Source organism: Paraniabella ginsengisoli, from assembly GCF_022513635.1.
Classification (GTDB): domain Bacteria; phylum Bacteroidota; class Bacteroidia; order Chitinophagales; family Chitinophagaceae; genus Niabella; species Niabella ginsengisoli.
Map to the genome: position 1 here is coordinate 114,800 of NZ_JAKWBL010000002.1, position 115,343 is coordinate 230,142.

119 protein-coding genes, 1 tRNA gene and 8 pseudogenes are annotated in these 115,343 nt (G+C 38.1%); 50 read left to right on the plus strand and 78 right to left on the minus strand.

Going from position 1 to position 115,343, the window contains the following annotated elements; genetic code table 11:
* Positions 1-195 precede the first annotated feature (195 nt).
* Positions 196-2,004: a L,D-transpeptidase family protein gene (locus MKP09_RS11720; RefSeq protein ID WP_240830191.1), complete on the minus strand. Its 1,809-nt coding sequence runs from the start codon at positions 2,002-2,004 to the stop codon at positions 196-198.
* A gap of 237 nt (positions 2,005-2,241) precedes the next feature.
* Between MKP09_RS11720 and atpD the strand changes: the two genes are divergently transcribed.
* From atpD to MKP09_RS11735, 3 genes are all read left to right on the plus strand, one after another.
* The gene (atpD, locus tag MKP09_RS11725; RefSeq protein WP_240830192.1) at positions 2,242-3,702 is read left to right on the plus strand and encodes a F0F1 ATP synthase subunit beta; all 1,461 of its coding nucleotides are present in this window, start codon (positions 2,242-2,244) and stop codon (positions 3,700-3,702) included.
* Between the two features lie 93 nt (positions 3,703-3,795).
* Positions 3,796-4,149, plus strand: a complete 354-nt coding sequence (locus tag MKP09_RS11730) for a four helix bundle protein (protein WP_240830193.1) — start codon at positions 3,796-3,798, stop codon at positions 4,147-4,149.
* 43 nt (positions 4,150-4,192) lie between these two features.
* Positions 4,193-4,450, plus strand: a complete 258-nt coding sequence (locus tag MKP09_RS11735) for a F0F1 ATP synthase subunit delta/epsilon (protein WP_240830194.1) — start codon at positions 4,193-4,195, stop codon at positions 4,448-4,450.
* A gap of 152 nt (positions 4,451-4,602) precedes the next feature.
* Here the strand turns inward: MKP09_RS11735 and MKP09_RS11740 are convergent, their stop codons facing one another.
* From MKP09_RS11740 to MKP09_RS11750, 3 genes and pseudogenes are all read right to left on the minus strand, one after another.
* A complete protein-coding gene (locus tag MKP09_RS11740) occupies positions 4,603-5,115 on the minus strand; it encodes an RDD family protein (RefSeq protein WP_240830195.1) in 513 nt (170 codons plus the stop codon).
* A gap of 138 nt (positions 5,116-5,253) precedes the next feature.
* Entirely contained in the window at positions 5,254-5,937 is a 684-nt protein-coding gene (locus MKP09_RS11745) for a DUF4197 domain-containing protein (protein WP_240830196.1), read from the minus strand.
* 85 nt (positions 5,938-6,022) lie between these two features.
* A pseudogene (locus MKP09_RS11750) lies at positions 6,023-6,621 on the minus strand (YqgE/AlgH family protein).
* A gap of 74 nt (positions 6,622-6,695) precedes the next feature.
* Between MKP09_RS11750 and MKP09_RS11755 the strand changes: the two are divergent.
* The 3 genes from MKP09_RS11755 (at position 6,696) to MKP09_RS11765 (ending at position 9,655) form a co-directional block, all read left to right on the plus strand.
* Entirely contained in the window at positions 6,696-8,048 is a 1,353-nt protein-coding gene (locus MKP09_RS11755) for a sensor histidine kinase (protein WP_240830197.1), read from the plus strand.
* 46 nt (positions 8,049-8,094) lie between these two features.
* The gene (locus tag MKP09_RS11760) at positions 8,095-8,709 is read left to right on the plus strand and encodes a 4'-phosphopantetheinyl transferase family protein (RefSeq protein ID WP_240830198.1); all 615 of its coding nucleotides are present in this window, start codon (positions 8,095-8,097) and stop codon (positions 8,707-8,709) included.
* A gap of 376 nt (positions 8,710-9,085) precedes the next feature.
* Positions 9,086-9,655 (plus strand): YiiX/YebB-like N1pC/P60 family cysteine hydrolase, encoded by a 570-nt coding sequence (locus tag MKP09_RS11765; protein ID WP_317235335.1) that lies wholly within the window; start codon positions 9,086-9,088, stop codon positions 9,653-9,655.
* Here MKP09_RS11765 and MKP09_RS28885 read toward each other — a convergent pair.
* From MKP09_RS28885 to cobA, 8 genes and pseudogenes are all read right to left on the minus strand, one after another.
* Positions 9,652-10,340, minus strand: a pseudogene (locus MKP09_RS28885) (DUF2130 domain-containing protein). The gene MKP09_RS11765 and the pseudogene MKP09_RS28885 sit on opposite strands and share 4 nt — an antisense overlap.
* A 311-nt stretch (positions 10,341-10,651) precedes the next feature.
* Entirely contained in the window at positions 10,652-10,870 is a 219-nt protein-coding gene (locus MKP09_RS11780) for a hypothetical protein (RefSeq protein ID WP_240830202.1), read from the minus strand.
* Positions 10,871-10,970: 100 nt separating this feature from the next.
* Positions 10,971-11,309, minus strand: a complete 339-nt coding sequence (locus MKP09_RS11785) for a hypothetical protein (protein WP_240830203.1) — start codon at positions 11,307-11,309, stop codon at positions 10,971-10,973.
* A gap of 273 nt (positions 11,310-11,582) precedes the next feature.
* Positions 11,583-12,002, minus strand: coding sequence for an SH3 domain-containing protein (locus tag MKP09_RS11790; RefSeq protein ID WP_240830204.1), 420 nt, complete (start codon positions 12,000-12,002; stop codon positions 11,583-11,585).
* A gap of 100 nt (positions 12,003-12,102) precedes the next feature.
* Entirely contained in the window at positions 12,103-12,594 is a 492-nt protein-coding gene (locus tag MKP09_RS11795) for a BON domain-containing protein (RefSeq protein ID WP_240830205.1), read from the minus strand.
* 106 nt (positions 12,595-12,700) lie between these two features.
* Positions 12,701-12,922, minus strand: a complete 222-nt coding sequence (locus MKP09_RS27380; protein ID WP_317235336.1) for a helix-turn-helix domain-containing protein — start codon at positions 12,920-12,922, stop codon at positions 12,701-12,703.
* Entirely contained in the window at positions 12,862-13,383 is a 522-nt protein-coding gene (locus MKP09_RS11805) for a Crp/Fnr family transcriptional regulator (RefSeq protein ID WP_240830206.1), read from the minus strand. Before MKP09_RS11805 ends, MKP09_RS27380 begins: the two co-directional genes overlap by 61 nt.
* A gap of 44 nt (positions 13,384-13,427) precedes the next feature.
* Positions 13,428-14,189: a uroporphyrinogen-III C-methyltransferase gene (gene cobA, locus MKP09_RS11810; protein ID WP_240830207.1), complete on the minus strand. Its 762-nt coding sequence runs from the start codon at positions 14,187-14,189 to the stop codon at positions 13,428-13,430.
* Positions 14,190-14,386: 197 nt separating this feature from the next.
* Between cobA and nirB the strand changes: the two genes are divergently transcribed.
* The 8 genes and pseudogenes from nirB to MKP09_RS28080 all read left to right on the plus strand — a co-directional run bounded on the left by nirB (position 14,387) and on the right by MKP09_RS28080 (position 25,467).
* Positions 14,387-16,903 (plus strand): nitrite reductase large subunit NirB, encoded by a 2,517-nt coding sequence (gene nirB / locus MKP09_RS11815; protein WP_240830208.1) that lies wholly within the window; start codon positions 14,387-14,389, stop codon positions 16,901-16,903.
* A gap of 116 nt (positions 16,904-17,019) precedes the next feature.
* Positions 17,020-17,394 (plus strand): nitrite reductase small subunit NirD, encoded by a 375-nt coding sequence (nirD, locus tag MKP09_RS11820; protein WP_240830209.1) that lies wholly within the window; start codon positions 17,020-17,022, stop codon positions 17,392-17,394.
* Between the two features lie 175 nt (positions 17,395-17,569).
* Positions 17,570-18,354, plus strand: a pseudogene (locus tag MKP09_RS11825) (formate/nitrite transporter family protein).
* Between the two features lie 125 nt (positions 18,355-18,479).
* Positions 18,480-18,887: a hypothetical protein gene (locus tag MKP09_RS11830; protein ID WP_240830213.1), complete on the plus strand. Its 408-nt coding sequence runs from the start codon at positions 18,480-18,482 to the stop codon at positions 18,885-18,887.
* A 49-nt stretch (positions 18,888-18,936) separates the two neighbouring features.
* On the plus strand, positions 18,937-20,244 hold the full coding sequence (locus MKP09_RS11835) for a NarK family nitrate/nitrite MFS transporter (protein WP_240830214.1): 1,308 nt from the start codon (positions 18,937-18,939) through the stop codon (positions 20,242-20,244).
* Between the two features lie 140 nt (positions 20,245-20,384).
* Entirely contained in the window at positions 20,385-23,975 is a 3,591-nt protein-coding gene (locus MKP09_RS11840; RefSeq protein WP_240830219.1) for a nitrate reductase, read from the plus strand.
* Positions 23,975-25,243: a rubredoxin gene (locus MKP09_RS11845; RefSeq protein WP_240830220.1), complete on the plus strand. Its 1,269-nt coding sequence runs from the start codon at positions 23,975-23,977 to the stop codon at positions 25,241-25,243. Before MKP09_RS11840 ends, MKP09_RS11845 begins: the two co-directional genes overlap by 1 nt.
* A gap of 29 nt (positions 25,244-25,272) precedes the next feature.
* On the plus strand, positions 25,273-25,467 hold the full coding sequence (locus tag MKP09_RS28080) for a rubredoxin (protein ID WP_394801071.1): 195 nt from the start codon (positions 25,273-25,275) through the stop codon (positions 25,465-25,467).
* Between the two features lie 62 nt (positions 25,468-25,529).
* Here MKP09_RS28080 and mobA read toward each other — a convergent pair whose 3' ends face one another.
* Positions 25,530-26,033: a molybdenum cofactor guanylyltransferase gene (gene mobA, locus MKP09_RS11850; protein WP_240830221.1), complete on the minus strand. Its 504-nt coding sequence runs from the start codon at positions 26,031-26,033 to the stop codon at positions 25,530-25,532.
* A gap of 237 nt (positions 26,034-26,270) precedes the next feature.
* Here mobA and MKP09_RS11855 point away from each other — a divergent pair, with 237 nt between their 5' ends.
* From MKP09_RS11855 to MKP09_RS11900, 11 genes are all read left to right on the plus strand, one after another.
* Positions 26,271-27,092, plus strand: a complete 822-nt coding sequence (locus MKP09_RS11855) for an MOSC domain-containing protein (RefSeq protein WP_240830222.1) — start codon at positions 26,271-26,273, stop codon at positions 27,090-27,092.
* Positions 27,093-27,236: 144 nt separating this feature from the next.
* Positions 27,237-28,118, plus strand: a complete 882-nt coding sequence (gene moaA / locus MKP09_RS11860) for a GTP 3',8-cyclase MoaA (RefSeq protein WP_240830223.1) — start codon at positions 27,237-27,239, stop codon at positions 28,116-28,118.
* A 168-nt stretch (positions 28,119-28,286) separates the two neighbouring features.
* Positions 28,287-28,712, plus strand: coding sequence for a MoeA family protein (locus tag MKP09_RS11865; protein ID WP_240830224.1), 426 nt, complete (start codon positions 28,287-28,289; stop codon positions 28,710-28,712).
* A 74-nt stretch (positions 28,713-28,786) separates the two neighbouring features.
* The gene (locus tag MKP09_RS11870; protein ID WP_240830225.1) at positions 28,787-29,470 is read left to right on the plus strand and encodes a molybdopterin molybdotransferase MoeA; all 684 of its coding nucleotides are present in this window, start codon (positions 28,787-28,789) and stop codon (positions 29,468-29,470) included.
* A 30-nt stretch (positions 29,471-29,500) separates the two neighbouring features.
* Positions 29,501-29,890, plus strand: a complete 390-nt coding sequence (locus tag MKP09_RS26055) for a TSUP family transporter (RefSeq protein WP_262915340.1) — start codon at positions 29,501-29,503, stop codon at positions 29,888-29,890.
* A complete protein-coding gene (locus tag MKP09_RS26060; RefSeq protein ID WP_262915341.1) occupies positions 29,884-30,231 on the plus strand; it encodes a TSUP family transporter in 348 nt (115 codons plus the stop codon). Before MKP09_RS26055 ends, MKP09_RS26060 begins: the two co-directional genes overlap by 7 nt.
* A 170-nt stretch (positions 30,232-30,401) precedes the next feature.
* Positions 30,402-30,632 (plus strand): MoaD/ThiS family protein, encoded by a 231-nt coding sequence (locus MKP09_RS11880; protein WP_240830226.1) that lies wholly within the window; start codon positions 30,402-30,404, stop codon positions 30,630-30,632.
* A gap of 88 nt (positions 30,633-30,720) precedes the next feature.
* Entirely contained in the window at positions 30,721-31,821 is a 1,101-nt protein-coding gene (gene moeB, locus MKP09_RS11885; RefSeq protein WP_262915342.1) for a HesA/MoeB/ThiF family protein, read from the plus strand.
* Positions 31,822-32,101: 280 nt separating this feature from the next.
* Positions 32,102-32,545 carry a molybdenum cofactor biosynthesis protein MoaE gene (locus tag MKP09_RS11890; RefSeq protein ID WP_240830228.1) on the plus strand — a complete coding sequence of 148 codons (444 nt, stop codon included), beginning with the start codon at positions 32,102-32,104 and terminating at the stop codon, positions 32,543-32,545.
* A gap of 1 nt (position 32,546) precedes the next feature.
* Complete coding sequence (gene moaC / locus MKP09_RS11895; RefSeq protein WP_240830229.1) at positions 32,547-33,059, plus strand: cyclic pyranopterin monophosphate synthase MoaC; 513 nt, start codon at positions 32,547-32,549, stop codon at positions 33,057-33,059.
* Positions 33,060-33,079: 20 nt separating this feature from the next.
* Positions 33,080-33,451: a molybdopterin-binding protein gene (locus MKP09_RS11900; RefSeq protein WP_240830687.1), complete on the plus strand. Its 372-nt coding sequence runs from the start codon at positions 33,080-33,082 to the stop codon at positions 33,449-33,451.
* Between the two features lie 61 nt (positions 33,452-33,512).
* On the opposite strand, the gene MKP09_RS11905 is transcribed toward MKP09_RS11900, so the two are convergent.
* On the minus strand, positions 33,513-33,680 hold the full coding sequence (locus MKP09_RS11905) for a hypothetical protein (RefSeq protein WP_240830230.1): 168 nt from the start codon (positions 33,678-33,680) through the stop codon (positions 33,513-33,515).
* Positions 33,681-33,838: 158 nt separating this feature from the next.
* Positions 33,839-35,473 (minus strand): ABC-F family ATP-binding cassette domain-containing protein, encoded by a 1,635-nt coding sequence (locus MKP09_RS11910; protein WP_240830231.1) that lies wholly within the window; start codon positions 35,471-35,473, stop codon positions 33,839-33,841.
* 77 nt (positions 35,474-35,550) lie between these two features.
* Here MKP09_RS11910 and MKP09_RS11915 point away from each other — a divergent pair, with 77 nt between their 5' ends.
* The 3 genes from MKP09_RS11915 to MKP09_RS11925 all read left to right on the plus strand — a co-directional run bounded on the left by MKP09_RS11915 (position 35,551) and on the right by MKP09_RS11925 (position 37,258).
* Entirely contained in the window at positions 35,551-36,177 is a 627-nt protein-coding gene (locus MKP09_RS11915) for a DUF3347 domain-containing protein (RefSeq protein WP_240830232.1), read from the plus strand.
* 8 nt (positions 36,178-36,185) lie between these two features.
* Positions 36,186-36,258, plus strand: a tRNA-Lys gene (locus MKP09_RS11920).
* A 184-nt stretch (positions 36,259-36,442) separates the two neighbouring features.
* Positions 36,443-37,258 (plus strand): class I SAM-dependent methyltransferase, encoded by an 816-nt coding sequence (locus MKP09_RS11925; RefSeq protein ID WP_240830233.1) that lies wholly within the window; start codon positions 36,443-36,445, stop codon positions 37,256-37,258.
* Between the two features lie 87 nt (positions 37,259-37,345).
* Here the strand turns inward: MKP09_RS11925 and MKP09_RS11930 are convergent, their stop codons facing one another.
* From MKP09_RS11930 to MKP09_RS27385, 4 genes are all read right to left on the minus strand, one after another.
* Positions 37,346-38,485 (minus strand): PepSY-associated TM helix domain-containing protein, encoded by a 1,140-nt coding sequence (locus MKP09_RS11930; RefSeq protein WP_240830234.1) that lies wholly within the window; start codon positions 38,483-38,485, stop codon positions 37,346-37,348.
* A 138-nt stretch (positions 38,486-38,623) separates the two neighbouring features.
* Complete coding sequence (locus MKP09_RS11935) at positions 38,624-39,292, minus strand: TonB-dependent receptor domain-containing protein (protein ID WP_394801072.1); 669 nt, start codon at positions 39,290-39,292, stop codon at positions 38,624-38,626.
* 8 nt (positions 39,293-39,300) lie between these two features.
* Positions 39,301-40,176, minus strand: coding sequence for a TonB-dependent siderophore receptor (locus MKP09_RS11940; protein ID WP_240830235.1), 876 nt, complete (start codon positions 40,174-40,176; stop codon positions 39,301-39,303).
* Entirely contained in the window at positions 40,170-40,982 is an 813-nt protein-coding gene (locus MKP09_RS27385) for a carboxypeptidase-like regulatory domain-containing protein (RefSeq protein ID WP_317235337.1), read from the minus strand. Before MKP09_RS27385 ends, MKP09_RS11940 begins: the two co-directional genes overlap by 7 nt.
* Before the next feature lie 206 nt (positions 40,983-41,188).
* On the opposite strand from MKP09_RS27385, the gene MKP09_RS26080 reads away from it, so the two are divergent.
* The 5 genes and pseudogenes from MKP09_RS26080 to MKP09_RS28090 all read left to right on the plus strand — a co-directional run bounded on the left by MKP09_RS26080 (position 41,189) and on the right by MKP09_RS28090 (position 46,516).
* Positions 41,189-41,518 (plus strand): SIMPL domain-containing protein, encoded by a 330-nt coding sequence (locus MKP09_RS26080; RefSeq protein ID WP_262915343.1) that lies wholly within the window; start codon positions 41,189-41,191, stop codon positions 41,516-41,518.
* 67 nt (positions 41,519-41,585) lie between these two features.
* Positions 41,586-41,954, plus strand: a complete 369-nt coding sequence (locus MKP09_RS26085) for an SIMPL domain-containing protein (protein ID WP_262915394.1) — start codon at positions 41,586-41,588, stop codon at positions 41,952-41,954.
* Positions 41,955-42,025: 71 nt separating this feature from the next.
* Positions 42,026-44,452 carry a mechanosensitive ion channel family protein gene (locus MKP09_RS11955; RefSeq protein WP_240830237.1) on the plus strand — a complete coding sequence of 809 codons (2,427 nt, stop codon included), beginning with the start codon at positions 42,026-42,028 and terminating at the stop codon, positions 44,450-44,452.
* Between the two features lie 103 nt (positions 44,453-44,555).
* A pseudogene (locus MKP09_RS28085) lies at positions 44,556-44,744 on the plus strand (hypothetical protein); the annotation flags it as partial.
* Between the two features lie 162 nt (positions 44,745-44,906).
* Positions 44,907-46,516 (plus strand): annotated as a pseudogene (locus tag MKP09_RS28090) (UbiD family decarboxylase).
* A gap of 83 nt (positions 46,517-46,599) precedes the next feature.
* Here the strand turns inward: MKP09_RS28090 and MKP09_RS11970 are convergent.
* Both MKP09_RS11970 and MKP09_RS11975 read right to left on the minus strand, forming a co-directional pair.
* Complete coding sequence (locus MKP09_RS11970) at positions 46,600-47,274, minus strand: hypothetical protein (protein WP_240830238.1); 675 nt, start codon at positions 47,272-47,274, stop codon at positions 46,600-46,602.
* Between the two features lie 60 nt (positions 47,275-47,334).
* Positions 47,335-48,207, minus strand: coding sequence for a 1-aminocyclopropane-1-carboxylate deaminase/D-cysteine desulfhydrase (locus tag MKP09_RS11975; RefSeq protein WP_240830239.1), 873 nt, complete (start codon positions 48,205-48,207; stop codon positions 47,335-47,337).
* 193 nt (positions 48,208-48,400) lie between these two features.
* Here MKP09_RS11975 and MKP09_RS11980 point away from each other — a divergent pair, with 193 nt between their 5' ends.
* The gene (locus MKP09_RS11980; protein ID WP_240830240.1) at positions 48,401-49,300 is read left to right on the plus strand and encodes a sugar phosphate nucleotidyltransferase; all 900 of its coding nucleotides are present in this window, start codon (positions 48,401-48,403) and stop codon (positions 49,298-49,300) included.
* A 130-nt stretch (positions 49,301-49,430) separates the two neighbouring features.
* Here the strand turns inward: MKP09_RS11980 and MKP09_RS11985 are convergent, their stop codons facing one another.
* The 7 genes from MKP09_RS11985 to MKP09_RS12015 form a co-directional block, all read right to left on the minus strand.
* Positions 49,431-51,047, minus strand: coding sequence for a SusD/RagB family nutrient-binding outer membrane lipoprotein (locus tag MKP09_RS11985; protein ID WP_240830241.1), 1,617 nt, complete (start codon positions 51,045-51,047; stop codon positions 49,431-49,433).
* Between the two features lie 90 nt (positions 51,048-51,137).
* Positions 51,138-53,492: a SusC/RagA family TonB-linked outer membrane protein gene (locus tag MKP09_RS11990; RefSeq protein ID WP_240830242.1), complete on the minus strand. Its 2,355-nt coding sequence runs from the start codon at positions 53,490-53,492 to the stop codon at positions 51,138-51,140.
* 113 nt (positions 53,493-53,605) lie between these two features.
* Entirely contained in the window at positions 53,606-54,013 is a 408-nt protein-coding gene (locus MKP09_RS11995; RefSeq protein WP_240830243.1) for a TonB-dependent receptor plug domain-containing protein, read from the minus strand.
* The gene (locus MKP09_RS12000) at positions 53,926-54,312 is read right to left on the minus strand and encodes a carboxypeptidase-like regulatory domain-containing protein (RefSeq protein ID WP_240830244.1); all 387 of its coding nucleotides are present in this window, start codon (positions 54,310-54,312) and stop codon (positions 53,926-53,928) included. The genes MKP09_RS11995 and MKP09_RS12000 overlap by 88 nt, the downstream gene beginning before the upstream one ends.
* A 227-nt stretch (positions 54,313-54,539) precedes the next feature.
* A complete protein-coding gene (locus MKP09_RS12005; protein WP_317235338.1) occupies positions 54,540-55,259 on the minus strand; it encodes a S1C family serine protease in 720 nt (239 codons plus the stop codon).
* Positions 55,214-55,669, minus strand: coding sequence for a hypothetical protein (locus MKP09_RS12010; RefSeq protein WP_240830245.1), 456 nt, complete (start codon positions 55,667-55,669; stop codon positions 55,214-55,216). Before MKP09_RS12010 ends, MKP09_RS12005 begins: the two co-directional genes overlap by 46 nt.
* Entirely contained in the window at positions 55,669-56,247 is a 579-nt protein-coding gene (locus tag MKP09_RS12015) for an RNA polymerase sigma factor (protein ID WP_240830246.1), read from the minus strand. The genes MKP09_RS12010 and MKP09_RS12015 overlap by 1 nt, the downstream gene beginning before the upstream one ends.
* 129 nt (positions 56,248-56,376) lie before the next feature.
* Between MKP09_RS12015 and MKP09_RS12020 the strand changes: the two genes are divergently transcribed.
* On the plus strand, positions 56,377-56,589 hold the full coding sequence (locus MKP09_RS12020; protein ID WP_240830247.1) for a hypothetical protein: 213 nt from the start codon (positions 56,377-56,379) through the stop codon (positions 56,587-56,589).
* A gap of 64 nt (positions 56,590-56,653) precedes the next feature.
* Here the strand turns inward: MKP09_RS12020 and MKP09_RS12025 are convergent, their stop codons facing one another.
* The 6 genes and pseudogenes from MKP09_RS12025 to MKP09_RS12050 all read right to left on the minus strand — a co-directional run bounded on the left by MKP09_RS12025 (position 56,654) and on the right by MKP09_RS12050 (position 63,676).
* Positions 56,654-58,210, minus strand: coding sequence for a chitobiase/beta-hexosaminidase C-terminal domain-containing protein (locus MKP09_RS12025; RefSeq protein WP_240830248.1), 1,557 nt, complete (start codon positions 58,208-58,210; stop codon positions 56,654-56,656).
* Between the two features lie 75 nt (positions 58,211-58,285).
* Entirely contained in the window at positions 58,286-58,810 is a 525-nt protein-coding gene (locus MKP09_RS12030; RefSeq protein ID WP_240830249.1) for a DUF2231 domain-containing protein, read from the minus strand.
* A gap of 21 nt (positions 58,811-58,831) precedes the next feature.
* A complete protein-coding gene (locus tag MKP09_RS12035; protein ID WP_240830250.1) occupies positions 58,832-59,854 on the minus strand; it encodes a 6-bladed beta-propeller in 1,023 nt (340 codons plus the stop codon).
* 73 nt (positions 59,855-59,927) lie between these two features.
* Positions 59,928-61,233 (minus strand): annotated as a pseudogene (locus MKP09_RS12040) (DUF1501 domain-containing protein).
* Positions 61,152-61,373: a twin-arginine translocation signal domain-containing protein gene (locus MKP09_RS12045; RefSeq protein WP_240830251.1), complete on the minus strand. Its 222-nt coding sequence runs from the start codon at positions 61,371-61,373 to the stop codon at positions 61,152-61,154. Before MKP09_RS12045 ends, MKP09_RS12040 begins: the two are co-directional and overlap by 82 nt.
* Positions 61,374-61,420: 47 nt before the next feature.
* A complete protein-coding gene (locus MKP09_RS12050) occupies positions 61,421-63,676 on the minus strand; it encodes a PSD1 and planctomycete cytochrome C domain-containing protein (protein WP_240830252.1) in 2,256 nt (751 codons plus the stop codon).
* 552 nt (positions 63,677-64,228) lie between these two features.
* On the opposite strand from MKP09_RS12050, the gene MKP09_RS12055 reads away from it, so the two are divergent.
* The 7 genes and pseudogenes from MKP09_RS12055 to MKP09_RS12090 all read left to right on the plus strand — a co-directional run bounded on the left by MKP09_RS12055 (position 64,229) and on the right by MKP09_RS12090 (position 70,764).
* Positions 64,229-65,881 (plus strand): DEAD/DEAH box helicase, encoded by a 1,653-nt coding sequence (locus MKP09_RS12055; protein ID WP_240830253.1) that lies wholly within the window; start codon positions 64,229-64,231, stop codon positions 65,879-65,881.
* A gap of 126 nt (positions 65,882-66,007) precedes the next feature.
* The gene (locus tag MKP09_RS12060) at positions 66,008-67,162 is read left to right on the plus strand and encodes an acyl-CoA dehydrogenase family protein (protein WP_240830254.1); all 1,155 of its coding nucleotides are present in this window, start codon (positions 66,008-66,010) and stop codon (positions 67,160-67,162) included.
* A 258-nt stretch (positions 67,163-67,420) separates the two neighbouring features.
* Positions 67,421-68,055, plus strand: a pseudogene (locus MKP09_RS12070) (HAD family hydrolase).
* A gap of 345 nt (positions 68,056-68,400) precedes the next feature.
* Positions 68,401-68,583, plus strand: a complete 183-nt coding sequence (locus tag MKP09_RS12075; protein ID WP_240830257.1) for a hypothetical protein — start codon at positions 68,401-68,403, stop codon at positions 68,581-68,583.
* A 101-nt stretch (positions 68,584-68,684) separates the two neighbouring features.
* Complete coding sequence (locus MKP09_RS12080; protein ID WP_240830258.1) at positions 68,685-69,776, plus strand: M60 family metallopeptidase; 1,092 nt, start codon at positions 68,685-68,687, stop codon at positions 69,774-69,776.
* Positions 69,773-69,988, plus strand: coding sequence for a hypothetical protein (locus tag MKP09_RS12085; RefSeq protein ID WP_240830259.1), 216 nt, complete (start codon positions 69,773-69,775; stop codon positions 69,986-69,988). The genes MKP09_RS12080 and MKP09_RS12085 overlap by 4 nt, the downstream gene beginning before the upstream one ends.
* Positions 69,989-70,248: 260 nt before the next feature.
* Positions 70,249-70,764 (plus strand): YggS family pyridoxal phosphate-dependent enzyme, encoded by a 516-nt coding sequence (locus MKP09_RS12090; RefSeq protein ID WP_240830260.1) that lies wholly within the window; start codon positions 70,249-70,251, stop codon positions 70,762-70,764.
* Positions 70,765-70,840: 76 nt separating this feature from the next.
* Here the strand turns inward: MKP09_RS12090 and MKP09_RS12095 are convergent, their stop codons facing one another.
* The 11 genes from MKP09_RS12095 to MKP09_RS12140 all read right to left on the minus strand — a co-directional run bounded on the left by MKP09_RS12095 (position 70,841) and on the right by MKP09_RS12140 (position 79,995).
* Positions 70,841-71,674 carry a hypothetical protein gene (locus MKP09_RS12095; protein ID WP_240830261.1) on the minus strand — a complete coding sequence of 278 codons (834 nt, stop codon included), beginning with the start codon at positions 71,672-71,674 and terminating at the stop codon, positions 70,841-70,843.
* A complete protein-coding gene (locus tag MKP09_RS12100) occupies positions 71,653-72,501 on the minus strand; it encodes a DUF4998 domain-containing protein (RefSeq protein WP_240830262.1) in 849 nt (282 codons plus the stop codon). The genes MKP09_RS12095 and MKP09_RS12100 overlap by 22 nt, the downstream gene beginning before the upstream one ends.
* A gap of 23 nt (positions 72,502-72,524) precedes the next feature.
* Complete coding sequence (locus tag MKP09_RS12105) at positions 72,525-73,790, minus strand: DUF4959 domain-containing protein (protein WP_240830263.1); 1,266 nt, start codon at positions 73,788-73,790, stop codon at positions 72,525-72,527.
* 78 nt (positions 73,791-73,868) lie between these two features.
* Entirely contained in the window at positions 73,869-74,192 is a 324-nt protein-coding gene (locus MKP09_RS26090) for a RagB/SusD family nutrient uptake outer membrane protein (protein ID WP_317235339.1), read from the minus strand.
* Positions 74,189-74,905 (minus strand): RagB/SusD family nutrient uptake outer membrane protein, encoded by a 717-nt coding sequence (locus tag MKP09_RS12110; protein WP_262915345.1) that lies wholly within the window; start codon positions 74,903-74,905, stop codon positions 74,189-74,191. The genes MKP09_RS26090 and MKP09_RS12110 overlap by 4 nt, the downstream gene beginning before the upstream one ends.
* A gap of 92 nt (positions 74,906-74,997) precedes the next feature.
* Entirely contained in the window at positions 74,998-75,825 is an 828-nt protein-coding gene (locus MKP09_RS12115) for a RagB/SusD family nutrient uptake outer membrane protein (RefSeq protein WP_240830264.1), read from the minus strand.
* An 11-nt stretch (positions 75,826-75,836) separates the two neighbouring features.
* Positions 75,837-76,427, minus strand: a complete 591-nt coding sequence (locus MKP09_RS12120) for a hypothetical protein (protein WP_240830265.1) — start codon at positions 76,425-76,427, stop codon at positions 75,837-75,839.
* Positions 76,428-76,606: 179 nt separating this feature from the next.
* On the minus strand, positions 76,607-76,903 hold the full coding sequence (locus tag MKP09_RS12125; protein ID WP_240830266.1) for a TonB-dependent receptor domain-containing protein: 297 nt from the start codon (positions 76,901-76,903) through the stop codon (positions 76,607-76,609).
* A 148-nt stretch (positions 76,904-77,051) separates the two neighbouring features.
* Entirely contained in the window at positions 77,052-78,620 is a 1,569-nt protein-coding gene (locus MKP09_RS12130) for a SusC/RagA family TonB-linked outer membrane protein (protein ID WP_240830267.1), read from the minus strand.
* Positions 78,563-78,973 carry a carboxypeptidase-like regulatory domain-containing protein gene (locus tag MKP09_RS12135; protein ID WP_240830268.1) on the minus strand — a complete coding sequence of 137 codons (411 nt, stop codon included), beginning with the start codon at positions 78,971-78,973 and terminating at the stop codon, positions 78,563-78,565. The genes MKP09_RS12130 and MKP09_RS12135 overlap by 58 nt, the downstream gene beginning before the upstream one ends.
* A gap of 401 nt (positions 78,974-79,374) precedes the next feature.
* The gene (locus tag MKP09_RS12140; protein WP_240830269.1) at positions 79,375-79,995 is read right to left on the minus strand and encodes a DUF2490 domain-containing protein; all 621 of its coding nucleotides are present in this window, start codon (positions 79,993-79,995) and stop codon (positions 79,375-79,377) included.
* A gap of 430 nt (positions 79,996-80,425) precedes the next feature.
* Here MKP09_RS12140 and MKP09_RS12145 point away from each other — a divergent pair, with 430 nt between their 5' ends.
* The 5 genes from MKP09_RS12145 (at position 80,426) to MKP09_RS12165 (ending at position 83,658) form a co-directional block, all read left to right on the plus strand.
* Positions 80,426-80,980: a dihydrofolate reductase family protein gene (locus tag MKP09_RS12145; RefSeq protein WP_240830270.1), complete on the plus strand. Its 555-nt coding sequence runs from the start codon at positions 80,426-80,428 to the stop codon at positions 80,978-80,980.
* A gap of 68 nt (positions 80,981-81,048) precedes the next feature.
* Positions 81,049-81,900 (plus strand): VOC family protein, encoded by an 852-nt coding sequence (locus MKP09_RS12150; protein WP_240830271.1) that lies wholly within the window; start codon positions 81,049-81,051, stop codon positions 81,898-81,900.
* Positions 81,901-82,058: 158 nt separating this feature from the next.
* Positions 82,059-82,523: an SRPBCC family protein gene (locus MKP09_RS12155; protein WP_240830272.1), complete on the plus strand. Its 465-nt coding sequence runs from the start codon at positions 82,059-82,061 to the stop codon at positions 82,521-82,523.
* A 31-nt stretch (positions 82,524-82,554) separates the two neighbouring features.
* Positions 82,555-82,989 carry a VOC family protein gene (locus MKP09_RS12160; protein WP_240830273.1) on the plus strand — a complete coding sequence of 145 codons (435 nt, stop codon included), beginning with the start codon at positions 82,555-82,557 and terminating at the stop codon, positions 82,987-82,989.
* Between the two features lie 123 nt (positions 82,990-83,112).
* On the plus strand, positions 83,113-83,658 hold the full coding sequence (locus MKP09_RS12165; RefSeq protein ID WP_240830274.1) for a DinB family protein: 546 nt from the start codon (positions 83,113-83,115) through the stop codon (positions 83,656-83,658).
* A 196-nt stretch (positions 83,659-83,854) separates the two neighbouring features.
* Here MKP09_RS12165 and MKP09_RS12170 read toward each other — a convergent pair whose 3' ends face one another.
* Positions 83,855-84,283: an OsmC family protein gene (locus tag MKP09_RS12170; RefSeq protein WP_240830275.1), complete on the minus strand. Its 429-nt coding sequence runs from the start codon at positions 84,281-84,283 to the stop codon at positions 83,855-83,857.
* Between the two features lie 137 nt (positions 84,284-84,420).
* Here MKP09_RS12170 and MKP09_RS12175 point away from each other — a divergent pair, with 137 nt between their 5' ends.
* Both MKP09_RS12175 and MKP09_RS12180 read left to right on the plus strand, forming a co-directional pair.
* Positions 84,421-84,924: a gluconokinase gene (locus MKP09_RS12175; protein WP_240830276.1), complete on the plus strand. Its 504-nt coding sequence runs from the start codon at positions 84,421-84,423 to the stop codon at positions 84,922-84,924.
* 17 nt (positions 84,925-84,941) lie between these two features.
* A complete protein-coding gene (locus tag MKP09_RS12180) occupies positions 84,942-86,264 on the plus strand; it encodes a gluconate:H+ symporter (RefSeq protein WP_240830277.1) in 1,323 nt (440 codons plus the stop codon).
* Positions 86,265-86,372: 108 nt separating this feature from the next.
* Here the strand turns inward: MKP09_RS12180 and MKP09_RS12185 are convergent, their stop codons facing one another.
* The 4 genes from MKP09_RS12185 to MKP09_RS12200 form a co-directional block, all read right to left on the minus strand.
* Positions 86,373-87,005 carry an oxygenase MpaB family protein gene (locus MKP09_RS12185; protein WP_240830278.1) on the minus strand — a complete coding sequence of 211 codons (633 nt, stop codon included), beginning with the start codon at positions 87,003-87,005 and terminating at the stop codon, positions 86,373-86,375.
* Between the two features lie 437 nt (positions 87,006-87,442).
* The gene (locus MKP09_RS12190; protein ID WP_240830279.1) at positions 87,443-87,934 is read right to left on the minus strand and encodes a M24 family metallopeptidase; all 492 of its coding nucleotides are present in this window, start codon (positions 87,932-87,934) and stop codon (positions 87,443-87,445) included.
* Positions 87,901-88,155 carry a M24 family metallopeptidase gene (locus MKP09_RS12195; protein WP_240830280.1) on the minus strand — a complete coding sequence of 85 codons (255 nt, stop codon included), beginning with the start codon at positions 88,153-88,155 and terminating at the stop codon, positions 87,901-87,903. Before MKP09_RS12195 ends, MKP09_RS12190 begins: the two co-directional genes overlap by 34 nt.
* 197 nt (positions 88,156-88,352) lie before the next feature.
* Entirely contained in the window at positions 88,353-88,805 is a 453-nt protein-coding gene (locus MKP09_RS12200) for a VOC family protein (RefSeq protein WP_240830281.1), read from the minus strand.
* A gap of 666 nt (positions 88,806-89,471) precedes the next feature.
* Between MKP09_RS12200 and MKP09_RS12205 the strand changes: the two are divergent.
* A pseudogene (locus MKP09_RS12205) lies at positions 89,472-90,546 on the plus strand (IS3 family transposase); the annotation flags it as partial.
* Between the two features lie 109 nt (positions 90,547-90,655).
* Here MKP09_RS12205 and MKP09_RS12210 read toward each other — a convergent pair.
* The 28 genes from MKP09_RS12210 to MKP09_RS12345 all read right to left on the minus strand — a co-directional run bounded on the left by MKP09_RS12210 (position 90,656) and on the right by MKP09_RS12345 (position 114,110).
* Positions 90,656-90,931 carry an AAA family ATPase gene (locus MKP09_RS12210; RefSeq protein WP_240830282.1) on the minus strand — a complete coding sequence of 92 codons (276 nt, stop codon included), beginning with the start codon at positions 90,929-90,931 and terminating at the stop codon, positions 90,656-90,658.
* 170 nt (positions 90,932-91,101) lie between these two features.
* Positions 91,102-91,860, minus strand: a complete 759-nt coding sequence (locus tag MKP09_RS12215) for a hypothetical protein (RefSeq protein ID WP_240830283.1) — start codon at positions 91,858-91,860, stop codon at positions 91,102-91,104.
* 268 nt (positions 91,861-92,128) lie between these two features.
* Entirely contained in the window at positions 92,129-94,294 is a 2,166-nt protein-coding gene (locus MKP09_RS12220; RefSeq protein ID WP_240830284.1) for a UvrD-helicase domain-containing protein, read from the minus strand.
* Positions 94,273-94,503: a hypothetical protein gene (locus MKP09_RS12225; protein WP_240830285.1), complete on the minus strand. Its 231-nt coding sequence runs from the start codon at positions 94,501-94,503 to the stop codon at positions 94,273-94,275. Before MKP09_RS12225 ends, MKP09_RS12220 begins: the two co-directional genes overlap by 22 nt.
* A gap of 6 nt (positions 94,504-94,509) precedes the next feature.
* Positions 94,510-95,094 carry an SPL family radical SAM protein gene (locus MKP09_RS12230; protein WP_240830286.1) on the minus strand — a complete coding sequence of 195 codons (585 nt, stop codon included), beginning with the start codon at positions 95,092-95,094 and terminating at the stop codon, positions 94,510-94,512.
* Positions 95,055-95,372, minus strand: coding sequence for a radical SAM family protein (locus MKP09_RS12235; protein ID WP_240830287.1), 318 nt, complete (start codon positions 95,370-95,372; stop codon positions 95,055-95,057). Before MKP09_RS12235 ends, MKP09_RS12230 begins: the two co-directional genes overlap by 40 nt.
* A gap of 172 nt (positions 95,373-95,544) precedes the next feature.
* On the minus strand, positions 95,545-96,360 hold the full coding sequence (locus MKP09_RS12240) for a hypothetical protein (protein WP_240830288.1): 816 nt from the start codon (positions 96,358-96,360) through the stop codon (positions 95,545-95,547).
* Positions 96,361-96,437: 77 nt separating this feature from the next.
* Positions 96,438-97,055, minus strand: coding sequence for a hypothetical protein (locus tag MKP09_RS12245; protein ID WP_240830289.1), 618 nt, complete (start codon positions 97,053-97,055; stop codon positions 96,438-96,440).
* A gap of 841 nt (positions 97,056-97,896) precedes the next feature.
* Positions 97,897-98,418 (minus strand): hypothetical protein, encoded by a 522-nt coding sequence (locus MKP09_RS12250; protein WP_240830290.1) that lies wholly within the window; start codon positions 98,416-98,418, stop codon positions 97,897-97,899.
* Positions 98,419-98,610: 192 nt separating this feature from the next.
* A complete protein-coding gene (locus tag MKP09_RS12255; protein ID WP_240830291.1) occupies positions 98,611-99,219 on the minus strand; it encodes a hypothetical protein in 609 nt (202 codons plus the stop codon).
* 135 nt (positions 99,220-99,354) lie between these two features.
* Positions 99,355-100,068, minus strand: coding sequence for a hypothetical protein (locus MKP09_RS12260; RefSeq protein ID WP_240830292.1), 714 nt, complete (start codon positions 100,066-100,068; stop codon positions 99,355-99,357).
* A gap of 224 nt (positions 100,069-100,292) precedes the next feature.
* Positions 100,293-100,682, minus strand: a complete 390-nt coding sequence (locus MKP09_RS12265; protein ID WP_240830293.1) for a hypothetical protein — start codon at positions 100,680-100,682, stop codon at positions 100,293-100,295.
* A 329-nt stretch (positions 100,683-101,011) separates the two neighbouring features.
* Positions 101,012-101,338 carry a helix-turn-helix domain-containing protein gene (locus MKP09_RS12270; RefSeq protein ID WP_240830294.1) on the minus strand — a complete coding sequence of 109 codons (327 nt, stop codon included), beginning with the start codon at positions 101,336-101,338 and terminating at the stop codon, positions 101,012-101,014.
* Between the two features lie 4 nt (positions 101,339-101,342).
* Positions 101,343-101,684, minus strand: coding sequence for a type II toxin-antitoxin system RelE/ParE family toxin (locus tag MKP09_RS12275; protein WP_240830295.1), 342 nt, complete (start codon positions 101,682-101,684; stop codon positions 101,343-101,345).
* 157 nt (positions 101,685-101,841) lie between these two features.
* Positions 101,842-102,012, minus strand: coding sequence for a hypothetical protein (locus MKP09_RS12280; RefSeq protein ID WP_240830296.1), 171 nt, complete (start codon positions 102,010-102,012; stop codon positions 101,842-101,844).
* A gap of 1,139 nt (positions 102,013-103,151) precedes the next feature.
* Complete coding sequence (locus MKP09_RS12285) at positions 103,152-103,649, minus strand: hypothetical protein (RefSeq protein ID WP_240830297.1); 498 nt, start codon at positions 103,647-103,649, stop codon at positions 103,152-103,154.
* A gap of 150 nt (positions 103,650-103,799) precedes the next feature.
* The gene (locus MKP09_RS12290; protein ID WP_240830298.1) at positions 103,800-104,381 is read right to left on the minus strand and encodes a hypothetical protein; all 582 of its coding nucleotides are present in this window, start codon (positions 104,379-104,381) and stop codon (positions 103,800-103,802) included.
* A 117-nt stretch (positions 104,382-104,498) separates the two neighbouring features.
* Positions 104,499-104,774, minus strand: a complete 276-nt coding sequence (locus tag MKP09_RS12295; protein WP_240830299.1) for a hypothetical protein — start codon at positions 104,772-104,774, stop codon at positions 104,499-104,501.
* Positions 104,752-105,162, minus strand: coding sequence for a hypothetical protein (locus MKP09_RS12300; RefSeq protein WP_240830300.1), 411 nt, complete (start codon positions 105,160-105,162; stop codon positions 104,752-104,754). The genes MKP09_RS12295 and MKP09_RS12300 overlap by 23 nt, the downstream gene beginning before the upstream one ends.
* Before the next feature lie 193 nt (positions 105,163-105,355).
* Entirely contained in the window at positions 105,356-105,994 is a 639-nt protein-coding gene (locus MKP09_RS12305; protein WP_240830301.1) for a hypothetical protein, read from the minus strand.
* 839 nt (positions 105,995-106,833) lie between these two features.
* Positions 106,834-107,385 carry an RNA 2'-phosphotransferase gene (locus tag MKP09_RS12310; RefSeq protein ID WP_262915346.1) on the minus strand — a complete coding sequence of 184 codons (552 nt, stop codon included), beginning with the start codon at positions 107,383-107,385 and terminating at the stop codon, positions 106,834-106,836.
* 1 nt (position 107,386) lies between these two features.
* Positions 107,387-107,974, minus strand: coding sequence for a hypothetical protein (locus MKP09_RS12315; protein ID WP_240830303.1), 588 nt, complete (start codon positions 107,972-107,974; stop codon positions 107,387-107,389).
* 1,164 nt (positions 107,975-109,138) lie between these two features.
* Entirely contained in the window at positions 109,139-109,489 is a 351-nt protein-coding gene (locus tag MKP09_RS12320) for a hypothetical protein (RefSeq protein ID WP_240830304.1), read from the minus strand.
* 182 nt (positions 109,490-109,671) lie between these two features.
* Positions 109,672-110,307 carry a DUF6985 domain-containing protein gene (locus MKP09_RS12325; RefSeq protein WP_240830305.1) on the minus strand — a complete coding sequence of 212 codons (636 nt, stop codon included), beginning with the start codon at positions 110,305-110,307 and terminating at the stop codon, positions 109,672-109,674.
* A gap of 103 nt (positions 110,308-110,410) precedes the next feature.
* On the minus strand, positions 110,411-110,785 hold the full coding sequence (locus MKP09_RS12330) for a hypothetical protein (protein WP_240830306.1): 375 nt from the start codon (positions 110,783-110,785) through the stop codon (positions 110,411-110,413).
* A gap of 26 nt (positions 110,786-110,811) precedes the next feature.
* A complete protein-coding gene (locus MKP09_RS12335; protein ID WP_240830307.1) occupies positions 110,812-111,039 on the minus strand; it encodes a hypothetical protein in 228 nt (75 codons plus the stop codon).
* A 173-nt stretch (positions 111,040-111,212) separates the two neighbouring features.
* Positions 111,213-112,457: an AAA family ATPase gene (locus MKP09_RS12340; RefSeq protein ID WP_240830308.1), complete on the minus strand. Its 1,245-nt coding sequence runs from the start codon at positions 112,455-112,457 to the stop codon at positions 111,213-111,215.
* Positions 112,458-113,330: 873 nt separating this feature from the next.
* A complete protein-coding gene (locus MKP09_RS12345; RefSeq protein WP_240830309.1) occupies positions 113,331-114,110 on the minus strand; it encodes a hypothetical protein in 780 nt (259 codons plus the stop codon).
* Positions 114,111-115,343: the final 1,233 nt, after the last annotated feature.

Consider the following 115,343-nt stretch of genomic DNA (forward strand, 5'->3'; position numbering starts at 1 on the left):
CGAAGCTTTTTTCTACAACATTGTGCCTCCGGAAGAAAGTATTGGACTATCCCTGAAGTATAGCGGTATTAGTTGCTCGTTCCCGTCGGCGCTTCTTGTTCTTGGCTGGTTAGAAAAGCAGACCTTTGGCGTCTTGAAAGCATTGGAAATGGAGCGCAAGGACTCATGTGTTTATTTTACGATTGTTTCCTAATGCTAATCTTCATCCTTTTCAATTTTAGCCTCAGTCGGCGTGTTTACTCTACGCAAAGAGTCTCTTTTACGTTGTTTCGCAATAGAATCTTTTCGATGCAGATCTTTGCGTTTGGCCAAATCTTTTACGCGTTGAATACTATCTCTAATGGCTTTCTGCCTGCTGTAACTAGTGCCTACGCTATTAAGAAACATTTTCTTTGCAATAATAGCATCATGTCCATAAATATCTTCTCTGAAATTTAATACGCTGCTATCATTAACCCACGAGGTGAAATAAGTAATCAAAACAGGGATCGGCTTTTTAACTCTTATATATTTTTCTTTATAAGTACGCATCAGGCTGTCTACTTTTTTGGCGCTGTAGCGAACGGTATCATTTAAAATATAGGCAGCTAATTTCGCGGGCTCTTTCAAACGAATGCAGCCATGACTATAACTTCTTTTATCACGATTAAAAAGACTTTTGGCGGGAGAGTCGTGGAAATAGATATTATAACTGTTTGGAAAAAGAAACTTTACCAATCCTAATGAATTCCATGGTCCAGGCTTCTGGCGTACACGGCCTTTAATAATTTCCATATGATTGCGTGCCAGGTAAGCAGCGCTGGGTTTGCCATGCATTTCGTTTTTAACAATACTTGAGGGAACATTCCAATAAGGACTAAAAACAATGTTGCTTAATCGCCCCGTAAACACAGTAGTATTGTTGCCTTCTTTCCCCACAACAACATCCATGTTCCAGGCAGGTTGTCCATATTCGTACACATGCAGCCTGAATTCGGGGATATTAACCATAATAGATCGGCCACTATCGGCCGTATTGCCAGGAAGCCAGCGCATACGTTCCATATTTATAAGAATTTGCTGAATGCGCTCTTCAAGTGGAATGTTTACATCTTTTAAAAAAGTTCTGCCAGCGGTACCATCAGGCTTGTATCCGTAAGTTTTCTTTAATTCATTCACTGCGTCAGCTAATTCGCTGTCATACAAATTGGTTAGCATACTGTCTTCTACATTCAGAAAACCTTCAATTTTGAGTCGCAGCTTTAAAGTTTTTACCGCAGCATCGGAATAACCTTTTGTCATTACTTCCACCTTACTATTCACAACAGGCCATCCGCCGTTATCCTTGATTTGCTTATACTTCAGTAACTGATCTCTGAGTTTTAAGTATTGAGGATTGTGCGGAGCGTATTCATCTGCATATTGCCCGTTTTTAGAAAGTACAGAGTCGAGCATGGATTCGAGCGTCAGCTTCTTTTTGGGGATATACCATTCAAGCGATTTGGTGGTGAAATTTGGATTGGAACGGTACGCATGATCTGAATAAGTATAAAAATATCTGGTTAGCAGAATTTCAAGATTCTGATAAAGAGAATCGTTTTTAGGCTTGATATAAGCTATGCTAATCAACCTTTCCATTTTATCATTCAGCCATTGATGGTAAACCGATGAATCTTTTGAATAATTCAGATAGTTTTTCAAAAGGTTCCAGAAAGATATAGTGTGTTCCGGTAATCCTTCTTTTGAAAACCAGGCGTACTGATAATTTCTGCTATTGTAAAAACTTTTGATCCGGTTGGTGAGCGTATCGTCCAATTCGTTCTTTGCCAAAATAAACCTCACCGTAAAGCTGTCAATAAACAGGGAATTAAAGGAATTGCTGGTATCAATAGTAACATCAACCTTAGTGATGGCTTTTTCTTCTTCTTCCAGCTTATTTTTATCATCTTTTTTATCAAAAAGGTTACAGGAGGCAAAGAAGACGGTTGAAAAAGCAGTTATGAGTAACGGTATTCTGGACTTCATACAGGTTAAGGTAAATAATTTGCGGACAAAATTAGTCTTAATTGAAATAAAACGAAGATGCCTTTTAATATTAATTACTCCCTTACGGTTTTCAGGAAAATACCGCTGCTCAACTGGTATTTTGTCAGATATTTAATACTTCACCCTGAAATGTGAATAATTTGTAAATCTGCTGTACCATAATACGCAGAGAAGCCTTACTTTTGCAGCCACAAAAATAACCAGACCTCAATTAATATGGCAAACGTTGGTAAAATTAAGCAAGTTATTGGAGCGGTAATCGATGTACAATTTGGCGATACACTCCCAGAAATTTATAACGCATTGGAGCTTACTAAAGAAAACGGCGAAAAGCTTGTGCTCGAAGTTCAGCAACATTTGGGTGAAGACAGCGTTCGTACCATCGCAATGGATGGAACTGAAGGGCTTGTTCGTGGCACAGAAGTGCGCGATACAGGTAAAGCAATAGCAATGCCTGTAGGCGAGGCTATAAAGGGCCGCCTTTTTAACGTAACAGGAGACGCAATTGACGGTTTACCACAGGTTTCTAAGGAAAACGGTCGCCCGATACACGCTATGCCTCCTGCTTTTGAAAACTTAAGTACTGCTTCTGAAATATTATTTACCGGTATCAAAGTAATCGATCTGATTGAGCCTTATGCAAAAGGTGGTAAAATTGGTTTGTTTGGTGGTGCGGGTGTGGGTAAAACTGTACTAATCCAGGAATTGATCAACAATATTGCCAAAGGACATGGAGGTTTATCGGTGTTTGCTGGTGTTGGGGAAAGAACCCGTGAAGGAAATGATTTGATGCGTGAGATGATTGAGGCAGGCATTATGAAATACGGCGACGATTTTAAACATAGCATGGAAGAAGGCGGCTGGGATTTGAGCAAAGTGAACATGGATGAGCTGGCTGAATCTAAAGCAACTTTTGTGTTCGGACAGATGAATGAACCTCCGGGAGCACGCGCACGTGTGGCTTTGAGCGGTTTGACTATTGCTGAGTATTTCCGTGATGGTGAGGGCGAAGGAAAAGGTAAAGACATTCTCTTCTTCGTAGATAATATATTCCGTTTTACACAGGCTGGCTCTGAGGTATCAGCACTTTTAGGCCGTATGCCTTCAGCAGTAGGATATCAGCCAACACTTGCTACAGAAATGGGATTGATGCAGGAACGAATTACTTCTACTAAAAATGGTTCGATTACATCTGTACAAGCGGTTTACGTACCTGCGGATGACTTGACTGACCCGGCACCTGCAACAACATTTGCTCACCTTGATGCAACAACGGTATTAAGCCGTAAAATTGCGGACTTAGGTATTTATCCGGCGGTGGATCCACTTGATTCTACGTCGCGTATTTTGATGCCACAAGTAGTGGGTGATGCGCATTATGATTGTGCGAACAAAGTGAAAAGAATTTTACAGCGTTATAAAGAGTTACAGGATATTATTGCCATCCTTGGTATGGATGAGTTGAGTGATGAAGATAAAATGACTGTAGCGCGTGCACGTAAAGTACAACGTTTCCTTTCTCAGCCTTTCCACGTGGCAGAAGCATTTACAGGATTGAAAGGTGTGTTAGTTCCTATCGATGAAACTATTCGCGGATTTAACATGATCATGGACGGAGAAGTAGATGAATATCCGGAAGCAGCATTTAACCTGGTTGGTAATATTGATGATGATTGAAAAAGGTAAGAAATTATTAGCGAACGCGTAATCTGAGTACTTAGTATTGAGATTTTTAGTACTAAGATTCGATTTAAAGCAGCATGTATTGGAATGCACAATTATAGAGAGTTGCTTATTTGGAAGCGTTCTATGGATTTTGTAGTCCGTGTGTATGAAGTGAGTACATTGTTTCCTGTTGAAGAAAAGTATGGCTTGACGGTGCAATTGAGAAACTGTTCAGTTTCGATACCAAGTAATATTGCAGAAGGTGCAGGCCGGGGTTCTAACAAACAGTTTAAACGGTTTCTTGAATTTTCGATGGGTTCAATAAATGAAGCACAGACGCAAATTGAATTGGCTTTTCGTTTTAAGTATCTGACAAAAGAGCATTTTGAAATATTGATTGATGAAGCAGCGCAGATTTATAAAATGACTTTGGCTTTTTATAATGGTTTAAAGGATTAAGTAAGTTAGTCTTAATACTAAAATCTACAAATCTTAATACTAAATGAAATTAAATATTTTAACTCCCGAAGGAAGTATTTATAGTGGTGATGCATTTGGTGTTCAAATGCCAGGTGTTACAGGTTCGTTTGAGGTACTTAACAAGCATGCACCAATGATTGCGGCGCTGGGTGAAGGTAAGTTGAAAGTATTACAAGGAAGCCTTACCGGTCCCGCTACTTTTTACAATATCCAGGGTGGGTTTGTAGAAGTGCTGAATAATAATGTGACAGTTTTAGTAGAAGGAGCTTCAAAAATTTAGAAAGAAATTTTATAAAGGATATCCGCAGTTTTAAAAAAGCTGCGGATTTTTTTTATGTAGTTATAATTGGTTTTCTGAAAATGCATAGTAGCATAAAACAACCCCACTATTTGTGGGGTTGAAAAATATGATCCTACAAAAATTGTTACGTTTTATTTTGCTTTTACCACCAACGTTCCTGCCAATTTATCGTGCAGTGTTTGTTTTTTATCGTCCCACAACATCATTAAGTAGCCTATCAGTAAGATGATGGCAGAAAGATATTTTGCAAAATGCCGACCTGTTGCATTCAGAAAGGATATACGTTCGCCGCTCATACCTGTTACTTTTAAGCTTAATGCCCGTTTTCCAAGTGTAGCCTGTGCCGCGCTGGATTCTTGAAGCGCAAAATACAACCAGCTAATAACTAAAGACACAATATTTGCTGTGTTAAAGTAAGAAATTCTCATGGAGCTGGAAAACCCTTCGTTCTCTGCGACAGACATAATTTCTTCCGTGCTTGGAGATCCGAATATCATTTTTATAAAATAGCCTATTATCCCGACTATTATCCCGTCAATTAAAGCTGCTCCAAATCTTTCCCAAAAGCCTCCATATACAGCTATGGGTTGTTCATTAAACAGGTTTGATTCTCCCTGGTTGGTGTAGTTTGATGTTGGTTCCATCGTAGTGTTTGTTTTAGTAAATAATAATATCCTAAACTAATACAAGTTTTTTGAAAAAGCAACAGGTTAAGGTAAATAAAAAAACGCTCCTTTAATTTGGAACGTTCTTCAAATAAAATTATCTTATCAATACTTCGTTCAATTGCCTCTGGGCTTTTGCAAATCTGCATATCCAAAAACACGCTGTAAAAGCGGAGTGGTACGTGCCGATACATTGGTGCGAATATCCAATTCTTTTTGGGCTACATATAAAAACATGCCGTCAATGGCTCTGGCGGCAATAAAATCATTAAGATTTGGTTCAAGTTTTTTACTCAAAAAAGGAATGGCATTATAGGCTTTTACAAGCGTGTTATACTCACTGCTGGCGCCCGTGGTACGAACGGTGCTGTCAACTATGGGTTTAAATTCTTTCATAAGTTGCGGCGTCATGGATGCTTTAAAATACTGAGTTGCCGCCTGATTATTCCCACTTAGCAAAATGCTGGCTGCGTCACCAATGCTCATATTTTTTACAGAGTTGAGGAAAACTGGTTTGGCTTTCTGAACTGCCAGCGACATAGCATTGGTGAATTTAGAAGTTACATTGTTTACTACGGATGTCAACCCTAAATCTCTTAATGTTTTTTCGATTTTAGCGGCTTCGCCAGGAAATGCAAACTTAACCAATGCATTTCCCTGATTAGGATTAGCAAAGGCATCAAAACCGCTGAAAAGCCCTTGTGTTAAGGCTTCTTTTAATCCCTGTGACATTTCAAAATTAGAAAGTGTGCCCGCTACATTTTTAAGCGTATCGCAACCGGATAAAAAAACGTGCTGCATAGCACGCACGCAAATAATAGTTTTCTCATGATACAAATTTAGGATTGATGATCGAATGTTTATAAACTATTGAATGTATAATTTATTAATTCATTCTTGGGTCAAGCGGCGCATTGATGATTAACTCATATTCGCCACCCAGCTCTTTCAGTACATCTTTCCACAGTTCCTTTTCATTTTCTGAAAAAACAAATTTTTTAGTAGCATTGGCTACGATCCATGTCTTTTCTTCCATTTCTATATTTAGCTGTCCTTCACCCAACCGCTATATCCCAAAAAGAACCTGATCCTGTTCGTGTCTGCCGTTCTTGAATTAATAAGTTCGATCAACTTTTCAAACTCGCCGCCCCAATAAATTCCGTCCAGGATTTCTTTACCTCCCGGAATGTCTTCAGGATATTGATGAAGAAAGTGCAGCGTATTTAGCTCAACTGGGCCACCTTCAAAAACGGGAAGTTGAAAATCACCTAATTCAGGTACAAGTTCATCAACTGAATAATCCAGTTTTCTGTTAAGCACAAAACCAAAACTTCCTTCCTCGTTATGTTCGCAGAGAAAAATAACTGTTCTCAGAAAATTGGGATCGTCCAGATGAGGGTTGGCAATTAATAATGTTCCATTTCCAGGCTTTATCATAAAGCCAATATAGTAATTTTTTATGAAGGAAACAGCGTGTGTTTTCATTTATAAAAAGTTAAATATGACGAAGCAGGTTGTTAATAGTGAACGACTTGATTGCTATGATTATATTTGCCATTGTGAAAAAATTATTCTCTTCTATTACTGTTTTAATTACGTTGTCTTTAATCGGCATTATCGTAATGCAAATTTCATGGCTTAAAAACCTCATTGCATTGCGTGAAGAACAGGTGAAACAGAGTATTGACAAGGTTTATGGAAATGTTGTGGATGAATTCAGCCATCTAAGAGATCAGTATATAAATAACGCTGCAACTGATGATTATAATAACCTTTTTTCTCAAAGAGGTTTTTTTGACAATTACAGGTCTATAACCATAGGATCTAAACTAAGCAGTGATGAAATTGAAAAGATCATCCAGCGAGAACTTGAAAAGGCAGGGCTCGAAAAGATGAAATTTGAATACGCTTTCATGTCTGGTGGCTGGACGAGCAAAAACATAAATATAGACAAACAGTCACCTGATTTTTTTATGGCTAGTAATGACTCGCTTAGAAGTTACATGCCTTCAATCATTCCTATTCTTCCTAAAAGCGGCTCCGCATCAGAAAATATAACGAAAGAAGAGAGCTTAATATTTGTTGTAACAAATTGGAAAACCTTTGTGAAAAAGGCTTTGATCGGAAAAATCATGCTAGCGGTTTTATTTACCCTGGTAATCGTTGCCGCATTTTACCTTACTGTATATACCATGTTAAGGCAGAAAAAGTTAGGAGAGATCAAGAATGATTTTATTAATAATATGACCCATGAATTTAAAACGCCAATTGCTACTATTTCACTAGCCGTAGATGCTTTAAAAAATGAGAAAGTAATTGGAGACCCTGAAAAGCTTAATTATTTCAGCGCTATTATAAAGGAAGAAAATCATCGCATGAATAAGCAGGTGGAAACAATTTTAAAGGCTTCTCAGTTTGAAAAACGTGAAGCTGAAATAGATTTTAAACCTTTGCACGTGCATGAAGTAATTGAAAACGTTGTGGATAATTTTCAATTGCAATTACATGATAAAAGCGGAGATGCTGAACTTAAGCTAGCCGCTTCAATTGACAGGATAAATGCCGACGAAGTACATTTCACCAACCTGGTGAATAATCTTATAGATAACGCTGTAAAGTACTCAAAAGGTAATGTTCCTATTCAGGTAAAAATTTCCACAAGCAATACGGCTAATAGTATTGTCATCAAGTTTGAAGATAACGGAATTGGTATGAGTCGGGAAACACAGAAAAGAATCTTCGAAAAATTCTATCGTGCCCATACTGGTAATTTGCACAATGTAAAAGGCTTTGGTTTGGGATTGAACTATGTAAAGTCGGTTGCCGATTCACACAACGGTTCCGTAAAAGTAGACAGCGTTTTAGGTAAAGGATCTGTGTTCACGGTAGAATTTCCACTGTTAAATAGTTAGAATTTTGTACTTATAATTTAGAGTTTAGGATTTAGTGCTTTTCATCATGCCTGTTTTTTACCAGCAAAATATTAATGAAACTACCCGGTTGGGTATTTGGAAAATAGAAGAAGATGAATCTTTTTTTAAGCAGTTAATACCATTACACCGAGATGTTACGCATCCGCATAAACGGTTACAACATTTAGCGGGACGGTTTTTGTTGAGATATTTGTTTGCAGATTTTCCTTCGGATCTTATTCAGATTGCCGATACCAAAAAACCTTTTTTACCTAACGAGGCTTATCATTTTTCAGTTTCGCATTGTGGAGATTATGCTGCTGCAATTGTTAGTACAAATAACAGAGTGGGAATTGATATAGAAATTCCAACGAGTAAAGTAGCAAGGATCCGCCACAAATTTATTAGCAATGATGATGAGCTGTTGCGGCCACAAACTATTGAAGAATTGACGCAATTATGGAGCGCAAAAGAAGCCGTATTTAAATGGGATGGAAATGGCGAGGTGGACTTTAAGCAGCATATACAATTGAAGCAATATAAAAGGGACCGCAGTTTGATGGAATGTTATTTTGTGAAGCGTAATATGCTTATCGATATTCATCTGGAGTATTTGCCACCCATTTGCCTTAGTTATATTTATACACCAACTTTGCTCTGATATGATTTACGAGTTGGATTTATTAGCCAACAATAAACAAATGGCATCTTCGTTGCTACGCTCAGTTCAATTGTAAAATAGATGGCATCCCACATATACGACAATAGGTAACGTGAGTTTATTTTTTTATGAAATACTATAGAATCATCAACAACCGGCATTCCGACCGGTAGCGAAGCGGAGTGGAGGAATCTCCTAAATTGATGGAGATGCCTCAGCTGCGCTCGGCATGACGACGTTTAGCATGGAGTATCAAATACAAAGACCAAAACTCACGTTAGGTAATTAACAAGTTGAAATTGAAACCACGAATGATGAAAATCTTTTTTTAATTATCGCCTTTTTTGCAACATCATTTATTGCGGATGCACAGAAAATATCAAAGCATGATTTAAAAACTGGAGACCTGCTTTTTCAGAATCTGGATTGCGGCGATATGTGTGATGCTATTGAAGCCGTAACTAAAGGTTGGAAGGGGAATTCGTTTTCTCATATAGGCATGGTGGAAAAACTAAACGATACGATTTATGTTTGGGAAAGTATGGGGCCAGGTGTAAGAAAGGTTTTATTGGATTCATTTCGAGAACGCTCACAGCACCCATTAGTTATTGGCAGATTAAAAAATCAGTATAAAAAGTTTATACCCTCAGCTATTCAATTTATTCATAAAAATAACGGTGTTGCTTACGATCACGATTTTTTGTATGGAAACGGTAAGTACTATTGCTCCGAATTAATTTATGATGCTTTGATGTATGCCAATAATAACAAACCGTTTTTTAAGCTTTATCCCATGACGTTTAAACAGCCGGGCTCCTCATCTTATTTTCCTGTGTGGGTTAATTATTACAAAAGGTTAAATATGCCGATACCTGAAGGGCAGCCAGGATGCAATCCCGGCGGGCTTTCCAGGTCGAACAAGATTTTTATTGTTGGTGAATTTTAAACGGGGTCATCATAGTCAAGTAAGTTCAAGTCTACATTCTCCAATCCGCTGATCCCGTCGATCGATCCTCTGATATGTGTCGCATTAAGCAACACTTTTTCCAGCTGTTTTTCACGTGCTTTCCAAAGCCGTTCCATTGCATCGCGCTCTCTTTGTATGCTCATTTTCATACTTAAAAACCTTCTCTTATTGCTTTCCATTGTTCCGAAAATTCAGTACTGGTCAGGTATCCGTAAAGCATATTCATTTTATCACCTTTGTTTTCCTGGCTTTTTGCGGCATTATAAATTCGGAATATACCGTCACGCAAAACAGAGGCCAATGCTTTTGCCTCCGAAAAAGAACATATCCAAACACCATCTTTTTCGCCAAAACATTCCATGTCCTTCGGATACCTTCGTGTAACCAAAATCGCAATATCAGCGCCAAGCGAACGCATATCGGCTTTTAGTTTTTCTATCCATTCACCGCCAAAATTTTCTGCCCTTTTGCTTTCCCAAATAATTCGGCCGCAATCGGCGCCAAGGTTATTTCTTACTACTTGTATACAATCGGCTCCTCGCACACCTTTACCTACTTCTTCAATTCTGTCAAATGGAAAAGCTGTAGCAAGTAGTTCTTCAAGCGCTAATTCCTGGCTTTCGCCTTGCAATTGCATGGAACCTTGTTCGGCTTTGCGCTTCATCTCGTTAGCCAGTTTTTTCTGATCTTCCAGTTGCTTTTCCAGCTCTCTTAATTTAAGCTGGTATTCTGTTTCTTTTTGTGCCGACTTTTCTGTTTCAATTTTTCGGAGGCTCTCTGAAAGCTTTTCTCTTTCTTCACTTAATTGTTTTTGAATAGTGAGTTCTAGTTCAGCTTCTTTGTTTTTTAGTTCCTGCTGTTGTTTTAAAAATTCAGTTTCTCGTTGTCTCGAAAGTTTGAGCTTTTCTTCGTTTTCTTCATTAGATTTCTGCAACAAAGACAATTTGTTTTCATAATCGCCTGTAATGGTTTTTCTCAGCTGTTCTTCCAATTGTTTCTGCAATGAAGATTTCTCCAGCTGTAATTTGTCCTGCCATTCCTGTTCTTTTTTTGTAATTCAGATAGATGTTCTTCTGTTTTTTTCTTTTGCCAGTCTGTGATTTTTGCACGCAATTCTTTTTCTACTTCTTCGCGAATCGCTTCGTTTGGTTCAAACTCATTGCTGCAATTGGGGCACTTTATTTTTGTCGACATAATCCTTATTGTTATTGCCAAACTTACGATTGTTTTTATAAAACAATAGCCATTCGCGTTGGCGAATGGCTATTGCAACTAGCTAAATCAGTAATACTGGTTAAGCTTCCTTTTCTTCTTCAGCTTTCATGTCATATTGTTTAGCACTCAACAGTTCTTTATTCGTGATCGCATAAAAGGTATTGTTGAACTGGCTGAATTGTGCTGCCAGTGAAACTGTTTTATTTGAAACACTTGAATCTGCTGAGGCACTTGAATCCATCATTGCTGTTGGAGGTGTCGGAGTACTTGTTGTATCCGTTGGCTCAGTAGGTTCAGGAGTGGGAGTCTGAGTTGTATCAGGCTGCGGAGTTTGTGTCGTGTCCGTCTGTGCCATTACTGTACCCATTACAAATGTAGAAGCTGCTACCAATACGAATTTTGTTGCAAATTTTTTCATGATATGTGGTTTTAGAGTTAACAATTTAATTGTGTTCTTTTTTTAAATATTGATTTTGAAATTTATTACTAGTTAATGAACGCGTCTACTTATATAAACGTTTATTATTATTATTTAGATATAAAAGCTTCGTTAATGTATCCCTTATTATTTCTAAATAAAAACGTTGAAATCTTAAAATGAGTTAAAATCATAAAGTATCTTTTTGGGCATATTTAAGAGCTCCGTCATCGGGAGCTTTTTAAATATGTATTAGTTTAGAATGAGGACCAACTATGCAATGGGTTCAAGGTATTGCGCGTATGCGTAACCTTCTTCTCCATCATTAGTTCTAACTGACCACCATAGGTCATTTGCTTTACTTACTAGTGTAATAACTTCGTCTTTTGCGGCTTTGCCAACAATGGGTTGATCGGTGCCCGGGCCCTTTCTGATATTAAGATTTGAATCCTGGGTGATTACTTTTACCTGGCTTCCTATTTCTGCATTTGCATTTACATTTAAGATAAGATCACCACTCGCATAATTGGGATCGATCTGATTATAGATATCCCAAAGCTGATCTTTAACAGCACCACTTGGGGCTGCACCATCAATATATAAAACGCCGTCTTGTTCTCTCACTGCAAGGTTTGAAACTCCTGCTGCGTTCGCTGCATCAACCAAAGCCTGATATTTTTCCTGAAGTGCCATAGTGAATTTTTTTGGTTATTATTTATTGTTTTTAGCCAACTGTGTGCATGAGGCAACAAAATTGCGTCGCACACTTCAGCATGGTTAACAATGCTGATCTTTATTTAACGGTCAGACCTTTGCTATCAACTTTTTTAGGTTTAGTAGCTTGCACTTTCTGCATTAACACTTTTAGGTCATCTTTGGAAATTTCGCCCGTTAACGTTACAATTCCACCAGCTACTGAAGCCGATACAGTTGGATGATCTTTTATAGCATCTGTCACAGCCGTTGTTAGCGAATCATCAGCGCTTATTGTAACAGGCGCAACAGGTAATGGAGGAGGAGCGGGGCTTGTAAGATTTTCAACGCTTTTAATACCCTCAACGCTCTTTACTGCAGATTCTGCCGCAGATTGTGTTGCCGGATCTTTTACTTCACCGGAAATAGTTGCTACCGCATCTTTGACGTCAACCATAACGGTGGTTAAATCTGGGTTTGATTGTAGTGCGGCTTCTGCAGCAGTTTTTAAATCAGCATCACTTTTTCCTTTACATGATGGAAGAGCAAAAGTGAATGCGACAATTGCGATTAAAGCAAGAATTCTTTTCATGTTTTCATTCAGTTTAGTAGTTTGTAAAATAAGTACCAAACTAACGCAATCGAATTCAGTGCCAATTAAACGGGGAGGTGATTTATTTCCCTAATTTGTTGCAATATTAACAGATAGCCTTTGAAATGGCATTATAGTCTAGTAGAGCGATGTTTTTTCCATCAGTTTTAATATAGGCCTGCTCACTAAACTCGTTAAGAAATTTATAAATTGTTTCATAGGCTGTCCCTATATACGCTGCAATATCTTGTCTGCTTACCGGAAAGGCTATAAAACCTTTTTCGTTTTTTCCAAACTTTTTTCCAGTGCCAACAAAGCGTTTGCTAATCTGGCTCTCACAGTCATGTGTGCAAGATTACGCATCCTGATTTCAGATGATTGTAATTCATCGGCCAAGAACATCATAAAATGATAGGCAAAATCCTTATTTACTTTAAATGTTGCTTCAAAAAATTCAAGACTGGTATAGCAAAGCGTAACGGGCGATAATGCAGTAGCAGTAATGGGATATTGTGCGGAAATTGTACTTAACCCTCGATGACCTAAAATATCCTGGTTGTGCGCGAAGCGAATGATAAGTTCTTTATTCTCATCCCAGTGTTTATGCACTTTAGCAACGCCACTAAGCATAAAATAGATTCCGGTTACAGGGCTGCCTTCAGAAAAAATAATTGCTCCTTTTTTATAGTGAAGTATTTCAAGATTGGCTTCAAGGGCTGGCCACCACTCTTTTATGCAGTGTTTATATAAAAATGAATTGTCAATACTGTTAGTCTTTTTTGGGCGCATATCTTGATAAAGATAACAGAATCTTCACTAGGCCTGAACGTATTTTACTTCAAACTATACAAAATTTCTTTGATCTTCTTTTGCGAAGTAAGCTGCTGCGGAAGCGTAACCACTTCGCCTATAATAATAACTGCCGGGTTTTCAAGGCCCGCATGCTGGGCTCTGAAGTAAATGTCTTTAACGTGTCCGGTTACTATTTTTTCATTTGGTAAGGTTCCATTTTGAATGATGGCTGCCGGTGTATTTCCTTTGCCATATTCGCTAAAGATTTCCGTTATGGCTTCCAATTTACTCATGGCCATTAGTATAACAACAGTAGCGCTGGATTGCGCAGCTAATTTTATATCGGTAGAAATATCTCCTTTTCGGGTAGTGCCTGTAATTACCCAAAAACTTTCGTTCGTGCCTCTTGCGGTTACCGGAATCATTTGAGATGCAGGCACAGCCAATGCGCTTGATATACCTGGTACTACTTCAACGGCTATCCCTGCATTTTGTGCAGTCTCTATTTCTTCCCATGCCCTTCCAAATACAAAAGGGTCACCACCCTTAAGCCGGACAACACATTCAAATTTATTTGCATATTCTAAAATCAGATTGTTAATTTCCGACTGGCTCAACGCATGACAGCCATATCTTTTCCCTACAAACTGTTTTATACAACCGGGTTTGCAATGCTCTAACAACGCATCATTTGCTAATGCATCATGCAATATCACGTCTGCTTCGTACAATTTTTTAACAGCTTTTAAAGTAATCAATTCCGGGTCTCCAGGGCCAGCTCCTATTAAGATCAATTTTGCCATATATAAACATTATTAATAAATATATATAATAAATATATTGTCAAATATACTAATTATGTAGATAATAATATTATATTTGACATATTAAATTAATAATTATTCTAAAATATTTGCCTTGTTATCGGAAATATATCATATAGAATAAATTTTAATATAATCGATTGCCTGCCATTTTTTAAAACTTAAAACGACATTTAATGAAAGTTGTTGTTATCGGAAATGGCATGGTTGGCCAAAAATTCTGCGAAAAATTACTCTCGAAAAGTATTTCGAACCTGCAACTAACTGTATTTGGTGAAGAGACATTAGCAGCTTACGATCGTGTTCATCTGAGCTCGTACTTTGCCGGTAAAACAGTCGATGACCTCACGCTTCAACCCGTAAAATGGTATGAAGAAAACGGGATTGACCTTCGTCTTGGAGATCCGGTACAAGATATTGATCGGGATAAAAAAACGGTCACGTCTTTTGACGGTCTTACGCTGACCTACGATTATCTCATTTTTGCTACCGGCTCAGCTGCTTTCGTGCCACCAATTCCCGGGGTAGACAAACATGGCGTTTTTGTGTATAGAACCATTGAAGATCTGAATATGATCTGGCGCCACGCACCCGTAACAAAAACTGCCGTTGTTATTGGTGGTGGTTTGCTTGGTCTGGAAGCTGCAAAAGCCTGCCTTGACCTGGGTATAAAAGATACCCATGTTATTGAATTTGCTCCAAGGTTAATGCCGCGCCAGATAGACGAGGCAGGTTCCGAGATATTAATACAGAAATTAAAGGATCTCAACATTACCACACATACAGGAAAAAACACAGCAGCTATTTTGGGTAATGAAAAGATCAGTGGAATGATATTTACTGATGGTTCCATTTTAAGTACAGATATGCTAATCATTTCGGCAGGTATCAAGCCGCGTGATGAACTAGCGCGCGCTTGCGGATTAACGGTTGGTCCAAGAGGTGGGATTGTTGTGAACGACTCCATGTTGACAAGCGATGAAAACATTTATGCAATTGGGGAGTGTGCGCTGCATAATTCAATGGTATATGGTTTGGTGGCGCCTGGCTATGAAATGGCTGAGGTGACAGCAACAAGACTTGCTGGCTCAGAAAAAGAATTTCCTGGTTTTGATATGAGCACTAAGCTAAAGTTGATTGGTGTAGATGTGGCCAGTTTTGGAGATCCATTTATTGCTGGCGAAGAGGCAAAGACAATTGTGTTCAGGGATAATCATCAGGGTATTTATAAAAGAATCAACTTCTCTAACGATGGTAAAGAATTGTTAGGAGGAGTATTGGTTGGCGATGCCGATGCATACAATATGTTACTGCAGATATGCAAGAATAAAATGGCGCTTCCTCCCGATCCGATGGATCTTATCATAAAAGGAAAAGAGGGGAAAAGCGACGCAGGCGCAGGTGTCGTGGCTTTGCCTGATGATGCATTAATTTGTAGTTGCGAAGGTGTGACGAAGCTGGATATTTGTAATGCCGTAACTGAATCGGGTTGTGAAACAGTAGACGCCATTAAAAAATGCACCAAGGCAGCAACGGGTTGTGGAGGTTGTGCACCAATGGTGAAAGATATTATGGTGCACACCATGAAGCAGCAGGGGAAAATGGTTCGAAATGTTTTGTGCGAACACTTTGATTATTCCAGGCAGGAGTTGTATGATTTAATTAAGATGAAAGATCTGCACAGTTTCGATACCGTGCTTGATGAGCTTGGTAAAGGGGATGGTTGTGAAACATGCCGCCCGGCGATAAGTTCCCTTATTGCCAGTCTTTGGAATGAGTTGATTGTAAAAAAGGAAAATGCAACTTCTCAGGATACAAATGACCGTTTTTTAGCTAACATACAAAAAGGAGGAACTTACTCAGTAGTACCACGTATTCCTGGTGGAGAAATAACGCCAGATAAATTATTGGTGATTGCACAGGTGGCGAAAAAATACAATCTCTACACTAAAATAACCGGCGGCCAGCGCATTGATATGTTTGGCGCTCATGTTAGCGATCTTCCCTTGATCTGGGAAGAATTGATCGAAGCCGGATTTGAAAGTGGACATGCTTATGGAAAAGCGCTTCGTACCGTAAAAAGTTGTGTGGGGAGTACCTGGTGTCGGTTCGGTTTGCATGATAGCGTGAGTTATGCTATAAGGGTTGAAGAACGTTATCGTGGGTTACGTGCTCCGCACAAAATAAAATCAGCAGTTTCGGGTTGCATCAGGGAATGTGCCGAGGCGCAATCAAAGGACTTTGGAATTATTGCAACAGAAAAAGGCTGGAACCTGTATGTATGTGGCAATGGTGGCTCTAAGCCTCAGCACGCTTTGTTACTTGCTACAGATTTGGATTCTGATACATGTATTAAATATATAGATCGTTTTCTAATGTTCTATATCAAAACTGCCGACCCACTTACACGAACTGCAACCTGGCTGAACAAAATGGAAGGCGGTATTGATTATCTGCGCAATGTTGTAGTACACGATTCATTGGGTATTGCTGATGAATTGGAAAAAGAAATGCAAACACTTGTTGATAATTATCAATGCGAATGGAAAGCCGCAATTGAAAATCCTGAAATAAGAAAAAGGTTCAATCATTTTGTAAATGCTCCGCAGGAAAAAGATCCTACTGTACAATTCGACACATTCAGGGGCCAGAAAAAAGCAGCGGAATGGAATAAGCCAATTGCTGTTTCATAGCCGAAGTTCGCTCCCCTCTCCTTTGGAGAGGGGCTGGGGTGAGGTCTGGAAGCGGATTTGAATGCACAGTCTTGTCTCTTAAGAAATTTTTAAACCTCTTAACTAATTCTTTTAATATGATTTACGATAATCAGCAAATATCCTTAACTAAAGAACATTGGTTTGCTGCCTGCAGCGTTGAAGATGCTGTTATAAATGGTGGCGTATGCGTTAAACACGGTAATGAACAAATTGCACTTTTTTATTTTACAAGGCGCAATGAGTGGTATGCAACTCAAAATCTATGTCCTCATAAAAAGCAGATGGCTTTAAGCCGTGGCATGTTAGGCTCAAAAAATGAGGAGCCTAAAGTAGCGTGTCCTTTTCACAAAAAAACTTTTTCGCTTGTTACAGGACAATGTTTAAGCGGCGATGAATGTGATATAAAAACATATCCGGTAAAAGTAGAAAACGGAACCGTCTTTATTAAAGTAGACACAAAAGAGCCTTGATTTATACTTGCTCAAAGCATCATAAAGTGAGTTTCAAAATGTCAGGTTCTTACTCCCCTCTCCTTTGGAGAGAGGGGCTGGGGGTGAGGTCAAACAAAAAAATATATCTATTCTCTAAACCAAAAAAATAACCATTATGGACTATGTATCTCCTAAAGAAGTTGCAGGTAAAATGATGGAAACCGCTTTGGCAAAAGTAGCGTTGCCGGTTAAGGATCTCTTGATAAGAGGCTGTCTCTCCGGCGCTTTACTTGCGATTTCTGTTACGCTTGCTTTTTCGGCAGTAACACAAACAAAGCTACCAATTATTGGTGCATTAGTTTTCCCGGTTGGATTCATTGTGATCGTTTTGTTGGGTCTTGAACTTGTAACAGGAAGTTTTGCTTTGGTGCCTTTAGCTTTTATTGATAAAAAATAAAAGCATCGGCGATGTTAAAAAATCTTTTCTGGGTTTTTGTGGGAAACCTTATCGGTAGTGTATTATACGGTGTTTTGTATTGGCTGGCAACTTCTGTAACAGGCACTGAAAATAACCTGGGCGCCATCGAGCAAATGATTGTTACAGTAGCCGAAAAGAAAACAATAGGATATGCTCAGAATGGCGCTGCCGGATTTTTTTCTTCATTTGTAAAAGCTATCCTTTGCAACTGGATGGTATGTATGGGTGTTGTAATGGCGCTGACTTCTAAATCAACTATTGGAAAAGTAATAACAGCGGGCATTCCCATATTTATATTCTTTGCGCTTGGTTATGAACATGCAGTGGTGAACATGTTTGTGATACCTACAGGAATGTTATTCGGCGCAAATGTTACGTTATCAGACTGGTGGCTATACAACCAACTCATTGTAACACTTGGTAACATTGTTGGCGGACTTTTATTTACGGGGATCGCCATTTATTATACATATAGTAAACAGCAGGAATCTCCGGTGGCCGGATTGCAGAAGGTCGCTTAATCTTTCGGATTTTATCAAAAGTATGACTGGTGCATTTACACCTGTAGCTACCGCTTTGTTCAGTTTTAAGAAAATAAGCACATGGAGGATTCTATGTGATAACTATAAGAAATAAAAAGTACCACATGACATTATCAAAATACCTGATCGTTCTTATTACGATGCTACCTATTGCACAAAATGTAAATGCTCAAAATGATAATTCAGCTAAAATAAAACCCGCTTTATGGGATGGAATGATAATAGCGGGTTATGCAGACAAAGGAGCTTTTGTCAATTTTGGAGGCCCTTGCATTAAATATGCTAAAAAGCCATGTGTCATTGCTTTGGGTATGCTTCCTTCTCTTAGAATAAAAGAAGATAAGGTTGCTGAAGGTGCTAAAAAGAATTCGACCCTAACGCCATCACTCGGAGCAGGCATCTGTTTTGCATACAAGCATCTCGCTTTGCAGGTGCCTGTTTATTACAATGCTAAAACTACAAGCAGCGATGGCCGTTGGGCTGTAGGTATCGGTGCTGGTTATAAATTCTGAGCAGCTCTTACCAATTCCTTAAACGTATTACTAACAAAAAATAATTTTAATGATGAACGATGTTAATACTAAGCCGTTAACTAAGTTGAATGTCCTTTCTTTGAAAGGTGTACAAATGCGCACTTTTCACATTACCTGGTTCACATTTTTTGTTTGCTTTTTTGGATGGTTTGGTTTGGCGCCATTGATGCCAACCATCAAAGAAAATCTACAGTTAGATAAATCTCAGATAGGAAATATCATAATAGCATCCGTTTCGGGTACGATAGTAGCGCGCTTACTAATGGGCAGATTGTGTGATACATGGGGCCCCAGAAAAACCTATACCGCTTTATTGCTTATTGGTGCTATACCTGTAATGTGTGTTGGATTGGCAGAAAGTTATACTTCATTTCTTCTTTTCAGGTTGGCCATAAGTGTTATCGGTGCGTCTTTTGTAATTACTCAATTTCATACTTCAATGATGTTTGCTCCAGCCATCAAAGGCACTGCCAACGCAGTCGCCGGAGGTTGGGGCAATCTTGGTGGCGGAGTTACCAATATAGTGATGCCGATCATATTCGCGGCAATTGTAGGTTTTGGTTACACAAGCGACGAAGCCTGGCGTTATGCGATGATCGCGCCTGGCATTATGATGCTTGTTGCGGCTTTTTTGTATTACCGCTTTACAAAAGATACACCAGAAGGAAACTTTGATGAAATCGAAAGAGCAGCCAAAGTAAAAGTAAAAACAGATTACAGTGTTCTAAAAGACTGGCGAATATGGGCGTTAACACTGGCTTATGCCGTATGTTTTGGCATGGAGATTACTTTTGATAATATTGCTGCGCTTCATTTCGTTCAGGAATATAATCTCGATCAGCAGTCTGCGGGGCTTTGGGCTGGTGTATTTGGTTTAATGAATTTATTTGCACGCGCATTGGGTGGCATCTTTGCGGACCGTGTTGGAAAGACTTATGGTATGCGCGGCAAGGGAATTTTATTAGCGATTGTCTTGTTGCTCGAAGGTATTGGTCTTATACTCTTCGCTATGGCCGGATCACTTACATTAGCCATTATTTCAATGCTTTCATTCGCGCTGTTTCTGAAAATGGCTAATGGCGCCACTTATGCAATCACGCCTTTTATAAACGAAAAAAATATCGGGTTGGTAAGCGGTGTTGTCGGCGCCGGTGGAAATGTAGGTGGCATGTTGTTCGGCTTCTTATTTAAAAGCTCAACTATTACTTACGCACAGGCATTTAGTTATATCGGTGTTATTGTTGTGTTAGTGTCCTTTATAATATTGCTTACAAAATTCGCTAAAGTTAAACACGCTGAAACTCCTGCTGTTGCTTTAGAACCGGTTACGCAATAATATTTTTATGAACCCAGCAATAAACATAAATCATCTTCCTTGCGTCGCACTCTTCAACTGATGTATATAACTGAACCTATTTAAACGACGACAATAAACTCAATACTATTCAAAGCAAAGAAAAAATAAACAATCAAGAATTGGAGTCTGACTCCCCTCTCCCCCGGAGAGGGGCTGGGGGAGAGGCTGTTACTACTTGTTGTTACTGCGGCGTAGGCTGTGGCATTAAAGTTACAAAAGACAAACTCGGAAGACTCAATGTTTCAGGTAATACAGATCATCCTGTAAACAAAGGCATGCTATGTAGTAAGGGCATGAATCTTCACTACACCGCCAACGATACCAGTGATCGCATACTTTATCCCGAAATGAGATATGGCCGAAACCAGCCAAGGCAAAGAGTTTCGTGGAATGCGGCTTTGGAAAGAACCGCTGCTGTTTTTAAAACTTTTATCGAAAAGTATGGTCCCGACTCTGTTGCATTTTATGCTTCGGGACAATGCCTTACAGAAGAATACTATGTTGTAAACAAATTGATCAAAGGGTTTATAGGCAGTAACAATATTGATACCAATTCAAGGCTGTGCATGAGCAGCGCTGTGGTGGGTTATAAAATGAGCCTTGGTGAAGACAGTGTTCCTGTAAGTTATGATGACCTTGAAATTGCAGATACCATTTTTGTAGCAGGCGCCAATCCCGCATGGTGTCATCCTATTTTATGGAGAAGGGTAGAAGCGGCCAGGGAAAAGAATCCTGATCTGAAAATTATTGTAAGCGATCCGCGAAAAACACAAACCTGTTCTGCGGCCAACGTGTATCTGCAATTAAATCCCGGAACAGATATTACGCTGCATCATGCCATAGGAAGGGCATTGATCGAAAACGGTGATATCGATTCAGCTTTTATAAAAAACAATACTGAAGGATTTGATCAATATCGAAATATTGTTTTTGAAAGAACCATTGCTGAAGCCGCTGTAATTTGTGGTGTTGAAGAAGATCAGATCAGAGAGGCCGCTGCTTATATTGGCAATGCCAAAGGATTTATTACCATGTGGACAATGGGTTTGAATCAAAGTGTTGTTGGCGTTAATAAAAACTTATCGCTTATCAACCTTAACCTGATCACTGGCCATATTGGCAAGCCCGGTTCTGGTCCGCTTTCGCTCACTGGTCAACCCAATGCAATGGGCGGTAGAGAAGTGGGCGGATTATCCAATCTTTTACCGGCGCATCGCGAACTTTCTAATGAATCGCATCGCGCAGAAGTTGAAGAGTTTTGGAATATTCCCAAAGGCACAATTTCTGCAAAGCCAGGACTTACTGCTACCGAAATGTTTGATGCCTTGGAAAGCGGTAAGTTAAAAGCAATCTGGATACTTTGCACGAATCCGCTGATTAGCCTTCCCGATGTACGAAAAGCAGAAGCTGCTTTGAAGAAAGCAAAGTTTGTAGTAGTGCAAGAGATAAGTAACAAGCCGGAAACTTTGCAATATGCTGATGTCATTTTACCTGCCGCTGCGTGGACAGAAAAAGAAGGCACTATGACCAATGCCGAGCGAAGGATCAGTTATCTCAATAAAATTTTAGATGCACCGGGCGAAGCTTTACCAGATGCTGAAATCATTTGTCGCTTTGCCCAAAAGATGGGTTATCACGGCTTTGACTATAAAAATTTTTCTGAAATCTTTGACGAGCATGCAGCACTTACAAAAGGTACGAATGTTGATATGAGTGCGCTCACTTATGAAATACTTAAAAAGAGATTGACGGTGCAATGGCCGTTTACCCAACTACATTTAAATGCGCATAGCGATAACGAATTGGCTTCAGGTACTAAACGTTTATTTACTGACAAGAAATTCTATACACCTTCTGCAAAAGCCATTATTCATTCATTTGAAGATAATAACCGTTCCGAAGCATTAACTCCTGATTTTCCGCTTGTGCTTACAACCGGACGTATTCGCGATCAGTGGCATACGATGAGCAAAACAGGAAAGGTGAACAAATTAAAGCAACATATATCCTCATCATTTCTTGAAATACATCCCGAAGATGCAATACAAAGGGGCATTGGTGAGGACGCGCTGGTGGTTATAAAAAGCAGCCGTGGCGAGGTTCGCGTAAAAGCTAAACTATCAACTGATATAAAAAAGGGTGTTGTGTTTTTGCCCATGCATTGGGGTAAGATCTTAAACAATGATCTTAACCGCGCAAACAATATTACAAACAATCTGCTTGATCCCAAAAGCAAAGAACCTGATTATAAATATTCGGCAGTTGAGGTAAGCGCCTATAAAAAGCCGAAACAAAAAGTTATTGTTATTGGCGCAGGTGCTGGCGCATGTGGGTTTGTAAAATCTTATCGTGCTATTAATGCAGAAGACGAAATAGAAGTATTTAGCAAAGAGGCTTTTCCTTTTTATAACCGTGTGCTATTGCCCGATTATATTACCGGTTCGCTTAAATGGGATAACCTGGTAAAGATGACAGATGAAGAAGAGTATGAATATAATATTAAACTTCACAGAGGTGTAAGTATTGATACAATTGATAAAGAGCACAAAACCGTTGTTGACAGTAATGGTAATTTACATCAATACGATTTACTGATATTAGCCACCGGAAGCCGTTCTGCTTTATTAAGAGACTTGCCCGGTATGAAAGGTATTTTCACGATGCGCAACAGAACCGATGCTGATCGTTTTTTACAACATACTACTGAAGTTGGTGGACGAGTAGTGATAGTTGGCGGTGGTTTGCTGGGTATCGAACTGGCTGCTTCGCTTCGTGAAATCAATATTAAGGCAACTGTTATTCAACGCACCTCGCGTTTAATGAACAGGCAATTAGATCCACTTGGAAGTCAGTTGTTGCATGAAGAGCTGAAAGATAAAGGCATTGACATTTATTATAACGATGAGATAGAACGCTTTTTAGGTACTGGTGATGTAACTGGAATTAAGTTGAAAAGCGGTTTGACGATCGATTGTAGCACAGTAGTAATTGCTATTGGCACAACACCCAATATTGAAATCGCAAAAGCCTGCGGACTTGATTGCAAAAGAGGCGTTGTTGTGAATGAATATTTACAAACCAGCGATCCTGACATTTTTGCTATTGGTGAAATAGCAGAGTTTAAAGGGCTATTATACGGTATTACTGCCGCCGCAGAACAACAAGCTGAAATTGTAACACAGTATCTAAACGGTAATATTTCCATTTATTACGATGGCACTTTGTTGATGAATATTTTAAAGATACATGGTGCTGACCTTTGTTCTTTTGGCGAAGTAGAATGCCCGAATGATCCGGCTTACGAAGAAGTTGTGTTTATTGATAAAGCAAAACGATACTATAAAAAATGCATCATTCATAATGATCGTTTGATAGGCGCCATACTCATCGGGGATAAAAATGAGTTTCTTGAATTTAGAAATCTCATTGAAAATAAAATTGAACTGAGCGAAAAGCGGCTGCAACTACTTCGTTCGGGAAAAGCCGCTGAGCCAGTGTTAGGGAAATTAGTGTGTAGCTGCAATAATGTGGGAGAAGGAAATTTAGTAAATAGGATAAATGAAGGATGTAAAGACCACTTGCAATTATGTCAGCTTAGTGGTGCAGGTATGGGCTGCGGCAGTTGCAGACCCGAAGTAAAAAATATATTGGAAAAAATAGTATGCCTTTCACCGAAAGAAAATAAGGAAGCTGAAAAAATAAGCGCCTGATGAAAAATCATCATACTGTAAAAATCAATTTTAAAGGAGGCATTATATCGCCTGGCGAGCTGATGGATATTTTAAACATCGCTTCGCAGTGGGGTGTAAAGCAGGTGCGTTTTGGTTTGAGGCAACAATTGCTTATAGATGTTGAAGGCGGCTTGGTTGATAAACTTGCTGCAAACCTGGATGCGCTTGATATTATTTATGAAATCGATAAAGATGATCATCCCAATATTGTAAGTTCTTATCCTGCTGAAGAAGTGTTTATTAATAATACCTGGCTGGGCGAAGGCGTGTATAAAGATATTCTTGATGAGTTAGATCATAACCCAAAACTTAAGATAAATATATCTGACAGCAATCAAAGTTTTACGCCTTTACTTACGGGAAATATAAATTGGGTCGCGTCTCCCAGTGTACCACATTTCTGGCATCTATTTATTCGCTTTCCAAAAACAAACAGCGTGTTCGAGTGGAACGAAATGGTTTATACAAATGATGTCTCCAATCTTTCAAAAGAAATTGAATCCATTATTTATAGGTTTCCAGATCAATTTATAGATAAGGAAATAGTTAACGGTGAGAAACTATTTAGTCTTATCAAGACGGACCAGTTTATTACCAAACCGGTAAGCGGTAAGATGGTACTCCCCGATTTTAATCTACCTTATTATGAAGGGTTGAATCGTCACAACAATAAATATTGGCTGGGTGTATATCGCCGTAGTGAAATGTTCCCGGTTGCATTCCTGAAAAATCTTTGTAGGCTTTGCTTAGATACTAAAGTTGGGCAGCTCTGTTCCACTCCATGGAAATCTGTCATTATAAAAGGTATTGAAGAAACGGACAAGCAACTATGGGGCGACCTGCTTGATAAGCATCAGATAAATATGCGCCACCCGGCAAACGAATTGAATTTTCAGGTGCAGGATAATGATTACGCCGCCCGGAAGCTTAAAAATTATTTGGTTCAAAAGCTGAACACTTTTGATGCACGTACTTTTGGCGTTTGCATTGGTATAAAAACTCAGAAGAAGAGTGAGATATTTAGTTCGATATTGATCCGGCGTAAGCCTTTATTTGAATTATTTGGAAAAGAGATTTTTCATGTGTATGATATTTTGTGTGCGAAAGATTTCAATCCGAACGAAAGAACCGGTACAATATTTATTAGCAATATCAGCCGCTTGCATCTTGCTTCAGAACTTCAAAAAGCAGTTTTATGGTTCTATAAAAACCGAAATAAAAAGATATTGCCTTCGCAACTAACATAGAAACGGGACAAAAGGGGAAGCCTGAAAAGATTGCTTCCCTTTATCAATGCCAGCAATGTCTTAGTGTATATGATAATAGATATGGAGATCCGGAAAATAATATTGAACCTGGTGTTGAGTTTAGAAGTTTGGCAGATGCTTATTGTTGCCCGGTATGCGAAGCACCAAAGCGAGAATTTAAGCGTGTAACAGTTGATACATTGAGTTTTCAGGAAATGAAATAAGAATTTTTTTTTAAATGAACAGAATTATTAAAATGGAAATATGACTTCTCCATCATCAGAGTCTAACTCTCCTCTCCTTTGGAGAGGGGTTGAGGGTGAGGCTGTCCATTAAAATCGGCATGAGCATTATAATTTTGAAAATATTTTTTATTGTGTTCTTCTACTGGTATGGTAAATAAAGTGAGATGATCAAGGATAAACTTCATACTGAATTTCTTTAATTCGCCTTGCTTCATCATTGTGATAATTTGTTGCAGGCCAGCCGCTGAATATATAGCACAAAGCGGTTCTGCTTCGCCTTCATTGGTATATATAAAAGCATCGGCTTTGTGCTTGAATGACTGGTCGTAAAGTTCTTTGAGCAAAAAAGAGTCCATTTGAGGCATGTCGCAGGCAAAGGCAAAAATATCTTCTGTCGGGTATGCAATATGAGCGCTCAAAATACCGAGCAGCGGGCCTTTCACCGGAAGCGTTGTATTATCTGTTATTAATTCAACACTTTTTATGAGGTCGGAATAAACCGCTGATTGAGTTAAGTTGATCGACACTTTAACCTTCAGGTCCAAGGCGTTTAGTTTCTCTGCTGCGATCAAAACCCAATTGACCGTACCTTTTTTAAAAGGCCTTTATCGCTGCCCATTCTGGTGCTTTGCCCGCCACAAAGTATAAGACCGATCATAACTGAGATTTTAATAAAGTTGAAGTTAGTAAGTTTACAGATTGAAAAGTTAAAAGAGGAAAAATCCTTATCAACTTATAAACATGTCAACTTTTCAACTGTAAAAAAATAGTACATTCAACTCATGCTTTTGATAAGTCAACTAAACATATACCCGATAAAATCGCTTGGAGGCATTAAGATTGAATGCGCAGTATTAACAGACAGAGGATTTCAGCACGACAGGCGGTTTGTGTTAATAGATGAAAGCAACCGGTTTATTTCTCAACGTGAAATTCCTAAGATGGCTTTACTTCAGCCTGTTATTTCTGGAGATAAATTATTTGTTTTTGAAAAAAGAAACAGCGGTGATGTATTGGAACTGGATTTAAAACCTGTGACAGGAGCGCAATGTACGGTACATCTTTTTAAGGACGAGAGTGAAGGATTATTGGTAAGTAAAGATGCAGATAAATGGTTTTCTGAAAAGCTGGGAACCAATTGTCGGTTGGTTTATATGCCAGATCAGGTGCGACGTCCGGTAGATCATGCATTTGCTATTCAGGATGACATAACAAGTTTTTCCGACGGATATCCCGTGTTAATGATTGGTGAATCATCGCTTCAGGATCTGAATGGTAGACTGGCTCTGCCTTTGCCGATGAACCGCTTTAGGCCGAATATTGTTTTTGCTGGTGGAGTACCTTTTGAGGAAGATACAATGAAGGTGTTTGAAATAAATGGAATCCATTTTTATGCAGTCAAATCTTGCGCAAGATGTGTGATGACAACCATCGATCAGGAAACTGCGCAACAGGCAAAAGAACCGCTCAAAACATTAGCTGCATACAGAACGCTAAACAAGAGGATATGTTTTGGGCAGAACATTTTATTTAATAAACAAGGACAAATAAATGTGGGTGATGAATTGAAGGTTCTTGAACGGCAACCACATTTGACTTTTTAAAATCAGAGGAATTGTTCCGCAGATATCCGCTGATATGTTGCGCAGATTTTTAGAAAACGTATTTACGAAATCTGCGATGTTTTTAATCTGCCTAAAATCTACGGGAACATTAATCATGGAAAATTTAAAGCGTAAAAAAGCTCAATGCTTATAGATCAATATAACCGTGTTCATAATTATCTACGAATTTCGCTTACGGATAACTGCAATTTTCGTTGCTTTTATTGTATGCCCGAAGAGGAATATTCGTTTTCTCCTCCAGCCTCTTTAATGCAACCTAGCGAGATTGAAAAGCTGGCTAAAGTGTTTGTTGATCTTGGTGTCAATAAGATTCGACTTACAGGTGGTGAGCCACTTATAAGAAAAGATGCTGCGCAGATTATTTCAGCGTTGGGCAAGTTGCCGGTAACCTTAACTCTTACCACAAACGGTGTTCGGCTTCATGAGTTCAAGGATACGTTGGAACAGGCTGGCATCGGTTCTGTTAATATTAGCCTGGATACTTTACAGGCTGATAAATTTCAACTAATCACGCGCAGGAATAGTTTTTATACAGTAAAAAATAATATTGAGTTGATGTTGAAAATGGGCGTACATGTAAAAGTGAATGCTGTTATAATGGCTGGTTTAAACGAGGATGAAATTGTTGATTTTATAGAATGGACGAAATATATGCCTGTGCATGTGAGGTTTATAGAATTTATGCCCTTCTCCGGCAATAAATGGACGAGCAACAAAGTCTTTACATGGCAGCAGATGTTGGAAAAAGCATCAACAGTTTATTCCTTTTTACCATTAAAAAATGATCAGCATGATACTTCAAAAGGTTATATAGTGCCGGGCCATGCAGGAACTTTTTCGGTGATAAGTACCATGAGCGCACCTTTTTGCGATTCATGTAATCGGATACGCATTACTGCAGATGGAAAGTTAAAGAACTGCCTTTTTGCAAAAGACGAAACAGATCTTTTAACAGCAATGCGCAATGGAGAAGACGTTATCGATTTTATTAAAAAAATATTATGAGGAAAGCCGCAGCGTTAGGTGGCCAGTTTACGAAGTCGTTTGAAGCTTTAAATAGCGATGAAGTGGTTAATAGAAGTATGATAGCAATTGGCGGTTAATATCGTTTTAATTATCGAATATCTGTCAGGCTGAGCTTGTCGAAGCCCCAAAATCATTAAGAACATTGGTATGATTACTGTCTCAGAAGCAAAAAATATAATAAAGGATCATGTATCTGTATTAGATCCGATACGAATGTTGCTGGCAGATGCGGCTGGCAAAGTATTGGCGAAAGATGTGTTTGCTCCTGATGATGTGCCGGGCTTTGCGCAGTCGGCGATGGATGGCTATGCTTTTGCTTACGACAGCAGCAGCAAAAATCAGCCATTAAACATTGTAGGGGAACTTCAGGCAGGCGCTGATAAAGAACTCCATATTAAAAATGGCGAAGCTGCAAGAATCTTTACAGGAGCGCCTTTGCCCGAAGGGGCAGATACTGTTGTGATGCAAGAGAAGACTTCTGTAAACCAATTCGAGCTTTTGATTGAAGATGAAAAATTGCTGAAGGGTAGTAATGTGCGCCTTGTAGGTTCTGAAATAAAAAAGGAGCATTAGCCTTAGATGCTGGTTCATTACTGACACCGGCGGCAATTGGTTTACTTGCAGGAATAGGTATTGACAAAGTAAGCGTGTATCCTCAACCTAAAGTAAGTATTATTGTTACCGGCAAGGAATTGCAAGTGCCTGGAATGCCTTTGCAATATGGACAGGTTTATGAGTCAAACTCATTTACATTGGCAGCAGCGCTACAAACAGCAGGTATAAGCGATGTGAGTATTTGTTATGCGGATGATGACCTTGAGCAATTAACAGATATATTGAATAATACATTATCCGCTTCAGATGTGGTGTTACTCACTGGTGGCGTAAGTGTTGGTGATTATGATTTTGTAGTAAAAGCAGCAGAAGCCTGTGATGTAAAGACAATCTTTCACAAAGTGAAGCAAAGGCCCGGCAAGCCTTTATTTTTCGGTAAGCAAAAAGAAAAGGTTGTATTTGGTTTGCCAGGTAATCCTTCGTCGGTATTAACCTGTTTTTATCAATATGTTTTGCTTGTTCTTGAAAGTTTAACAAGACGATCAGTTCAACTAAAAAGGGAAGAAGCAACTTTAAAAAATCAGTATAACAAAACACACCAGTTTGTGCATTTTTTAAAAGGTTTTTACGATGGGGACACGGTTGAAATACTGGAAGCGCAAGAGTCTTACCGTTTACGATCTTTCGCTAAAGCCAATTGTTTGATTGAGCTTGGTGAAGCATCCAGAGTTTATCAGCCTGGCGAAAATGTTTTTTTCTATTTGTTACCTGTTTAATATTCACTATTCATCATTCACTATTTCACCATGGACTTTACTTATTTATTTTATGTACTTCTTTTTATTGTAGCATTTTTATATGCTTCGGTTGGGCATGGCGGCGCCAGCGGTTATCTGGCCTTGATGGCTATTTTTGGCGTAGCTACGGATGTGATGAAGCCAACCGCGCTGTTGCTAAACCTGTTTGTGTCCTTGGTTTCCTTTATACAATTTTACCGCGGAGGTTATTTCAAATTGAAGCTGTTCCTCCCGTTTGCCTTAGCCTCTATACCGCTGGCTTTTTTAGGTGGACTTATTGCCGTGGATGCTTCTTTTTATAAAAAAATATTGGGTTTGCTTTTGCTCATACCTATTGCACGATTTCTTTTTTTAGAAACATCAATAATTTGGTTACAAAAAAGCATAACGCATTGTTAGCTGTTTTCCTGGGTGCTTTTATCGGATTTTTATCAGGATTGATTGGTATTGGCGGCGGCATTATTCTGTCACCAATATTGCTGCTGCTGCGTTGGGCGAATATGAAAGAATCTGCGGCGATAAGCGCATTATTCATTTTTGTAAATTCTATGTCCGGTCTCGCCGGCCAGTTAACTAAAGGGGTACAGTTTACTGCGGATATGTATTGGTATGTAATTGTTGCGTTTGCTGGTGGGCTTTTGGGCGCTTATTATGGATCGATCAAGTTTAAGCAGGATGTGTTGAAATATGTTTTGTCCACAGTGTTGTTGTTAGCAGTGTATAAATTATTGTTTGTATGAGTAACAATTTTTATTGAACCAGCAATAAACAAATGGCATCGGTATTGCGTCGCACACTTGAACAGTAGAATATACGGCATCCTACATATTGATTGTAATCACCAGTCAGACCGAGACGGTCAGACTGCGTGCAAGTCACAAAATGACGCAGAACCAATAAGTTTAGAATCATGACAATTAATGTTTTATTTTTCGGACCTCTTGCTGAAATTGTCGGCAATGCTATCGAAATGCCCGTTGTTTCTACATTACACGAACTTGAACAAAAATTGTTTGAGCAATTCCCTTTGCTAAAAGATAAAAAGTACGCATTGTCCGTCAACGAAAAAATTGTATCAGGCAATGTTGATTTAGAAGAAGGATTTACAATTGCTTTTCTACCTCCATTTTCAGGAGGTTGACCAAATCCCAGTCTGACCGTCTCGGTCTGACTGGTATTGGTAAGATGGTGAAGTGTCGTCGTAATTTAATTTTTATATTAATCATGGTATGAGTCAAAGAGAACTACATACAAGATACCAAAGACAAATAATGCTGAAAGGCTTTGGTATTGCAGCGCAACAGAAACTGCTGGCAGCGCGGGTTTTAGTTGTTGGCGCTGGAGGATTGGGTTGTCCGGTATTACAATACTTATGTGCAGCAGGTGTTGGGACGATTGGTGTGATTGATGATGATGTGGTATCATTATCTAATTTGCACCGACAGGTTTTATTTGGAACGGATGATATTGGTAAACCCAAAGTTGAAGTTGCTGTTGAACAACTCAGGCGCCTTAATCCCGAGGTTACTATTAATATTTATACCCAACGATTAACAGTTGATAATACATTAGAACTTTTAGGTAAGTACGATTTGGTTGTAGATGGATCGGACAATTTTGCTACCCGGTATTTGGTTAATGATGCGTGTGTATTGCTGGACAAACCTTTGGTGTACGGCGCTGTATCAACATATGAAGGACAGCTTGCTGTTTTTAATTGGAATAAAAATAGTGAGCAAGAAAGAGCCGTAAATTATCGGGATGTTTTTCCTCAGCCGCCATCTGCGCAAGAAGTTCCTAATTGTAATGAAGCCGGTGTGTTAGGCGTATTACCTGGGATTATTGGTACGATGATGGCAACGGAAGTGATTAAAATTGTTTCAGAAATTGGTGAGGTATTGGCGGGCAAGCTTCTTATTTATAATTCTCTTAATCACAATTCCTATAGACTTAGTATTGAACAAAATTCAGAGGCAAATGATTTGATACCAAAATCAACAGCTGCGTTTAAAAGAATGATTTATGAAGAAACCTGTATTTCAAATATTGAAATAGATGCAGCTGCTTTTAATGAATGGGTACGAAATGACAATGCTTTGATTATTGATGTACGCGATTCTGATGAAATGCCCATTGTTAGTGGGTTTAAACATATCAATATACCATACGGTGAGATTTTGGAAAGAGGAGAGGAGTTGGATTCGGAAAATATTATATTATTTTGTTTGTCTGGGAAACGTAGCTTTAGCGCGGCACAAAAGTTAAAGCAATTAAGGAAAGGTGTAAATGTGTATAGCTTGAAAGGAGGAATAGAGAGCAGGGGAAGTTAACAGATGACGGATGGGAGATGACAGATCCTTGTTCAGATTTTGGGATGTAGTTTTTCGTATACCGTAATTCATACATCGTACATTTTCAAATCCTATTAATCTTATAATCTAACAAATCATGGTTCTGACAATGGCGAAGTATAGGAACAAGACCTCCGAGGTTTTTAAAACCTCGGAGGTCTTGTTCGGCGTCGTTTATGTAGGATGCCATATATTCTACAGTTCAAGTGTGCGACGCAAGATCGATGCCATCTGTTTATTGTTGGTCTAATAAAAGAATATGAGCGAAAATAAAATCAAAAATATTTTTAGAAGCGGAGCTATAGCGGCGGAGTTTATTGCTGATAGTATTGCAAAACATTCGGCTAAAAAAGATATTGGTGCGCATAGTATATTTTTGGGCCAGGTGCGTGCCGATATTATAAATGATAAAACTGTTGCAGCAATTGAATACACAGCATATGAAGAAATGGCGTTGAAAAAAATGCAGGAAATTCGAGAAGCTATTTTTTCGAAATACAAGCTTACCTGTATGCACGTATATCACAGCTTGGGAGTAATAAAAGCAGGTGAATTGTGTTTGTTTGTATTTACCTCATCACCGCACCGCCGTGCAGCGATAGATGCCTGTAATGAGGTGGTGGAGCGGATTAAGAAAGAATTGCCTGTTTGGGGGAAAGAAGTTTTTGAAGACGAAACACATCAATGGAAAGAGAATAAATAATATGGTAGACATTACGCATAAACCGAATAGTTTAAGAAAAGCTGTGGCTTCGGCAACATTAACTGTTTCCAAACAGGAGACGATTGATGCAATACAAAATAAGACGGTACCGAAAGGTGATGTATTTGAGTTTTCGCGCGCGGCGGGGCTTTTAGCGATCAAAAAAACCAGCGATGTAATTCCGGATTGTCATCCGCTGCCTGTAGAGTTTGCCTCGATAACACATCATATTGACGGATTGGAAATTGAGATTTTTGTGGAAGTGCATACGATTTACAAAACAGGTGTAGAAGTGGAAGCCATGCATGGAGCGGCTATTGTTGCGCTAACAATGTATGATATGTTGAAGCCTTTGGATAAAGAAGTTTCCATATCCAATATTAAATTGTTGAATAAAAAAGGCGGCAAGACTGATTTTGCTGATGAGGCGTCTACGTTGCGTTGCGCGGTTATCGTTTGCTCTGATAGTGTGGCTTCAGGAAAAAAGAAGACAAAAGTGGAAAGACAATATTAAGCAAGCTGAAAGTATATGGGATACAAGCTGGCGCTTATGAAATTATATCTGATGATTTTGAATTGATACAAAAAAGAGCCAGGCATTTAAGCGAAAATGGTTATAATCTAATATTATTTACTGGAGGTACGGGGCTTTCTCCGCGCGATGTAACGCCCGATGCTATAAAGCCCTTATTGGACAGAGAAATACCGGGCATTATGGAAGCCGCGCGTAATTACGGGCAACAACGTACACCTTATGCGATGCTCTCGCGTGGAGTTGCAGGGTTTATTGGTAATTCACTTGTAATTACATTGCCCGGATCTACACGTGGTGCTGAAGAAACAATGGATGCGCTATTTCCTTATGTGCTGCATCTTTTTAAAATAGCAAAAGGAATGGGACACTAAAAAGTGGCAGTTGACGGTTTTAAGTTGACAGGTAAAACTTTCTACTGTCATCTGCCATCTGTCAATTTTTCTCCTCCAGCTCCATTAATAAAGAAAAAACTTCTTCATACTGTTTTTCAAGCCTTGCATTTTCTTCCGAAGCTTTTTTATAGTCCTGTTCAACAGTCAGAAACTTGTCTTTGTCTGCATAGATAGTGGGATCTGCCAGTTTCGCTTGCAACTCAAGCAATAATTTTTTGTTTTTGCTAAGTGCTTCTTCTGTTTGCTCAAATTGTTTTTGTTGCTTTTGAAGTTCTTTCTTCTGCTCTTTATTGATTGCCTGATTTTTTGCCGGAGGCTCTGGTTTCTTTTCTTCAATAACAGGTTTTGTAGCAGCAGGTTTTGCTTCTATTTTTTATTGTTGGCATTTTGCCTGGCTTGGGCGGCCATACGTTCATTCCAGGCTACCCATTCATCATAACTTCCTTTAAATTCTTTTATTTGGTGATCTACAATTTCCCAGATCTTATTAGCAGTTTTAGAAATGAAATAACGATCGTGGCTTACCAATACAAGGCTGCCTTCATATTTTTTTAAAGAGTCGATCAACAGATCGCAGCTATGCATATCAAGGTGGTTGGTCGGTTCATCCAGCATCAGGAAATTGGCTTTGCTAATGATCGTTTTTGCTAAAGCAACACGCGCCTTTTCACCACCACTTAATACTTTTATCTTTTTATCTGCGTCATCGCCGCTAAACAGAAAACATCCTAAAAGTGTTCTTAACTCAACATCCGTCATTTGTGCGCCACAGCTGCGCATTTCGTCTAATATCGTATTGTTAAGATCAAGCGATTCGAGCTGATGTTGCGCATAAAAACTTTCTTCTACATTATGTCCCCATTTACGTTCGCCCTTTATGGTTTCAATACCTGCAATAATTCTCAGCAATGTAGATTTTCCCTTTCCATTAGCACCTATCAAAGCTATTTTATCGCCGCGCTCTATTTCCGCTTTTGCATGATCAAGAATGATGTTTTCTCCAAAAGATTTAGATACATCGTTTAGTTCCACCAAAACTTTTCCCGGTGTTTTATCAACCCGGAAATTGATTTTAATATTGGGCCTTTCAACAGTTACATCTTCAATGCGATCCAACTTATCTAATTTTTTCATGATACTTTGTGCCATTGCAGCCTTGCTCGCTTTGGCACGAAAACGCTCTACCAATCTTTCATTTTGCCTGATGTAATCCTGCTGGTTTTCATAAGCCTTTTGTTGCATCTCAATACGCACGGCTTTTTCCGTTTCATAAAAATCATAGTTACCGTTATAAACATGTAACTCTTTTTGATAAAGTTCGATGATTTTCGTAACCATCCGGTTCAGGAAATATTTATCGTGGCTTACAATAACCACGGCGCCCTGATAATGCTGTAAATATTTTTCCAGCCATTCGATAGACGGAAGATCAAGGTGGTTGGTAGGTTCATCCAAAAGTAAAAGATCGGGTTTGGCTAATATCATTTTCGCAAGCAATACGCGCATGCGCCATCCTCCGCTAAACTCTTTATATGGTCTTTGTAAATCAGCATTTTCAAATCCCAGTCCTTGTAATACTTCTTCGGTCGTATGATGAATGTTGTAGCCGTCAAGCGTATCCATTTCATGCAGCTTGTCAGAATATTCATGCAAGGTTTTCTCATCGCCGGTTTTTTCCAATTCTATGCCCAGCTCTTCAATTTCCTTTTCTAATTGTAATACTCGTTCAAAAGCGCCTAACGCAACTTGTAAAATAGATTCATTGGTATCGAAACTTAATAAGTCCTGGTGTAAATATCCAATAGAGGTTTCCCTGCCTTTTTCAACAGTTCCTTCAGAAGGAGAAAACCCACCGGTCAATAATTTTAATAAAGTCGATTTACCTGTACCGTTATAGCCGATCAACCCGATTCGGTCATTAGGCTGAATATGCCAGGTGGCATCTTGCACAATCGTTCTCGCACCAAACTCAAATGTCACATTTTGTAAACCTGCCAGCATGATATTTATTTTTTACTATTTTTGATTTTATAAGCCTGCAAAATTAACAATAGCAGGCGGTAATATTAAACCTTATCATGAAAAAACTATTATTGGTTGTTATACTGTTAGTTGTAGCGTTTCTTATCTATAGGTATGCTTTTAAAAAAGACGAACCTAAAGAAGAAGCTCCTAAAGGACTGGCAGTAAGTGTACATAGCGAAGCTTTTAATGCTTCGGTAGATGCTGTTTTGAAAAATTATTTTGCGATGACGGAGGGATTCGTGAATTGGGATTCTACTGTAGTAAACAAAGGCGCAGCAAATATGTTGGAATCTGTTAACAACCTGGCTTTAGAAGATTTAAAGAAAGATTCCATGATTTACCAAACCGCTTTGTTTCCTGTAGAAAATCTTAAAAGTAATGCGGCAGCAATAAGTGGTGAAAATGACTGGGCGGCAAAAAGGTATGCACTTCGTGATCTTTCAGATAATTTACGTAATTTTTTGATTACGGTGAAATATGATGCCGAACCTGTTTACTGGCAGGAATGTCCGATGGCTTTTGGAGAGGGGAATAGCGGCAGTTGGTTAAGCGATAAGGAAGCCATTGTAAATCCTTACCTTGGTAAAAAGGATCCTAAATATGGTGCCACAATGCTTGCGTGCGGAGAAACTAAACAAAAGATTGATTTTACAGTACCAGATACAACGCAGCAACAATAATTATTGATGTCTCCGTAGCTCAGTTGGTAGAGCAGCTGACTCTTAATCAGCGGGCCCAGAGTTCGAGTCTCTGCGGGGACACATTAATCATTTCCGTAAGTTCAATGTACATTGAGCTTACGGTTTTTTATTACAGGCTATGATTGTTTGAATGCTAAACTGTTTGAGTTTTTTGATAAATTACTTGTACTTATTGAAATAATTCAGTGAATTAGACCCCCGACCGAATTACCTATCGTTTCTTACAATATAAATTCAAGAATTTATGATTGATACTTCTCCTAATAATCTTTCTGATTTACCGGAAGAAACTGACAGTCATTATGATCGATTTTTCGGTCCCTTATTCTTTGAACCATACGCCATTGAAGTTGTAAAACGAATTGACCCTGCTTTGGTTTCCATTGTGCTGGAACTCGCTACCGGAACCGGCCGGGTTACTCGCCATATTCGGGATCGTATTTCAACCAAGGCAAAGCTGATTGCTTCAGATATTAGCGAAGATATGCTCAGTGTTGCTAAAAAGAAATTAAGAAAGCTAGATATTGACTGGCAACATATAGATGCGCAACAACTGCCTTTTAGCGATAATAGTTTGGATCTGATTGTTTGCTGCTTCGGATACATGTTTGTTCCGGATAAGCCGAAAGCATTTGCGGAGGCATACCGCGTTCTGAAGCCGGGTGGCCAACTTTTATTTACAACATGGGATAAGTTGGAAAATAACGGTGCGTCGTATACGTCCAGATCTATAGCAAAGAAATATTTAGATGAGCCATTACCTAAGTCATATAATCTTGCTACCTCAATGCATGATGAAAGTGTTATAGAAGCATTATTAAGGGATGCTGGGTTTGAAAAAATCTCAATAGAAAAAGTAGAACTTTTTGCAACAAGTCGAACCGCAAAAGAAGCGGCAAATGGTCTTGTAGCGGGAGATATTTATGAGGATATAAAAAAACGTAATCCTGCCTGGATAGAAGAAATAAAAATTAAGTTGGAGAAAGAACTTGCTGAAAAATTCGGAGCTGCGCCTATGACTGCTCCGATGAGTGCTGTAATTAGCCAGGCATGGAAATAATAAAGGTTGCAACTATGCCTTAAAAAATTAGAGGGTATCAAAGCTATTATTCAGTTTTGTATCTTACAAACTTAACAGCAACTCTTATTAATCCACAACAATGGGATTGCTCTTCTTGATCTTTCGCTTTCTTCCACGCCAAATAATAAAGCCCGTTACTGGTAAACTAGCTGCGATAAGGCTTGCAAAGAATGCTAATATTTTTCCTGGCAAGCCCAAAACAGCTCCAACATGGATGTCGTAATTCATACGCATTATCTTATCAGATAACGGAGCTGTTTCAAACTTACCGGCATATACGCCATCGGTATGAAGTTCTTTGCCTGTAAACTGATCATAATGGTAGAAGTCTGCATTAAAATAAGAATCCAGATTGTGATTCACATATCCTTCTAATGCATCGGCGTCATCATGTGGAAAAGCGATTCCCACTTTATTATCGCTTTTCTTCTGCTTCATTAAATCTAACCAAACGGTATTCACCATCTTTTGTTTGTCAACAGTTCCAGCCAGCGTGCTGTCTGAAAGCGGATGGACATGTTCCGGCATAGATTTTCCACTGGAGGTTACAAAGTAAAGTGAGTTAGAAAACCATTCAAATCCCATTACTAATCCGGTAATTGCTAAAAAAATAGCGATCCAGGTCATATAAAAACCCAGCACGTTGTGCATATCATAATTCTTTCTGCGCCACTTGGTGGTGGGTTTCCATTTAAATTTGAAACGTTGTTTGGCCGCCGATTTATTTTTAGGCCACCAAAGTATAATGCCGCTTATCATCATTACCAAAAAGATAAGCGTGGCTGTTGAAATAATGATCCTGCCTGGTTCGCCAAGCCATAATTCGTAATGTCCCATTAAAATAGTTCTGAAAAAATCATCGTCCATGTCCTTTATTTTTTGAACATGCCCCGTGTAAGGGTTTACGAATATCTGGTAGTAAACGCTGTCATCGTAATAGTAAGCCAACGCAGCATCATTGGTTCCTAAGTACTCAATGGAGGAAGTTTCTTTTCCATTTAGATATTTATCAACTGAATCTTTTAGAACAATAGGTGGAAGATAATCGGCGCTATTTTTTTCTACGAAGCGGTAGCTTTGAGTGAGCTGTGTTATTTCTCTTTCAAAAGCAAGTATGCAGCCTGTAATACCCAGCCATAAAACAACTATGCCTGAAGCAAGGCCCAGCCAAAGATGCAGCTTTCCTATTATTTTTTTGAATGTCATATAGTTTTCGAGTTTCTTATAAAGCAAACTTCTCCTTCTTGAAAAGGAGAAGTGCTTTTATGATTTTCTTCCTTTAGAACTTAAAGGCAATTGAAAGACGGGCATTTCTGCCAGGCTCGCTCTGCCAGTAAGAAGCATTTAACCATTCATAATAAGAACCTGAATAAAGATACTTATCAAAAATGTTATTAATGTTAGCTGCAACACGCACCTTGTTGTTTTCCCAAAAAGGCTTCCATCCAGCCTAAAATAGTCGGGAAGCCCGAAGCTACTTGCAAGCGAACTCCAATTATCGGTTTTTCTGTCCATCAGCCATGTAAAACCACCCGCAATACCTAAATTTTTTAATGCTCCCTTTTGAATTTTATACTCCAACCAACTATTTATGGTATGACCTGCATAACCACGTACGTCGTCACCTACCCGCATTTCTGTACTATCTATTACAACCTGTGATAGCTTTGTTATTTTCGCCTCTGTAAATGCGTAGTTAGCTACTGCAGTAAAGCCTGGAAGAATCATGCCTCGTATATCAAATTCGAAACCACGGGCTACTTTTTGACCTAATTCGATACTGTAAGCTGGAGTCTGGCCAGCGTATCTTGGGTCAGCAGTTAATTCATTCTCTTTTAAAATACGATAAACGGAAAGTGTTGTGCTTAACAACCCATGTGCCCAATCTCTTTTAATTCCAATTTCCTGGTTATTGCCGGTAATAGGTTGGGGCGTTCCACCACTTCTTAAAACACCAGCTTGTGGAATAAAAGACTGATCGTATAAAGCATACAGCGCTGTGGTTTTATTGATACTCCAACTTAAACCAACACGTGGCGTAACTTTTTGGCCTTAACAGCAGGGTCACCCCACGAATGTTGGCTCAAATCAGTATATCTTCCGGCTAAAGTAAGGCGTAGTTTGTTTTCAAAAAATCCAAGTTCATCCTGAACGTACACTGCAGCATAACGTTGTCCCATTAAGCCTCCTGCTTGAACGGACCTGGCTTCCAACGGAGTTGTTCTGTCCCAAATCGGGAATCCATTCGATGGAACTCCGTAATTAGGATCTGCCGGATTAAATTCACCTCCGTTAGCCGAATCAATCACAAAATACTGTCCCCAATCTGCCATATAGTCTTTTGATCCTGCATCAATACCACCCAGAATACGGTGAGTGATTTTACCAGTGCGCACATTACCATTAATAAACAATTGGCCCATTGTTATGTCACTTGCAGCATCCCAAATGCTAATGCCTCTTTGTAGAGTGCCATCTGGATTTACGATGCTAGGCCAGCTGCTTGTTCCTTGATGTCGGTATTTTGAATGCATGGCTTGTGCTGTTAATTTCCAATCGTTGCTAATCTGATGTTCAAAATTTATCAAGAAAGTCTGGTCCGTAATTTTGGTGGGTTCCAGGCCGGGTGCGGTCATTGTGAAATTTCGGGGAAGAGTTGCATACTCTGTTCCCGGAGCGAATACGTAATAAGATCCTACATCCGTCATTTTAGCATATTGATACGTGTATTCTGCCGTGATCTTTGTATTGTCATTGATCTGATAACTTAATACAGGAGCCATCGCGTACCTGTTATTATATTCATAATCACGATGCGATTTTTTGTTTTGTGCAGACAGGTTAAGACGATACAAAAGTTTTCCGTCTTTTGAAAGCTTACCATCAAGATCTAGCATCTTCTATATAAGTTATAACTGCCCATCATAAGAGTTGCAGTGCCTCTTGTTTCGCCGGTTGGTTTTTTAGTAACCACATTATAAAGGCCGGCTGGGTCTCCGCTTGATAGCATAAAACCTGCAGGTCCTTTTACAAATTCTATGCGGTCTACAAAACTCATATCTTCAGTAAGGGGTCCCCAAAAAGAGGCTGCCATATTAAAGCCATTGCGAAACGCCTGTATTTGTGATCCTCTCATCGAAATATTGGTATATAAATCGCCCCAATGCTCAAGACGTACAGCTCCGCTTACATTTCTGATCACGCCGTCACTCATACTAATGATCTGCTGGTCAGCAAGGGTTTTGCTTGTTACAACCTGAATGTTCTGCGGAAGTTCTAACAATGGTGTCTGGGTACGTAATGAGCTTGATACAGTATTTGCCTTTACTCCGTTTTTATGGCCAATAACAATAACTTCTCCAAGGTCTACAGCATTTATGTTAAGTTGTATATCAACATGAATGGTTTTTCCCTGGCTTACCGTTACGATGCGTTCCACTTCATCATGCCCTACAAGTGAAATGCGAACGGTATAATCACCAGGCGTAAGCTTATTAAAATTGAAATTACCAAACTCATTAGTAACGGTTGATAAACCGGTTTGCGCCAATTCTACCGTTACACCTTCTGCATCTGTATTGTCGCTTGTAACAACCTTGCCCGTTATTTTTCCTACACCAGATTGTGCCCCAACACCAGCTGCGCTTAGTAAAAAAAGATAGCTGCTATTAAAATTGATCTTATCATCTTCATAAATAGAAATTTCGGAAGCGAAGCTACTTACGAGTAATAAGAATCATTTTCGAAATCGGGAAATTTTTACAGAAAAATAAAATGGCAACCTATTACCCTTAATACCATTGCCACTTATGTAAACTCTTTTTGTTTCCGTACGCCTTTCTTTTATCTTTGATAAGAGTGTAGATGACATCTCTAAATCAAAAGTACACTTCTTAAAAATATTTAAGCATGAATGACTCTCTGCAAAAACGCCGCTTTCAAAACTTTAATTTATTAGGCTTGGCTCTTATTGCCGTAGCATTGGTAATTGGTGCTTTTGTTATTGCAGGCGCCTATAAATATAAATTTAAGAACACACAAACTATACGGGTAACGGGCAGCGCCGGAGTAGATTTTACGAGTGACCTTATTGTGTGGAACGGAAGTTACAGCCGTAATGATTATGATTTGAAAGCGGCTTATGCTCAATTAAAGAGCGATGAAAATAATATCAAAAGCTATCTTACCCGCAAGGGTATAAAGCAGTCGGAAATTTATTTTTTCCGCAGTAAAAATTGATCGCCGTTTTCGAACAAAGTATTCTGAAGATGGTAAATATACAGGCAACGAGTTTGAGGGATACAATCTGTCTCAAACAGTTAAAGTAGAATCCAATGATATTCCAAAAGTAGAAGCATTGTCGAGGGAAATTACAGAGCTTATACAAACAGGTATCGAGCTTAACTCTCCAGAGCCGCTATATTTTTATACCAAACTATCTGATCTCAAACTCGATTTGCTGGCAAAGGCTGCAGAAGATGCTCGCAAGCGTGCTGATATTATTGCAAAAAATACAGGCGGTTCCATAGGTTCGGTAAGCAAAGCTAATATGGGCATCTTCCAGATAACAGGTAAAAACAGTAATGAAGATTACAGCTACGGTGGCGCTTTCAATACTGCTTCTAAAAATAAAACCGCAAGTATTACTGTAAACCTGGAATGTACAGTAAAATAGTAGCCTATATTTTATAAAGATAGAACGTTTTTATGCGTTTGTTAATTGTCCTCTTAATCTCTTGCTCGTTTTTGGGGCCTTCAAGTGCGGCCCAACAAATTCAGCATTCTGACTCAGCATCAAAACCTGATGCTACAGATTCTACAATAAATGATCGAATTGCTGCTGTCGCCGCAAAAGAAAGGAAAAAAAGTACGGAGGTTTTTCAAGCTGGCAAAACAGCCATGCAGCAGCGTAAAGCTTTGGAACATTTGGTTAACACAGCGCAGCAGGCGAAGCTCTACTTAAAAAGTGCATTAAGTTTGTCAACTGTTAAGTCTGAGCTTAAATCAATTGAGGCATCCTATGATATTTTGAAAGACGGGATTTTTGTGAACAAAGGTACTGCACAAACAGACAGAAACCTATCCGTCTCTTCAGCGATCTTATACCAGCTGGTGCAAAGCTTGTCTGAGCGCAAAAAGCAGATCGATGACCATCTTGCCCATCTTTCTACATTTAGAAATGACATTGATTCCACACTTAATATCGCATCCATATATAATTTTCCGACGGATTCAATTGCGTTAAAGGAGTATGTAGCGAGGCTGAAAGTTATAAAGCTACAGGGAGACCCGATCGATAATGATTTGAACGCCCAACTGAAACTGATACATCAGGTACAAGACCAGGCCGATTATTTATTGTTTACATTAAAATCCTCGTACGAAGAGATTGAGAAGTATCGAAACGATCTGTCTCAATTTACGCTACGTGAAGAGTTTGCCCCCTTGTGGAAACCCGTATTGCATTTCAGGCCTTTTGGCGAAATCATTAAGTTCTCTTTGGAAAAAGAAAAATTAGCACTGAAATTTTATTTTAAAGAAAACGGAACTAATATATTTATATTAATTCTTCTTGTGTTACTGGTTTATATATGGCTTCGTGCTCTGAAAAGAAAATACCCCGACGGCGATCGAGCTGGAGGCCTTGTTACTAAAAAGCCATTTCTATCATCGTTGATCATTGTAATCAGTGTGTATCAATTCACTTTTATCAATGCACCATTTATATTTAATGCTTGCTTGTGGATCATAGCAGCAGCGTGCCTGTTGGCTATATTAAAAGATTTTATCGCTCCTTACTGGAACAGGTTTTTGTGGGTCATTAGCCTGTTCTTTCTTCTAGCTTGCCTCGATAACCTTATACTGCAATCCTCACGCCCCGAAAGATGGATAATGTTGTTTCTGTCGATGGCGGGTATAATATACGGTTCGTATATTTTAATAAACGGGCATCATTCGGATCTTAAAGAGAAGCGAATATTACCATTCATTCGCATCGTTGTATTTATCGAAATATTGTCTTTGCTGGCAAATGTTTTAGGTTGGTATAATTTATCAAAGACCTTGTTAACGACAGGCTATATCAGTTTAATAATAGGCATTCTTTTCATTTGGGTTATTCGTTTACTGAACGAAGCGCTGGCTTTGTCTTCAGAGATCTATCAGCATACAGGCAGAAAGTTATTTTATATCAATTTCAGTCGTGTAGGAAGTAAAGTACCCTTTATTTTTAATGTGTTTTTAGTAATTGGCTGGTTGATTATTACCGGTAAGAACTTTTATGTCTTCAAACGGGTGGGAGAGGCTCTGGGAGGATTCTTGCATAAAGAAAGAGCTTTGGGAGATTACTCTTTTTCGATCGACGGTATCGTTCTGTTTATTGTCATTGCATATTCTTCCATGCTCATATCAAGGATCGTTTCGTTTTTTGGAGCTGAACCCATGGAGCTTCATGGTAGTACGAGCACAAAATCAACTGTGAGCTCTCACGGAAGCTGGATACTATTGCTACGCATCTTTGTTATCAGCCTCGGATTATTTCTGGCATTTGCAGCATCCGGCCTGCCAATAGATAAAATAACAATTGTACTTGGCGCGTTAGGCGTTGGTATAGGGTTAGGTTTGCAAGGGCTTGTCAGCAACCTGGTTAGCGGTTTGATCATTGCTTTTGAAAGGCCCGTAAATGTTGGCGATCTTATTGAACTTAATGGTAAATCAGGCACAATGAAATCGATTGGCTTTAGAAGCAGTATTGTTACTTTAGGTGATGGATCAAGCCTTATTGTACCGAATGGAGATTTGTTGAATCAACATATGATCAATTGGTCTTTGTCAAAAAATATCAGAAAAGTAGTGCTGTCAGTTGGTGTTGCTTATGGTTCTGATTTAACACAGGTGAAAGAACTTCTTGAACAAGTGGCACAGAGTAGTGATAAGGTGTTGCAGGTGCCTCCGTGTTCGGCTTTTGCTCGAAAATTTGGAGAAAGTTCCGTCGATTTTGACCTGATATTTTGGGTTAGACATCCCTTTGAAGCTGTTCCTGCAACAAGCGATGTCATCACTGCTATTGACGTAGCATTCAGGAAGGCAAATATAGAAATTCCCTTTCCACAACAGGATATTCGTGTGTTTTCAGCAGAAAGCCAGCAAGGCAAGTCTGATGAAAGAAAATGATATTTATGTAGGGTTCTATTTAACAGTAAAACTTCCGAATCTTTAGTTTGTTGTATGTTTGACGGATATTTTAATGCGTATCAAAAATCAATTTATTTAATAAATGGCTTACAGAAATCAACAGGAATTTATAAAAGCGTTAGATAAGGAAGGGGAGTTGTTGCGAATAAAAACTTACGTAAATCCTCATCTTGAAATTGCAGAGATTACTGACCGCATGAGTAAAGAGCCGGGCGGTGGTAAAGCGCTGCTATTTGAAAATACCGGTTATGAGTTTCCTGTATTGATGAATGCGTACGGAAGTGAGAAAAGAATGTGTATGGCTTTGGGTGTGAAAGAATTAAATGATGTGGCCGGTGATATCGAGGCATTGTTCAAGCTTCTATCATCTCCCAAAGAAAATATTATCGACAAGCTGAAGCTATTGCCAAAATTAGGAGAATTTGCTTCCTGGATGCCGAAGGTGAAAAAAGGAAGAGGGGAGTGCCAGCAAATAATTTTGACTGAAAAGCCTTTAGCATCCGGCGAGCCATGGGGCGGTTTGCCTGACATTGGGAAGCTACCGGTTATTACCTGCTGGCCACAAGACGGAGGCCCGTTTGTAACCCTTCCTGTTATTCATACAAAAGAACCAAATACGGGTATTAGAAACGTTGGCATGTACCGTATGCAGGTTTTTGGACCGAAACTTACTGCTATGCACTGGCATAAACATAAAGTATCTGCCAAGCATTTTAATGAATACAAAAAGCTGAACAAGATAATGCCCGTTGCTGTCGCGCTTGGCGGCGATCCGGCTTATGCTTATTCAGCAACCGCGCCTCTTCCTGAAAATGTTGATGAGTACATGTTAGCGGGCTTTTTGAGAAAGAAAAAGTAGAGCTGGTAAAGTGTGTTACACAGCCTGAGATAGAAGTACCTGCTGATGCGGATTTTGTAATAGAAGGTTATGTTGATCCTAATGATGAAATGCTTTGGGAAGGCCCGTTTGGCGATCATACCGGTTATTACTCCTTACCAGATTGGTATCCGAAATTTCATATAACTGCAATAACTCATAAAAAAGATGCGGTATATCCGGCAACTATTGTAGGTATTCCGCCACAGGAAGATGCATGGTTGGGTAAAGCGACAGAACGAATATTCCTTGCACCAATTAAGATGACATTGGTTCCGGAAATTAAAGACATGGATATGCCGGTGGAAGGCGTGTTTCATAACCTGGTTATAACACAGATTGAAAAAGAATATGCTGGCCAGGGACAAAAAGTGATGAACGCAATGTGGGGCGCCGGACAAATGATGTTCAATAAAATATTAGTATTGGCATCACAAACCAGTTTTCCCATTACCAATTATAAAGAACTGGCAAAGGAAATATTCAAAAACCTGAATCCTGCAACAGATGTATATTTCTCTCAGGGGCCGATGGATGTGCTGGATCATAGTTGTAGTAAAATGGGCTTTGGTGGTAAGTTTTGTATTGACGGAACTTTTAAATTTGAAGAAGAAATAGAAGATCAGTACCTGAACTATCCGGCACCAAAAGCACTTCCCGTTGATGACATACAACAAGAGTTTCCGGAAATTGCTTCACTAAACGATAGTTTATTGAAGCTGGATATTCCTTGTTTGATTGTATCTGTTCAAAAGAATAGAAGAGCACATGTTGCTGAATTGCACAATGCCATTTGTAGCGGGAACTATATAAATGGAGTAAAGATGATTTTGTATGTGGAACATACTGTAAATGCTTTGGATTTACCAACTGCGCTTTGGCGTTTTTGCAATAACCTCGATCCCAAGAGAGATCATTTTTTATTTAAAAAGGAAACAGAAGAAGGAAAGTATAATGCGATACTTGGATTGGACGGAACCATTAAAACTAAAGAATTTGATGGCTTTGAAAGAGATTGGCCAAATATTATTGTTGCTGATGACAAAACCATTGCATCAATCGATGCAAAATGGAATGATTTGGGTATCGGTAAATTTATACCTTCTCCCTCTTTAAAATATAAGGATCAGATGTATGGTGATCAAGCGGTTGCCAGCCCCAAATAATATAATTTACTAAATAAGAATTTGTAAGTGTTCGCCTTAACGGGCGGACAAATTTTTATTAGATAGAATCTGGTTTTGATAGCCTAAAAATCCTTCGGCAAAAACACTTTATGCTTTTCTATCATTTTATCATCTGCATAAAGTTCGAAATTGATGTACCCGGCGGTTGCAAAGTAAGACCGGTCAAGCTTAAATCTGCGCTCTTTAATATTGGTCATTTCGAATAAAGGTTGGCCCGATTCGCTGTAAAATTTAATATCGTATTTTCTTTTGTCAAAAGGAAGTTCCACTCTCACATACCTATCTGGTGATGTAAAGACGTAAGATGATTGTTGAAATCCGGCTGGCAGGAAATTGGTATTTAAATTTACTTCGGTATTAGATTTATTGCCGCTGTTGTAAGCGTCGGCCATCCCTGTCGAATCAACCGTCGGGCGTTTTGATTTTGTTGAGATATACTTTCCACCTTCAAACATCACAAATATGCGGTAAAACATATTGTCGCTAGGCGCAGTTGCGTCAGCAAATCCGTTCTGTTGCAAACTCGGATCAGGTAAGGTTCCTATAGTTTTAAAAAAATTTAAACTGTCTGTTGAACGTTGTATACTTATTTGTTTAATAGCCTGGTAATTGTGCATCCACGCAACAACTACACGTCCGCCACCCACTTTATACACAGAAAAATCAGGTAGTGCTTCCTGAGCTTGAACATTAGTATAAATAACTCCTGTCAACAGAAAAAATAATATCTTCTTCATAATTAATCCATTGCTACTTAGCCTACAAAGATAGGAGACTAGAGAGAATGGTTTAAAATATTAACGTTCCTTTTCGTAAGGAAAGATTGCCTTGTAGCCCCCTGAATGAATGAGCAATAATTCACTTCCTGTTTTAATTTGACCCGTTGTAATCAACTCTTGAATGCCATAAAACAGCTTGGCCGTATAAACAAAATCAGTTGGAATACCTGTTTGGTCAAAAAGATCATTCATGAACTGTATCAGCTCAGCAGTATATTTCGCATAACCACCAAAATGATAGTTATGATTAATATGCATTTTTTCATTTTTATCTAATAACAAATTAAGTACTTCAGATTCTAAATTTGTATGATTTTTTAAAGTACTAAAGCCAAGTATTTGTGAAGCTGTTTTTTTGCTGTTTATCAATCCCGCCATCATAGTGCCTGTACCCACTGCACAGGCAACCAAGTCATATTTATCTTTGTGGTAAGGAATTGTTGCAGCGCCCGCAGCTCCTAACAGGCTGTAGCCGCCTTCGGGAATGATATAATAATCTTCACTTTTAAATGTAGCTGGTACATGTTTTTCTTTGTAATCTTCGCGGGATAAAAAAATAAATTGCATGCCAAAAGAGGCAGCTGCTTGCAATGTATGCGAGTGAATTTTCGGCTCTTCTCCCCGAATAAGTCCGATGCTTTTTATGCCAAAATTTTCACAAGCTGCTGCTGTTGCAACAATGTGGTTGGAGTATGCACCTCCAAATGTTACAACTGATTTATAACAGCCTTTGCATGCATTTTTTTCTAAATGAAATCGGAGCTTGAACCATTTATTGCCGCTGACGATCGGATTTATTTTATCCAACCTTAACACATGCACATTCACTCCATTTTTGGACAAGAATGGAACAGCTTCTGTCATAATTAAATCTTCATCAATTATCTTCATTACTATTGTACGTGTTGGCTAAATTACCTTATTTTTGAAACCATTTATTTTAAAAATACATTATTGGGCTGTTTAGCTTAATACTTAAAATGGAATAATTATTATGAAATAGCTATACGAATGGTTCATACCTAAAAGGATGATTATTTACTAGCTATTCTATGTGACAAATAAAAACAATAAAAATAAACACATGAAACCAACACTGGTGATTTTAGCAGCAGGTATGGCGTCTCGCTACGGTAGTATGAAACAGGTTGAATCTTTTGGCCCCAGCGGCGAAACGATTATGGACTATTCAGTAGCTGATGCAGTAAAGGCAGGATTTGGTAAAGTTGTTTTTTTGATACGACAGCAGTTCGAAGAAAACTTTCGTAGCCTGTTTGCGTCTAAACTTGATGGTAAAGTAGAATATGAGTTTGCATTTCAGGAATTGGACATGTACCTGAATGGAGTTGATATCCCCGCAGAGCGTACCAAACCCTGGGGTACCGGGCATGCAGTTCTTTGCACTAAAAATGTGGTAAAAACACCATTTGCGGTTATAAATGCAGATGATTTTTACGGGTTTGATGCTTTTAAAAAAGCTGTTGAGTTTTTAACTACTGATTGTGATGAAAAAACTTATTCTGTAATTGGCTACCCGTTGATGAATACTTTATCCGATCATGGAACGGTTAATCGTGGGGTGTGTGGGTTAGATGAGAAAGGCAATCTTGCAAGCGTTGTAGAGCGCATTGGTATTGGCTTAGAAGATGATAAAGTGAAAGTAACTGACGGCTTACAGCCGGATGAATTGTCAAAAGACACAGTCGTATCTATGAACTTTTGGTGTTTTCATCCATCGGTTTACGACCTGTACGAAAAAGATTTTAAGGCATTTATTAAAGAAAGCATAGCTGTTCCTAAGTCTGAGTTTTTAATTCCAGCAGTGGTTGATAACTTCATTAAAGATGGCGGCGTAGTAAAAGTTATTACTACTTCGGCACAATGGTTTGGTGTAACTTATAAAGAAGATGCTCCAGCTGTTCAAAAACAGCTAAATGGCTTAATCGAGAAAGGGGAGTATAGTACGAATCTTTGGGGTGCATAAGTGTTTTATTTTGTAAATAAAACAACTCGATTTGTGTCTTAGAATGCTACATTGCGCTTTGACGAAAAATCATAATAAAACGGTTGCCTCGTAAAGAGACAACCGTTTTTAATATCAAGTAAATAACGAATTAATTTTTATCCCACCAAACCTTGGTATTGTCATTATCTTTAGCCGAAACGGCACTATAATTGGCGGCATTCGAAGAAGACTCGGAAGTTGGATATTCGTATCTTACAGGGAAACGCGTAACATTCTGTCCCTGGAATATATCTACTGGAAGTTTCAATGCATCCAGCCTTCTGAACTCTGCGTAGCTTTCATCCATTTCCAGAAAACTGAAATGGATCCATTTTTGTATGGCTAATTGTTCCATAAATTTTGCGCCATTAAATGCATAAGCAGGCGATGCAATCATAGCAGCTACGGCTGATGCTGAAGGCTGTGCTGTAATTCGACGGCGGGATGTGAGGCTGCTATTAATATAGATGTTATAATAAAACTCAACTGAAAGTTTCATGCCATCTTCATAGTATTGTCTTGCCTTAACCATATCAGGAGCCGCGCCTGCAATCCCTTTAAAATAAGCTTCGGCTAAAAGAAACTGCACATCCGAAGCATTAATTGCAACCCCGCTTAGCAGGTTGCCATTTTGAACAAAAGCAACTGAATCAAACTTGGCTATTCTCGTCAAATCTAATCCGGTGCGGGCGTCAAATGATCCGGGTAAACCCTCATAATTAGTATAAGTGCTGGCGCTGGCCTGGCCAGGCACCACATACATTACCAATAGTCTTGGATCGGTAGCTGACTTCATCGAGTCTACCATAACTTTAGGAGCATAAAGGTTTGCCTGCCTTTCCCATAAGGCTCTCACGTAAGTCTGTCCGGCGCCGCCTGTTCCATTGGCATTTGGACCGCTGGTTTGCACTGCATTGTCTGCGTTAGACATGATTAATGGCGCGTTGGACGTAATCAAATCCTGCACTTCCATTTTTGCACGCGCCGGATCCGCTTCGGAAATTCGCATGGCGTATCGTAAGCGCAGGGAGTTAGCGAATTTTACCCATTTTGAAAGATTACCCCCAAACAAAATATCCTGTGCTGGTAAAACTCTATGAGCATCGTATTGAGCAGCTTGAAGCGTGATGGAAGATAAATCTGCTGCAGCTTGTTTTAAATCGGCTAACATAGCATAATAGATCTCGCTTTGTGGATCGAATTTCGGAGTTAAGTTGGCACCAGTACCGCCAAAAATTATACTTATTCCTGTGAAAGCTTCGCTATACGGCATGTCATCGTATACGTCGGTTGCCTGTGCGGTGGCATAGGCCTCCAGTATTTTTACAATGGGCAGGTACACCTTATATCCTTCCTGTTCTTCTATTGGAAGCTGGGAGTAAATATATTCTATACCTTTTAGGTTGTTCATTTTTTGCGTATAATACGCTCCCCATGCTCCTAAGTCAGAACGTATGTTATAATAATCCCCACTTACAGGATCGCTGTTAAAAGCCATATTTTGCAACATCGGACCAAATTTACCGATGTGATAAGTATATACATCACCATACGGTACCCTTAAGGTATTATTGATGGCTGTAGGTAGTACGTATTCAATCTGAACAGATGTAAACGCGTCCGGGTTGGGAAACAAATTATCGAGCTTTTTCTGGCATGAGGCAAATATCATCATTACTGTGAGCATTGTAATGAGAGGTCGTATTATTAATTGTATCTTTTTCATTCGTAACTGTTTTAATTCGCGGCAACGCCACTGATTTTGTGGAAGAACGCCTTATTATATATCTTAGATTGATATTTTGTTAGGGACTGATTATAAATTTGCTTTAATTGAAACTCCAAAATTTCTTGATGATGGGTTAACTGTGTACTCAAATGCGGAGTTAATAGAATTAGTACCCATACTATTGGAAGGAGCAATATTGGGGAGGGTTTTATGTAAAAAAGCAAGGTTGCGGCCTATAAAAGAAACTGAAAGCCCCTGTATGCCAATTCTGGAAACTATATTTTCCGGTAAGGTATAGGTTAGCGCAATTTCTCCCAGTCTTATAAAATTGTTTTTATAAACAGATTCTTCAGAAGAGGTGCCTCCATAACGGTTAGAATAATAGCTCGCTGCAGAAAGAATTACATCATTTGCAGATCCGTTTTCTTTTACTCCGTCAACAATAATACCATCTGTACGAGTTATAAAGCCTGAAGGCGCTGTTTGTCCGGTTTCTAAAAGTATGTTTTTGGTTCCGTCGTTATAATACGTTAATCCACCATACTCGGTATTTCTTCCAAATAAGGATTCCTTACCAACACCACTCGATAATAAATAATTGTTTGTGTAAGAAACCATGTGGCCCCCATAAGAATAATCCAGGAGCGCATAAAGTGAAATTCCACGATATGAAAGTTGGTTACTGATACCTCCATAAAACTTGGGTAAGCCATTTGCAATAAAACTTAATTCAGAATTAAATTTCGGTAACCCGTTTGCAGAAACAATGATGTTATTATTTTCATCCTTCGCAATTTTACGCATCCAAATAGTATAAGGTTCACTACCCGGTACAGCTTTGAAAGCCGCTCCAAATGGGTTGCCTAATAGGCGTTCTTCAAGTCCTGCAGCCAAAGTAAGCACTTTACGCTTGATAGTTGTACCATTTACACCCATGTTCCAAACAATATTTTGATTGCTTATAATGTCTCCGTCCAGTTGAAATTCAAAACCACGGTTAGATACAGATCCGGAATTTATACGAAAATTTTGAGCAGCACTTGATTGGGCTACATTAACTGAATTGAGCAAGTCTTTTCCTTTATTGAAATAGAAGGTCAGGTCAGCATGTATCCTTGAACGAAAAAATGATGCTTCAGTACCAAATTCGGTAGAGTAGTTTTTCTCTGCTATTACTGAAACCGGCGGGATTGATGTAGGGATACTGCTATTTATGATGGTACTGCCATTGGGTAGTTGGTAGGTTCCATAACTAAAACCAGCACTGGCAAAATATCTGCTAGGCACTGAATTACCTACCACTGCCTGCGATGCCCTGAATTTTAGATAAGTAATGGCTTTTGGTAACTGAAATGCTTCGGATGCAACAAAGCTAAGCCCCACCGAAGGGTAGAAGTAGCTACGGCTATAATCAGGTAATTTAGAAGACCAGTCATTGCGGGCTGTTGCGTTTAAGTATAAATAATTTTTAAAACTTAATTCACCCGTTCCAACAACGGCATACAAGGCCTCGCCACCTTGAGATCCGCTGGGTGCGTTAGGGGTTCCTTTATTATTGCTTAAGCTGAAAACATCACGAAATTTTAATCCGTTGGTGCTTTGTGTTGTAACGTTTCCATATTGGTTGTCGATTGTAGCTCCACCAGAAAGAGAAAGTTTGAAATCTTCACCAAGTCCATGATTGAAATTTAAAAAGCCTTGTAAATAATTTCGGTAACTGTTACCCTGGCTTACCCGGTACTGGCCTTGTAAATCGCTTGAAGAAGTCGGATCGGAGTATTGCATCCACTTTTGCTTTGTTTCCGTAACTTCATTATTGCGGGTGGTTCCGGTAATAATATTAAGGCTAACAGGTTTCGCTATTTGATAATTTACCCTAACACTAGCATTCAATTGTTCGGCTCTGTTATTAAATCTGTTTTCTCGCTGCCCCCATAATAAAGGAAGTATAATATTATCTCTTACGCTACCGTTAACATATTTCCGTAAAGAATCGGATAAATAATATCCCTGAGCACTTTTATAATGATCTTCGTACAAGCTGGTTATTTCGTTAATCGGCATAGGGAAGTTAGAACCCCTATCTAACCGTTCTGGCGGATTTTGCGTATTAGTAATGGTGTACATTACGGATGCTTCCAGTTTTATTTTTGGGCTAATCTGGAAATTTGCGCTCAGGTTTGCCGTATTACGACCTTGTTTCATATTAGGTAAGAAACCTTTATAATTAAAGTTGGTCATGGAGAAGCGTAATCCTCCTTTCTCAAATCCGCTTGAAAGACTTACATTATTGGTATTTGTAAACCCATCATTATACAAATCTTTAAAGTTATCAGGTTGAGCAACCCACGGCCGAATCTGTCCGTCCCACCACTCAACCATAGTTCCGTCCAGTTCCGGCCCGAAATTTAAGGATGAAGTATTGGATATCCATTTAGGCACACCGTCTGCATTAAATGTTGTGAAGTAAGGCAGCGAACCATTCCCAAACTCGGTTTGCCTTTCAGGGAAGTAAGCCAGTTTGTTGACTGTAAAATCAGAACGAACTTCTACACCTATTCCTTTACCTGCTTTTCTTTTTTGGTATTGATAATTATAACACCGCCTAAAGCCTGAGAGCCATATAAAGCAGCAGCATTCGCACCTTTCAACACGCTTATGCTGGCAATATCTTCTGGATTTATATTGTTAATCAAAGACCCCTTCATTCCGTTGGCAAAGCCCCTGTTGGAGTATCCGTCCTCATCATCAGTATATGGAACACCATCAAGTATAATTAAAGGTCTTTGAGATCCATCCAGCGTATTTATCCCCCTTAGGTTAATGCGGGTGCCACCCATAGGCCCACCGGAAGTATTTGATATTTGCAAGCCGGCTACTTTGCCTTGTAGGGCAGAAGCGAGGTTGTCGGTACCTGCTTTGGTAATTTGATCAGCTTTAAGTTCTGTAATAGCATAAGACAAAGCCTTTTTTCCTTGCTGATATTAAGCGCTGTAACAACAATCTCGCTTAACTCATCCGTCGATTGCTCTAATATTACCTCTATATCCTTCATTCCTGTTACGGATATTTCTTGCTGAACATAGCCAACGCCGGATATCACTAGTACGGCATTGTTATTTACCGCAAGTGAGAAGGCTCCGTCCTGGGAAGACATTGTAACGTTAGAAGTTCCTTTTTCTGTAATGGTGATATTAGAAATCGGCGCCCCCGAATTGTTCTTAATTACACCCGAAGCCGTACTGGATGTTTGAGCGTACACAGTCTGGACGCTATAAAAAAGAATTAATAGCGGCAAAAGCAATAGTTTGAAAGATCTCATTTTTTTCGAAAGTTTTTAAAATTATTAATAAGATTAAAAATAATGTTAAAAGTCAATCGCAAGTATTGATTATGCAATGGATAATATGGATTATCCTATGTTTTTTTATGCACATAAAAAAGCGCTACACAAACGGTAGCGCTTATCCGGTTTTGGCTTTAGTCGCCTCAGTTCACTTTCACCATATAGATATAGTCTTCTATTTTCTTTGTTTGCTGTGGCCTTTTCAAGCCAGTAAGCGAACTCCTGGTGTTCAGTTTAATATCTTTTAAAGCGGCGTCTCCGCCTTTTTTAACTTTTAAATCATTTAACGCATTAAAGATACTTCGGCTTTGTACAGCGAAAGCCACACCTTCAGCATCTTTCTGTCTTGCATTTAAAATGCCAATAACTTCTCCGTCGCTATTTAAAACAGGGCTTCCGCTATTACCTCTGTCGGCACGTATATCTATCTGGCAGCTCATTGTATCTCCATTATAGCCGGTTTTAGAACTCAAATAACCCTGACCATATACGATCTCTTCTCTTGGATAACCCAAGGTAAATATAGGCTCAGCAAGATCGCTTGTTTTCTTTGTGAAACTATAAGGTGTGCCGGGCAAAGGCTTAAAATCAGGATCATCTATTTTAACAATGGCTATATCGGTTTCAGCGTTGCTGTATACCACTCTTGCAATGAATTCTTTTCCATCAATATTTTGAACGGCTACATTTTGAGCCTCAGCAACTACATGGTTGTTTGTAACTAAATAGCCTTTCCCATCAATTAAAAAGCCAGTGCCACTATTTGTATAAGGAATTTCTGGTGTAGTTATAGATACACCATTTTGTTTAAGATTTTTTATTTCCCTATCCTGAATTCTTGATTTCTGAGCAAGTGTATTAATATCTTTTTCAGTATTTCAAACTGATTTGTAGGGGCTTTTGGTGTTACGGATCCGACAATTCCGCTAACAATGAGGGCTGTGATGCCTGCGATGGATGCTGCAATGGCCGCAGTCTTTTTAAATTTATTAAATATATAAAGAACCCGGCCGCCTTTAGGTTTTTCCGCATCAATCTTTCCTTGTGCTGAAAGACTATGATGAACTTCATTTAACGAAGTCTGGAATTTTTGCCATTGGTTGAAACGGTTCATTTTTTGAACAAACAAAGTATGTTCAACCACCATTTGATCTACTTCACTATCTGCCTTGCGTAAATTTTCAAAATGAAGCCGCTCGTCAGGATTCATATCACCCATTATATACCGTTCAACGGCATCTAACAGTATAATATTATTTTGTTGATCATTCATCACTTAATCGGATTTTTATATTGAGAAAAGAATATTTTCTTTAAACGCATCAGGCACTTGTATTTCTGAGTTTTTGCATTTTCGGCATTTGTATAACCAAAACTTTCTGCAATTTCCTGCATACTGTTATTCTTAAAATAAAACGACTCCAGCAAACTTTTACAAGGTTCTCCTAAATTGTTGATAGCTGTATGCATCATATCAAATTCTGCATCTTTCTGTTCATGTTCTACAACATCATCTTCAACAGTTATCTGTGTTTCGTTGGTATCATCAAAATCGATATTGCGCCTGTTGCTCTGATTCAGTTTCTTTAACCAAAGCCTTCTGGCTACAGAGTAGAGATAGGTACGTATCTGGCAATTTAATTCAAAACTTCCCGAACGTGCTTTATCAAATAAAACCATCATCGCTTCCTGAAAAATATCTTTGGCATCGTCAATGGTTCCATTATTATTCACTACCAGTGATTGAACCAGGTTATAATTCTGGCTATAGATCACTTCAACCGATTTTTTGTCGTTACGAGCTAATCCTTTCAATAAACTTAATTCCTGTTCTAATGTAGAATCTTTCAACCTATGATATTTTAATACTAATTTTTAAAAATAGTAACCCTTTCTCAGTCAGAAAAAAATATTTATTTCTAAGGGTTACTATTTACTGGAAATGGTATTAACTATTTTAACCCCTAAACCTCAAAATTTATGAAAAAGTTATTCTTTTTATTGGCAATCAGTTCTTTAGGCTTTGTAGCTTGTAATAATGCAGCAGATGGAGACAGCACTGAAGATACAACTTTGGTGACTACGGATAGTTCAGCTATTGATCCCACTTTAGGGAATCCTCCTGTTAACCCTACCGATACGATGGTTAACCTGGATACAACTACCACTCCAACTGATACGACTGTTCGTTAATAACAGATTTTATTCGGCAAGCAATATAGAGGGCCATTCTGGAAACGGAATGGCTTTTTTTATTTTAATTCAGAAATATTTCGTCAAAAAATATCCAGGCCTTCTCGCCTTTACCAGGATGCCAGTTGGGAAGACTTTTAACTTGTTTTACAATAAGTTTGATCACTTTTAGCCTGCTAATAGGGAACGTCGCCGTAAAATTTTCAAGGTGAGAAGAGCTGTTGGAAGTAGGTTGAAGGGGTGTTGTTTTGGAAAGTAATTGGAGCGATTCGGTGTTTTCGCCACCCCAAACCTGAATTTCAGCAGGTGGCATAATATAGCTTCCTGCATCTACCAGCATATTGAAATTTACAGAACTAATATTTACCGGCTGTTTGAAAAGTAAATATGCCTCCAGGTTATTGTCTTTGTAACCAACCCACTCAGCTGTATTGAAATTGGTGGATCCTAAAGTTTCATCAAAAAACGCTTTTCCCTTTTTAGCTTTAACAATATAACGTGGATTTGGATCTGTAAGCAAATGAATACTATCCGGCTTCAACCCACTTTTATAAAAACCGGAAGATGCGTTGTCACTGCTGATCCATCCTTTCAAAAAAACTTTTGCGTTGACAATGGTAGATTTATTAATAGAAAAAGGTTTTTTATATACTGGCGAGCTTATGCTATCGGGTACAGAGCCGTCCAATGTGTACCTTGTACTGGCGCCACCGATCGGGCTTTTAATCGTTATAACTGAAGTCTTATTAAATATATTTTTATCCTTGTCAGCCTTTATAAATGGAGTAGGCAACTTAGCTATTACAGTATCACCGTTATATCCCAAGCCAAAATTTGTGTTAGGAAAGTTTGCCTTTAACGATGCAACATCTTTATTAGAAATAGCCGTATTCCAAACTTTTACCGATTTCAATGTTTTTACTTGCATTAAAGGCTTAAGCTGGTTGGCACTTACGCTTGTACCCGAAAGCGATAATTGCTTTAGATGTTTCAGGCTTGTTAAATATTTTAATCCATCTCCTTTTATAGCTGTAAATGCCAGATTCAAATCTCTTAAATTAGTGAAGTTTCCAATTGCTTTCAGGTCTTCATCTTTAACCGGCATTTTAGCCAGGTGAAGGGAGACGATATTGTCTTTGATCTGGTCAAGATCTTTTAACTGTTCACTTTTAAACTGCGCCACTCCATAAAAGTTAACAGAAAGGGCCGGAGATGCAGTAGCAAGCGGAGTGATCACTCTGTATTCGGTATTCAACTGGGTAATGGTGCCTTCATCTACGCTTGCAAAATCATACACTTCAACATCTGGAGATTTAAAGAAGGTCGCAGCAAGTACTCGCAAGGAATCGTTGCCCGGTAATTCGATTACTTTTTTAGTAAAACTTGCTCCGTCTTTTATCCATAAATGTAATATACGAGCCTCTTCTTCTGTTAATTGTGGTTTTCCTTTAGGAGGCATGTGATCTTCATCATCAACAGGTAAATGAATGCGTTGCATCATCAGCCCCAAATCAACAGCAGTAGTGTCCCACAACTTTCCGTTCTTCCCACCTTTAAGCAGCAGTTCTCTTGTTTCCATAATCAACTCGCCTTTGGCTTTACTGGTGTTGTGACAGCTCATACATTTTTTTCAATAATAGGTTGAACGAGGTGCGCATAAATCACTGCGTCTTCCAAAGGAACAGCTGGCTGTTCGTTAGAAGCAAGTATTGGTGATAAAAGGAAATCTTCTCCATGTGTAATATTGGCACCTTTGTGACCGGCAATCAACAAAACGATCGTAGCGCATAGGCCAATAGCTGTGGTAGCTATTTTTTTTTCGAATTGATTCTTTTAATCCATACCACATAAAGCTGATGAAGGCACAAGCTACACCAGTCCATTTATGAACATCAATGGCATTGCTCTCATATCCTTCCTCTTTCGATAAGAAAAGCCCCATTAAAGCTGCCACTACCGTTGTAAGTGCAGCGGCAAGCAACAACCAGTCTGCAATGTCTTTTAACATTGCCTGCTTTGGTGATACAATAAGCATTTCGAAGAGAAATGCCAGCAACAATAAAACAATAGGAAAGTGCAGTACCAATGGATGCGCTCTTCCGAATGTCTGTAAAAACGTCGGTACTATAAATTGATTTCCAAAAATCAATAGAAAAAGTAAAAGGCAATTGAGAACGATACAAAAATTAAAAATGATACTTTGCCATTTCCACTGCTTCATATACGATTTGTTTTCCTGTTATTATACCAATTCTAATTTATATGGATAAACCTTACCCGAGTTCCATTGTGCTACATAAAGATTTTCTTCGTCATCGATACAAACGTCATGCGGATAATCAAACGCACGAACGCTTTGAGACATTTCCTGCAACTTACCAGATTCGTATGTTGGCTCGCTACCTGCAAGATTTGATATTACTTTATTGTTTTTGTCAAGAATGGTAACAAAGCCGGATTTTTGTGATTGCCTATTATTGCTTTGTAAAACGGCTGCGTATAAAAAATCGCCATGTATTACCGGGCGACAAACCCAGGCTCCCGGCATCTCAATGGTATCAATATAAACTCCGTCTAATGTAAATCTCTTGAAAGCATTTTGTTGTCTTGATGTTACTATAAGAATAGGTTTTTTGTTTCGATTGTCAATACAAATGCCATGCGCATTGAGTAGGTGTTGAGGCTGATCGCCTTTGCCGCCAAAATGCCTGATGTATGCTCCTTTATGATTGTATTGGATCACAAAATCTTTTCCATATCCGTCTACCACGTAAATGTCTCCGTTTGGTGCAATAGCTGTTTCTGTAGGAACATATTCTTCAGGCTTTGTGTACTGTCCGGTTTCTTTAGGATAATCAAGCGTTAATAATACTTTGCCATCGATAGTTGTTTTAACAACCTGATGGCGTTTATTGTCGCAAATAAAAAGCACATCTTTTCCGTTTTCATTAAACAGCGTAAGCCCGTGTGCGCCGGGATATTCAGTTCCCCATGAGCTAAGGTATTTGCCGTTTTTATCATAAATAATTACATTGTTTTTGGTTTCATTCGTAAGCAGCAAAATGCGGCCTTTACTATCCTGTACCATTTCATGGCAATCATTAACCGGATTTTTGGCTACATCAGCACGGCTCCACTTGGTATTGATTTTATATCGTTTGCTTCCGTGTCCCAAAATCACATCGTTCTTTATCAACCATTCTGGTACACACATAGCACCTGTTACGCTTAAAGCAGTATTTTGCAGAAATGTTTTCCTGTTCATATTTTTAGTTGACAGATGACAGATAATAGATGGACAGTCTTGTCAACCGTCAACTATCATTTGTCATCTTGAATTAAGCAATCAAATCTTTTGCAACTTTTCCCGCTACATCTGTTAACCGGTAACGGCGCCCCAGATGTTTATACACCAGCTTTTCATGGTCAAGTCCCATTAAATGAAGAGCTGTTGCATGAAAATCATGTACGTGAATTGGATTTGATACAATGTTGTAACCAAACTCATCTGTTTCTCCATATACCCCTGGCTTTACGCCACCGCCAGCCATCCACATAGTAAAGCAGCGCGGATGATGGTCGCGACCATAGCTGGTTGCTGTCAATGGTCCCTGGCTATAATTCGTACGCCCAAACTCTCCGCCCCAGATCACCAGCGTTTCGTCAAGCATACCTCTTTGTTTAAGATCGGTTACCAGGGCTGCCGATGCCTGATCTGTATCTTTACATTGGCCTTTCATTTCATTTGGCAGGTTGCCGTGCGAGTCCCAGCCCTGGTGATATATTTGCACAAAGCGCACTCCGCTTTCAGATAACTTTCTTGCCAGCAAACAATTGGCAGCATAAGTGCCCGGAACCAGACATTCCGGCCCATAAAGTTTAATGATCGATTCTGGTTCTTTACTAAGATCGGTAACCTCTGGCACGGCAGTTTGCATGCGATAGGCCATTTCGTACTGTTGTATCTTTGCTTTTATTTCCGGATCGCCTGCGTCCTCAAAACCCTCGTTATTTAATTCAGCAAGATTATCAAGCATTTTTCTTCTTTCTTCTTTAGCCATTCCATCTGGATCATTCAGATATAGAACAGGATTTTCGCCATTACTAAATTGCACGCCCTGGTGAATCGAATCTAAAAATCCATTGCTCCAAAGTTTTGAATATACGCCCTGGCCATTTCCTTTTCCTTTAGAAAGCAGTACGCAATAAGCCGGGAGATTCTTGTTCTCGCTACCCAACCCATAGCTTAGCCAGGCTCCCATACTAGGACGGTTGCCTACCTGGGCGCCCGTTTGAAAAAACGTAAGGGCCGGATCGTGATTAATCGCATCAGTGTGGATGCTTTTGATAATACACAAATCATCTACAATCTTTGAAGTAGGGAAGCAGTTCACTCACCCATACGCCGTTTTGTCCATATTGATCAAAATTAAAAACACTGCCGGCCAGCGGAAATTTGGCCTGATTAGCTGTCATGCCCGTAAGCCTTTGCCCTTGTCGTATGGATTCCGGCAGATCCTGACCTTGCATTTCGCGCAATTTGGGCTTGGGATCAAAAGTCTCTAATTGAGATGGACCTCCGTTTTGAAACAGGTATATAATGCGCTTTGCTTTAGGAGCAAAATGCGGCAGGCCTGATATAATTGCTTCTTCGGTATCTTTTGCTGAAAAAAATCTGGAATTAATAAACTGCCCAATGCAGCACCTCCAATACCCATTCCCAACTTAGTCAGAAACCGGCGGCGGTTTACATTAAGACTGTGCTCTATAATTTCTTTTTCCATTTTATTTTTTTGGTCCGTCAACTTTTATCTGTCACTGTCATCTAATATTACACTTTCACTATGGCCTCTTCCATGTTGTAGATCATGGTTATCACACGCATCAGGGCAGCGGTTTTAGCAATATCTGTAGGATTGCCTTTGTGGGGATATTCACCAACATCAATTACGTTTTGTGCCACTTCTTTCTTCTTGCTAAATAGGTTTAGCTGATCTTTATAATATTTTTTCAATATGTCAAGTTCTTTAGTCTCTGGCTGGCGGCAGATGATACTTTGAAACGCTGTATTAATAGCTTTATCCGCATCTTTTTCTTTTTCAGAAAGATTTTCCGCAAACACCCTTGATGCTTCAAGTACGGTAGGGTCGTTCATCATTACCAGGGCCTGAAGCGGTGTGCTGGTATTGGTTCTTTGCACCTCACATTGATCGCGGTTGCTGGCATCGAAAATAATCATCGAAGGTGGAGGTACCGTAAGTTTGATAAACGTGTAAATACCTCTTCTATATAAATCTTCGCCATTATCCTGTCGATAAACGGTCAGTGTTCCGCGTCCTGAAGTTGCACCTTCCCAAAGTCCTTTAGGTTGATAAGGTTTTACGCTTGGTCCACCAATTTCTTTGATCAATAATCCGCTGCTTCCTAACACCATGTCCCGGATAGTTTCTGCCTGAAGCCTGATGCGTGGAGCGCGGGCATAGAAAAGGTTATCGGGGTCTTTTTCTAAATGTTCTTTTTTAATATTAGATGATTGCCGGTAAGTGGCAGACATTAGTATCTTTTTGATCAGTCTTTTTATATCCCATTTATGTTCCATAAAGTCAACAGCCAGCCAATCAAGAAGCTCGGGATGGGTTGGAAGGTTTCCCTGCATTCCAAAATCACCTATGGATTTAACAATGCCTTTTCCAAAAAGCTGTTCCCACATCTGGTTTACAAATACGCGAGCTGTAAGTGGATTTCTTTTGTCTATTGTCCATTTTGCAAGGCCTAACCTGTTTTTAGGATATTTAGTTGTATCAAAATCCATTACTGCAGGTAGTGCGCCAGCTGTAACTACTTCACCATGCTGGTCATATACACCTCTTTCCAAAATATAGGTTGTGCGCATAGTGTCCTCCAGTTCTCCCATTACCGACACCTGTATGGTGCCCGTATCTTTTCGGTTGATAAATTTTAGCAGGTTCTTAGTATCGTAATCAGAGAGTTTTAGAATTGGGGTTTTAGCAGGTTCGGAACCCACCAATCCTTCGAGTCCCTTTTCTTTGCTGTTATTAAAAAAGGCAAACATTTTATAATAATCTTTCTGCGAAATGGGATCATATTTATGGTCGTGACATTGGGCACATTCAACTGTAAGGCCCAATACACCTTTTGTGTAAGTTTTTACCTTATCTAAATTATACTCAACCCTGTATTCTTCGGGAATTACACCACCTTCTTCGGTATATTTATGATTGCGCAAAAATGCTGTAGCCAGAGTTTTTTCTTTTGATGAGTCGGGCAACATATCGCCTGCAAGCTGCCATGTCAGGAATTGATCATAAGGCATGTTTTTATTAAAGGCATGAATTACCCAATCGCGGTAGGGCCATTGCGTTCTGCGGTCATCATCCTGGTACCCATAACTGTCTGCATACCTGGAAACATCTAACCAATGGATGGCCATTTTTTCTCCAAACTGAGGACTAGCCATCAACTTGTCAATTGCTTTTTCATAAGCATCTTCGCTTTTGTCTGCGTCATATTGTTTCTGCAGCTGTAAATTGGGTAAAAGGCCGGTAAGGTCTAATGATATTCTTTTTAGCAGGGTTTCTTTATCAGCTTCTTCGCTGGGACTAAAATCTTTTAATTGCATTTTATCCGCAATAAAATAATCAATCTCGTTTCTGGCCCAGTCTTTATCGTCAATTTCAGGTAATGTTGCTTTTTCAGGGGATGTAAAGGCCCAATGTTTTTCATATTTAGCCCCCTGCTCTATCCACTTCGTTAATACGGTTATTTCTTGCTCGCTTAATAAACCCAAGTGAGACTCCGGCGTTGGCATTTGATAGGCAGGATCGGTAGAAGTGATCCTTTTTATAAGTTCTGAAGAATCGGGTTTGCCAGGAACAATAGCAAATGCACCTTTGGTTTCTTTTAATGGCGCTTTGGCAAATTGTTCAATATCCAGACGAAATCCTGCTTCCTGTTTGTTTTTATCAGGCCCGTGACAGGCAAAGCATTTGTCTGAAAGTATCGGACGGACATCATAGTTATAACTAATCTTATCTGATTTCGCTATTTTTTTGATTTGTTTTCGCAAGCAGAAATAGCAAATAGGAGAGTTACTGCTACTATAATAATAGATGCAATTGCAATCTGAAGTTTCATCCCACTAAAGGTAATGCATATTTTTTGGACTATTTTCATATATAAATTGCGTGTTTTGGAAGGCGAAAGCTTTGCGAGCTAATTAGCATTCCCATAATAATGCAATCGAAGATTCTTGTAAAATTACCTGTTATATCCATTTTTATAAATGGACTTTACTGTAAAAATGATGGATTATGCTATGATAATATGCATTTTATTGTTAAGAGGTCGATAGCTTGGAATAGAAAAAAACAAATCCCCTTCAGCCAAAAGTGTAACAAACTAATTTGAGAGTAAGGTATAAATCTCTTAAAAACGCTGCTATCTTATTTTTTAATCAATTGATAATAAATTATTTATTTAATATTTATATAATATCTAGCTCATTTAAAAAGAGAATGAAACAGGAACAGCACTCGTTTTATAAGTTGTATGCTTTGAGTGCATGACTGATAATAAAATTTAATCTATTAGTTGTTTATATTACCTTTGCAGTCTTTTTATGATAACATTTGAATCGTTAGGGATTGAGGAAGGATTACTTCAATCTCTTGAAACCATTGGTTTCGTTACCCCAACCCCAATACAAGAACAAGCTATTCCAGTTTTACTACAAGGAACAAAAGATTTTGTGGGTTTGGCGCAAACAGGCACAGGTAAAACTGCGGCATTTGGTTTGCCATTAATACAGTTAATTGATAAAAGCCAGCGCATACCACAGGCGTTAATTATATGTCCAACAAGAGAACTATGCCTGCAAATAACGACCGATCTCGAAAAATTTGCCGGTAAAAGCAAAGTAGGTATAACTGCCGTATATGGAGGAACATCTATAACCCTGCAGATTCGCGATTTGAAAAGAGGTACGCATGTGGTAGTTGCTACTCCGGGCAGATTAATAGATCTTATCGAAAGGAAAGCAATTAATCTGGAAGATATCAATTACGTAGTTCTTGATGAGGCAGATGAAATGCTGAACATGGGCTTTAAAGAGGATATTGAATTTATTCTTAAAGAAACCGTGAATCGCCACAGTATGTGGTTGTTTAGTGCCACCATGCCCCCTGAAATTCGTCAGGTAAGCAAGCGCTTTATGGATAAGCCGGCAGAAATTTCTGTTGGCAAAATGAATTCTACTAATAGTAATATCGATCATCAGTATGTTTCAACGCAGCATGTAAACCGTTACGAAACATTAAAACGGATTATCGATTTTAATCCTGGTATTTATGGAATTATTTTTACCAGAACAAAAGCCGACGCTCAAAATATAACCGAACAATTAGTACGTGAAGGTTATGATATAGATGCATTGCACGGAGATTTGACACAGGCGCAGCGTGATAAAGTGATGGGTCGTTTCCGCGAAAAATCGTTGCAATTATTGATTGCTACTGATGTAGCAGCACGAGGAATTGATGTGAAGGATATCACGCACGTAATTAATTATGAATTGCCGGACGACACTGAGGTGTACACGCATAGAAGCGGACGAACAGGTAGGGCTGGGAAAAGTGGAGTTTCTACTTCTATCGTTACACCCAGAGAAGTATATCGTTTAAGACAAATTGAAAAGCTGGTAAATAATAAGTTTCATAAAATGGATATACCAAGTGGCAAAGATGTTTGCCGCAAGCAGTTTTTCCATTTTATTGATAAGATGTTGAAGGCTGATATTAGCCACGGTGAATACGAAACTTATCTTCCTGTGTTGAAAGAAAAGTTTGAAGGCGTTGAAAAAGAAGAAATCTTACAGCGCGTGGCAGCATTAGAGTTTGACAGATTTTTGAAGTATTATGAAAACGCCGCTGATCTTAACCAGCGCAATGACAGGGAAAGAGATGCGAAAGGGCCTCGTGAAAGACAAACTGGTAAACCATTTGCAAGAAACGGAAATTATCAACGCTTGTTTGTAAATCTGGGAACTAAAGATGGTTTTTATAAAGCCAGCTTCCTTCAGTTTATACTTGATATGAGCGGGTTGAAAAAAGACGTATTGGGCAATATCGATATGAAAGAAATGAATAGCTGGGTTGAAATCGATCCTGCTGCCGGTAAAAAAATGATCCAGGCAATGGACGGAAAAAACTATCGTGGTAGAAAAATCCGTATGAATGATGCGGCCACTGGCGGCGGCGGCGGAAGACGTAAATAAACATATCACAAAATAATTATTACGCCGGAGCAGTTTGTTCCGGCTTTTTTGTGACTATACTTGAACTGCATCAACTTTTATTTATGATAAAATACCATGCATTATATTTATAGAAACAAAAGCTGTATGAATTTTGAATTAACCGAAGAGCAACTGATAATACAAAAAGCCGCCCGCGATTTTGCACAAAGCGTATGCCTGCCTGGCGTTATTGAGCGGGATGAGCAACAAAAATTTCCAAAGGAACAAATTTCTCAACTTGCCGATCTTGGTTTTTTAGGCATGATGGTGCCAGAAAAATATGGAGGAGCAGGCATGGATACGATCAGTTATGTATTGGCGATGGAAGAAATATCAAAAGTTGATGCAAGTGTTAGTGTGTGCATGAGCGTGAATAATAGCCTTGTTTGTTATGGATTGGAAGCTTATGGAACGGAAGCGCAAAAGCAAAAATACCTGACACCTTTAGCGCAAGGGAAAAAAGATGGTGAATTATATATCGGTGCATTTATGCTAAGCGAACCGGAAGCCGGCAGCGACGCCACTTCGCAGCGAACAACTGCCGAAGATAAAGGAGATTATTATTTACTGAATGGTACAAAAAACTGGATCACCAATGGCAGTTCAGCATCTGTATATTTAGTAATGGCACAAACTGATATGGCTAAAGGATCGAAAGGGATAAATACGCTTATTGTTGAGAAAGATTGGCCTGGAGTGACGGTTGGTGCAAAAGAAAATAAATTAGGTATTCGCGGTAGCGATACGCACACGGTTATGTTTACTGATGTGAAAGTGCCGAAAGAAAACAGGGTGGGAGATGATGGCTTTGGTTTTGCATTTGCCATGAAGACTTTGGCCGGAGGCCGTATTGGCATTGCATCCCAAGCTCTAGGCATCGCATCCGGCGCTTATGAATTGGCTAAAGAATATGCAAAAACACGTAAAGCCTTTGGAACAGAAATTATGAACCACCAGGCTATTGCGTTTAAGCTAGCTGACATGCATATGAAAATTGATGCTGCCAGGTTGCTTTGTTTAAAGGCTGCCTGGGAAAAAGACAATCATAAAGATTACACTATCAGTTCATCTATGGCTAAACTATATTCCTCTGAAACAGCGATGTGGACTGCAATTGAAGCAGTTCAGGTGCATGGCGGTTATGGTTATGTAAAAGAATACCATGTGGAACGCCTGATGCGCGATGCAAAAATTACACAGATTTATGAAGGTACCAGCGAAGTGCAGCGTATTGTTATTAGCCGCGGGATTTTGAAATAATCTGAACTATGTTCCGAAAGTATTTGGGATGATTTATATGATTGGGCGGATCATCACCAATATGACATCCCAGGTTTTTAACTTGGGATGTCTTATTCGGAGCGTACATATAGGATGAGCAATATTGTGATGCACAAGCGAGCGTGGCAAGGAAGATGAGTTATATTTACAGCCGATTCAATAAAGTTGAAACAAATCCATTGAAAAAACTGAAATGAAAAGATCGTGATTTAGATATTACATATCTACATTTGCCTCATGCGTTATAAGGCTTTTTTGTTTGATCTGAATGGGACAATGATAGATGACATGAGTTACCATATCAAAGCATGGTATCGTATTTTGAATGACCTGGGTGCAGGTATATCAATAGAGCGCACGAAAGAAGAATGTTATGGTAAGAATCATGAATTACTGGAACGGATCTTTCCTGGAAAATTTTCTTTTGAAGAAAAAATAAGATGAGCGTTGCTAAGGAGAAGCAGTACCAGAAAGAGTTTGCGCCACATTTGAAATTAATTGACGGATTAGCTGAACTACTAAATACATATCACAAGCAAGGAATAAAAATGGCTATTGGTTCTGCGGCTATTATGTTTAATATAGATTTTGTTTTAGACGGTCTCCAAATTCGCCATTATTTTGATGCTATAGTTAGCGCGGATGATGTTGTGCGTAGTAAACCAGATCCTGAAACTTATTTAAAATGTGCTACACTTTTAAGCATTGCGCCTGCAGAATGTTTGGTTTTTGAAGATGCCCCTAAAGGAGTTGATGCAGCCTTAAATGCTAATATGGATTGTGTTGTTCTTACTACAATGCATAACAAAGATGAGTTCAATCAAAGAAATATTATATCCTTTCATAAGGATTTTACCGACTTTGCAATGTGAGTTTTAATACTGCATTGCTTAAGGAGCTTCGACGAAATAACTTAATCACATAGGCGCATAGATTTATTCTTTGTTAAGGCATATAGTATCCGCCGAAGGCGGATTATAGTGTCTACGTTATCAAAAAATATGTGTCTTCATGTTTTCTTTTGAATATGATATTCTCTATATGCCTACGTGGTTTGTATTTAGTAAGAAATAGGGAAGTTGTTTTGTCACAATTACTAAGTTGTACAACCGTTTGCACAATTTTGCTTTCTGCATAAGTTTTATCTTTCACGAAGAATGTTTCGTGCAGCATATTGCGCACGCGTTTCTGAACCACAACAGCAAAATATTATACACATGAAAAGAAAATTGACCCTCCTTACAGTTGCACTTTTTGCACTACTTAACAGTTACGCGCAATCGGCTAAGGAAATAAGTGACATCTACAAAGACCTTATGATCTTTGAAAGCCCGATGGCTACATCTTTAAAAAAGGTGTTAAGAAATCAGATATTGAAAAAATACAAAATCCTCAGTTAAAGCAAACCGCTACGGCCTTATTAAACAAAAACTATAAAACTGATTACAGGATTGCTGATTATAAAGCCTGGTTAGCGCCAACTACCTTAGGGCAACAATTAATGATAGGTGATGGATATAGTAAATATGAAGGTATTACAGGGATTTATTTACCGGTAGGAAAACATATTGTTTTGGTTGACGGAATTAATGACGCAAATGAAATAGGGTTGCTGGTGCCTAATTGGAATCGTCGCGCACCAGAGGGAATAAAACCCACAGAAGATCCGGCAGGATGGGGTATACATAAGCAAAGGTTTGTATTGCGAAATGGTGTTAATATTATTGACGTTAAAAAAAATGATGGATTGGCCTATATAGATTTTTATTCTGATGAGCCTGAAAAGGAAAAGTCCATCAAAGTGCATTTTGTAAATGCGAAAGTGAACGGCTATTTTGATGTTGCAAAAAATAATAACGACGATTGGAATAAACTTATTGATAATGCTGTTTATCCGATCATTGATGCGAAAGGAAGGCATATTCAAATTGCTTATCCTGCAGAAGCCTGTAAGAAATATGCTTACGGTAAAGGCGTTGAATTGATCGCTAATTATGATTCACTGGTGTATCGTCAGCATCGTATATTGGGATTGATTAAATACAATAGCGTACCCGATAATCATATTCTGGCCCGTGTTAACTACAATTATTATATGTTTCGGGATGGAGATGGTGTAGCTTACATGGGTACTGACCCAGGCAATGCAATGGCGTTAGTGGTAGACCCGGCGCGTGTAATTAAAGGCGATCCTTGCTGGGGCTTTAGTCACGAAGTGGGCCATGTGCATCAATTGCGGCCTTATTTGAATTGGGGCGGATTAGGTGAAGTAAGTAACAATATCTTTTCTCTTTATGGAACTACTTCATTTGGAAATAAAAGCCGCGCAAGTGAGCAGAAAAATTATCAAAAAGCAAGAGATAGCATTATCGCGCGTAAGATTTGTTACCTGCAGGATAAAGACGTATTTAACCGCTTAATACCCTTTTGGCAATTGCAATTGTATTTTACTGGCGCTGGTAACAATCCTGATTTCTATCCTGACTTATTTGAAGCGTTCAGAAAGCAGGGCAATGCTGAAAAAGTGGGCAGCGTGGCCGCAGATCTGGCGGTTGGGGCGACCGTGGGAACAATCCAGCCCCGTACCAGTTGAATTTTGTAAAAACGGCCTGCGAAGTAAGTAAGACAGATCTTACAGAATTTTTTGATAAGTATGGTTTCTTTTATGTTGGAGCGTTTGAGTTTGGTGATTATGGAAATTATAAATATGAATTAACACAGGAAATGGCGGATAAATGTAGGTCTGAAATTAAGGCCATGAACTTACCAAAACCTAAAGTCGATTTGACAACATTGGAAGATTAATATTTTAGTTTATAAAAACATAAAAAGCCTGGCATATTTTATAGCCGGGCTTTTTTATGTTCATTTGCTGTACTCAGTATTTGTTATTTACTTTTGAAAAACTTAATTCAGACTATGGGAGTAAATATTAAAGCATATCAGCAGATTATTTCAGACCTGAAGCCTGGAAACGTAACGCTTGTTGCTGTTTCTAAAATAAAACCGGTAACAGATATAAAGCTTTATATGATTTAGGACAAAGAGATTTTGGGGAGAACTATGTGCAGGAGCTTGTAGAAAAACAGCCGCAATTACCGGGTGATATTCGCTGGCATTTTATCGGTCATTTGCAAAGTAATAAAGTTAAATATATTGCTCCGTTTGTGAACCTGGTACATGGAGTGGATAGTTTCAATCTGTTAAAGGAAGTCAATAGGCAGGCTGCAAAAAATAATCGGATCATAGATTGTTTGTTGCAGGTACATATTGCAAAGGAAGAAACTAAGTTTGGGCTTAATGAAACAGAGTTGAATGAGATACTTGAAAAAGCTGGTGCTTTAAAAAATATTCAAATAAAAGGCTTAATGGGAATGGCAAGCTTTAGCGATGATGAAGCTATTGTGCGTAGCGAGTTTCAACAATTAAAAGCGATGTTCGATCGACTGGGAAAATCTCAAATCTCAAATCTGAAATCAGAAATTCTTTCCATGGGCATGAGCGGCGATTATAAAATGGCGATAGAAGAGGGGAGTACCATGGTGCGGATTGGTAGCCTGCTTTTTGGGGCTAGAATTTAGTTTTGTGATAGACAAGTTCAATAAATAAAAAACACCTGGCTTATAAGACCAGGTGTTTTTTATTTATCAATTAAAATTAGTTTTTAGTAAACCTGAAGTTGGAGAAGTAATAAGTGATTGTTTTTGATGACTCATATGTTAGTGAAGGCTCTCCACCAATATTTATTACTACTACCCTGTTATGTCTACCTATAGCTTTAGAAAAGTCAATTGTTACATCAATCCATTTTTCTAAATTAGCATCGCTGATGGTATAACTATCTTTGCCGTTATCCCAATATTGCTGGCCGAAAGTACTTTCCTGAGGATACGCCCACATATAGTTCATAACGCGTGGCCACAGCCTTTTATAAACATCATAGGTGCCTGATACATCCGCCTTTTTGGGTGCATATACCTTAAACTTTAAATATTTATACTGTTGCATATCAAATTCGTATTCTTTAGGCAGGCTCAATACAAATGAGCTATTCTTAGATTCTAAAGTTGCTTTAATTACATTTTGTAGGTCTGTACCTGCCGGTGGTGCTGATGCTGGTGCCTCTAAGCTCATTTTCCAATCATTTGTCTGTACCCTTCCATCCAGCAAAAACCTAAAATCAACAAAGGCCTCATCAGGTTTATTATTTACAAGTTCTACTTTTCCGTTGCTAATGTAGGGTGCAAGGAGGTCGTCAATGCCCATTGAATTTGGAATATACTTTACCTTGGTTAATGTACCCGCTTCTAATAGGTCAATCAAATACTGGGCATTATTAGTGGGCATATTGCCTGCCCGGCGTGCGAAGGGTACCAAGGTGCCACCACCAACTACATCGGAAACTCCATTAGCATTATAGCTTGTTTTTGTCATCTCAAAAATAGCTCCTCCGGTAAGATCCAATTCTTTTAAAGATGTAAAATAGAACAAATCCTGAAAGGTAGTGGTGTGAACAGGCAGGTAAGATTTTCTACAGTTGCTACTGAACCAACAGTAAAATTGGTGATATTGTTAGCTTGTAAAGAAGCTTTTTCTACTGGGGAAAAAGTACTCGAACCTAAAGGTACCGCAATAGGAAGTGTTTGCGAAAGTTCTACAGTATCAAGTATTGCTGTTCCATTTACTTTGGGAATAATTTTATATTTCAAATCGAAATTGACCGTGCTTCCCGACTGCAGGTTAAAGGCGAATATGCGAGGATTGGCAGCTCCTGCGCCTTCTTTTCGCACACTGTTTTTATCAGTATAACCATACTGTAACCCATAATAGTCTAGCAAAATAGAAGATAATCCTCCCGGCCAGGTAAGTATGGCTGAGGATTGCGAAGCGAGTACCTGTGGAGGCTGCACAACTAGAGAAGCTAGATCGCTTTCTGTGTATGGTATTAAAGCAATTTCCTGTGGTACCGATTTATTGCCTTGGTCGTCAATAGTAAATACGGTGAAGCGATATAGTTTTGATAGCTCAAGACCGGTTATATTTACCCAGGATACCAATGAATCTATAACCACCTCTTTGTTATCATAGGCAATGACGGTTTTTATCGCCTTGCCTAATTTTATATTTTTTGAAGGAATTCTTCCGGCTTTCATTAAATCAATTTCTACTCTTTCAAATCCTATATGTCCTATAATGGTGTCATATCTGCCCGGATAGACGGTTTCGCCAGTATATTGATCAATGTTGTCGTACATTTTACCGCAGGATAAAATAAAACATACAAATACAAGCAGCAGTAAATATTGTTTTTGATACATAATAACTATTTTATAATATTTTATTATTGAGCCTTGCGACCGAATAAAGTTATTTCAGAAAGACAGTTGGCATCATCTAATGTATAGTTGCCATTGAAGCTTTTCAAAGCCTCGTATCTAAACCATCTGGTACGTTTAGTATAAGCAGGATTATCAGGGTACATATATGCCAAATCTCCGGCTTCTCCCAGTTTTACAAATTCCAGTTCAGTAAGTCCGTTAGGTACCGGTATTTTATGTTGTGTTACAAGTTCCCAGGCCTGAGTTGCATCGTCCCAGATATAAATATTATACAAGCCTACGTTTTCGCTTTGATAATATTGTCCCCGGTTTACGTTTGCTAAACCACCAGAATGGCGTTGCGTTGTGATGATGCGGCTGATTTCATAATAGTCGCCTAAGTCTATAATAAAATTCCATGGCATATTGCCATTTGCTGATTTTCCTGTACGCCCTCTGCTGGCTGTGTGCATAAAATTCAGGTTATCTCCACGGTCGATAATACCATCAATTACCTTTGCATTTCTGCCTTCGAGACCGTTTCCGAAAACCATTGGCACTCCTCCAATCGAATCGTTGGGGTTAGGCAATATCCAATTCGTTTTTGGTATTTGAATGTCTTCGAGTAGCGTAAGCTGTCCTTTGTCCAGGCTTTCAGTAATATTACCAAACTTATCTTCAACTCGCACTTTTACATCTACTTTTCCATTCGTTCCTAATCTGAGATTGCTAACAAACCTTCTATCTGTGAGCTGGTTAGATGAAAAAACTGTAGTTAAGTTTCGATTTTCACCATTTTGTGTAAATGAATAATCCACATAAATATTTACATTCTGTTCGAGTTCGTTTGTCCAATCTAAAAAGAAAGAGCTAAAACCTGCTTTAGCAGTAATAGTTTCTGCTACTCTTTTATAAGCGGGTTCCAGGGGTACAACCTTCACTTCAACCGGATCGGACGAGTTTCCTGCCCGATCAACCGCAAATAACTGAACGGTGTACTCATCCGTACTTCCAAATCCATACACATCTAGTGAGTCTACAAAATAGGAGGCCAAAAATTCAAAAGATTTACTGTCCTTCTTTGTATAAACGGCTTTTACGCCCAGCAAATCTTTATCCGGAGGTATTGTATAATAAAACCTCGCTCCTCCATATAAAGGTTTGTATTCTCTTAACGTTACTTTGCCCGGAGGCGTGCTGTCATCTTTTTCAGACTCGAACCGTTCTACTTTCTTGCAGGTTATAAAAAACAGCAGGCATAGCGGCAATATGAATATTTTACTTTTCATTTCTAAATTTTTATGCTTACACACTTTTGAAGTGTTGTATTACTTGATAGTTCTAATCTTATTACAACCGAACAATGTTTACCATCCCGGATTCTGAATAAGGTTCCCGTTGGTGTTCATTTCATTCAGATCGATTGGTGTTAAACAATCTGTGATGGTGAATCTCCGCTGCTGCTTTATAGACAATACAAAGAAGTCCGCAGCTGTGGTACCTGCATGATTCCATCCCCAGATCGGAGCAGAGAATTCAGCTACTGCTCTTTTATGCCTTAACATATCCCAGAAATGCTGGCCTTCGAAGGCAAATTCTACAGAGCGTTCCTGCAGTATTATATCCCTTAATCCCTCCTTGGTAAGATGTTTATTAGGTGTCCGTGCAAGTGATGGATCGCTCCAAACTATTTGTAAATCGGAATGCCTGCACGCCTGCGCACTTTATTTACAGCTTCGTACGCTTCGCCTGATGGGCCTGAATATTCGTTGAGTGATTCTGCTTTCATCAGATATAAGTCAGCCATTCTAATAAGTGGATAAGGGAAATGGATCACCCTTTGCCAGGCGTTGGATTGAGATTCGGGATGTACTAATTTTTGTACTCCTATTCCTGTTGCTAGGAAATCTGTGGTATGTTGTGAAGAGTTGAACCCACCGTCGGTATTTGCAAACATAATGGTGTTGATTCTTACAGTATGCGCTCTCCAGTATCCGCCAGTAATGCCAAGGTTAGCGTAAAAACGGGGTTCTCTATCCAAATATAATCGTACGGTCTGAACACCGGGCTGCATAATGCCAAATAGCGGGGTATAAGCCTCTTCGCTTTGGCCGGGTGTTGTTACCAGTTCGTTCTTTTTATTCATATCGAACGTGAGATCTTCTGTAACCGGAAGTCCGTTTTTAGTGTAATAGCGTTCTGCCATTTGATAAGTTGCTGCCATCCATTGCCACGAATAGGCAGGCGTATTTACCACACCATCTCCATAACCCGGCGGAAGCCTGATATTAGAACCATGTGCCAATTCTCCCTGATTGTAATAGTCTAAATTTGAATAACCCCATACAACTTCTTTATTCCAAGGATCGCAAATAAGCATCCGTAGATCATACAGTTTTTTCATTTGCTGAGGATTCTTTTCAAAAGCTTCCCTGTCGTATATATAAGGTTCTCTTTCGTAAGTATATAGGCCATGGCCGTTTGTTTCGGCAATGGCTATCGCTTCGTTAATAGCATCAATAGCGGCTTTCCATTTTTCTTTGTCATATTGTATGGGAAAAAAGGTTGCCCGTCATGATCCAAGAAGTCGCCAAAATATTCCTGGTTGCCGTTAAAAAAAGGACTGGCTCGGTAAAATAAAATTTTTGCTTTAATGGCTTTGGCTACCACCTGGTCAATTTGTCCCAACTCAGTAGCGTTGGCTTTTTCTTTAAGGTCAGGAATAGCTTCATTCATTAAATTGATTACATAATTAAAACAGTCTTCAACTTTTGAACGGGGAATGAAAAGTTCTTCTTTTTCTGATTCGGCTGATGCCGTCACTGTAGGGATAACAATAGGTCCATATCTTTCAATCAATAAAAACATGTAATGGGCTTTCAGCATTTTCACCTGGGCTTTCCAATCTTTAAGCTCGGTTTCTGTCATATCCTTTACCTGGTCGATATTAGTTAAAAATACATCAGCCTGCCTGATGGCTTCGTACAATTTTTTTCCTCCCTGCGTGCCAGACCAAAGTCCAAGTTGGGGGTCTGATTCTGTTTGCAACCCACGCATAATGCGCATGGCCCTTAGGTCTCCTGTATTATTGTTCAGGTCTAAACGGCCAACCCATTCATCGCCCAAAGTCCAGGATGTTAAATGCACTTTATCATCTTGTGGCATATAGCTATAAACTTTGGCTAAAGCTTCCCATGCGTTTTCTCTTGTATTAAAAATATTTTCGAGTTTCAGCGTATTGTCGGGTACTATATCCAGATATTTTTTACAGGATATGGCAACTAACGAAACAAATAGCGCAATAATTATTTTCGTACGGTTCATTATAAATGTTTTTAAAATATCAATTGAAAGCCAATATTGTATCTTTTATTAGGAGGATAAGCGAGGCCGTTTTCCCTAACCTCAGGATCCCATAATTTGAACTTGGAAAAAACCATCAGGTTCTCACCAGAGAGATAGATCCGGCTTCCCTGCTTTATTCCAAGGCGTTGTAAGATTTTAGGGCTGTAACCCAACTCGACAGATTTTAATCTGGTAAAGGAGCCATCTCTCAACCACCATGAAGATTGCCTTGTATTGTTGTTAATTGGATCGGTTGATAACCGTGGCCAGAATGCATGTACATTGGGGTTGGTTTCGCTCCAGTAATCATCGGCAATAATGGCTAAAGCATTTCTTCTAAACGCAAAAGGTGCTATTCCATACTTCCCGTCACCTGGGTTAACCTCATCAGTAGCATTAATAAAGAATGAAGACCGGGCGCTTCCATTAAAGAAGAAAGAAAAGTCAACTACTTTGTAAAGGATAGATGCACCAAAGCCATATTGAATTTCCGGTACAGTTGGATAACCCATCGCGACTCTGTCATTATCGTTGATAACGCCATCATTATTTATATCCTTATATTTTATGTCACCGGCCATGTAAGGTCCAAAATCCTGATATGGTGAATTTTGTATTTCATGCTCATCTACAAAAAGCCGTTCTGCAACCAGGCCCCATCCTTGGTTGATATTGCTGCCCAGCCTTTTTAAATATTCATCAGGGTAGTCTTTCTCGTCAATTTTTACAAGTTTGTTTGTTGCATAAGTGAAGTTACCTCTTACGGATGCCCATATATCAGGAGTAATATTTTTTGATAATCGACTGATGCTTCAAAGCCTCTTGATTTAACCTCACCTACATTGCCACTTATTGATGCTTCAAGGCCAGCAGTCGATGGGAAATTTTGCCTTACCATATAAATCTTACTTCTCGTATCACGGTAAATATCAAATGTAGTTTTCAGGGCTTCATTGAAAAGATTCATTTCAAGTCCCATGTTTATTTTTTCTGATTCTTCCCATGTGATATTCGGGTTGGCGTATCTATTTACTGAATAGCCCGGATAAGCATTCATAAAATCGGCACCCCAACGGTACCCATTAATCGTTGAGTTTGAGCCTCCAGTTAATCTTATATCAGAAAGATAGAAAAAACGCCGGCACGACCTGCTATAGCATCATTACCTACTATACCCCAGGAACCTCTTAGTTTTAAAGTGCTAATTACATTTTGCAGTGGCTCCCAAAAAGATTCATTTGAGACTGTCCAGCTACCCCCAACGAAGGGAAGAACCCATACTGTTTATCACCTGTAAATTTCTCTGAACCATTATAAGCATAAGCGAATTCCATAGCATATCGTCTGTCATAAGAGTAGGTAGCTCTTCCCGAGTTGCCCATATTTCTTTGCGGTAATGTTTCATATATACTTGTACTGCTTCCACCGGTAAGCAATTCTTCCTGCATCATACCCACTGTCATCAGCGAAATATTATGACGGTCAATTATTTTATCCCAGTTAAAACGTGCTTCAAAATAGGTCAGCCCGTTGGCATCTCTGCCCGGAATAACATCACCCAAGAAAAGGTTGGTATTGGTGGGGTTAAGTGGAAATAGTGTGTGTTTCCTAGTAACCTGATCATAAGATTCAAGTTCGTAAAAAGCAGGAGAGTAATATCGTAAACCAGCGTACTGGCCCCAAGTCTGAATAGAAGCTTTACCTTGAAACTTCAATCCTTTCAGTAAAAAATCAAGATCCTGCATTAATGTGGCCTGAGCAATAATATTGCTTTCATTTCTTTTTTCATAACCGCGAATCATTTCAGCATAAGGGTTTACTTTTAGGCCTCCGTTTACAAACGTGCTTCCAAAAAGAATATTTTCGGTGAATTGGTTGGCACTATCGGCTTCATATACTACAGGGAAATCAACAGGATTGCTTTGCATCACCATTCTAAAAATATCTGATGCTGATCTATAAGGACCATTATAGTTCTCAAAACGGCCGCTAATCCTAGTATCTAATTTTGTTGTTGGAGTAAGCTTGAAAATAACATTCGATCGGATAAACGAACGGTTAATTTTAATATTATTATTGAAGTTGTTGCGATTATCAACCTTTAGTAATCCGGACTCTCTGTCCACACCCGCAGAAACATAATAAGTTGCTACTTTACCACCACCTTCAAAGTTCACATTAGCCTTCATGTTAGTGGTGTACGGATTGAATAATTCTTTCTGCCAATCGAGATTAGGATAAACCATTGGATTTTCTCCCGATGCGGTTGATTGAATTTTTTGTTCAGAATAAAAGGGGCCAAGTATAGGGTCTCTTGTTAGTCTAGCTTCATTATACAACTTCATGTACTGTACGCCATCAAGCATTTTAATAGTTTTCACTGGTGATGTAACATTCACATCCACCCGCGCGCTTACTCTTAGTTCTCCTTCTCTGCCTGATTTAGTTTCAACTATAACAATACCATTTGCTCCACGTGCACCATAAAGAACAGTGGCAACCGCATCTTTCATAATTGAAAAGGAAGCGATGTCATCAGGCTGTAAACGTGCCAGGTTATCGGTTGTAGATTCAAAGCCGTCAATTAATATAAGCGGCGATGCCTGGTAACCAAAAGTTGTTACACCTCTTACAAAAAACTGAGCATTATCGGCTCCGGGTTCGCCTGATAGTTGATAAGATATCATACCAGGTATACGGCCTGCAAACGAACTCGTCAGATTAGAAGATGGGATGCGCAAATCTTTTGCATTGACAGTGGTAATAGCACCCACAATGCTGGCCTTTTTTGCTTACCAAATGCAACGACAGCTACTTCTTCCATTTGCGATTCATCGTTGTACAGTAGTACTTCGATAATGTTTTTTTCACCAACGATTTCCTTCTGCGTTTTTTTTCCAACAAAGGTGAAGGTAAGTGAGTCGCCGACTGAAGCGGTAATAGTGAACTCACCATTTTTGTCGGTTAGGGTTTGGAGTGACGTGCTGGATACACTGACGCTTACACCTTCTAAAAGGGATGTAGTGCTACCGTCTTTGACAACGCCCGAAATCGATTTTGCATTTTGGCCATAACATGCCATATGCAAAATCCCGGACAACAAAATTCCCAGAATTTTAATTCTCATACTAAAATTGAGTTATGTGTTTAGTTAAAAGGATTGTTTAATTCCTAATAATTGCAGACGTTTTTTTGGCTTAAAGATTTTGGTTTAAAAGCAAGCATTATCTAAACTTCAGCAATCAAGGTGTTAAAGATGTGGTAAAAAAATCGATTTTTCAAAAAAATAAAATTATTTTTTTGTTACGATCATTTTTTCTTTGAGCGGATGGCTAATGCCGCTGTTACTAACTTCTAAATAAAAGGGAATTTGTTTTCGATTATAAACAATATAGCATGAGGTGCGATAATGGGCTAGCACAATTTATATAAAAGATTATTAAAACCTTGTGTAAACAGCCAATTGCGCTACATTGTTAATTGTATTTGAAGCTGCGCCTTTTGCAAAGACATTCATATAGCCGGCTTCTATATCAACTTTTTTGAAAAACGATAACCCAATGCTATATATGCACGGTTTTGATCGAAGAAATGATTGTTGGTGTTTTCTTTATTATGGATGTTAGCAAATACTTCATTCTGCAATGCTGCAAATGGGCCTTTCGTAAATCCGCTCTCAGTGTGGGTTAACGGCTGAACATGCCTGAAAAAATAACGTAAACGTTGCGCAAAAACGGCATCGCCGGATGGCTTCTCAATAAATCGCTGTTCCAATCTAAATCGGTGGCTGAGGTTGCCTGTAAATGCTTTATGGGAAATAATATATTGCTCCCAAACGCGGTGTTCGATAAGAGTGGTATTGGGTGTGCCATCGGTTCGTGTAAACGTGGATGTGAATAAATAACCAACAGTTGCATTTTGATTAGGTTTTATAAAATACGTCAAGCCCGGCCTTACCAATATACTACGAATCCCATCCCAGTCGTCATGACTGCGTACTTGCAAATCGAAATGTAACCCCCATTTTTCATTAAATTTTGTGCTGTTTAAAAAGAAGAACCAGCCACTTTGTTCATGATTGGTTTGAGCATTTGCGTAATTGTAAATACAAAAAGTAAAAGCAAGAAGAACTGTAATTTTTCTAATCATTCTTTCCAAAGCTTGTTAATGAATTGGACAAAGATAATGATACCAAGCTTTAAAAAAGACTACATTCTAAACATGTTTTCCTGATTTAAATATTGATTTATACAATGACATGATTATTGATCACTGCTTAGGATAGGAGCGTTATATTGATCTCCACGGTTTTTGGAACATGCTAACACTACTCGTTTTGAACAGATGAAAACGGGTTCTTGTTTCTTAACTTAAAATATTATTAATAATATTATCTGATAAGCTGGTGGCATTCAATTTGTGTTCTTGTGCTTTAATAGAATTAATGTTTACGTATTGTCGCAATCCGCCTTCAGTTTGTCGCTTTTTGGCTGTGCTGCGTGTTTTTTCTTAATAGATTTGATTAGAAATTTACACAAGCAATAATGAATTTAATAGGTGTTGCTCTTAAACCATAAATATGAAAAAGATTTTTGTATCTAATTGGATTTCTCTTGATGGTATTTTTTCCGGGCCAAATGGCGAAACAGAATGGTTTACATCGGATGAGGATTTATACAAGTATAATATGGAAGATCTGCAACAAGCAGATACTATTATCTTCGGACGTACAACATATGAATTGATGATTGACTATTGGCCAACATCAGAATCGCAAAAAGAATACCCGCAAGCTCATGAATATATGAATGCTTGCAAAAAACATATATTTTCTGGAACAATTCATTCTTCCGACTGGAGTAATTGTTTTTTTCATAAAGAACTTAATCCTGAAGCCATCCATGAAATAAAGTCTGGAACAGAAAAGAATATTGTAATACTAGGAAGTGGAGAAATATCAAGACAGATGCATGCATTGGGATTGATTGATGAATACCATATTCTTTTGGACCCGCAATTTGTGGGAGCAGGGAAAGTGTTTTTTCAGGATATGCCTAAAGAGAAATTATTATTACAGGAATCTAAAAGCTTTGATTGCGGGGTTAATCATTTAAAGTATAAAGTTTTGAAATGAACAAGTGATGCGTAATAAATCGCGTCCCGAGAATCACTGCCATTTAAATAAATAAAAATCATTTTTTTATGAATAACAACATTTATCCCTGTGTATGGTTTGATAATAACGGCTCCGAAGCTGCTCGTTTTTATTGTGACATTTTTCCTAATACAAAAATTGTTGATGACACAGGAATGGTACAGATGTTAAGCATCGACGGACAGAGTTTGATGTTTTTAACTGCTGGTCCTATGTTTAAACCGAATGCGTCCATCTCTTTTTTAATTGCTAACGAAGATGAAAATGAATCAGAGCGGTTGTTCAACGCGCTTGCTGAAGATGGAATAGTACTAATGCCTTTGGATAGTTATCCGTTTAGTTCTAAGTACGGCTGGGTTAGGGATAAGTTTGGTGTGACCTGGCAATTATATACTGGCGAGAAAGGCAATACCGACCAGTATTTTGTTCCAACACTTATGTACGTAAATGAACAAAATGGAAGGGCAAAAAAAGCCATTGATTTTTATACGAATCTTTTTCCCAACTCAAAGACAGAAGGTATAATGGAATATGATGGGAAGGAAGACACAAAAGGAAATGTGCAACATGCGCAGTTTCATATTGATGGGTTTACATTGGCATGTATGGATAGTTCCATTTCGCACGCGTTTAATTTCGATGAGGGAATTTCTCTTACCGTATTAACGGACGATCAAAAGGAAACAGATTATTATTGGAATGCGATGGTTGCAGATGGAGGTGCAGAAAGTAATTGTGGGTGGCTGAAAGATAAATTTGGAGTGAGTTGGCAAATAATACCTAAACGCTTGTTGGAGCTGGTAGGCCAGAGCGATAAACACAAGGCTAAAAAATCCATGGATGCTATGATGACGATGCATAAGATTGATATTGAGAAATTGGAAGCCGCCAATGTTTAAATTAACATTTAAATAAAAATAAATTGATGAAACGCCCGATAAATTTTTTCACATAGGATAATGTATATGTGGCATTCCCCGTCCGAACGGTTCATCCGGGCGGGCATTCGACCATAAAAAAATCGTCCGCCGCGGCGGACAAACTAAAAAATATACGAATGAAAGATCTTACTTATTCAATTGTAATCAATGCGCCGCTTGAAAAAGTCTGGGAAACACTTTGGAATGATGAAACCTATCGTAAATGGACCAGCCACTTTAATCCAGGTTCATATATGGAAAGTGATTGGAAAGAGGGTGGTAAAACATTGTTTTTAGACGCTGAACGAAATGGAATGATATCAATCATTAATAAATTGGAAGTGCCCAGACTTGTTGAATTTTCTCATTATGGTGAATTGAATAAAGGAGTGGAAGATACCACCAGTGAACGCGTTAAAGCTAATGCAGGATCAATTGAAAAATATGAGCTGGAACCAAATAATGATGGTACCTTACTGAAAGCGATGGTACAAGTGACAGAAGAATATGAGCAAATTATGAATGACGGATTTAATAAAGGATTGCAGGAAGTTAAAATGCTTGCCGAACAAACTGATAGTCCTGTAAATACCAAACCCTGATAGTAAAATTTAAAATATTAAAACAAAACCAATGGCATTAAAATTAAACCCATACCTAAACTTTGATGGTAACACAGAAGAAGCATTCAATTTTTACAAAACAGTTTTCGGTGGTGAATTTGCCGGAGAAGGCATCATGAAGATGGGTGGAGCCCCGGGAACAGAGAATCTATCCGAGGAAGAAAAAAACAGGGTGATGCATGTTTCGCTTCCGATAGGAAATGGTCAAACGCTGATGGCGTCTGATATTGTTCTATCCATGGGTCACAAACTCAACACTGGCAATAACGTATACTTGTCTCTTCATCCTGATAGTAAAGAAGAAGCTGATCGCCTTTTCAATGCATTATCAGAAGGAGGTAAAGTGGAAATGCCGATGGAGGATCAGTTTTGGGGAGACTATTTTGGATCTTTTGTAGATAAGTTCGGAATTGGCTGGATGATAAATTACAACCCCAACTTTTAAGTACTTATCTAAAAGAATGTTAACCTGCGATACACATTCGTTGTGTGCCGCAGGTTTTTTGCTGGCATGTTTTTAGCGGCTACATATTTTGAAAATATATGATCACCTATAAAACTCTCATTTATGTTTGATACTAAAGAAAAGGAGTTGGTACTCCAGTCAAAAGCATTACAGATTGTAATTCCGCAATATCGTATGCACACTCAACTTTTTGATAATGTAATTGCGGATATCAGCGGAGTTGATTCTTTGAAAAGAGTTCATGATGTAACGAATCATTTTGTTTGGATGGCTGGGAATATGGTTAATACAAGATATTGGCTTGCGAATATTTTAGGCGTAGAGGATAAGGACCCTAACGATGAGTTTTTTAAAGATGCTAAAGCCCTTGATCTAAATGTTACCTATCCGGAATTAGGCGATCTAAAAAAACAATGGCATCGTATCTCTTCACAATTGTACAATGCTCTTTATAAAACAACAGATGAAGAACTTGCAGTACCTTATAATTTTGGTATGGGAGTTGAATTCGTTGAAGAAAATAAGTTAAACATGGTGGGTATGAGCCTGGACAGGGAAAGTTATTTATTAGGTCAGATGGGTTTGATGCGAAGGGCGCTCGGTTATGAAGGGATGAAGTATGATATGGATAAAAGTATAAATTATTAGATAAGAACTTGTTCAGACTTTTTATAAACTCGTCCGACGTAGGCGGATATATAGTCTCTGGAAAATGAACGATTATGTGTATTTATGTTTCCTGTTTATCATAAATACCTATGTTTCTATGTGGTAAAGAATAAGTTTAAACAACTCCTAATAAAAAAGCGCTGATTCAACCAGCGCTTTTTTATCAAATATATTTTCAGCTCCACGCACCCCAGTCGGTAGTTATTTCAATATCCGGGTGCAGGCTTTTGGCTACAGGGCAGGTGTTGCCTGTGTTCTTTAAGATGGTGATTGTTTTCGCATCAATCGATGTAAGTTTTTCTGGAATATGAACTTTTAAGTCGATGCCACTTACCCGCCTCGGTTCGGCTGCCATTTTTTTCAATACTTCAATCCGTACTCCATCCAAATCGAAGTTCATAGTTCGTGCTTTAATACCCATCACTGTGATCATACAGGTAGCCAGGCTAGTGGCTAATAAATCAGTAGGGGAGAAGCGTTCGCCTTTTCCATTATTATCAACTGGCGCATCTGTTTCAAAATTAGATCCGCTTTTTAAATGGGTGCAGGTTGTTCGCAATTCGCCGTTATAAATTACGTCCGATGTCATGTTTAAATTTTTCATAAAGATAGTTTGTTTCAATTATTAGGCTGATGCGACCACTAACAATTTATATATCCAGCAATAGTTGCCGTGTATTAAATTGCTTTTTTATATTTAAGTTTGAACTTTGTGACAACATCCAGAAAAAAACTATACACATGAAGGCGAGGGCAATTATAGTGATGGGTGTTTCGGGTAGCGGTAAAACATCGGTTGGTAAAGCCCTTGCCGCCGCCAGTGAAATTCCTTTTATTGATGGTGATGATTTACATTCACAGTCAAACATAAGCAAGATGGAACAAGGCTTGCCGCTTACCGATGAAGACCGTTTTGATTGGTTTAACAGTATTATTGATGCAGCTACAAAAATGATAGCAGGAGGCACATCATGTGTTTTTGCTTGTTCGGCTCTTAAGAAAAAATATAGAGAAAAACTTAGGAATGAAATTGATCCTGTTTGTTTTGTTTATCTGAAAGCATCTTATGAACGTGTGTATCAACATCTGCTGGATCGTAAAGGACATTTTATGCCGGTCAGTTTATTAAAAAATCAGTTTGATATACTTGAAGAACCAGGTGTTGAAGAAGAAGATGTTATTACCATCGAAGTAACTGATAAGTTATACGATACAGTGTCTGCAACATTGCAGGCAATAGATTAATTTTTAAAACAGATTGCATGTCTTCAGTTTTAATACTTATTACTGGTATAACATTATTGCTGTTATTGATAGCAGGTTTGAAGCTTAATGCATTCACTGCCCTTGTTATAATAGCTTTGTTTATTGGTTTTGCAAACGGAATGGATGCTTCTGTAGTTGTTGCTGCCATTTCGAAAGGTGTTGGAGATATTTTAGGGCCAGTAATTGCAGTGCTAGGCTTTGGTGTAATGCTGGGAAGTATTTTAACAGAAACAGGTGCAACAGCACAAATCAGCGAGCGGCTGCTGAAAGTATTTGGACCTCAACGGGCAAAGCTGGCCGTTTGTGTTACTAGCTTTTGTGTTGGATTGGCTTTGTTTTACAATGCCGGTTTCATTGTACTTATTCCTTTAGTATTTGCTATTGCCTATAAAACGAAGGCTCCGCTTGTTTATCTTGCCATTGCAATGGCTGCCCCGCTTTCTGTAACTCACGGGTTTTTGCCACCACATCCGGGCCCTGTTGTGATTGCAAGTATTTTCAAAGCTAACATTGGGCTTACATTATTATATGGGTTGTGTATTGTTATTCCTATACTGATATTAGCAGCTATTATTTTTCCTGAAAAGATTAAAAAAGTAATCGCAAATCCGCCGAAGGGCATTTTTAACGAAGAGGCAATTGAGATAAGAAATCTTCCAAATTTTAGCCTTAGCCTTTTTGTAGCACTGATACCCGTAATATTATTAATTGCTTCAACCTTCCTGCTTCAGGTAGTTCAACCTGAAAAAGGCGCGTTACGTAGTTTGCTGGTTTTTATTGGAGATCCGGGAATGTCGCTTTTGATTGCTGTAATATTAGCGGTGTTTTGTCTTGGTTTACTTCGCGGAATAAAAGTAAGTACATTGATGGATAAATCAACGACTGCGATTGGAGCGATTGCTCCAATTATCCTGATAACAGCGGCTGGCGGTGCATTGAAACAGGTGCTTATAGAAAGTGGAACCGGGGATGCCATTGCAGCTTTTTTTAGAGAAAGCTCAATGCCTCCATTGGTATTAGGATGGCTTGTAGCAACAATGTTGAGAATTGCTATCGGTTCGGCAACGGTTGCTGGCCTAACTGCTGCAGGAATTGTACAACCTTTGGTAACAAGTATGAACGTAAGCCCGGAACTTATGGTGTTATCGATTGGAGCGGGTAGCCTGATGTGTTCGCATGTAAATGATACCGGATTTTGGATGTTCAAAGAATATCTTGGACTGAGCTTGAAGGATACTTTTAAAACTTGGACGGTGATGGAATCTATTGTTGGTGTGGCGGGATTAGTTGCTGTATTGTTGTTAGATGTGGTTGTTTGATTTAAGCATGATTTTATCGTTTATGTAGGATGAGTTATATTCTACAGTATAAGTGAGTGACACAACAAAGATGAGATTTGTTTATAGTTGGCCTAATAAAAAATTATTTTATATCAAGACTGTTAATTCGCTTCCTGTATTTAGCTGGCAGTAATATTTTTTTAGCAGCCCATCCATTTTTATTAACCTGCTTAATTTGTAAACAGGAACAAGTGGCGCCAAGAGAGAGAAGTTGTTAAAATGCAGTAATTCTTTTACCCGCCGTGGCACTACCAGTTTCTGCCCCTCCACTAATATTTTGAACCGCACCACCCCTAAATGTTTTTTATATTGTTTGAATAGGTCTATGGAATAGTTGCTTTTTTGCAAGTTATTATCTAAATGTTCTTTACGAACAGGTAACCAATCCTGATAAGTTGGTGGTAAGTCCTTTAAGTTCATTCTTACTCCGACTCTATAAAAAACGTTATAAACTTCATTTTTTTCTATATCAGTTAAGTGGTGTTCTAAAAGCTCGTAAGAAGCAATTGAATAATGAATCAGCATAAACAGTACATCGCGGTATGCCCAATCGGGAATGGCTGATCCTCTGTTTTGTTCTACACCTTTGTGTATTTGCGTTATTACATCGATTGCCTTATGAGCTTTGTCAGTTGGGGAAAAGACAATTTCTTTAGCGTAGGTAACAGTCGAAAAAGCCCGATAGGATCGGAGGGAAGCTTGCCGGTGAAATAAAGCCAATCCACTGCTTTGTTTAACGCAAACTCTGCGGCGGCACCTGCAAAAATGAAAAGTATGGTATCACTCTTGCCCCAGATCTTCCTAACAATAGAATCCTTTTTAGCAAATAGTTCCATGAGTTATTAGTTGCTGGCACTAAGTTAATGCATCTTCGGTCTTCATTCGTGATGTTTATTTATCAATGTGCGCGATGCTGCTGCGCCATGGGAAACCTTTGCCAGTTTCGCATAGAGATTACAAACTTTTAAGAAACATGGCCCATGTGTAATTATCTTCTCCAAACATTGGTGAATACGCTTCCATTTTTCATGTTGAAGCGTTAGCAGCATTCCTTCCTCTGATATTTTTTGTTGTATCTGATCCTGCGCTACAGGATGGTTTTTTAGTTTAATTCAGTATTCCGTTTAATTCGGTTAATATTACTGGCGTTCCATTTGTTACCAAAATAGTATGTTCATGTTGCGCCATGTAGCCACCATTGTTACCAACCATTGTCCATCCGTCGTTAAGTTCTGTAGCGTAAGTCGAGGATGTTGAAATAAAGGTTTCAATAGCAATAACCGAATTTTTTTAAATAGTCTTTGGTCAAATCTATTTTTATAATTAAGTAATTCTTCCGGATGTTCGTGTAAACTTCTTCCGATTCCATGGCCGCCAAGATTTTTAATTACCTTATAACCTCTTTTCTTAGCTTCGGTTTCTATCAAGTGACCGATGTCTGCAATTTTTACGCCTCCTTTAATATTATTAATTGCTTTTCGCAATATTTCTTTCGATGCTTCGACCAATTTTTGATGTTGATTAATATCTTTTCCAAGTACAAATGAAGCGCCATTATCTGCCCAAAAACCGTTTAGTTCTGCAGAAACATCAATATTTATTAAATCACCTTCTTTTAATATTTTTTGCTTGATGGAATGCCGTGACAAAACTCGTTATCAACACTGATACAAGTCCATCCGGGAAATCCGTATGTCAGATAAGGCGCTGATTTAGCTCTAAAATCTGATAAAACGCTTGCTCCATAATCATCCAATTCTTTTGTACTCATTCCAGGTTGAGCATATTGCATCATTTGTTTGAGTGTTTGTGCAACTGCTTTGCTTGCATTCTGCATTCCAACCAGTTCAGATTCTTTTGTTATTGACATAATTCATTTTTAGTAATAGTACGTTACTTTTATTATTCAAATTTATTACAAAAGCTGCAAAGAGTTGCAACTATTGATTCGTTGACCTGGATACTTTCACAAAGTAAATTATTAATTCCTGGCAATGTGTTACCAATGTTAAATTGGCAAATTACAATTGAGGTTTAGGTCAACTTTTAACATAAAAATATTTTCTATCACTTACTGCTAAGCTCTTCCGCAAGACCAATTAGAATGCCTTCAGCTCCTCTGATATAGCATAGTCGATATGAGTTTTCATACTGAACAATTTCTCCAACGAGTTGTGCGCCATTCTTGGTTAGCCTATTAACCATTTCGTCAATGTCTTCAACGGTAAACATTGCACGTAGATAACCGAGTGTGTTTACGGGTGCAGTACGGTGGTCTGATACGGTAGCAGGGGTGATGAATTTTGAAAGTTCAATTCGGCTATGTCCATCTGGTGTTACCATCATAGCGACTTCCACATGCTGAGAACCAAGTCCGGTAACTCTGCCGGCCCATTCTCCTTCTATTGTTCCTCTGCCTTCGAGCTTTAAGCCAATCTCTTCGAAAAATGAAATTGCATCATTCAGAGATTCTACAACGATGCCTACATTGTCCATTCTCAGTAATTTGTTTTTTGTCATTGTTTTATTATTTAGAGGTTCTTTCAAAATTTAATTTGGGCAATGCGCATTTTGTTTAGGTTGCCCATAACGGATGGGGCTTGCTACGGATTGGAAAATTATTATTTTCTGCTTCCGCAACTCGAATTTATTTTGTTGTTGAAATTAAGAGCTAAAATTGATATTTGTTTACCTGGGTGAAAACTAAAAGTTTACAACGAAAAAGTATTGCAATAAAGTCGAGTCTTACAAATCGTTAGCGGCGATGTCGTTCGGATGTTTGTTATTGTCCGAAGTCAGCGGGGAATCATTACAATATTTAGCTAACAAAAACATAGATTCGTGGATCCCCAACTTTGGTCAGTACAAAGCAGAAAGAGAAGGTTTTGTTTATAATAAAGAATAGAATCAATATGAGTGTACAAAACAAGGAGGGAACAAATCTGTCCTAACATTTAAAGGCACCAAAACAGACAGCAAGGGTTATCGTAAACACATATACCGCAGCAGTGAGAAGGATTGTAAGAACTGCCCGTTGAGAAAACAATGCTGTGGTAGTGTCACGAAGTTCAAGAAAATAGACGACAGCATCCACAAGCCTTTGTATGATGTAAGCTCCCCGTAAATCCGGCCAGAACAGTTAGAGTTAACACGGAACGAGTTTGTTAACTTTAAACTTTAAATACAATGAACAAGAGATTTACAGAGAGCCAGATAGTAGCAGCAATCAAGAAGCAGGAAGGCGGCATAGCAGTTAAAGACATTTGTCGTGAGATAGGAATAAGCGATGCGACTTTTTATAACTGGAAAGCAAAATATGGAGGAATGTCCGTGAGCGATGTAACCAGAATGCGCGAACTAGAAAAAGAAAATGCAGAGTTAAAGAAGATGTTTGCGGAGATGAGCCTGGAGAACCGGGCAATGAAAATTTTAATTGAAAAAAGTTCTAACGCCTCAGGAGAAAAGGGAAGCTGTTGATTGTTTATTAATAGATGGACAGCTAAGTAACCGCAAGGCGTGTAAACTGATAAGCATATCCCGAACAAGCTATCAGTATAAAGCAAAATCCAAAGACGACACAGATCTACAAATTGCGTTAACGGATTTGACTACCAAACATGTTGCCATAGGCTTTTGGCAATGCTGTTATCGGCTTTGGAATAAAGGCCATTGGTGGAATCATAAACGGATTTACCGAGTGTATACAGATATGAAACTAAATATACGCCGCAGAGCTAAACGTCGGCTTCCAGAATGAGTGAAGCAGCCGCTGGTTGTGCCCACAGCGCCGAATCAAGTATGGAGTATCGACTTCATGAATGATAGCCTTGCTGATGGGCGTAGGTATCGGTTGTTTAATGTTATAGACGATTTTAACAGAGAATCCTTAGCTATTGAAGTAGATACATCGCTACCCTCGTTGCGTGTGATAAGAGTATTGGAGAGGCTGATAAATCACAGAGGCGTACCGACAACTCTTCGTTGTGATAACGGGCCTGAATTTATATCTCACAAACTTGATCAATGGTGTAGGGAAAAAGGCAAAGAAATATCCTTGCAATTTATTCAGCCCGGCAAGCCGATGCAAAATGCTTTTATCGAAAGAAAAAACGGAAGTATAAGGCGCGAATTGCTGAACGCATACCTGTTTTATAGTTTGTCCGAAGTACGGGAAAAATGCGAAGAATGGAGGCTTGATTACAATACCGAACGACCTCACAAATCGCTGGGTTATCTTTCTCCCATCAAGTATCAGGAGATGAAGACATCAGCTTTATCCACACCGGCAAGCGGAAACCTTTTACATATTGAAGCGCAGCCGGTAGTGGATAAAGCGGTACAAAACGACAGATGTAATATATTTGAAAACTCTAACTGAACCCGGCACTAATATAAGGGGAGCTTACAATCCTTACCGTTAACTCTATGTTTTCTTTTGATGCTTTTGGTTTCCATACTGGGAAATCCGTATGATAATTTAATCTATGACGATTGCTTACAGGTCCTAAAACATTTAAAATTGCTCTTATGATGTTTGATTTGCCAGAATTATTTTTACCGCAAATAGCTGTATAAAAGTCTTCAAACTCGATGATACAGTTTTCAAAAGATCTGAAATTTTTTAAATGTATATCTTTAATTTTCAAGGGTCTCGTTTTTTATAATGCCACATAACGTTTTGGGTCTTTGCGTTCGGGCGGGATTTCTTGCACAAACGCTGAGCCTTTAACTGATGATAAATTTATAACAAAAAGCCCAAGTTTTGCACTTCAGCCCGCCTGACGCAAAATTCATGTTAGTGGCTGTTTTTCTTCTGTCAATAATATTCGTAATGTCCATATTGAAATTCTTGTGCTCGTCTAAGATAAAAATTGTCTGTGATTAGCTTGTCAAGTTCGTCAACTATTTTATTAAGTTTTTTAGTTCGTTCAATCTTTTCTTGTCCTAACGTATTGAAGTCAATTTTACTTTCGTCTTCTATGAGTTGTCGCAATGATTTGATGTAAAGTTTTTTTTGCTTTGTTATGTCGTATGTTTTGGAAATGTCGTCTTTGGTTTTTGGCAACAAGTAAATTGAATATTCTACATAACCTAAAATTCGTCTGCTTTGGTGTACAAAGTATGTTCCGCCATATTCAAAGTGTCCAAATAATGAATTGATGTTTGAGTAAATGTCTATGAGCTTTTGTCGTTGTTGGGCAAATTCTTTAACTCCATTTTTTTGTTTGAGAAAGTAAGCATACAAAACGTAATAATTGTCTTGCCCAACCTCACTTCCAAATTCTTCTTTGTCATTGTCGTTGAAATATGCTTGGTCTGGGTTGTCTGGATATTCTTCAAAAAATTTCGTGTGTTTATCTACAATGTTATTGAAGTCTGCTTTTGCATATTTCAGAGTGTCGCCAATTTCGGTTGCAATTAAAATGGTGTCTTGTTGTGTGTAGTATTTTGAGTTGTCAACCTTTGAGGTTTTGGTGTGTGTATTAGCAATAATTGTCTTGTCAACCTGTTTGGATTGATTGTTACAACTTAAAAGTCCAATCGTAATTGTCAGTATGTAAATTGTTTGTTTCACGGTCGTCTTAAAATAGCCACTAACGGTTCGGGTATTGCCGAAGGCGGTGATTTTTAGCACTAAAGCTCAATCGAAGAACGAAAGTTGAACCTTGCACAAATGTTTCATAGAAGCACTTCAGCCCCGCTTTTGGCAATACCGTGTTAGCACCTGTGCCTTTTTCATTAATCCGTGTCTTCATCTATTATTGCTTCTGGTTTATACTCTTCACAGAAAGTATAGAACTTTTCTGCTGTTTCTTTGTCCCACATAATCAAGCGTTCATTGTCTAGCAATCCAAGAATTTTTTATAAATGTTTTGTGTGTCGTCTGTAAGTGTAACTATTAAAATACAAGATGTCCTTGTAATAATGGTGTAAGAAAATTCAAAAACTTCTTTTTCAAATTCCAAAGGTATTCTTGTTGACCAAAGAACACATTCTTTTTCAAGTCCTTTTAAACTTAGGATTGTGTCTGTTTCGCAGGAAATACCTTTTTTAGTAATTTCTCTTAAAAGTTCAGTGTCTTTTTCAAGTATTGTGATTTTGCCAAGGTCGTATATTTTGTAATGGTTGAATACTTGCTTAACTTTTTCAGCTACTTCAAGAAACGTTTGTCCGTAAACAACAATAGGTCGAGAACCTGGTGGCGAACCTTTGTATGGCGTTATGTCTGTAACCCCCTCGTCATTACTAAATCTTTCAACAATAGCTTCTGAAAGTTTTTTAATACTCTCACTAATTCTTACGGGCAAACGATAAGAACCATCTAAACGATAAAATTGTCGTCTGCTCATTCTGTCATCTCTTGGAATTTTAGCAGCTGTCCCTAAATGAATTGATTGAGCTAAGTCGCCTGCAATTGTCAAATTGTTAGGGTCTTTAATCATTGAATAGAAAATTTCAAAGTCCGCTTCTGTGCAGTCTTGAAACTCATCAACTAAAATATAGTCGTAATTAAGTGGTAAACTGCCTGATTTAAGTTTTGAGTAAAAATATTGTCGCCTCAAAGTGAAACTTTGAATATTTTCGTTGTGCATTCTTTGAGCGTATGCAGTCAAGCATTTCCAAGCTAACTTTCTTCTGTCGCTATTTTTCTGTAATGAAGGATTATTGCCCCTTCCTTTTCGTGTTATGGTCAAATATGTGTCTTCGCCTTTTGTAATGCCAACTTGCAAACCATAAATAACTCGATGATATTCCTCAAATAAAAAGTCAGGATTTAAAATGTTATCGTATCTATCATTAAAAATCTTTTCTTCTTGTTTTACTTTTTGAATAATCTCACGCAACATTGTAAAATGCTGTTCGTGGCTTACAAGTCCGTTATACCTAATACCGCCAAGCATTTTGGGTAACATATCAAAATGCAACAGCCTTATGTTAGTGTGAGTAGAATTAGTAAAAGTAAAATGACTTGATTTGTCGTTGTAACCATAGAAATTTGTGTCATAGCGAATTTTGAATTTCGTGTTGTCAAGTAAATCTTTTAGCCATTCAGCTAATTTGCCAATAAGTCCTTTATTAAAAGTTGTTACAAGTATATTTAAGTCAGGCGAATATTCAGATTGGTCAACTATGTTTTTTATTTTTTCGGTAATGACAATACTTTTTCCGCAACCTGCGGGACCAACAATAATTGAAGGTGTTTCCGAATTTCTTGCGGCTCGTTTTTGTTTGTCATTTAATTTTACGTCTCTACGAACTGTTATTGGCGGATTGTAAATACCTAGTGAAGTAATAGTTTTAGTTCCGTATGAAAATGTCAATTCAGCAAGATGTTTATTAAGAATTACACCATAATGACTGCTGTCAGTCCAAAAGGATTGTCTTTGTAACTCACTAATGACAAATTTGTTGCCTAACGCTGTTCTTATTTCATTCATTTGGTTGAGATTTCCACGGAACAACAAATTTGCATCAGATACTATTTGAGAGTTAAATCCTAATTGGCGAAATTCATTAACCACAGAATTGACAAATGGAATTTTTTCGGACTGATTTGAAGTCAAAAGCAAAACAGTGTTTGGTTTATACTTGTTTACTAATGCCTTAAAATCATTTGCTATTTCTGTCTTGTTATCTGACGCGTCAAAAAGATAACTTGCAGCTAAAATCGGATTTGAGGTTTCTAAATCTCTTTCGTTGTTCCAAGAATTTACTTCATACTCAACAATGAAATTGTTGTCAATTTCTGGGTAAAGTTTTAAAAACTCTTTCCATAGATATTCCTTATTATAGCTAAGCATAAATGGACTTGTATCTATGTTTATTATGGTAATTCTTGGCGGTTTTTGCCCAAGTCGTTTTAAGCCTGCATAAATTAAACCTAAACCCCATTGAATAGCTCCTGCTCCTGCACCTAAATCAAAAACTTCAATGTGTTGTCCTTGCTGTTCTAAAATTTTATCACGGAAAAAGGAAAGAAAAGTATTTATTCTACGGGGTGATACCAAAGAGAATAAGCAAAAGCCGTGTTCGGTCTGTCATAACATAAATCTTTCCCTCTTACTAAATTATAGCTTTCAATATGACATAACTTTAAATCGTATGGGAAATTAGGCTCTGTTTTATGGTCGTGATAATATTGTTTTGCAGCGTTTGCAATTGCCTTGTCAATATTTTGTTGCTCGGCTATTAACCATTCAGTAAGTTTATTTTTCATCCGCAATTAAATTGGTGCAAATCCTTGTTTTCCTTCGCCCAACCAAGGAAGTTCTTTTTTAAATATGTCTACAACTTCTTTATACTTATCATTGCTCCAATTCATTTTTTTCATTTGCTCCAATGCAATTTCTCTAGTACTTGCAACAAATTTTCCTTTTTCGGGGTGGAATGGTTGAACAATAAATTTCTTTACGCCTGTGCTTAAAAGTTCTTCTGTGAATTTTTTTGCGTTATGGATTGGCAAAAGCGGTGTCATTGTAATACAAGTTTGTATTTCCGCTTCTGTAACTTCTTTGATTGCCTTTAAACGTAATTTATTTGATGGACAAAGCGGTTCAAAAGCTTTTCTTACGTCTTCGCTGTCGGTTGTTACGGTCATATTTACTTGTGCAATTTCAAATTGCTTTAACAAGTCAATATCTCTCGTAACATAAGGGCTTCTTGTCTGGATTACTAACCTTGGTTTATGATAATTCAAAAGCTCTTTTAAAATGCTTCTTGTTAATTCAAGTTCTTTTTCAATTGGCTGATATGGGTCTGTTACGCTACTTATGTAGATTGTTTTGTCAATGAGTGTTTTTTTCGCCACTTAATAAGTAGTTGTAATGCGTTTTCTTTTACCTTTAACCAGTTTCCCCAATTTTCTCTTTCGTCTGATGAACGAGCAAAAAATGCAGCATAACAATAGTTGCAACCGAAAGAACAGCCCGAATATGGATTTAAAGTATAGTCATATGCTTCCATAAACCCTTTGGCTTCTGTCAGAATACTTGCTGATTGAACATATTGAATGTCCGCTTGACCGATTTTCTTTTTTCGGTTTTCGCTTTGTTCATTTTCTATGTCGCTAAATAAGTCTAGTGTCATTTTTTATTACGGTGTATCTGTCTTTTGGCATTGGTGCTAACGGTTCGGGGCTTTGCGATGGTGGGGCAATCGAAGCACGAATCTTCAATTTTGCACAAAAGTTCAATCGAAGAACTAATGTTGAAATTTGCAGTTTCGCCCCACTATTGCAAAACCCTTGTTACAGGCTGCTTTATTCATTTTCAAAATTGTTAATTAGAGTTTCAGTAGCAATGTCATCTTCATTGTTAATTGCATTTCTTACATTTTCTAAAGAATAAATTGGCGATTCTCTTACCCCAATTCTTCTTCCTGCTTCGTCAAAATTCCAAAATTCAACTATTTGTATACCTCTTTTTCGAGGTTCCATAAATAATGAAAAATCCAAAGTGTATGCTTCATATCTTCCTGGTCTATTAGATGCTGCGGAAGTATCTGGTTCAATGATGTGTAATAACTTTCCATCCATTAATTGTAAAATAAGTTCGTGCAAATCCGCTTTACTTTGTGCTTCTTCTTGTGCCACTAAAAAACTCGTTCTCTTTTTGTCGTTTATACAGAACTTTAGAATATCTCTGAAAGCTTTTTCTATTGATTGTGCATCTGCACCAACGTCAACCCTTAAATCTTTCAGTTTATTTTGATACGAGAAGCTGCTCGCCGATTTCCAAACATTTGTGGGTGTTATATGGTTTCTGCCTTGGGATATCGCATTTTCTATAGCATCAACCAAAATGGTCAAAAAGTCTCTTGGAACACCTCCCGAAGCAATTACTAATTTTTCTAATGCTTGAGGATTAAACAAGTCAATTGCTGGATTATTTAACCCAACTTTTTCTCCTAATGAGTTCAATAAGTTTGAAAGGAATTGCGTAGGTGCAGTAAGATTTTCCAAAGTTCTATCTAAATTAATTGGCTCAATATCTTGATTTAATACAACACCTATTGTTTGTTCATCATTACGTACTAAAGTTGTTCGATGCTTTACTGTTCCTATCTTTAGATACATTTCAGTTCCTCGTACCAAACGATGAAGGTAATCTATAACATCGGGTTGCCTTTCCTTCTTTATAAGATAAAAATCGTCTAATAGAATATAAATAGTTTGTAAATTTCTTTTTCCAATTCTTCTTGTAAAGCTTTCTTATAGTCTGATAAATACCTTTCTAAAGTGTCTAATTTGCTTTCTTGAAATTCACTCAGTTTCCCAAGTGAATTAGTTCTTCCATATGAGCCTGAAAGAAATCCCTTTTCGCCTTTTGCTGAATAGTTCGTTGACTGATTTTCTTCTTGTTTAACTTGTCTATTTTCAGCTTGGTCTAGAATTCTTCTGAGACTTTTTATATTTTTATTAATCTTGGAATTAGTATAGATGATTTTTTGCCACCAATTTCTTGATGATACAATTTTTTCCATTATTGACAGTAATAACCTTGTCAGAATATCGGGATAACCAAGTCTTTTGATTTCGTCAGCCTCAATATAAATTTCCAAAGAATCCGCGTCAGAAACTGTATTCTTGAAATGAACAAGTAAACAAGATTTTCCCGAACCCCTTCTACCAAAAATAATTTGATGTTGTTTTGCTTTTAAGCGTTCAAGATTGTCAGAGAAATCTATATAAATGGGATTATGATTTGGTCGAACTCTAAAAGAATCTTTTATAAGATTAATTAATTTCTTTACTTCTGGACTATTTATCATTGGATTAGGTCTTTTAAAGTTGCCTGTAACGAACAGGTATTTGCGATGAGGCAGAAATTCATGTTCGTCTGTTCAGTTTTGTACTAAAGATAAATATAAGTTCCGAAGTTGAGCGCATGTTGTCCAGCCGCCTTATTGCAAATACCCGGTTAGCGGCATGTGCCTTTTGTCGTCGTTTCTGTGTCTTTGTCTGCCGAGATCCTTTTCCGAAGCGGATTTGAAGCCGTCAAAAGTCAATTGTATTAAAAGTAAAAGCGGTTGATGTCAATGTCCGATAAAACCTTTTCTCCAAAATTGTCGTTTGTGTTTGTCGCCCGAAACCTTTACGCATAAATCGTTTGAACGTTTTGTGTTTTGTCTGCTTTAAAGATATTGTCCAAGTTGCAACGAAAAAAAGTCCTTCTGTAAAGTCGGGTCTTGCTAATCGTTGCGGTTGTGTCGTCCGATTGTTCGTTATTGTCCGCCGATTGATAAAATTGTTTTCTGTGTCAAACCCATAAGAGTTGAACGATTGTCCACCGATAAAGCCTTTGTCATTTGAATGAAAACCGATAATGAAGTTTGATTTTTGAATTGTCCGAAGTCTGCCGTGGACGGTCGTTCAATTCTTAAAAGTCTTGTGATTGAAGTCGCTTTATTTGTCTGTCGATGTTAGCGAAACAGTCGGATGGCATTGCCGCTAACGATCAGGTATTTGCGATGAGGCGGTCATTCATGTTCATCTGTTCAGTTTTGTACTAAAGTTACATAGAAATTCTGAAGATGAGTTTTGTTCGTCAGCCGCCTTATTGCAAATACCCTGTTGCCTGCTGCCCTTTTGCTATTTCGTTTCATAGAGTCATTATTTCTTCGTCTTTTTAGCTGTCGAAATGAGTTTTAATGAGTTGATGTAGTCTGTGTCAAACTCAATAATTCTTATATTGTCAGTTCTAAATTTTATTTCTCCTTTCCATTTCCCGTTTGGTTGTAGGTTGTCCAATATAAGTTCTCTTTTGTCAATTGATTTAAGTTGTCCTAAATAACAAGAGGTTTCTGATTTTGTATAAACTTGAAAAATGCCAAAATTGTCGGTTAGGTACTTTAAAATAACGCCAAGGTTACTCAGTGGAATGATATCTTTGTCAGTTGGTTGAAGTCCTTTAAGGTTAATTACTTTTTCTTTCCATTTTTCGTCAGAGTTTCTACTAAAACCTTCAATGTTGTTGTGTCGGAATATAACGTAGCCGTCAATTATGTAGTCAACAGGATTATATTTCATTAAAGTCCAGTCATCATTGTAGTCAACAACATAACCATAAATTGGTGTTTTTCTATCTTTGAATTTTACAGAAACTAATTGTCCGATATATTTTTTCTTCTTCACTTAGGTTGTTGTTTTGGCGTCTGTTAGGGTTGCAGGCAACGGTTTGGGGCTTTGCGTTCGGGCGGGATTTTATGCACGAACGTTGAGCCTTTAACTAATGCTAAATTTATAACAAAAAGTTGAGTTTTGCACTTCAGCCCGCCTGACGCAAAACCCGTGTTAGCTGCTGCTTTTTTTCTTCAATCATTCTGTCTACCAAAATCTCCACCATTCTTTTTTGTTGTCAGTTGTCTTTTGACTTTTTATTCTCTCATATAGTTTGTCAAACTGTTCAGCAAGTTTTATGTATTCGTCAGCCCAACCATTCGATAAAGATATTTCTTGATAAGTTGAAGTTGGAGCAAATTCCATATTTAGTTTGTCCAAAGTTTCAAAGTCACAAAAATTAATTTTTTCAATGTCAGCATTTAGGTCAATCAAGAATTCTTTTCCGTTGTCATAACCTGCCCAGACTGTATCTGTCTCATTAGTTGTCCAACTCTTAATGGTTTCTAAAATATCTTTTACTTTTTGGAAGTCATTATAAAATGGAATTTTGTCTACAAACAATTTATAAGTTTCAGCATCTGATTTTTCATATAAGTCGATCAAAGTTCTTTTCGTGTATTCATATGAAGTTTGTCGTTTAGAAATAAGTTCTATGTCTTGGAGTTTATTTGAAATTAATGTCCAAATGCTATCTAAGTTGTCTCCAAAAACAGCTTTTTCTGTTGGTCTGTTATTTCTACAAATTCCGTCAATGTCGCCACCATACGTATTGTAAATTTTCAGTTTCTCTATGTCTAAACGGTCTGTTGTCATAAAGTTGCAGCTAACGGTTCGGGTATTTGCGATGGTGCGGCAATTGTATTCCGTCAGCTGAGTTTTGTACTAAAGTTAAATAGAATTACCGAAGTTGAGTATTTAACGTCAAGCCGCACTATTGCAAATACCCTGTTAGCTGTGGTTAAATTTTGTCCGATTACTTAACTCTAAAAACATTTTTTCAACTATTTCAAAGATAGATGTCAATTCTCCTTTTTCAATATTTATTTGTCCTTCTAAATACCTTGCCTTTGCTCTAATATTTGAAAGCTTATTAAATGCTTCACGCCTTTCTGTTTCAAAGTCGTTTTGTGAGTTTTTAAATCTTTTATTGAATTCTGATTTAATTGTACTATGATTTGTTCTACCAAGTACGCTTTTATTTGTCTCAAGAAATAGATTTGTTTTTGCTAATAGTTCGATTGTACTAAAAGCATTGTCCAAAAAAGCATATAGCAAATTCTTTTCCAATGAATATTTACTTACTTCTAAAAACTCTTTTGCTACAGCTAGATGTTCGTTACTTAGTTGTTTGTTATATTGAAAGTCAAATGTAAGCTGATAGCCGTCTTTAAAAAGAATTAAAGTAGAATGTCCGCAATTTAAAAATTCTGTTTCGTTCAATTTAACGTGTTCAACTTCGTCAATATTTGCCCAAAAGTTCGGAGAAGAAGTGTCTACTCCTTTCTTAACTTTAACTTCTGCTGAAACTTCTTCGTTAAGTCTGACAATATGCGGTCGTCCGTCTGGAAAAAATATAGCTTGGGCAGCTATTAGCATAAAATTTTCAGGTAAAGTATTCAGTTGTTTCCGTCTTTCAATTTCTGGATTAAAAAATAAATCCATATTATTCTTGTAGACGTTGTTTGCAAATTCAGAATTGTCAGTTTGGGTAGTGTCCATATTAATCACAACGATCAGGTATTTGCGATGAGGCGGTCATTCATGTTCTGTCGTTGAGTTTTGTACTAAAGTTAAATAAGGTCCGAAGTTGAGCCTATGTTGTTCAGCCCCCTTATTGCAAATACACCGTTGTGCGTTCGCTTTTTTGTCCGCCGATAAAAAAGGGGCTAAAATTTTACTTTATCTCTATTACAATAAAACCTTGCCAGTCCAACAATACAACTTTCTTGATATGTTCCTTTATATATTGGGCTGTATGTTGTGTCACCCGATTTGCTGATCTGTCTTGTCATAACAGGTGCGTCTTCGTATTCAATTTTGTAAACCTTGTCAGTTCGTTTGCATTTTGGGCAAATTGTTTTACTGAATGAGTTTCTCTGATGTTGACCAGGAACGTAAAATGTCATTTCTGGTGTGTCGCTTTCAAAAGTTGTTACAGATGAAAGTAGTAATGTGTCAATACCCAACCCTGTACAATAAAAGTCAAATGATTTTTCATTCTTTGGCGTGAATGTTATAGTAAAATTGCCTTTGTCGTCTGTCAATGTCTTTGCCAAAATTTTATTGTCACCTTTTGCGAACACAACAATACCTTGAATATAAGTTGAGGTGTTTTTCGGATTTTTCTTTAAGTGTCCTGTTATTGTAACAGGCAAGCTAAATTGTCCGAACGCTAAGAGTAGAGTCGCAGCGAAAATTGTCAATATGTAAGTTATTAAACGCAATGTTTATTTAAAGTGACGCACAACGATCAGGTATTTGCGATGAGGCGGAAATTCATGTTCGTCAGTTCAGTTTTGTACCAAAGATAAATAGAAATCCGAAGTTGAGCATTTAGTGTCCAGCCGCCTTATTGCAAATACCCTGTTGTGCGTTCGCCTTATTGTCAGACGAGTTGCAAATATTGTTTTTCAATCGTCACATTAAAATGAATGTCTGCTTTTAATGCTTTGAAGACTTTCAGTACAGTGTCAATTGTCGCACTGTTCGCACTGCTTTCTAATTTTGAGATTTGTGCTTTTTGCACGCCAACAAGTTCGCCTAATTGTTCTTGTGTCAATTTGCGTTCCTGTCTTGCAGTTTTTATCATTCTACCTAAAATGTCCATACGAAGCTCGTATTCATATTGGTCTCTGTCTTTTGTGCCTTTTTTGCCGATGTATTTATCTTTCATTTCGGCAAGTGAGTATGATTTTATTGCTGTCTTTGACATAATGTTATTTTTTAAGTTTGCCTTCAAAATATTTTTTCCGAATGTTAACTGCTCTTTCAATTTCATTTAAAGGAACTTTGTCAACCTTTTTTATGAAACCGTGTGTTGCAAAAACTAATGTTTCGGTTTCGTTGTCTTTGTCCCAAAACGCAAGTAGCCTAATTTGTACGCCGCCGAACTTTGTTCTAAATTCCCAAATGTCTTTTTGAAGTTTCTTAAAAAGTTTCGGGTCATTGCTTTGTTCGGCAAGGTCAATATTGTAGAACACTTTCTTTGCAGCTTTTGAGTCAAGTCCTGCAATGAATTTGTCTGCTTCTTCTAAAAACCGTGTCTGAAAGTATTGCAATTAAAAGTGTTTTTGCAAAGATAACACAAGTTTCTAAAATTAGAAACTTTATTTTAAGCTGTTATTTGAGAGGCTGGTCGTGGAAGGTGACGCACAACGAACAGGTATTTGCGATGAGGAGGAAATCCATGTTCATCCGTTCAGTTTTGAATCAAAGTTAAATAGAAGTTCTGAAGATCAGCATTTGTTCATCAGCCCGCCTTATTGCAAATACCCGGTTGGCGGCATGTGCCTTTGTCGTCGCTGCTGCGTCTGTGTCCGTCAAAACCTTTCCGAAGAGGGTTTTAAGCCCGTAAAAGCAATTATCTAAATGGCGAAAATTGTCCAACGTGTATGTTTTTGTCAGGTTGAATGTTTCTTTGATAAGAAATGTATAAAAGTTGTCGTTTGTGTTTGTCGCCCGAAATCTTTACGCACAAAACGTTTGAGCGTTTTCTGTTTTTGTCTGCTTTAAAAACTGTGTCCAAGTTGCAACGAAAAAGTCTTGCCGTAAAGTCGAGTCTTGCAAAATCGTTGCGGTGGTGTCGTCCGATTGTTCGTTATTGTCTGTCGATTGATAAAATTGTTTTCCGTGTCAAACCCGTAAGAGTTGAACGATTGTCCACCGATAAAGTATTTTTCACCCAAATGAAAATTGGTAATGAAGTGTGATTTTTGAATTGTCCGAAGCTCGCCGTGGACGGTCGTTCAAGTCTTAAAAGTCTTGTGATTGAAGTCGCCTTTATCTGTCTGCCGATGTTAGCGAAACAGTCGGATGGCATTGCCGCCAACGGTTTTCGGCTTGGCGATGTGGCGGATTTTTAGCACAAAAGTTCAATAGAAATACTGCTGTTGAACCTTGCACAAATGTTTCATAGAAGCACTTCAGCCGCCATATTGCCAAACCGATGTTAGCGGTAGTTTTTCTGTCCATTAAATAATGTTTTTAAATATAATAAAAATGGAAAAGTCAGGAATACAAGCCAAATCATTGTATGTCTTGGTAATAATTGAAATTTATAATTTAACCAATAAACCGCCCCAGTAAATAATATACAAAATAAAGATTGTCCAATATTTACTTGTTCGTTCGAGTATCTGTCAATGTGGCCTTTCTTGTTTTCTTTAAGGTCTTTTTATAATCACCATTTTTACTTGGCAAAAACGCAGCAAGTAGCATATAGTTCTGCATTATATAAACGGCTGAAACTCCCATTAAAAAATATTGAAGACTAATGTAAAGTCCGTCTGAAAAATATGAACTTTCAATGTCTGCATTACTGAATACACGAATAATATTGTCAATTGCAAACGCAAACATTATAATAGTGCTCCAAATACTTAGAGTTAATCTGTTTGTTCTTGAAAGGTGTAAATGTGTCAATGCGTTAACTATTGAAAAGACCGAAAGTAGCAAACCAATTGTCATTAAAGAAATTGAAAACCAATTATGATAATTGGTAAATCCATAGTCAATAGCCCAATAGATTAATGAAATTGATAGTAATAAAGTAATTCCTTCAGTAAGCTTTGCGTTACCTTGTCCTTATATGCTATTCCAAAAAATAGAGCGAAAATAAAAATGAAGAAATATGGCCACATCTCAATATGGTTTTCAAAATTGTAAATTCGCTCACGTTTTCCTGGTAAGAAACTTAAGAAACTAAATAAGTAAGTTCCGACAAAAATTCCAGCTACTGTTTTCCAACTGCCAGAAACTCTAATACTTTCAAAAAGAAGTCCAGCAAATAATGCAATTAAACTAATTGAAAATAATTTTCTGTTACTTATTGAAGCTCGATAGCCAATATAAACTGTCAAGGCAATTCCTAATACACCTGCAATAATTAAATATGGTGTCAGGCTTAGTCCAGCTGATTTTCGTTTTGGTTTTTTTGTTTTGGTTGTCAATTTCAATTTTCCGGTGTAGTTTAAAATTACCGCTAACGAACAGGTATTTGCGATGAGGCGGAAATACTTGCTCATCTGTTCAGTTTTGTACCGAAGATAAATAGAAGTTCCGAAGTTGAGCATTTGTTGTCCAGCCGCCTTATTGCAAATACCATGTTGTGCGTAGTTATTCTCATTGTCTTTTTAGTTCATTAAATGTTTTTGTCTGCTCGTCAAAAATGTAAATTATAGGTTTGCAGTAAAAACAGTCGTCATAAAAAAGCCACTCGTGTCAGGTGGGTTTACTATTAACATTCTGCTGTTAACTCGAAAGTCATAACCTACTGAAGCGCTTGGGGAGTCATAAACTTTCCCCGTTTTTCTGTCAATAAGTAAGCTGCTTTGACAAGGAGAACCACAACCCCAATACACAAATGAATAATGTCCTGCAAAATTAGCTGTGTCGGCACTAAAACCTTCTCTTAATCTTGTCCGAAAGTTACTTGCGCCTTTATTTGATTTTAGGTCAAGGTCAGCATACTTTTTATGGTCAATCGCATTTATTTCAAAATCGTCAAAACCGATGTATGGTTCAAATTTTACTAAAGCATAAGAGATTTTGTCTTTGTCAATAGTTGTGTCGCCGTACAGTTTTAAATTTTCAGTTTCGTGAATTAGGTTAATTCCCTGGCGAGAATTTTTTGTCTGCGTGTTTGTCAAACTGTCTTGCCCAATAATTTGCGTATTTTCGGTCGTTACTGTTTTACCATTGTCTTTACAGGACAAAGTCAAAATGGTCAAGGTCAATATGGCGATTGCTGTCTTCATATAATTACGCACAACGATCAGGTATTTGCGATGAGGCGGTCATACATGTTCGCCTGTTGAGTTTTGTACCAAATTTAAATAGAAGTTTCGAAGTTGAGCATTTGTTCGTCAGCCGCCTTATTGCAAATACCATGTTGGCAGTAGTTTTTTTATTGTTTCTTTTAATTGTCCTAATATTAATTTCCGTAAAAGCCATAGTCCAAATATAGTTGTCAATAAAGAAATAATCCCTACGATTATAAAACCTGTCCCAGCAACCTCATTTCTTCGGTCATTATAAAAGTCTGTTGTCTTTTTGAAATTTGGTTGTTGATTATTATTTGCTATTAGAAAATCACTTTCAGTTTTATATTTTTCAAAGTCTTTTTTGTTAAGTCGTAAAAAAGTAAACACTATCATAAGTTTTTCCTAAAACATTATTTTCTGTTTGTTGAATAAATTCAATACTCTCTATAAGTGTTTTGTTGTCATCGTCTAAATATGACTGTTCAGGTAAGTCTATAAATGTCAATTTGCAATTGTCTTTAATTGGAACATACCAACAATCTCCAATTCCTATGTCAACACTTTTAATTTCTGAAACTATAATTGAGCCAAACAGTCCTAAAAAATACAATGAATAAAATCCAATAAATGGTGCAAGACCTGCAAATAATATTTTTCGTTTTCGTTTTTCTTCTTTGGATAAAAGTCGAGTTAATACCGTCCACACTAACGCAATTATGGCACTTAATAAAAAAATTGCTACAAAGTGTATAAGTATTACAAATCCAAATCCCATTTATTTTTGTCTTGATATGTTCGTTCTGTCTGGTGTGTCTAGGTAAAATTACTGCCAACGATCAGGTATTTGCGATGAGGCGGTCATTCATGTTCATCTGTTCGGTTTTGAACCAAAGATAAATAGAAATCCGAAGTTGAGCCTATGTTGTCCAGCCGCCTTATTGCAAATACCCCGTTAGCAGCTGCCGTTCTCATCGTTCGCTTATTATGTCAAATGGTGTCTCAAATGAACCTTTACTTTTTATAAATTCTTTTTCTACTTCCGTTAGTTCGTTTGTCCCAAGTCCAATGTCTTCCCATGCTTTTCCGTCTTGCCGTTTAAGCGCAAATTCAATTGCTTCAATTTGGGGTTTTTTGTTTAACCCTAACATTGTTAAGTCCATAAATTGTCCTGGCTTAATTTCTCCTTTTTTTATTTGTCCAACTATAAAAAATTGCCTGCCTGTTATTTGAAAGGCGTATTCAAGTTTAAATTGTCCAACGATTAAGTCGTGCCAATTATTTCCACAATGTTTGCATTGTCTTGCGTACGGTGTTCTTGCAAGTTTGTTGCATTTTGGGCAGTTGTTTAAGAATACATTGTCACTATTTTGGTTTATTATTCTGTTTGCAACATTCAATTCAAAGTTGTCATAACCATCTTTAAGCAAGTCAAGAACTGATTGATCAGAAGTTAACCAACCTTTATCTCTATAAATTTTTGTCATGCTGTCAGAAGTTGAATGTTCAAGTTTATAAGTTGATGTAGTATGTTTAATAGCCATTCTTTCCGCACTAGTCAATAAGTTACTGAAATAGTTAATAATATATTTCGCTGTTTCGTTATCCACGGAATGTTTGTTACGGTTGCTGCTAACGTCGGGGTATTTGCGATGAGGCGGAAATCCATGTTCGTCTGTTCAGTTGTGCACTAAAGATAAATAGAAAATCTGAAGATGAGTTTTGTTCGTCAGCCGCCTTATCGCAAATACCCTGTTGCAGGCATGTGCCTTGTTCGTCGTTGCTGCGTCTATGTCTGCCGAAACCCTTGTTCAAAGCGAGTTTGAAGTCAACAAAAGCCAATTGTCTTAAAAATAGAATTTTTTCAGCACGCAAGTTTTTTGGCGACTGAAATTGTCTAATGAAAATATTTTCTAAAAATAATCGCTGGTTTGTAGGCTGAAATAGTTGTCTGTAAAACGTTTGACGAGTTTTTATTATAGGTCTGCTCTGAAAAATTGTGTCAAGGTTTGCCGCGAAAAAGTCCTGCGTTGAATTTTCGTCTTGCAAATCGTTGCGGTGATGTCGTCCGACTGTTTGTTGGTGTCTACGGATTGATAGAATTGTTTTCCGTGTCAAACCCCTAAGAGTTGAACTACTGTCCACCGAAGCAGCAGTCAAATGTCAAAGCGGAAGTTGATAATGAAGTTGAAGTTTGGAGTTGTCCGAAGTCCAGCGTGGGCAGTCGTTCAAGTATTTAAAGTTCGTTATTGAATTCGGGCTATCCGTCTGTTGATGTTGGCAGAGTGGTCGGATGGCATTGCCTGCAACGTTTCGGTATTTGCGATGAGGCGAAAATCCTTATTCGTCAGCCGAGTTTTGCACTAAGATAAATAGAAATCCGAAGTTGAGCATCTGTTGTCCAGCCGCCTTATTGCAAATACCATGTTACCTGCTGTTATTGTTTTTATTAGTCATTTCGTTTCAAGTATTCAGTCGGCACATTGTCAGTCAACCAAACACCATTGTCTGAAATGAAAAACTGAAAACTGTCATTATACATCTTTTCAGCTAGTACTTTAAATACAAAAGGTTTTCCGTGTCTTTGTCCAACCTTAACTGCTGTTTCAATATCGCTACTCAAATGAACGTGTTGTCTGCTTCGTTTTTCAAGTCCAGCTTCATTTATTGATTGAACTAATTTTTCGCTTGTTCCGTGATATAGAAATTCAGGCGGTTTTTGGTTCATACAGCCTAACTCTATCTCTATTGAATGTCCTTGACTTGCTCTTATTTTGTCAAGCGTTTCATTAAAAGCAAATCTTTTCTTTGGATTTGTTGCAACAATGTGGCTAAGCGTTTCTCGGTCGAACTTTATTCCGTTGTTGTTTGCTTTATCGATTAATTCTTTAATGTCAGTCCAGCCATTTTGGTCAAGTTGAATGCCAATTGTTTCAGGTTGGTGTCTTAATACCAAACTTAAAAATTTGCTTATATGTGTCAGTTGCTTCTCGCTTGTCATATTATTTACAATAACTCATTAAATACTTTTTAATTTGATTTCTGTCAGTTAAGTCTATTAACTCCGAACTGTTCCAATCAATTAATACCAATTCACAACTTTCGCCTAATTCATAAAGTGATTCTAAAATTTTAGTGAAATGGTAATTTGAAGTAATAAGAGAAGTTGAAATCCAAATATTATTTATAAACTCGTCATTGCAGTCATAAAAGAAATTGAAACAAGGCAAAACAAATGCGTTTGAAGTAGTTTTTGAGCAGTCGATTATTGTATATCCATCGTATCGAATTTTCGTTGCTTTTTCAAACCCCTTTTCAATAAGTAATTTATCAAAGTAATCAGTTCTTAACTCTTCATATATGGTTGGAAACGGTAAACCTTCTCTTATGAAAATATCTGTAAACCCATATTCGGTTCTCGTCTTTTCTGTAAACTCGTCAATTTGCTTTATAGATTTTTCAATGTGCTCAATATTTTTTCTTGGAACAATTTCAATTTGACAATAGTCGTCTTCCCAAAATGAAGGCAAATTTTCGTCTTCAATTTTAGGATTTGTGTTTCGTCTTAATATTTTGTCAAATAGTCCCATTGTTTGTTTTGGTGTGTCGTTCTATAATAGCAGGTAACGATTTGGGTATTTGCGATGAGGCAGTCATTCATGTTCTGTCGTTCAGTTTTGTACCAAAGTTACATAGAAGTTCCGAAGTTGAGCATTTGTACTTCAGCCGCCTTATTGCAAATACCCCGTTAGCGGCATGTGCCTTTTGTCGTCGTTTCTGTGTCTTTGTCCGCCTGAAACCTTATCCGAGCAGGTTTGAAGCCAGCAAAAACAAATTGTCTTAAAAATAAAAGTAGTCAATCTTCGGTAAAACCTTTTCTAAAAAATTGTCGTTTGTGTTTGTCGCCCGAAATCTTTACGCACAAAACGTTTGAGCGTTTTCTGTTTTTGTCTGCTTTAAAAACTGTGTCCAAGTGCAACGAAAAAAGTTCTGCGTTAAAGTCGAGTCTTGCAAAATCGTTGCGGCGGTGTCGTCCGATTGTTCGTTATTGTCTGCCAATTGATAAAATTGTTTTCCGTGTCAAACCCCGTAAGAGTTGAACGATTGTCCACCGATAAAGTATTTGTCACCCAAATGAAAATTGGTAATGAAGTTTGATTTTTGAACTGTCCGAAGTCCGCCGTGGACGGTCGTTCAAGTCTTTAAAAGTCTTGTGATTGGAGCCGTTTTATTTATCTGTCGATGTTAGCGAAACAGTCGGATGGCATTGCCGCTAACGTCCGGCGGATTTGCGATGGTGGGGCAATCAAAGCACAAATCTTCAATTTTGTACAAAAGTTGAACCGGAGAACAACCGTTGAACTTTGCAGGTTCGCCCCACTATTGCAAAACCCTTGTTACCAGCAGTTTTTCTTTTGCGTTAATTATTATGTATGTTAAGTAAGTTATGATAAAAATTGTCAAAGGAATTTGAAAGGCTAAATAGTTGAACATTTCGATTGGAACTTGAACTAATCTACTAATTATAGGCGATAACATAAGTATAAAACTTAGAATCGTCACAATTATGTTGGTTCTCCATTTTGTTAGATTTAAAACAATTCCTATAAGTCCAAATATTGCAAATAGTTGGTCAATATTTCCAAAGTCAAAAGCGGTAAAGATTAACCATAGGATAAAAGGAAGTCCAATCATTTGTCCGGCTAAAATGATTAACAAATAAGAAATTATCGAAATCGTCCTAATCACATTTTTCATCCTTGATGTACATTTATTTTTGAAACTATTTCACTTTCGTTAAAAGTTATTGTTAGACTTCCCGTATTTATTCCCGTTCCTGTCATTCCTAAATAATAACTATACTCTGAATTAGTTTCACTGTCAGGTTTTCCAAGAAGTTTTTCGATTTCAGCCTTTTTCATTCCAACCAACTCGTGATTTTTTCTTAAATCATTCATCATTTTCCATCTTAAATCCCAATTTTCCTCCGTATTTAAATCTGAATTTTTCCATTTGTCAGAGTCGAATTTTGCGTGGGAAATTTGTCCGCAAGAACTAAGCAGAAGTCCAATAATTATAAAGTAATTTAAAATTTTTGCTTTCATATTGTTTTACGGTCGGGTTTTCAAAATTGCTGGTAACGATTTGGTATTTGCGATGAGGCGGTCATTCATGTTCGTCTGTTCAGTTTTGTACCAAAGCTATATAGAATTCCGAAGTTGAGCCTATGTAGTCCAGCCGCTTTATTGCAAATACCCCGTTATGGGCAGGCTTTTTTGTCGAACTGTCACTTAAATTTTGATAATAATTCATCTTCTTCGTCAGGTTTGTCATAAGCGTCTGCTTCGGTTAAATGTCCGTCTTGGTCGCTTATTCTTGTCAGTTGCTTTCCTTGTCTAAACACAAGTTGAAGTCCGTGTTCTTGTTCCCAATTACATTCACAAGCAATTTGAACGTAAATGTCTTGTTCCTTATAGGGTCGTCTTGTTACATAAATTTCTGTCGGCTGTATAAAATTCCAAATTTCGTTGCGGTCTTTTATTTGTCTCAAAGGTTCGTCCGCTTCGTCAAAATCAACTGCAGCTAAAAAGTCAATACAATTTTTATAAGCGAGCTCAGAAATTAAGTTTCTGTCGGCAGATGTCAGTTTAAGGAAGTTTGTTAGAGCTTGGTCAGCTTCTTCAACAAAACTCTTGTCGTGTTCAGGTTCAAAGTCCATAAATATTATTGTCAACTTTTCGTTGCCAAAAAATGGAATTTCAATTTCTGAACTTTTCCACCAATGAGGGAAAATGTCTTCCTGTTTAAGTTGTCCGATTATTTTTGATGTGACTTCCTTATTCATTGTCGTTAGTGTTGCGGTGTCTGTTAAGCTTGCCCATAACGAACAGGTATTTGCGATGAGGCGGAAATCCGTGTTCATCAGTTCAGTTTTGCACTAAAGATAAACAGAAATCCCCAAGTTGAGCCTATGTTGTCCAGCCGCCTTATTGCAAATACCCCGTTGGCTGTAGGTTTTCTTCTCGTCAATAAGGACTTTTCATTGTTTTTGTGTCTGCTGGCAAATCAAAAAATGTCTTGTCGAGTTTCATTTCTTTTACTTCTGTTGCTACGCTTTCCAAAGTAAATTGTCCATTGTCAACTATTGATTTTAAAGGTAATGAGTTTGATTTTGAGACGAAGTCATACCAATTTCCAAATTTGTGATTAACAAATAGTTTTGTGTCTACCGAAAGCTTAGTGTTGAAATAGTATTTCTGTGTTCCACTTTTACAAGTCAAAACGAGTTCGTCACATTTATACCCTAATACTTCTGTCACATCTTTATTAACTTCTGCTTTTAGAATTTCGTCTGGGTTTGTGGCTCCGTCATTCCAAAGCAAAGTTTCAGAATTGGCCATTTTAGTGTAAAGCTTGTTGTCTTTGTTCACATAAAGTTGCCACTGAAAAAATGAGCCATTTGCAACTGATTTATAGTCGCCTTTTTTATAAAATATTCTTGTATCGAACCCATCATTGCAGTGAATTGATCGTCTGTCACATTTGGCATTTTACTTTTGTAAGTGTTTTTGTAAATTATTTTGCCTTCAAAAGTCTGTCCAAAAGAAGTGATTGCAAAAAGTGTCGCAATTAAAAATATAAATGTCTTTTTCATATCTATTTTGATAATTATCGTGGTCTGTCTAAACTTACAGCCAACGAGCAGGTATTTGCGATGAGGCGGAAATTCATGTTCATCCGTTCAGTTTTGTACCAAAGTTACATAGAAGTACTGAAGATGAGCATTTGTTCGTCAGCCCGCCTTATTGCAAATACTTGTATGCCGTGTTATTTTGTCGTCGGAATTTTGTCGATAAGTTTTCCAATTATATCAAATGGTTTATTTATGCTGTCTATATCTTCCTTGTCTGTGCGTTTTCTTAATGGGTCCTGATGTATTTCGGAAAGTACCTTTTCGAGATATTCAGCGACCTTGTTTTCGTCTCGCTTTTTAATTTCTTCAGTAAATGCAATAATCGATTTAGTTAAAACCGCTTTATATGCGTAGTCTTCTGAGATGTTTTTCTGTTTAGTAAATTGTTTTGCACAGAATGTCGCACCTGTTATTGCAATGCCGACTGCAACTACTCGTCCAACTATTGAGCTAATGGAGTTCGGGTTAATTATTCCATATCCACTAACAATCCAAATAGTCAAACAAATTGCAACGATAATAAAAACAGCTGCTCCAATAATCCAAAGTCTAAGTCCCCAAACTTTATTTGAGCTATTGTATTGTGCGGAGAACGCAGCACTAATTCCTTCTGCGGATTTTAAATTAAGTGCTTTTTCTGCTTGTGAGATTAATTCATCAATTTTGGCTTCTTTAGAAATAATACTTTTCGCCTGTGTTTCTAAAGCCGAGATAGATGTTTTATACTCCTCAATATTTTCTGCAAATGTTGTAATTGAAAGCCTTTTTGCTTCAATTTCTTTTTCACTTTTGTCAATGTTTGATTGACTTGTATTTGCAGAAGTTAAGACCTCGGAAATTGCAATATTTGCTTTTTTGCTGTTTTCCAATATCTCATATATCTCATCCGAAATTTGAGACAATTTTTTCTTAAGTGTTTCAATAAGTTTTGCATTGGTATCAACTGTCGCAAGTACTTCCTCTTTTTCTTCAATATCTTTTATCAGTTGTTCAAGGTTTGCTTTTAAATCTGCAATATTCTTAAACTCTTTTACATAATCTCGTTTGCTTATTTGCTGACATAATAATTCATTCCCTAAAATTGTTTCATACAGGCTGTCAATTTGTATGATTAATTGAGAAGGGTTTGATATATGTGTCTTTAAAGCATTAAGACTACTCAAGATTGAGTTGCGTCTATTTGCAGGCAAAGTGTCAAAATGAGTACTATTGATTGTTACATTTAAGGTTTCACGAATTAGATTAAATTTACTGACTGCTTCTGTAATGTCTGTGTCGCCGTGTGTTAGAGCTGGATTTGATGATACATATCCTTGTAACGTTGTCTGAATATTTTCATCATTAAGAATTGAAAGGATTTTTTCAGTAGTTGGTTTCATTTGTGTGTCGGGTTAATATGGCATACAACGATCAGGTATTTGCGATGAGGCGGCAATCCATGTTCATCTGTTCAGTTTTGTACCAAAGATAAATAGAAATTCCAATGTTGAGCATTTAGTGTCCAGCCGCCTTATTGCAAATACCCTGTTGCAGGCATGTGCCTTTGTTCGTAGTTGCAGTGTTTGTGTCCCCCGAAACCCTTGTCCAAAGAGGTTTTGAGCCAACAAAAGTCAATTGCTTTTATAACAAAAGTTGTTCAATGTTTATGTCCGGCTAAAATTACGTCTGATAAAAATTCTCAAAAACGTTGCACGAATTGTCGCCCGAAACCTTTGTCTGTAAAGCGTTTGATAGATTTATGTATTTCTCTGCTTTAAAGACTGTGTCAAGGTTTGCCGCAAAAAGTCTTGCGATAAGCTTGAGTTTTGCAAATCGTTGCGGTGATGTCGTCCGATTGTTCGTTGTTGTTTGCCGATTGATAAAATTGTTTTCCGTGTCAAAGTTCTAAGAGTTGAACTACTGTCCACCGAAGCAGCAGTTAAATGTCGAAGCGAAAGTTGATAATGAAGTTGAAGTTTGGAGTTGTCCGAAGTCCGGTGTGGGCAGTCGTTCAATTCTTTAAAGTTCGTTATTGAATTCAGTTTGTCTGTCTGTTGATGTTGGCAGAGCGGTCGGATGGCATTGCCTGCAACGGTTTGGGTATTGCCGAAGGCGGGGAAATCAATGTACAAATGTTGAGTTCTGCACCAACGCAAGCCAAAGCGAATTTTATTGGCTAATTTACATTTTTTGAGCGAATAAAATTCGCTTTGGCGGAATAGGATTCCGAAAGTTTAGGTTTGCACTTCAGCCCCGCTTTTGGCAATACCTTGTTAGCTGCCGTTTTTATTTTTCTTTATTTCTATTTTAGGATATTTCGAGTTAATAGTTTTAGCTAATGCTTCAATATAGTTTGGCGTTTCAAGGATATAAACATTCACTTTGTCAACTAATATTTTTCGATTAAATTCTCGAAAGGTTTTTAACTTTAGAGTTTTGCTTAGGCTATATTCCTGAATATAAGCGTGCTTTAAGTCATTACATATTTTTCTAAGTTCTACAATACTTTCATAACCGCTTATCTCGGATATGTCAATTCCGCTTTGTTTGAAAGTTCTTTTGCAATAATCAAAGTTTGGACTTTTTGATAAGTCAATTTGAATGTCTTCATTGATATGTGCTAAAAATTCGTGGTGATGAACTTCAACCATTCTATTTAGTTCATAAATCACATATTCGATTGCATTCAAATACAGGTAAAATTCAGGCTTATATTTTTCTACATCTTCGGCATTTGTAGAATATCTTTGAATGAACTTTTTTGTCTGCCTATTGAATTGCTTTTCTCCTTTTTGAGTAATTTTTACAAACTTGACTAGATTATCAACTTTCAGACGAATTTTCATTGAAATCAGTACCGTGTTTAATGTGGAACGCATTATTTCAAATTCTCCCTCATTATCAATTCTTGTGAGTTTGGCTTTTAATAGTTTCATACTGTACACGCTTTCTAAAATGGCAGCTAACGTCGGGGTATTTGCGATGAGGCGGCAATCCATGTTCATCTGTTCAGTTTTGTACCAAAGATAAATAGAAATTCCAATGTTGAGCATTTAGTGTCCAGCCGCCTTATTGCAAATACCCTGTTGCAGGCATGTGCCTTTGTTCGTAGTTGCAGTGTTTGTGTCCCCCGAAACCCTTGTCCAAAGAGGTTTTGAGCCAACAAAAGTCAATTGCTTTTATAACAAAAGTTGTTCAATGTTTATGTCCGGCTAAAATTACGTCTGATAAAAATTCTCAAAAACGTTGCACGAATTGTCGCCCGAAACCTTTGTCTGTAAAGCGTTTGATAGATTTATGTATTTCTCTGCTTTAAAGACTGTGTCAAGGTTTGCCGCAAAAAAGTCTTGCGATAAGCTTGAGTTTTGCAAATCGTTGCGGTGATGTCGTCCGATTGTTCGTTGTTGTTTGCCGATAGATAAAATTGTTTTCCGTGTCAAAGTTCTAAGAGTTGAACTACTGTCCACCGAAGCAGCAGTTAAATGTCGAAGCGAAAGTTGATAATGAAGTTGAAGTTTGGAGTTGTCCGAAGTCCGGTGTGGGCAGTCGTTCAATTCTTTAAAGTTCGTTATTGAATTCAGTTTGTCTGTCTGTTGATGTTGGCAGAGCGGTCGGATGGCATTGCCTGCAACGTTGCAGCGGCTTTGCGATGGTGCGGCCATTCGTGTTCTGTTGTTCAGTTTTGTACTAAAGATAAAAAGAAATCCAAAGTTGAGCATTTAGTGTCCAGCCGCCTTATTGCAAATACCCTGTTGCAGGCATGTGCCTTTGTTCGTTGTTGCAGTGTTTGTGTCCCCCGAAACCCTTGTCCAAAGAGGTTTTGAGCCAACAAAAGTCAATTGCTTTTATAACAAAAGTTGTTCAATGTTTATGTCCGGCTAAAATTACGTCTTATAAAAATTCTCAAAAACGTTGCACGAATTGTCGCCCAAAACCTTTGTCTGTAAAGCGTTTGATAGATTTATGTATTTCTCTGCTTTAAAGACTGTGTCAAGGTTTGCCGCAAAAAAGTCTTGCGATAAGCTTGAGTTTTGCAAATCGTTGCGGTGATGTCGTCCGATTGTTCGTTGTTGTTTGCCGATTGATAAAATTGTTTTCCGTGTCAAAGTTCTAAGAGTTGAACTACTGTCCACCGAAGCAGCAGTTAAATGTCGAAGCGAAAGTTGATAATGAAGTTGAAGTTTGGAGTTGTCCGAAGTCCGGTGTGGGCAGTCGTTCAATTCTTTAAAGTTCGTTATTGAATTCAGTTTGTCTGTCTGTTGATGTTGGCAGAGCGGTCGGATGGC

Coding starts and splice junctions, on each gene's coding strand:
- MKP09_RS11720 (WP_240830191.1), bottom strand. CDS start 2,004: ATGAAGTCCAGAATACCGTTACTCATAACTGCTTTTTCAACCGTCTTC.
- atpD (WP_240830192.1), top strand. CDS start 2,242: ATGGCAAACGTTGGTAAAATTAAGCAAGTTATTGGAGCGGTAATCGAT.
- MKP09_RS11730 (WP_240830193.1), top strand. CDS start 3,796: ATGCACAATTATAGAGAGTTGCTTATTTGGAAGCGTTCTATGGATTTT.
- MKP09_RS11735 (WP_240830194.1), top strand. CDS start 4,193: ATGAAATTAAATATTTTAACTCCCGAAGGAAGTATTTATAGTGGTGAT.
- MKP09_RS11740 (WP_240830195.1), bottom strand. CDS start 5,115: ATGGAACCAACATCAAACTACACCAACCAGGGAGAATCAAACCTGTTT.
- MKP09_RS11745 (WP_240830196.1), bottom strand. CDS start 5,937: ATGCAGCACGTTTTTTTATCCGGTTGCGATACGCTTAAAAATGTAGCG.
- MKP09_RS11760 (WP_240830198.1), top strand. CDS start 8,095: ATGCCTGTTTTTTACCAGCAAAATATTAATGAAACTACCCGGTTGGGT.
- MKP09_RS11780 (WP_240830202.1), bottom strand. CDS start 10,870: ATGTCGACAAAAATAAAGTGCCCCAATTGCAGCAATGAGTTTGAACCA.
- MKP09_RS11785 (WP_240830203.1), bottom strand. CDS start 11,309: ATGAAAAAATTTGCAACAAAATTCGTATTGGTAGCAGCTTCTACATTT.
- MKP09_RS11790 (WP_240830204.1), bottom strand. CDS start 12,002: ATGGCACTTCAGGAAAAATATCAGGCTTTGGTTGATGCAGCGAACGCA.
- MKP09_RS11795 (WP_240830205.1), bottom strand. CDS start 12,594: ATGAAAAGAATTCTTGCTTTAATCGCAATTGTCGCATTCACTTTTGCT.
- MKP09_RS11805 (WP_240830206.1), bottom strand. CDS start 13,383: ATGCGCCCAAAAAAGACTAACAGTATTGACAATTCATTTTTATATAAA.
- cobA (WP_240830207.1), bottom strand. CDS start 14,189: ATGGCAAAATTGATCTTAATAGGAGCTGGCCCTGGAGACCCGGAATTG.
- nirB (WP_240830208.1), top strand. CDS start 14,387: ATGAAAGTTGTTGTTATCGGAAATGGCATGGTTGGCCAAAAATTCTGC.
- nirD (WP_240830209.1), top strand. CDS start 17,020: ATGATTTACGATAATCAGCAAATATCCTTAACTAAAGAACATTGGTTT.
- MKP09_RS11830 (WP_240830213.1), top strand. CDS start 18,480: ATGACATTATCAAAATACCTGATCGTTCTTATTACGATGCTACCTATT.
- MKP09_RS11835 (WP_240830214.1), top strand. CDS start 18,937: ATGATGAACGATGTTAATACTAAGCCGTTAACTAAGTTGAATGTCCTT.
- MKP09_RS11845 (WP_240830220.1), top strand. CDS start 23,975: ATGAAAAATCATCATACTGTAAAAATCAATTTTAAAGGAGGCATTATA.
- MKP09_RS11855 (WP_240830222.1), top strand. CDS start 26,271: ATGCTTTTGATAAGTCAACTAAACATATACCCGATAAAATCGCTTGGA.
- moaA (WP_240830223.1), top strand. CDS start 27,237: ATGCTTATAGATCAATATAACCGTGTTCATAATTATCTACGAATTTCG.
- MKP09_RS11865 (WP_240830224.1), top strand. CDS start 28,287: ATGATTACTGTCTCAGAAGCAAAAAATATAATAAAGGATCATGTATCT.
- MKP09_RS26055 (WP_262915340.1), top strand. CDS start 29,501: ATGGACTTTACTTATTTATTTTATGTACTTCTTTTTATTGTAGCATTT.
- MKP09_RS11880 (WP_240830226.1), top strand. CDS start 30,402: ATGACAATTAATGTTTTATTTTTCGGACCTCTTGCTGAAATTGTCGGC.
- moeB (WP_262915342.1), top strand. CDS start 30,721: ATGAGTCAAAGAGAACTACATACAAGATACCAAAGACAAATAATGCTG.
- MKP09_RS11890 (WP_240830228.1), top strand. CDS start 32,102: ATGAGCGAAAATAAAATCAAAAATATTTTTAGAAGCGGAGCTATAGCG.
- moaC (WP_240830229.1), top strand. CDS start 32,547: ATGGTAGACATTACGCATAAACCGAATAGTTTAAGAAAAGCTGTGGCT.
- MKP09_RS11910 (WP_240830231.1), bottom strand. CDS start 35,473: ATGCTGGCAGGTTTACAAAATGTGACATTTGAGTTTGGTGCGAGAACG.
- MKP09_RS11915 (WP_240830232.1), top strand. CDS start 35,551: ATGAAAAAACTATTATTGGTTGTTATACTGTTAGTTGTAGCGTTTCTT.
- MKP09_RS11925 (WP_240830233.1), top strand. CDS start 36,443: ATGATTGATACTTCTCCTAATAATCTTTCTGATTTACCGGAAGAAACT.
- MKP09_RS11930 (WP_240830234.1), bottom strand. CDS start 38,485: ATGACATTCAAAAAAATAATAGGAAAGCTGCATCTTTGGCTGGGCCTT.
- MKP09_RS11940 (WP_240830235.1), bottom strand. CDS start 40,176: ATGCTAGATCTTGATGGTAAGCTTTCAAAAGACGGAAAACTTTTGTAT.
- MKP09_RS26080 (WP_262915343.1), top strand. CDS start 41,189: ATGAATGACTCTCTGCAAAAACGCCGCTTTCAAAACTTTAATTTATTA.
- MKP09_RS11970 (WP_240830238.1), bottom strand. CDS start 47,274: ATGAAGAAGATATTATTTTTTCTGTTGACAGGAGTTATTTATACTAAT.
- MKP09_RS11975 (WP_240830239.1), bottom strand. CDS start 48,207: ATGAAGATAATTGATGAAGATTTAATTATGACAGAAGCTGTTCCATTC.
- MKP09_RS11980 (WP_240830240.1), top strand. CDS start 48,401: ATGAAACCAACACTGGTGATTTTAGCAGCAGGTATGGCGTCTCGCTAC.
- MKP09_RS11985 (WP_240830241.1), bottom strand. CDS start 51,047: ATGAAAAAGATACAATTAATAATACGACCTCTCATTACAATGCTCACA.
- MKP09_RS12010 (WP_240830245.1), bottom strand. CDS start 55,669: ATGAATGATCAACAAAATAATATTATACTGTTAGATGCCGTTGAACGG.
- MKP09_RS12020 (WP_240830247.1), top strand. CDS start 56,377: ATGAAAAAGTTATTCTTTTTATTGGCAATCAGTTCTTTAGGCTTTGTA.
- MKP09_RS12025 (WP_240830248.1), bottom strand. CDS start 58,210: ATGAGCTGTCACAACACCAGTAAAGCCAAAGGCGAGTTGATTATGGAA.
- MKP09_RS12030 (WP_240830249.1), bottom strand. CDS start 58,810: ATGAAGCAGTGGAAATGGCAAAGTATCATTTTTAATTTTTGTATCGTT.
- MKP09_RS12035 (WP_240830250.1), bottom strand. CDS start 59,854: ATGAACAGGAAAACATTTCTGCAAAATACTGCTTTAAGCGTAACAGGT.
- MKP09_RS12045 (WP_240830251.1), bottom strand. CDS start 61,373: ATGGAAAAAGAAATTATAGAGCACAGTCTTAATGTAAACCGCCGCCGG.
- MKP09_RS12055 (WP_240830253.1), top strand. CDS start 64,229: ATGATAACATTTGAATCGTTAGGGATTGAGGAAGGATTACTTCAATCT.
- MKP09_RS12060 (WP_240830254.1), top strand. CDS start 66,008: ATGAATTTTGAATTAACCGAAGAGCAACTGATAATACAAAAAGCCGCC.
- MKP09_RS12075 (WP_240830257.1), top strand. CDS start 68,401: ATGAAAAGAAAATTGACCCTCCTTACAGTTGCACTTTTTGCACTACTT.
- MKP09_RS12080 (WP_240830258.1), top strand. CDS start 68,685: ATGATAGGTGATGGATATAGTAAATATGAAGGTATTACAGGGATTTAT.
- MKP09_RS12100 (WP_240830262.1), bottom strand. CDS start 72,501: ATGTATCAAAAACAATATTTACTGCTGCTTGTATTTGTATGTTTTATT.
- MKP09_RS12105 (WP_240830263.1), bottom strand. CDS start 73,790: ATGAAAAGTAAAATATTCATATTGCCGCTATGCCTGCTGTTTTTTATA.
- MKP09_RS12110 (WP_262915345.1), bottom strand. CDS start 74,905: ATGAAAAAACTGTATGATCTACGGATGCTTATTTGCGATCCTTGGAAT.
- MKP09_RS12115 (WP_240830264.1), bottom strand. CDS start 75,825: ATGAACCGTACGAAAATAATTATTGCGCTATTTGTTTCGTTAGTTGCC.
- MKP09_RS12120 (WP_240830265.1), bottom strand. CDS start 76,427: ATGGCCGGTGACATAAAATATAAGGATATAAATAATGATGGCGTTATC.
- MKP09_RS12125 (WP_240830266.1), bottom strand. CDS start 76,903: ATGAATGCTTATCCGGGCTATTCAGTAAATAGATACGCCAACCCGAAT.
- MKP09_RS12135 (WP_240830268.1), bottom strand. CDS start 78,973: ATGAGAATTAAAATTCTGGGAATTTTGTTGTCCGGGATTTTGCATATG.
- MKP09_RS12140 (WP_240830269.1), bottom strand. CDS start 79,995: ATGATTAGAAAAATTACAGTTCTTCTTGCTTTTACTTTTTGTATTTAC.
- MKP09_RS12145 (WP_240830270.1), top strand. CDS start 80,426: ATGAAAAAGATTTTTGTATCTAATTGGATTTCTCTTGATGGTATTTTT.
- MKP09_RS12150 (WP_240830271.1), top strand. CDS start 81,049: ATGAATAACAACATTTATCCCTGTGTATGGTTTGATAATAACGGCTCC.
- MKP09_RS12155 (WP_240830272.1), top strand. CDS start 82,059: ATGAAAGATCTTACTTATTCAATTGTAATCAATGCGCCGCTTGAAAAA.
- MKP09_RS12160 (WP_240830273.1), top strand. CDS start 82,555: ATGGCATTAAAATTAAACCCATACCTAAACTTTGATGGTAACACAGAA.
- MKP09_RS12165 (WP_240830274.1), top strand. CDS start 83,113: ATGTTTGATACTAAAGAAAAGGAGTTGGTACTCCAGTCAAAAGCATTA.
- MKP09_RS12170 (WP_240830275.1), bottom strand. CDS start 84,283: ATGAAAAATTTAAACATGACATCGGACGTAATTTATAACGGCGAATTG.
- MKP09_RS12175 (WP_240830276.1), top strand. CDS start 84,421: ATGAAGGCGAGGGCAATTATAGTGATGGGTGTTTCGGGTAGCGGTAAA.
- MKP09_RS12180 (WP_240830277.1), top strand. CDS start 84,942: ATGTCTTCAGTTTTAATACTTATTACTGGTATAACATTATTGCTGTTA.
- MKP09_RS12195 (WP_240830280.1), bottom strand. CDS start 88,155: ATGTCAATAACAAAAGAATCTGAACTGGTTGGAATGCAGAATGCAAGC.
- MKP09_RS12200 (WP_240830281.1), bottom strand. CDS start 88,805: ATGACAAAAAACAAATTACTGAGAATGGACAATGTAGGCATCGTTGTA.
- MKP09_RS12225 (WP_240830285.1), bottom strand. CDS start 94,503: ATGAAAAATAAACTTACTGAATGGTTAATAGCCGAGCAACAAAATATT.
- MKP09_RS12235 (WP_240830287.1), bottom strand. CDS start 95,372: ATGACACTAGACTTATTTAGCGACATAGAAAATGAACAAAGCGAAAAC.
- MKP09_RS12240 (WP_240830288.1), bottom strand. CDS start 96,360: ATGTATCTAAAGATAGGAACAGTAAAGCATCGAACAACTTTAGTACGT.
- MKP09_RS12245 (WP_240830289.1), bottom strand. CDS start 97,055: ATGATAAATAGTCCAGAAGTAAAGAAATTAATTAATCTTATAAAAGAT.
- MKP09_RS12255 (WP_240830291.1), bottom strand. CDS start 99,219: ATGACAACAGACCGTTTAGACATAGAGAAACTGAAAATTTACAATACG.
- MKP09_RS12260 (WP_240830292.1), bottom strand. CDS start 100,068: ATGGATTTATTTTTTAATCCAGAAATTGAAAGACGGAAACAACTGAAT.
- MKP09_RS12270 (WP_240830294.1), bottom strand. CDS start 101,338: ATGTCAAAGACAGCAATAAAATCATACTCACTTGCCGAAATGAAAGAT.
- MKP09_RS12285 (WP_240830297.1), bottom strand. CDS start 103,649: ATGAGCAAGTATTTCCGCCTCATCGCAAATACCTGTTCGTTAGCGGTA.
- MKP09_RS12290 (WP_240830298.1), bottom strand. CDS start 104,381: ATGAAGACAGCAATCGCCATATTGACCTTGACCATTTTGACTTTGTCC.
- MKP09_RS12300 (WP_240830300.1), bottom strand. CDS start 105,162: ATGGGATTTGGATTTGTAATACTTATACACTTTGTAGCAATTTTTTTA.
- MKP09_RS12310 (WP_262915346.1), bottom strand. CDS start 107,385: ATGACAAGCGAGAAGCAACTGACACATATAAGCAAATTTTTAAGTTTG.
- MKP09_RS12315 (WP_240830303.1), bottom strand. CDS start 107,974: ATGGGACTATTTGACAAAATATTAAGACGAAACACAAATCCTAAAATT.
- MKP09_RS12320 (WP_240830304.1), bottom strand. CDS start 109,489: ATGAAAGCAAAAATTTTAAATTACTTTATAATTATTGGACTTCTGCTT.
- MKP09_RS12325 (WP_240830305.1), bottom strand. CDS start 110,307: ATGAACACGGATTTCCGCCTCATCGCAAATACCTGTTCGTTATGGGCA.
- MKP09_RS12330 (WP_240830306.1), bottom strand. CDS start 110,785: ATGGCCAATTCTGAAACTTTGCTTTGGAATGACGGAGCCACAAACCCA.
- MKP09_RS12335 (WP_240830307.1), bottom strand. CDS start 111,039: ATGAAAAAGACATTTATATTTTTAATTGCGACACTTTTTGCAATCACT.
- MKP09_RS12340 (WP_240830308.1), bottom strand. CDS start 112,457: ATGAAACCAACTACTGAAAAAATCCTTTCAATTCTTAATGATGAAAAT.
- MKP09_RS12345 (WP_240830309.1), bottom strand. CDS start 114,110: ATGCTCAACATTGGAATTTCTATTTATCTTTGGTACAAAACTGAACAG.